Origin of the sequence: Gramella sp. AN32, assembly GCF_023718305.1 — a bacterium.
Taxonomy (GTDB): Bacteria; Bacteroidota; Bacteroidia; order Flavobacteriales; family Flavobacteriaceae; genus Christiangramia; species Christiangramia antarctica.
Map to the genome: position 1 here is coordinate 1 of NZ_QEYO01000013.1, position 115343 is coordinate 115343.

Here is a 115343-nt window from a genome sequence, read left to right on the forward strand (position 1 = left end):
CGCCTACATTGATAATCCCCAATTCCCTTCTTTCCAGGAAAAAGTCGGCTTTAAGATCGTCTATAGGTTCCAGGCTAATTTTTTTATCTACCGGGAACGCCCCTCCTGCTATATACCGGTCGTACATCGTATAGGTAAGGTTAATTTCATTTTTTTTGAATAGCTCCGGGATCAAAAAATGATCTCTTAATTCTTGTGTCGTATATTTTTTTACATCTTCGGGATGATGTGCATATCTAAATTCTGATTTTGTCATAATTGTAGTTTTAATAATTAAAATTTAGTTCTGTAATTCGTGTTCTAGCTCTTCTAAGGATTTACCTTTTGTTTCAGGCATCATAAAGTGAACAAATAGAAGTTGAAAAATCATTAATCCGGAAAAGATTGAAAATACTATCCAAGGTTCAATGGTATTGATCAATACCGACCCAAAAAGAGTGACAAGTGCAGCAAAAATCCAATGGGTACCACTGCCCCATGCCTGCCCGTAAGCCCGAATTTTGTTTGGGAAAATTTCTGATATAAATACCCAAATCACTGCTCCCTGCCCAATTGCATGTGCGGCGATAAATATTAATATAAAAGTGAAATTAAAGCTCGCCGCGGCATTAATATAAAAACCGTAAGCCACCATCGATAGACTGATAATATAACCCAAGGATCCAATATACATTAATACCTTTCTTCCTGCCCTGTCTATTAGGTACATTCCAACCAGAGTGAAAATTATATTTACTACTCCTATAGCAATGGAACTAAACAAAGAATCTGACGTACCAAAACCCGCCTTCTTCAAAATTTCTGGGGCATAGTAGAGAATAAAATTTATTCCCGACAGCTGATTAAAAAAAGCTATTAAAAAGGCCAAAGTTAAAGGGAATCGATACTTTTTAGAAAATAAGCCCGAGATATTCCCTTTGTTTATATTATAATCTTCCTCTATTTCCATTAAAGTCTTCGTGGCTTCCTCTTTATCGGCGGTTTTTAAGAGTATCTCCAGGGCCTTATTTTTATCATGTTGATGAAGAAAAACCCATCTGGGACTTTTGGGAACCCCAACAACCAAAAGCGTGTAAATAAGTGCCGGCGCGGCTTCCACACCAAGCATCCATCGCCAGTCATTATCACCGCCCACACCATCCAATAGATAATTAGACACGTAAGCTATTAGAATACCAAATACAATATTGAACTGGTATAAAGTCCCTAATCTACCTCTATTGGTTGCCGAAGAAATTTCAGATATATAAGTAGGTGCTGCAATGGAAGAAATTCCTACTCCTAATCCTCCAATAAACCTGAAAGCAGAAAATGTATAAGGATCTAAGGCTAAGCCAGAACCTATTGCCGAAATAAAATAAAGAATACCCACTCCTATTAAAGTATTTTTTCGACCAAACTTATCCGTAGGAACACCTGCCGATAATGCACCCACCACAGTTCCCCAAAGTGCCATAGACATTATAAAGGTGCCATGGAACCATTCAGATGTATCCCAAAGTTCTTTAATGGGAAGATTTGCCCCGGAGATTACCACGGTGTCAAAACCAAAAAGAAAACCCGCCATGGCAACTACAATGGAATAATAAATTAATTTGCTATTCATATAAAATTTTTAATTTATTCAAACTCCTGGACTACCTGATCACCGTTTAAAAGTCTGCGATAGCGCATTAGAGCCTCCACATAATAGTAATCTGCATAATTTATGGAGTAATCGACTTCACTACCGGCCGGAAAATGTCCAGTTGAATGAAGCAAGGCCGCACTGTTTTTATCTCTACTCTGATAATTCTCAGATAATTCTACCAGCATCTCTTCTGCTTTGGAGAAATATTCCTTTTTGAGATTCGGTTTTTTGGTAAGTGTGGAAAGTTCTAAAAGTGCCGATGCCACAATAGCAGAAGCAGAAGCATCTTTGGGCTCATCCGGAATATTTGGAGCATCAAAATCCCAGTATGGAATTAAATCTTCTGGTAATCTGTCTAGATAAGGTCTCGTTACTTTCTCTGCAAAATCCAGGAATTTTGGATCCCTTGTTTCGCGATATACCATAGTATAACCATAAATAGCCCAGGCCTGTCCCCTCGCCCACATACTTTCATCAGCAAAGCCCTGATGCGTAACCGCTTTTATTTTTTTTCCGGTCTGCTTATCGAAGATTACGACATGATAGGAGGTATAATCCGGCCGGAATTGATTCTCCATAGTTTTCTCGGCATGACTTACGGCAATATCATATAGAGAAGAATCGCCTCCATTTTTAGAAGCCCAAAATAACAGTTCCAGATTTATCATATTATCCATGATGGTATTATGTTGTGGCCACTCCATATTAGGAACTTCACGAGGCCATGAAAGGATAGTACCCACCTTAGGATTATAAAGTGTGGCCAGGGTATCTGCTGTTTTTAGAACAACTTCTTTATATTTTGGGTTACCGGTAAGCCTGTAACCATTTCCGAAACTGTTAAATACCTGAAATCCTAAATCATGATCATTAGCCGGACTAACGGACAGGGGAGTTAAATAATCTGTGAATTTTTCAGCCTGATCCTCCCATTTTTGATCATTAGTAAAATCATATAAATACCAAAGCTGGCCGGGCCAAAAACCACTGGTCCAGTCTTTATAATTTACAAATTTCCACTCTTTACTGTCCGGAGCAATATTTCGAGGTAAGACTTTTTCATTAGGGATCAATTTTAGGGTTTTAAAGGCCTGGTTGGCACAATAGGTTAATTGATCTTCTACTAAAAACTGGTTTTCTGTAAGATTTTGGATTTCGGCCTTTTCATAGTCCTTTAAATTATTCTTACAACCGGTAAAGAGGAAAACCAGGAAATATATAGCTATGAAGCTCTGGGTAAGTATTCTCATAATATGATAATGGATTGTATTTTACAATGAAGTATCAAACTGGATAAATAAAATCTTAGAAAAACTTTATTTATTTTCATCACTATAACATGTCTTTTAAAATTATTCTGTTTTTATTCGTCTTTTTACAGTGACAATTTTAAATATATTTCTGGCTATTGGGTGTAATTTACAAGTCAAAGGCTATAACACATCATTCTTTTTGCACATTATATATGGGATATTGCGAAATTTTTAGGTTTCGCTTTTTCTTCAGAAGAAATTGCATATCCAAAATTTGAGTTTTCAGGAATTAGGGTGGACAATCTGATTATCGTTAAGCGAAATGCTTCTGGTGCAAAAATTGAAGTTTTTATCTCGTGCTATGGGATAAGATTTTCTAATCCAAAAAAAATTATCATGCGCATTTATAAAGGAAAGTAAACACAGGATCGTTTCTACACCTTGTTGGCAGAATATTCTCGATAGTAAGATTTACTCTATTTTACAAAGTAACAAAAGGCATATGTACTCCGTGCCTGGCATTTTTCAGCTCAATACCAGCCGAAAATTTTCATTTTCTTTGTTCTGAATGTCAAACTGACCAGTGATAAAAAATTTTATCTAACGTAGGAAATTGACGTATTTTTTAGAATATCTAAGAAGATGCTGAAACATCCCGATAGCTCGGGACAGCATGACGGCAATTCTAAAAGCCAGCATCGTCACCTGAGTTGATTTCAGGGGCTATAATAATACCCAAATAAAAATCTGTCAATGCCAGCCTGTCGGAATTATTAAAAGCTTGAATTTCAATATTTCGACAAGTTCAATCTGACAAAATACTGGTGCTTTAACTTAAATAATAAAGAGTTTACTGGTCAGGTTTAGTACCTTTTTGCTTAATAAACTGTGTAGGGGTTACCTCAAAGAACTCCTTAAAGGTTTTTGAAAAATAAGCCGAAGAGTTAAATCCGGTCATATGAGTTACTTCCTTCACGGAATATCTTTTCTTTAATAATAAGTCTGCCGCATACTTAAGCCTGATGGTGCGTATAAAAGTACTTGGATTTTCACCGGTAATTCCTGTTATTTTTCTATAAAACTGAGAGCGGCCAATGGCTAATTCCTTTATGATATCGTCTAACTGGAAATCGGTATCTGCTATATTATCTATAATTATTTTAGTAGTCTTATCTAAAAATACTTCATCTAAAGAATTAGTGGTCACATCACTGGAGGCCGCCACACCTGAAATAGAAGTGAATTTCTCCCGGATCCTTTTCTTTGCTTCTAATAAATTATTGATCCGGGCCTGAAGAATATAAATATTAAAAGGCTTAGGTAAATACTCATCGGCACCTGTTTTATAACCCTCTATTTTATCTTCCTCCATGCCTCTGGCGGTAAGAAGTATAACCGGTATATGGCAGGTATCAAAATCAGTTTTAATAAGTCTACATAATTCGAAACCATCCATATTGGGCATCATCACATCACTTATTACGATATCGGGATAGTATTTTTTTACTTTATTATATCCAATAGCACCATCTTTTGCCTCTTTAATAATGAAATGATCCTGCAACTCATTCTTTAAATGGTTCCTTAGTTCTTTATTGTCTTCTACTATTAATATCGAAGGTTTTTCTTTATTTTCAGTTTTATCATATACTTTTTCTAATTTCTCGTCCTCATTAGAAATAGCTATTTCATATTCGGCAGATTTAACAGTATTAATATTCTGATCTACCGAATCCAATTTATTAATTAATTCGCCCATCCGTCCTTTTTCGCCCTGTGGAGGTTCTACAGGCAGATTCACTATAAAACTACTTCCTTTACCATATTCGCTTTCTACCCAAATTCTCCCCCCATGAAGTTCTACTAAGGCTTTGGTAAAATTCAATCCGATCCCTGTTCCTGTTTTCGTGTTATCCACATTATAGAACCTTGAAAACACTTCTTTTAGCTGTTCCTTTTTGAAACCCACTCCCGTGTCTTCAACTCTTATTTGTATATATTCCTTTACCTTCAGCTTTTTTATAAATTTTGAACCGGTGCTGTCATCCATAAAAATTTCGGAAATATCCAGCTTGACCGTTCCACCCTTTTTAGTAAATTTTAGTGCGTTAGAAAGCAGGTTAGTGAGTATTTTTTCATACTTATCTAAATCGAAATACATATCATATTCCGTATAAGCTGATGTAAATATGAAATTGATATTCTTTTCTTCCGCAATGCCTTCAAACATTTTAAAGGTGTCGTCACTAAATTTTATAATATCGGTTTTGGTTAACCTTAAAGGATCCCTTCCCATTTCCATTTTTCGAAAATCCAGAAGCTGATTAATTAAATAAAGCAAGCGCCGGGCACTTCTTTGAATAATTTGTGCTGATTTCTTAACCTCCAGAGGATCTTTATAAACGGATAAAATCTTATCTATAGAATTGAGTATTAAAGTTAAAGGCGTCCTGAATTCATGTGAAATATTTATGAAAAAACGTAATTTCATTTGATGGAGCTCGTTTTCCTTCTCTTCCTTTACTTTTTTGGAATAATACCAAAAAAAGAACCATACAAGCGCGAAAACCAGAATAATGTAGGTGATGTATGCCCACCAGGTGCGCCATGGCGGGGGTAAAATTTCTATATTGACCTTGGCTATTCGCGCATTTTCCCAATTATCCCCAAGCGAAGCTTTAACCTCAAATACATAATCCCCTGGTGGTAAATTTGAATAATTTGCAGTTCTATTTAAACCGGCACGAATAAATTTATCATCGATACCGGCCATCCTATAACTATAATTTACTCTTTCCGGATTCTGGTAATGTAAGGCTACAAATTCAAATGCCAGATGATTCTCATCATACCGCAGTTTTAAATGGTCCAGCCTAGAAATTGCATTGTTGAATAATACCCTTTCATTAATGGTATCACCTGGTTTAACAATATCATTAAAAAGTTTGAAACGGGTTATTATAGGTGTTATATCTGCTGAAGAAGTTTCAATCGCGTCAGGATTAAAAATATTAAACCCGTTTATCCCGCCAGCTATAATTCGTCCATCATCGGTTTTTTCAATAGATTTACTTTGAAATTCCATGCCCTGCAAGCCATCATGTACATTAAAGTTTGTAATGCTATTGGATTTTGTATCAAGCATGGACAACCCACTTTTGGTAGTTATCCACATGTTCCCATTATCATCCTGAACAATACCAACGATCAAATTATTGGGTAGACCATCTGCAGAAGAAAAACTTTCCAGTACTTCCAGGTTTTTATTTAATTTATAAAGACCAATATCTGTACCCACCCATATATTCCCCGAACGGTCTTCAGTAATATAATTAATACGGTTGCCCACTATATTTGAATGAGTGACTTTCTTAAAGTCTAATTCTTCTGGAATAAAATTTTCCATCTTATCAAGATGGATATAGCTAAGTCCTAACGAGGTTCCAATTAACAGTCTGTTTTTTGAGTCAATGAATAGAGAGAAAACAAAGTCACTCATCAAACTTCTTGAATTTCCGGGAATGTTCTTAAACTTGTAAAACCTGTTGGTCCTGGGGTCTAATAAATTAAGCCCTTCACTTTGTGTTCCTACCCAAAGTCTTTGCAGCGAATCTTCTACAGCATACCAGGCAGTATTTTGCCCTATAGAATATGGATCTGATGCATTGTACTGATAATTTATTGCAGTTCCCTTTTCGGGATAAAACCTACTCACACCGCCATCCCAGGTACATATCCATATGGATCCGTCATGACTTTCAGTTAAATAAAGAATTTTGTCTGAACTAATTGAAGAAGGATCTTGAGGGTCTGCCTGATAATACTCAAAAGTAGAAGTGGCTTCGTTAAATAGATTAAGCCCCCCTCCATCGGTGCCAATCCAAATTCTTCTTTTCCTATCCTGAAGTACAGACTGGGCTATTCTAGTGCTAAGTCCATTACGGCTTCCTAACTGATAAAAATAATGACCAAAAGAAGCTTTTGCCGGTGCCTGCTTACTCACCCCCTTGTTGTATGTTCCAATCCAGATAATACCTTCTGAATCTTCATAAACCTGAGATGATTGATTATTGGGAAGGGAAAATGGGTCCTCAGGAAGGTTTTTCAAATGCTGGACAAGACCTTTCTCTTTACTGTACAGGTAAATTCCATGGCCTCCTGTAGCAATCCATAACACCCCATTCTTATCCTGGTAAATATCGTAGATAGAAACGTCCTGATTGACAATTTCAAGAGTCTTGAATTTATTAATTTTTCGATTCCAGTATATTAAATAGGAAAGATTGTTACCAATATAAAAATTATTTTCATTATCGACAATCACCCTCTGGGGCAATCGATCCAAACCAGAAAACTCCAAACCTTCAATAAAATGTCGTTCAAAGTTTTTACCATTGAATTTATTAAGGTGGTTTCCTTCAGTTCCAATCCAAATGGTGCCCTCATTGTCTTTGACGATATTATTAACATCGTTATTATCAAGGGAAAAATCATCTCCTGATTCATAGCTAAAATGATCTATATTCTCAAAATTCTGAAAGATAGAGACTGTGTCTTCTATATGTAGTCTTACCGCACCTAACTTGGTTCCAACCCATAGGGAATTGGAATTTTTATCAAATAACAACGTATTTATCGTCTCAAAAGAATCTTCATTGGTATTCGTTGACTTAAACAGTTTAATGCGCTTAAATCCTTCAGTATCTTTGTCAAAGACGTTAAGACCATTTGCAGTTCCTATCCAGAGATTTCCGCTATTGTCCTCAACAATTGAACTTATTCGATTATTACTAAGGGAATTTGGGTTATTGAGCTCGGGCCGGAAAATTTTAAAATCATAGCCATTATATTTATTTAGGCCATCAATAGTTCCAAACCATAAAAAACCATCACTATCCTGGAATATTTCTGTACAGGTACTGCTGGATAAACCCTCCTCGGTATCAAGATTCTCAAATTTTAGATTGGTATACTGAGCCTGCAGTAAGAATGATAAAAGAAAGAATAAAGTAAATAAATATTTTAATCTATAATTCATTGACTAAATCTTATTAAAGATAAAAAATGATTGATTTTCTATAAAGAATCATAAATCTATAATGTATGTCATTCTGTCCCCATAGCTATCGGAACGTTTCAGAATCTCATGATATCGCAAATCACTATAATAGGATAAGACCCTAAAATCAAAGATTCAACGGAGTCAAATGAAATTCAGGGTGACGCGATAACTATAGGACAAAAAAACGGACATACGTAAAAATGATCCTGATTTTCTTAAAAATTTCTTAAATACAAATTAACTCGAAATATATACATATTCCAATTTTCAAAAGAATCATTGTTGATTTTTTCAATTTTCATAGCCATAAATGAGTGCTGGAAAATTTTTTGAATGTATATCCGTTTACTGCCCACTGCCCCTACACAACTTTTTGTCTTCCTGACTACAGTCAAAGTCAAGATAAAAAACAGCTCGCCTAAAGTGATTGACGACGAAAATTCACAAGATAAGGAGCTTTAAATTGTTTGCAGATTAGTCGTTTCGATTACCTACTCCAATGTAGGCAATTGTGGCACTGTGAAAGAAGCCACCAGGAATCCCCGCATCTTAAGAACTTATGTGATTAAAAAAAACCTGAAATAGCTTTAGCGGCTATTTCAGGATCAAGAAAAATTCGAATATTAATGAATTATCCTTTTGGAGGAAGATCGAAAGCAATTGCTTCGTGTTCAAAATGATTACGATGGGATCCATCGCAAAACGGTTTTGTATTCGATAATCCGCAACGGCAAAGAGAAACCTGATCCCTTCCTCCCAGATCGTATACATTCCCATTTTTATCTACTATTTCAAAATCACCATTTACTTTAAGTGATCCATTATTATTTACGGTAAGTTTGGTTTTAGACATTTTAATTGGTTTAGGTTAATGCTTTAAAGTTGGTCAATTTTAATTTGATATAAAATTTATTTAAAGATTAATTTTTTATCAGCCCTTTATAATTTTTCATACCATCCAATGATATGTTGCTCAAGGATATTCAAGAACTTTTAAAATTCCTTTCATGATTGAACCGAAGTTAATTTCCTCACAAATAAGTTTTTTTAAATACTTCTGGAAGTAATTTTAACATTCAAAAAAATAAAAAATGAATCAGGAGGCACACAAAAACCATCTTATTTCACCATCCGGTGGGATGGGTTCTATATTTGAAAATGGAAAAACAACCTTCCGGGTTTGGGCACCCAATGCAAATAGTGTTTTTGTTGTTGGCGATTTTAACGACTGGAACGAGGAAGCCCTGGAGTTACAATCTGAAAATAATGGATATTGGGCAGGTGCTATTGAAAATACAAATGAAGGCGAACAGTATAAATATGTGATCCATAATGGTGACCAAAAGCTTTACAAAAATGATCCATACGCTTTTGAGGTAACCAATAGCGATGGTAATTCCATCATCCGTACTCTAAATTTCGACTGGGAATATGATGATTTTCAAATGCCTTCATGGAATACACTGGTAATTTATGAATTACATGTTGGGACTTTTAATAGAAAATATCCCGATAAGGTGGGAACTTTTGATGATGTGGTTGAGAAGTTGGATTATCTTCAAAATCTTGGTATTAATTGTATTGAACTATTACCGGTAGCCGAATTTGCCGGCGGAATCTCCTGGGGATATAATCCCGCACATCCTTTCGCTATCGAGCAGGATTATGGTGGTCCGGACGGTTTATTTAGATTGGTGAGGGAGGCACATAAAAAAGGAATCGCCGTAATTATGGATGTGGTCTATAACCATCTAGGCCCTTCTGATGTTGATCTTTGGCAATTTGATGGCTGGAGCGATAATGATAAAGGCGGGATTTATTTCTATAACGATCACCGTAGTGATACTCCGTGGGGAAATACCCGCCCCGATTATGGAAGGCCTGAAGTACGCAAATATCTAAGGGATAATGCCCTGATGTGGATTGAAAAATATCATTGTGATGGGCTGCGTATGGATGCTACTTCTTATATACGTTATGAAGGTGGCGGGTTGGGTGTTGATACTGAAATTCTGGAAGGCATAATTTTAATGCGTGATATCAATTCTGAAATTAGGGAAAAATATCCTCATGTATTAACTATTGCTGAAGATCTTAAAGGCCAAAGCATTATTACCAATAAAATTGAAAATGGGGGGATTGCTTACGGTACACAATGGGATATGAATTTTGTGCACCCGGTGCGCGAAGTTTTAAGCGCCATGAATGATACTGAAAGGGATCTGGATAAGATCGTTCAGGCACTTATGTATCGTTATAGCAATGATGCCTTTAGCCGTGTGGTTTATACGGAATCCCATGATGAAGTTGCCAATGGAAATTCAAGGGTTCCTGAAGAAATCCAACCCGGGGATGCTGAAAGCCCATTTGCGAAAAAACGAGCCATCCTGGGGATTGTTTTAGCTCTGACCGCTCCGGGAATTCCCATGATCTTCCAGGGTCAGGAATTTTTAGAATACGAATATTTTAAAGATGACCGTGGATTAGATTGGGAAAAGTCTAAATGGAACGGAGGTATTGAAAAGCTTGTTGCCGACTTAGTACATTTGAGAACAGGGAAATCTGGCGGCGCTGAAGGCTTGATGGGTCAAAATATTGAAATGGTACATAGCAATCAGGAGAATAAAATTTTAGCCTATGTGAGGAGTAATAATGGGGAATTTACCAATCCTGTTCTGGTTATTATAAACTTCGGAAATCAGGATTTTGGGGATTACGGAATTGGTATTAAAGAAGGCAGGGACTGGAAATTAAGATTTAATAGCAGCTGGAAAGGTTATGATGAAGCTTTCTCAGAAATGCAAGTAAATGGAATGTATAAATCTGAAGAATCTACTGATGATCTTCCCTGGACCGGAAAAGTAAATATTCCGGGCTATTCAGCACAGATCTATTCTTTATAAAACAAAAAGCCGGCAATATTGCCGGCTTTTTTGTTTTTCAATTTTTAAATTTAATCCAAATCCTTAAGCGCTACTTCTTCACCTTTTTTGTTCAGAAGTTTTACCTCATCAAATCCCATCTCTTTAAATTGCTGAAATTGCGTTTTGACATCGCCAACAACGATGTAAGCCATTTTAGATTCATCAAGATATTTCGTAGCTAATTCCTGGTGCTGTTCCAGGGTCATATTATTAACGATATCTTCTTCATTCTGAATATAATCTGAATCCAAATCATAAGCGCTCATTTCCTGCAACATTCCGAGAAGTGATCCCTGGGTTTCAAATCTACGTGCGTTTGATTTGATCAACGCATTTTTAGTGAATTCAAGATCTTCTTCAGAAATCCCTTCCCTATATTTCGCAATTTCATCCCTAAAAATCCCTACCGACTCACCCGTAGTATTTGTTCTAACCGATGATGAAGCGGTAAAAGTTCCCGGAATTTTTGAACCACTAAAACCTGAACGCGCCCCGTAGGTATAACCTTTTTCTTCACGAAGAATTAAGTTCACATTTCCGGAGAAAGATCCCCCTAATTTGTAATTCATCACTTCCAGGGGATAAAAGTCTGCGTTCGTTCTTGGAATCGCGATATAACCAATATTGATAATAGATTGTTTTGCATCTGGCACATCTACAAAATATAAAGATGCCTTATCACGCTTATTCTCAATACTGAATTCCGGAATACTTACTTCTTTCGCTTTCCAGTTATTCTTAAGACCTTCTGCTGCGGCTAAAGCTTCAGATTTGTTCACGTCACCCACTACATGAAATCTTGTAACTGAAGGAGAAAAATTATCTGCATAATATTTTTTCAGGTCTTCTATAGTGATCGCTTCTACAGATTCCTTTGTACCTGAAGTTGGATAAGCGAAAGGATGATCTTCCCCATACAGAATTTTATTATAAACCCTCCTCGCAATGGCATCAGGATTTGCATCACTTCGTTCAATACTATTAATAGTACTGGTTTTAATCCTGGCAAACTCTTCTTCATCCCATCTTGGCTCCAGTAATATTTCCTGAACCAGATCCATGGTTTTTCCGAAGTTCCTCTTCAAAGTATTTCCTCGCAAAATGATGGATTCATTCGTTGTATACATATTGATGTTTGCTCCCAGAAGATCAATTTCTTCTTCCAGTTCCTGCGGGGTTTTATTTGCAGTCCCTTCCATCATGATATCTGTCATAATATTGGCAACTCCATTCTTCTCTAAATTATCCAGTAAATGCCCCCCTTCAATAACTACGCTGAAATTCACTAAGGGCAATTCATTTTGCTCAATTCCATAAACCTTCATTCCGTTGGCCAGTTCTGTATTCCAGGATTCAGGAATGTTGAGTGTAGGTGAATCGGTCATCTTAGGACGAACAGATCTATCAAAGCTGGAAGGAGTTTTCTTAATTTCCTCCTTTTCTGTCTCTACAACTTCGGTTTCCTTATTTTCTACGATCTCTTCTTCAACCACCTGCGCTTTTTCAGAATTTTCAGCAATAAGTTCTAATTTTCCTTTTGGGACGAAACTGGTTAAAACGAATGGCTTATCCTTGATATATTTATTATAGACCCGAACCACATCTTCTTTGGTTACCGCTTTAATATTCTCAATATCATCCTTATAAAAACCAGGATCGCCAGCAAGCACATCATATCGCGCTAATTGAAACGATTTACCTAGAACACTGCTAATCCCGTTATAAAAATTGGTTTCCTGGCCGGCCTTTATTTTTTCAATGTCACGCTCGGTAACGCCTTTTTTTTCAAAAAGATCGAAAGCATCATAAATACCTTGCTCAATACTATCTAGATCTACTCCGGAATTTGCCGTAACATTTATAGTAAACTGTCCCGCAATTTGGCTGGGACTATTGTAGGCATAGGGTCTTGAAGTTAGTTCCTTTTCTTTTACCAAAACTTTATAGAGAGGTGCATCCTTGCCTTTAGAAAGAATTTCTCCAAGATAGTCCAGCGCATAAGCATCTTTACTGTACTGTTCCACTACCGGCCATACCATATTTAATTGGGGTGCAGTCGCAAAATTATCTTCATGGTATAAACGTTTGGATTTATCCAGACTGACAAGTTGCGTTTTTAATGGTTCAACTTCCTGACCTTTTTTGATCTCACCAAAATATTTTTCAACGAGTGCTTTTGCCTCACCTTCCTCAAAATCACCTGCAATTACTAAAGTTGCATTGTTAGGACCATAGAACTTATCATAAAATTCCTTTACGTCTTCCACAGTTGCATTTTGAAGGTCTTCCAATTCCCCAATTACCTGCCAGCTGTATGGATGCCCATCTGGGTACATATTTTTATCGATAACCCAACCTGTGTGTCCATATGGATTGTTATCTACCCGTTGTCTTTTTTCATTCTGAACCACTTCCTGCTGGTTGGCAAATGCAGAGGCGGTAACGGTATTAATAAGGTATCCCATCCGGTCAGATTCCAGCCAAAGCACCATTTCCAGTGCATTATTAGGTACCACTTCATAATAGATGGTTCCATCCTGCCAGGTTCCTCCATTTAAAGTACCCCCGGCATCCTGAATGGTTTTAAAGAACTGATCCTGGGGAACATTTTCAGATTCCTGGAATAACATATGTTCAAATAAATGGGCAAAACCGGTTCTGCCTTTTTTCTCACGGTTAGAGCCAACGCCGTACTGAATTGCGACTGAAACTATAGGATCAGATTTATCCTGATGTAGAATAACATTTAGGCCATTCTCAAGTTCATATTTGTCAAATTCAATAGTCAGGTCAGATTCTGCGGAGGTTTCCAGAGAATCAGTTTTAACCTGAGCTTGTGCTATCGGTTGGTTCTCATTACTTTTCTTGCTATCCTGAACTTTACAGGAAATAAAAGAAATGCACATAAAAGAAAGCCCTGAGGCTATCATTTTCAATTTGATATTTGTCATAAGATTTTTATTAAGATTCCTAATTTATGAAAAAGATATCTGGTTCATTGTCCGTACCCAAATAAATTTGTAACAATAATTCGGAAAAATCCCAAAAAGCTTTAATTTTCAATGTAATTTTTTCAGAAAGGAAAACAATTGAAAGATTTACCAAAATATTAGAATAAATATTGTAATTAATCAAGGTATAATACCTACTACCTTCTTAACCAATTCTATTATTGAAATTTTTATATGAGTTCAAAGAAAATTAATTACTCCATTTTGGAACTTGCCATGGTTGGAGTAGATATAAATCATTCCCAGGTTTTTTCTAATACATCAAAACTAGCACAGGAAGCTGAAAATTTTGGCTACACCAGGTTTTGGCTGGCTGAACATCATAACATGGTAAGCATTGCCAGTTCTGCAACGACTGTTTTGATGACGCATGTTGCCGCTAACACGAAAAAGATCAGAATTGGCTCCGGCGGGATTATGTTGCCCAATCATTCCCCTCTTCTCGTTGCTGAACAGTTCGGGACTCTAGGCTCCTTATACCCAAATCGTATTGATATGGGCTTGGGACGTGCTCCCGGGACAGATCAGGTAACCGCTCATGCGATTCGTAGCGACCGGATGAACTCCGTTTATAAATTTCCTAACGAGATCGATGAAATTAAAAAGTATTTTAGAAATCAACTGCCCACCACAAAAGTAAGGGCAACCGTTGCCGAAGGTGTAAATGTTCCCATGTATATTTTGGGCTCAAGCACCGACTCTGCCTATGTTGCCGCGGAAAAAGGTTTGCCTTATGTTTTTGCAAGCCATTTTGCCCCCGCGCAATTATTTCAGGCTCTGGAAATTTATTACAATAAGTTTCAGCCTTCGGAACAATTGGAAAAACCCTATGCGATTGCGGGGGTAAATATCATTGCTGCTGAAGATTTTTCTTATGCTGAAAACCTTTCTACGAGTTCCATAAAAATGATGCTGGGAGTAATGACCGGCAAAATTGATTTTCTACAAAAACCTGAACCAATGACTTCAGAATTACGGGAAGTTAAAGAAAACCCTGCCCTTCAGCGTATGCTGAAATATTCATTTGTGGGCGATAAATCTTCCGTCAAAAATGATGTGGAAAATTTTATTCGTGAAACGGGTGTAGATGAAGTTATTGTCGCTTCCCATATTTATAACCACGAAGACCGGGTTAATTCTTTCAGATTATTCTCTGAAATTATGCAGGAAATTAATGCTGAAAATGAAGTTTTTGCCAGCTAATTCAATTTTTTAATATATATCACTTTGTTGTACCCAATGGAACTTTGGTCATCCTGAGACTCGTGATAAAAAGATTTAGCTAGCGTATCGGGACAGCATGACGACAATTTTAAAAAGCAGCATCGTCATCCTGAACTGGTTTCAGGGTCTATACTACGCAAATAAAGTAAAATACATCAATGCTAGTGCATTCGAAGGGTAGGCAAAAGAGTCTCAGCTAAAATTAAAATGATCTCATTGATCTACTTTTAAATTGTAGGATCTTAAGCGGACAATCAAAGTTTTAAAACACATTTTTATTCCGCAAATTCTTCAGTTTGTTCTTTCTGAATAATTTCTGAAAGGATTGCCCATACATTCTCGGCCAGGATCTTCTGGCCTTCGGCAGTGGGATGAATCCCATCTGACTGATTTAATTCCCGAATTCCAGCCACGTTTTCGAGCAAAAATGGAATAAGTGGAAGATCATTTTCTTCTGCCAGTTCCGGATAGATATTTTTGAAATTTGATGTATAATCCTGCCCGAAATTGGGCGGAATTTGCATTCCCGCCAGGATGATCTGTATGTCGGGATCTTTGGCCCTTACCTTATCAATAATTTCCTGTAGGTTTTTCTTTGGTTCAGAAACCGGGATGCCACGCAACCCGTCATTTCCTCCAAGTTCCAGAATAAAAATGTCCACTTGTTGATTCAGGATCCAGTCTATTCGTCCTTTTCCTCCCGCAGTGGTTTCGCCACTTAGCCCGGCATTTACCACTTCATAAGGCAAATCGAGAGAATCTATTTTTTTCTGAATAATTTCCGGAAAACCCAACTCTCCTTCGCTCAATCCATAGCCTGCGGTTAAACTATTTCCAAAAAATAAAATAACCTCATTGCCTTCAGCTACGGTTTCCTCTATTCTAGAATCCTGCGCATTCTTTTCTGGTGTATTCCCTTCCGAAGAATTTTTACAGGAAGTAAATAAAATTAGGCTACATACGATTATATATTGTAAAGCAGTTCTCATATATTCGGGGCTCATTTGAAATGAATTCTTTATTTTCCTACTAACTTAAAGAAAATAACTTTTAAAAAATGGCAAAAATCCTTGATGTTCGCAATCTTCAGAAAAGTTATTCCAGCGGCTCCAAACAATTACAGGTTTTACACGATATCACTTTCAGCATCAATGAAAATGAAACTTTTGCCATAGTTGGCCCATCGGGAAGTGGTAAAACTACGCTATTGGGGCTTTGTGCCGGTTTAGATTATGCCGATGATGGGGCAATCGAATTATGTGGAGTTAGCTTAAATGACCTTTCTGAAGATGAGCGCGCCATATTACGAAATCAAAAAGTAGGTTTTGTTTTTCAGAATTTTCAACTACTTCCAACTTTAACCGCCATTGAAAATGTAAGTGTGCCTTTGGAATTACAGGGAGCAAAAAATGCAGCCGAAATCGCGAAAAACTGGCTGGAGAAAGTTGGTTTGATAGATCGTTTAGAACATTATCCCTCGCAACTTTCCGGAGGTGAACAGCAAAGGGTCGCCCTGGCCCGGGCTTTTTCGAATGCACCGGAAGTGCTTTTTGCCGATGAACCCACCGGAAATCTGGATGAAGAAACAGGACAGAAAATTGTGGATTTACTTCTTAATCTAAACAAGGAAAACGGTACAACCCTGGTAATCGTAACCCATGACCTGGATCTGGCTAAGAAAACGCAGAATATTTTAAAATTAAAAGGCGGCCGAATCATTGATCATGTAATAAAGGCCAATGCTTAAAAATTCAAAAAATCCCGGTGTTTCCTGGTTATTTAAAATGGCCTGGCGTGATGCCAAAGCAAGTTATAAAAAGCTTGTCCTTTTTATGGCATCCATGGTTTTGGGTATAGCGGCAGTGGTTTCTATCCAGTCCTTCAGTGAAAATCTAAAAGACAACATTGCCCTACAGTCCAAATCATTAATGGGCGCAGATTTTATTATAGATAGTGACAAACCAATTAATAAAAGGGTCCAGCAAATTATAGATTCCCTGGGAGGTGCACAGGGAAGTGAAATTAGTTTTGCTTCCATGGCGGCATTTCCTAAAGTAAATGGCACCAAATTGCTCCAGGTGCGCGGGATTGATGGGGAATTTCCTTTTTACGGAGAATTAGAAACCAAACCGAAAATTGCTTCAACAAACTTTCAAAAAAATAGATCGGCTTTAGTGGATGCAACCGTCATGTTGCAAATGGGTTTAAAATCCGGCGATAGTATTAAAATTGGCTCGACTACGTTTCCAATTGAGGGATCTCTAAAATCAGTTCCGGGAAGTACGGCCTTATTTAGTTCTATTGCACCACCAGTAATTATTTCTCAGAAAATGATCGAGCAAACCGGGTTGATCCAGACCGGTAGCCGAATAGATTACAAATATTATTTTGTGGCCGATGCGCGGCAGGATATGGATAAGCTGGATGAAAAACTTGATCCCATTCTGGATACTGAAGATGCCGATCTTGATACACATAAATCTACCAGTGAACGTTTGGGCCGCCGCTATGAGAATTTTGGACGGTTCCTTAATCTTGTGGCTTTTATAGCGCTCATCCTTGGGTGTATTGGCATTGCCAGCGCAATCAATATTTATATCAAAGAAAAGTTACCATCGATTGCGATTTTAAAATGTTTGGGGGCTTCTAGAAAACAAAGTTTCCTGATCTTTTTTATCCAAATAGCCGGAATGGGATTACTCGGCGGACTTATTGGAAGTATCGCCGGTGTATTTTTACAGCAAATATTTCCGTTACTGCTACAGGGTTTGCTACCGGTAGAAGTTGAAATTACTCTGGCTCCTAAAATTCTTGCGATCGGGATCCTCTTGGGTTTATTAATGGCTATTCTATTTTCGCTCTATCCTCTAATCAGTACCTTTTATGTTTCTCCGTTGAGAGCTTTAAGAATCCAGTTAGACCAATCTTTACGATCTAAAAAAGTAGCGATCATAATTTTCTTATTGATCTTTATTTTTGTTTTCCTGTTCTCTTACTGGTTGCTGGAAGAATGGAATTATGCCTTTTTCTTTGTTTTGGGAATCGCCATTACTTTCTCTATTCTTGCCGGGATTGGAAGTCTTTTTATGAAACTAATCAGAAAATTTTTTCCTGCGAGTTGGAGTTTTGTTTCCAGGCAAAGTTTATTGAACCTTTACCGGCCTCAAAATCAAACGCTGGTTTTAGTGATCACCATTGGGATGGGAACATTCCTTATCAGTACGCTATATCTAACCAAAGATCTTTTGCTCGCCCAGGCTTCTGTAGAAGAACAGGCGAATAGCCCAAATTTGATCTTGTTAGATATTCAGGCTGCGCAAAAGGATTCTGTGGCCAATGTCATTAAGGCTCAAAACATTCCTGTCCTGGAAAATATCCCTATTGTTACGATGAAGGTGGAAAGTATCGGCGGAATTTCAGCAGATGAAATAAGACAGGATACCACTTCCAGCGTCAATTCCTGGATCCTGAACCACGAATTTAGGACCACCTATCGTGATTCTTTAATCGCTTCTGAAGTTTTGGAACAGGGCAAATGGATTGGCGACGTTTCGAATCAAAAAATGATTCCCATAAGCGTTAGCAATAATTTTGCGGAAGATGCTAAAGTAAGTGTAGGCGATACGATTAGCTGGAACGTACAGGGGGTTTTAATGAATACCTCTGTTGCCAGCATTAGAACAGTAGATTGGAGCCGGATGCAGCTGAATTTTTCAGTGGTTTTTCCAAAAGGTGTGCTGGAGGATGCACCTCAGTTTCGAGTACTCACCACCAAAGTTTCAGATGATAAAACCTCTGCAAAACTTCAGCAGGAATTAGTGAAAAGATTTCCCAACGTTTCCATTATCGACATAAGGCAGATACTAGGAGTGATCGAAGGTCTCCTGGAAAAAATTTCCTGGCTTATAAATTTTATGGCTTTCTTCAGCATCTTAACGGGCATTATCGTTTTGATTGGCGCAGTTCGAACCAGCAAATTTCAGCGGGTTAGGGAAAGTGTTCTGCTTAGGACTTTAGGAGCAAGATCGTCTCAAATTTTAAAAATTTTCGCCATGGAATATTTTTATCTTGGGTTCTTAGGAAGTTTATCCGGCATTGTTTTATCGCTTTTCAGTAGTTTTTTACTGGCCCGCCTTGTTTTTGAAACAGCCTTCAGCCCTAACCTGCTTCCCATCTTTTTAGTGCTCCTTATGGTGACCTTTTTAATCTTAATCATTGGAGTAACCAATAGCCTGAGCGTGATTAAAAGTCCGCCACTAAAAGTTTTAAGAAAAAAATTAGGATGAAGGCTTCCGTAATGAAATATATAGGTAATGAACCTCCTTGGTAAGGTACTATAAAATGCATTATAGTGATCAATATTAAGTTAACTATTTTTCTAAACTCAGGGAATAATTCGCTAATTTCATAAGGTTATAATTTATCCCGAAAATGAAATTCAAATCGGTTGCCGATAAAATAAGTAAGCTGTCTCCTTATGCTGAAATGATGCCAGGGATATTAATTATACATAAATTGAAACCCTTTAAACCACTATATATTACTTCGAACGGTTTAACTTTGGGATTCTTTCCTGAAGAATCTAAAAATCCTAACGAACACCTTCATGAACGCTTTTTTAACAATGAAGACTTATTGGATTTATTGCTGAAACTAGAAAAGCATTTGATAAAGGGAGATCCAAAAGAGACATTTACTTTTTTCCAACGGGTCAGGATAAAGGAAAAGCTTGATTGGATATGGCATATAGCAAGTACACGAATATTTATGCAAAGTGAAGAGGGCATTCCCACACACATAATAACTATTTCAATTCCTATAGACCAGATGAAACATGTCCCGGTAAAGGCTACCAGGTTTCTTGAAGAGAGTCTGTTTTACAATAGAAATTTTGAAAAATTCATGGAGCTTCGTCCGCGAGAAAAAGAGGTGATGATATATGTTGCAAAGGGCTTAAGTTCTCATGAAATTTCAGATAGGCTATTTATATCAAAAGAAACCGTTAATACCCATAGAAAAAATATTAAGCAAAAGCTGAGCATTAGCTGCAATTATGAATTTACCGAATATGCACAGGCTTTCGATTTAATTTAAACCTTCACAAAATAGCAGGCATCTTCTTCATCACCAGGCTCATCATCCCAATCTATTTTTCAAATAAACTTAATTTTGTGGAATTTAATGCTGTATTGAAAAAGAAGTTACCTGTCCCCTCTTCAGTAACCTTTAGAATATCATTGGTGACTGCAAAAATGCAGATATCAAAAACTGCATCTTTATATACTCCATTTATCGTAATTCCCTCACACGGGTTCATTCGATGAATTAATTTATATTTTCTTTAGAATGCAAAACCAGTTCCAATACTAAAAATAAGTCCAGAACTTAGAAGTTTTAAGAAACCATTATCTCCAAAATCGTAACTTTCATTTTCCCGGGTACCATCATTATAAATGATCACCGATTCAATAGAATCTGGAATAGGGTTTAAAGAATAGCCTATTTCGGGTCTAACATAAAATAGTCCCCCCCACTTTGCCCCTATTTTTAAATTAAATGAGTTATTACTAATATCAAAATACTGCTTTCCAGGGACATTATCATCGTCACCTTCCATCACGATTTCTCCCTTCACTTTTAAACTCCCATAACTTAGACCACCGTAAAGACCCTTTCCGGGTTTAAATAAATAATAATTAAGTCCTCCAGATATATATGAAAAATCCAATTTATCGTCGTTTGAATCATCGGACTGAAACCAGGAAGATTTAAATTTTGATAATTGAGCCGCTACCGCCAGTCTATCATTAAAGAGTGGCGTTACATATTCTGTCCCTAATCCCGAAATATTGGGAAATCCCAATTTAGATTCAAATCTAAAAGGCCGAACTTTAAAATTAGTCTCCTCATTATTTGAAGAAACTGATACTGGCTCCTCTTGGCAGAAAGTGAACAGAGGAAATACAACTAGGAAAAAAATCAGAAAGGATTTAGCTGTTTTCATAATAAGAAATTGAATGTTAATATGAATCAAAGATATTTCGAGAAAAAATTTAGAGCAATACCCACTAGTGGTGATTTTTCATAACTATCTGATAATTAAACAAAAAAGGGTGATATCCCCCCTTTTTCAATAATCTTACATTCTATTTCTTTTATATAAAAGAGAGTCCATTACACACCCTATTCTATTTCCCCAATAAGTATTTTCTCTTCTAGAATTTTTTATAAGATTTGGATATAAACAGATGAAATTCCGGTTTTGGGCAAGGCTTCTCTATCAATCAGTAACACTTATCCTAAAATTGGAAAAAATGCATAATCACATTAATATTTTAACCGGAAAAGTAAGAACTCTGGGTAAATTTGAGTTAGCCTTCAAAGCTTCTAGATTTTCATCTTTTTTTTAGTAATGAGAATCTTATTCCATCCCCCTAAGGTGATCATGAAATTTCACTCTTAGTAGAGAACAAAGATGTCTAATATCAATTCTTTGTATCTTCGGCAGAAATTAAATTGCATTGCATAATGATCATAAATTTCAGAAAATATGTACTGTTTGGCGGAATAATCTTGCTTGCAGGCTGCGCCAACCATGTTGAAAATAATACAGAATCAATTGTAAAAATGGAAAAAGATACTTTGAATAATCCACTAATTGCCGAATGGAATGGGCCATACAAAGGTGTCCCTGCTTTCGATAAAATGAACATTGAAGCTATAAAACCGGCGATACGGAAAGGAATGGAATTAAAGCTTGCGGAAATCGATAAAATTACCTCCAATCCAGAACCGGCCACTTTTGAAAATACCATTATTCCCCTGGAAGAAGCGGGAAAGGAATTAGACCGGGCTTTTGTGTACTACGGCATTTATAGCAGTAATATGTCCAGTCCTGAATTTCGGGAAGTTCAAAAGGAACTCGCCCCGGAAATTTCAGAATTTAGTTCTAAGATCAGCCAGAATCCGGAGCTGTTTCAGCGTATAAAAACGGTTTATGAAGCTGCTAAAGATCAGAATCTTTCTCCGGAAAAGCAGCGCGTTATCCAGCTTATTTATGAAGATTTCGCTATGGACGGTGCTGATTTAAATACAGAAGACAAAAAGCGTTATGCCGCCATCAATAAAGAATTATCAGCTCTCTACACTAAGTTTTCCAGCAATGTCCTGGCCGATGAAGAAGGATATGTTACTTATTTAAAGGAAGATCAATTGGGTGGTTTACCCGATTCTTATATAAAATCTGCTGCAAAAGCTGCCGAAGATCGTGGGGAAGATGGGAAATATGCCGTAACTAATACCAGATCTTCCATGGATCCATTTCTCACCTATTCCACAGAAAGAAAATTAAGGGAAAAAGTATGGAAAACTTATTATTCCAGAGGAGACAATAATGATGCATACGACAACAAGCAAATTGTTAAAAAGATCCTTGAATTGCGTGATGAGCGCGTGGAGTTATTGGGTTATGCTAATTATGCGCAATGGCGGCTACAGGATAGAATGGCCAAAAATCCTGAAAATGCCATGAATTTAATGATGCAGGTATGGCCGGCAGCATTAGCGAGAGTTGAAGAAGAAGTCACCGATATGCAAAAAATCGCCGATTCTGAAAACACTAATATTAAAATCGAGCCTTGGGATTACCGCTATTATGCTGAAAAAGTTAGAAAAGAAAAATATGATCTGGATAGTGAAGAAGTAAAACAATACCTGGAATTAGGCAATTTAACCCAGGCCCTGTTCTTTACCGCCGGAGAACTTTTCAATTATAAGTTTACTCCTGTAAAAGAAAATTCGGTACCTGTGTTTCACGAAGATGTAAAAGTATGGCAGGTTTCAGATAAGGAGTCAGGAAAAGTGATTGGGCTATGGTATTTAGATCCTTATGCCAGGACTGGAAAGCGTTCCGGAGCATGGGCAACCACGTATCGCGGCTATACAAAACTAACCGGCGACAAACCTGTACTGGCTTCCAATAATTCTAATTTTATTAAACCTGCTCCCGGGGAACCAGTTTTGGTGAGTTGGGATGATGCGGAAACCTTTTTCCACGAATTCGGACATGCTTTACATTTTCTTTCCTCAAATGTGGAATATCCTACCTTGAATGGCGGTGTTCGGGATTACACTGAATTTCAGTCGCAATTACTGGAGAGATGGCTTTCCACAGATAAAGTGATCAACCAGTTTTTGAGGCATTATAAAACCAACGAAGTGATTCCGCAGGAACTTGTGACTAAAATTAAAAAAGCTTCAACCTTCAACCAGGGATTTGGTACAACGGAATTTTTAGCTTCTGCCATCATGGATATGAAATATCATACCACAGATCCTGCTAAGATCGATATCAATACTTTCGAAAAAGAAACATTGAAAAAACTGAACATGCCCGAAGAAATTGTAATGAGGCACCGTACCCCTCAATTTGGACATGTATTTTCAGGCGAGGGTTATGCCACGGGATATTATGGATATTTATGGGCAGATGTTTTAACCGCAGATGCTGCGGAAGCCTTTGCAGAAGCTCCGGATGGTTTTTATGATAAAGAGGTTGCCGCAAAACTGGTGAAGTACCTCTTTGCACCAAGAAATTCTATGGATCCTGCGGAAGCTTACAGAAAATTTAGAGGCCGGGATGCTAAAATTGATGCCTTAATGCGGAACCGTGGTTTTCCCGTGCCCCAGGATTCTATAAAATAAATTATGAGTGAAGAGTCTTTGAATTCGAAATTGAAAAAACTCAGAAGTTTTTCTGTACTTATTCCTGGTTTTATCATCGTACGGGAATTAGGCAATTTTCAGCCTGTATTCATATCGCAGAATGGATTAGATCAAATGGAAACCACCCTGGATCTCATTCAGAATGAGGAAAATAAATTTCAGAATTCGTTTTTTCATAATGAAGATATTTACGATTATAAGGACAAGCTGGCAACTCTTGAAGAGGATGAGAACGACAAGTCCCAATTCACCTTTTTTCAGCAAATCAAGCTGGCAAATGACAATGAATGGATCTGGCATGTGTGTACTTCAGAAATCTTTCATCGGGAAGAAAATGGAAAAACCTCGCATATCATTACCATCGCTAATCCCATCAACCACCTAAAACATATTCCGAATAAAGTAAACCGGCTGGTGGCTGAAAATCTTTTTTTTAAACAGAATTTTGAGAAATATACCAGTTTGGGAAAACGGGAAAGGGAAGTGCTACGCCTGGTCGCCTTAGGGAAAAGTTCTGCGGAAATTGCCGAGGAACTTTTTATTTCATTTGATACGGTGAATACCCACCGGAAAAATATCAAGGAAAAGCTGAAGATCAATTCAAATTATGGCTTTTCACAATATGCCCATGCTTTTGATCTTTTATAAAAAAAGGCTGAAAAAATTCAGCCTTTTACATTTTATATTGAGAAATTAGAAAGCGATACCGGCACCTACTCCAAATAAAAGCCCTTTTGTAAATACTCCGGGAATTCCTTCATATTGAGTCTCTCTACTACCGTCAGCAAAACGTACATCGATGGCATGATCCCCATTTAGCTTATTAAAAGCGTAACCAACTTCAGGTTTAAAATAATATTTATTACCAAATTTGTTTCCAACTTTCAGGTTGATAGAATGGTTACTTTCATTCAAATAACCTTTCCCTATCATATATTCACCGTTGGCATTCGGTTTTTCTGCACGAATATTTTCACCGGTTCCTTTTCCTTTTAAATAACCATAACTTAGGTTACTGTATAAACCATCTCCAGGTTTGAAAAAATAATAGTTGAATCCTCCCTGTAAATAAGTGATCGTTCCGTCCCTGTCTGAAAAAAGACCATCGGGAATTGGGAAGAGAGAAGCTTCCACGTTTGGGGCAAGCCTCCCCTTCAGGTAAGGTGTAACATATTCTGCATTTACACCCACGGCATTTGGTAATCCGGCTTTTAAACCTACCCGCGTTGGTAACTCCTGGCTTATTGCAGAAATTGAAATTAGGGCGATTAGTACTAAAGTAAATTTGGTTTTCATAATTGTAGATTTATAAATAATTTTGTTAGAACATATCAAATATATATCACCCTTATCCAGTTTACAATACCTAAAAATGGTGAATTTTAGTCCAACATGCATGCATAGATATTTTAAGATTTTTAAACCTAAGGGATATTATCTGCACTCAAAAAATGTCTTAAGTGAACAAACTTTTGGAAGGGGTTGCCAGGTTTAACGGAAAATATGATTTCTAGGAAAATCCACTAATTTACTGAAAATGAGATTCTATCGATGTAAAAAAATAAGCAGGGATTAAAGCTTAAAAAGGGCAAGAAGTTGGATGTGACCCTATTTCTTGTGCCGGGGATATGACCTATTTTCGTAGGTCTCATTAAGTTTTTTAGTAAAATCATCAAGCTCTAAAGAAATCTTCTTGATATAACCACTGTATTCCTTTAAGGTATCCACGTCTATTTTTTCTGTTTCAATCATCGAGGTAATGCCCAGCATATTACAAACCGAAGGCCTTAAACCGTGGGAAATGTCAAAGGATAGTTTTTCTAAGGTTTCCTCATATTCTTTTTTATCTGTAATATCCTGCATCATTCCATGCCATAGCACAGAGCCATCATCCAAACGTTCCGGTTTGGACTTGCCATGATACCACTTATAATGCTTATCATCACCTATTAAACGATATTCTGCCTCCCAGATGCTTAAATTTTGAAATGATTCCTGAATAGTTAAATTAAAATTTTGAAGGTCATCGGGGTGCAAAAATTTAACGAAAGATGTGGCCGCCTCTTCAGCTAAAATCCTTGGGTTAAGATTGGAATTAATATTGCTTATCCCACTGCTTAAAAAAGGAAAGGACATTTTACCATCAGTCGTAATTTTAAATTGGTAAATCAAACCGGGAGCATTATCTGTTAATTTCCGTAGTTTCAATATATTGGATTTAATATCGTCCTTTTGAGTCTGGAGCAATTTCCTTAGGTCAAAATTTTCCAAAACCCTTTTTGCTAGTAATTTTAAGGCGTTTTTTTGCTTTTCTGAAATAACTTTAGGCTCAAAGTCTATAACACATAAAGCTCCTAAAACGTTCCCATTTGGAGTTTCTAAGGGCGCCCCGGCATAAAAACGAGCTTTTGGCCCTGCCTTTACAAATGGATGCTCCTTAAATCGAGGATCGTTCAGTAAATTCTCCACAATCATAAGTTCCCCCGGGCTATATACCAAATGACTGCAAAAAGAAAGTTCTCGTGGAATTTTCTTTAAATCTGTGCCCACTTCCGCCTTTAGAAATTCAATTTCCCTATCAATTAATGAAATTTGTGCTATGGGCGTGTTACAAATCGCACTGGCAATTTCAGCAATTTCATCAAGATCCTTGTCTTGAGCGGTATCAAGTATATTATAACTATAGAGTTCATGTAACCTTTCTTCCTCCTGCATTAAGTAGGTTTAAATATTAAATATGATAAATTCTTTAATTTGGTAAAAACCTAAAATTAAAAGTTTCTGCCGCATTTATCTTTAAGCAACTGTTAAAAAGCAGTTGATTTTATATAAAACACTGGTGTTTTGCTTCAATACCTTTTTCTTTGTACAGAGAATTTTTAAAAATTTATCTTTTTTTGATCCTTAGAAAATGTACAGGCATTTTAAATTATATAAACCTTATGGGTATTTGAGTCAATTCATAACCAATGAAAAACCCAGGAAAAATAAACTCTTATTGGGAGATTTGGGCGACTTTCCTGAAAATATCATGGCTATAGGAAGATTGGATAAGGATTCTGAAGGTTTGCTTTTTCTAACTACTAACGGTAAGGCCAGCCAGATGATTTCCGCGGGAGATTCAGAAAAAGAATATTATGTACAATTAGACGGCGAGATTAATGCTGAAGCCATAGAAAAACTCGAAAACGGCATTGAGATCACCCATAAAAGCAAAAAGTATTTATCGAATCCCTGCAAAGTTCAAAAGCTTGAGGTCGCTCCTGATTTTCCTGAAAGACCCCGAAGAATACGTGATTCCAGACATGGCCATACTTCCTGGATAAGTATTACCCTTACTGAGGGAAAATTCAGGCAGGTAAAAAAGATGACTGCTGCCGTAGGCTTTCCCACTTTAAGATTGGTTCGGGTTCGAATTGCCAATGAATATCTGGGTACAATGCAACCCGGCGAAGTGATAGAACTGGAAAAATTCTCCCTTTAAAATCCTGCCGCTTTCCCGTCGTAACTACGAGAATCTGCCGCACCATAGATCATTCCGCTAACCGGATCAATTTGAATTCCCATAGCCCTTCCCTGGCTATTATATGTTTTGATTTTATGACCCATTTCCAGATAGATCTTTTTGGTATCTTCTGAAAATCCCCAATCTTCAAAACTTGTGATATCTGGCAGCCACTGGTGGTGAATTCGCGGAGATTCTATGGCTTTGGCAATATTTAGATCATAATCCAAAACATTTACGATCACTTGTAAGGTTGTATTGATAATTGTCCTGCCGCCCGGTGATCCTATGATAAGAATCGGTTTTCCATCTTTTGCCACGATAGTTGGCGTCATACTGGAAAGCATACGTTTTTCCGGTTCGATCTGGTTGGCAGGTGTACCTATTCTTCCCTTAGAATTGGTGAGTCCGGGAATGGCATTAAAATCCCCCATTTCATTGTTCAGTATAAAGCCTGCACCTTCCACCACTATTTTTGACCCATAACTGGCTTCCAACGTATAGGTTAGGGAAACAGCATTCCCTTCTGTATCTATTACAGAAAGATGGGTCGTTTCGCTACTTTCATAAGCCAAATGAGCTTTATTAAAATTTGCAGAATCACTTACAGATGCTTTATTTTCCTGAATTTGCTCGTTTAATATCTTCGCATAATTCTTCGAAATTACCTCATTTACAGGCATTTTAGGATTAAAATTAGGATCACCTAAATACTGCGCACGATCTGCAAAAGCCCTTCTCATCGCTTCGGTTAAATAATGCAGACTTTGAGCCGAATTCTGCCCCATTTTCGCGAGATCATACGGCTCTAAAATATTAAGCATCTCCACTACCGCTACCCCTCCGGAACTTGGCGGTGGCATTCCGATAATTTCATAACCCTTATAATTCCCTTTTACCGGTTCCCTTTCTTCTGCCTCATATTTTTCAAGATCTACTTCGGTTATAATCCCGCCATTCCTTTTCATATAATCGCTGATCAAACTGGCGGTCTTACCACGATAAAACCCATCTTTACCTTTATCTCTAATCCTTTTTAAAGTTTCTGCCAGATCCTTTTGAATTAAAATATCACCCGGCTTCAAAGCGGTCACCGAATCTTTTAAAAATATCTTCGCGGTAGATCGATAATCATCTTTGTTCTCCAAAACCCATTTTGAAAACCATTCAATTTCCGGACTTATGGCAAAACCATTTTCGGCAATTTTAATGGCAGGTTCTAATAATTCAGCCCAGGGAAGTTTCCCGTATTTTTCATGGGCAAGATAAAGACCGGCAACAGTTCCCGGAACGCCTACCGCAATAATGCTGTCATGATTGGAGTTATTCCGAATTTCACCTTTTTCATCCAAATACATTTCACGAGTCGCCGCTAATGGTGCTTTTTCCCTAAAATTAAACGTAGTGCTTTTTCCATCATTCCCGTAGTACACCAGAAATCCGCCGCCACCAATATTTCCGGCAGCCGGTAAGCTTACTGAAAGTGCAAATGCTGTAGCCACAGAAGCATCTACGGCCGATCCTCCCTTTTTCAGAATATCCCTTCCAATTTCAGAAGCTAAATAATGACTACTTACAACCATTCCGCTATCTGCCTGAGCAGGAATCCTTCCGCCCTGGGCGAAACTGAACTGGTTTATAAGTAAAAATAAAATTGTTGAAAAACGAATACATTTCAGCATAAGGAAGTAAAATTTGTCTTCAGGAAAAATACAAAATCAATCTATAATTGCTGTAATTGTAAGCAATAAGCTTTCCCGAATAGTTCAAAAGTTTCCACCGCTTTTTTTGCGGCCATATCCTTTTCTTCTTCTGAAAATTCTTTTGAACGCAACAACTTCTGAAAATTTTGAAAACCTTGAATATCTTCCCTTTTTCCGCTATAAAATTTTTGAGGTGGAATATTTTCCAAAGAATTACAATCCGGAATATTTTTCCCAATCATAAGACCTCCCATTGCCGAGCCTTCCACCACATATGCTGCCCCAATTGCTTCCGTAAGGTTATTGCAGGAGAAATCAAGCCATAATTCAACCTTCGGAATTGGAGAATCCATCGATAAAAGGTCGGTTTTCAGTCTATCGCTTTTATCAGCACGATAATATTCTAAATATCGCTCCAGGAATGGTTCTACTATGGCGTAAGCCAAATAATTTTGAGTCAGTAACAATTTGTATTCATTTAAATTTATAGAATGATCCATAATTTTATTGGCCAAATTGTCCTTTTCGAGGTCTCTGTGGAGTTGCTCTGTCGCCGACCGGAGTTTATGAAGCATCATCTTCAATTTTGAAAACGTTGATCGCTTTTTTAATCTTGGCGATATTTTCAAGTTGCTGTTCGTTATCTGTATTCATTTTATCCAGATAATCGTAGATCTTGTTTACCGTGATCTTATTGTTTCTAATTTTATTGCGCAATTCGTTATGAGAACCCATGTTCATCACTACTTTCTTAAGCAGGGGCTCTAATTTTTCGCCTAAATTATTAATATGTTTCTTTAAAATATATCCTGATGCACCGCTCAAGATTGTATTTGCGGCAAGCTCTTCATCATTAATGGTTCCGGTAATAAATATAAAATCCATCGAATCATCAAATTCCTTTACCAGTTCCAAAACATCAAGACCGGTGCAGGTAGGCAAATTATAGTCTGATAAAACCACATCTGGCGCAAAATTTACCAGTTTTTCCCTCACCGTTTCAAGATTATCGGTTAGTTCCATTACCGGGTTTTCAACAATTTTTTTGATTTGTCGTTGTATTAATCTGGCATCGGTAATATTATCCTCTACCAATAAAATGTTTAAAGTGGATTTTATCATCAAATAAATTTAAGTAAAAGTAGCTATATGTTCTGATCCAAAACTTTAATTATAGATGAAAGTAAAAACTTGTTCCTTCACCTAAGTTAGATTCTGCCCAAATTTTACCATCATGTTTTTCAATTATTTTTTTTACAATAGCAAGCCCAATCCCGGTTCCGGAGTAATTATTTCCTGAAAATCTCGAGAAGAGCACGAAAATTTCTTCGCTATATTTTTGGTCAAAGCCTATCCCATTATCCTTTACATAATAGACGGTCTTTTTTTCCTGCGTGAGTGTACCTATTTCAATTTTTGGAGATTTTTCCTTCTCACTATATTTTAGAGCGTTGGTAATTAAATTCGACCAAACCTGTGCCAGCATTTGTTTATCACCCAACATTTTTGGCAATTGCTCTTCGATAATAAGTTCAGTTTTAAAATAATTCTTAGGAATATTAAAAGATTTCAATAACTCCTGAATTAAATGATCTGTATTGATCATAACCTTCTTCAGGTTTTGATTATTTACACCGGCAAATGAAAGGATATTGTCTATTAAATCCTGCATTTCTTCAGCAGAAGTAAGAATGGTATCAACCGCCATTTTTGCTTCAGCTTCCAAACCTGTATAGTGATCTTCTTTTAAAATATGGGCATAGCCATCTATCCCGCGCAAGGGAGCTTTTAAATCATGTGAAAGGCCCTGACTGAATAAATTTAATTCGTTATGAGCATCGATCAGCTCATTGTTCAACCTGTTGATCTCTTTTTTCTGAAGGTTAAGAATTACATAGCTAATGCTCTCCCTCAGAGATTTCGCTTCACTAATTTCGTAATCCAGCCATGCTTGAGAATAGCCTTTGAGTTCCTGGGTCCATATTTCAAAAGATTTTCTGGGCGTTAACCGCTGCTTTTCTTCACTATATAAAGCTTTATTTTCGGGATTCCCGCCCCAACTCACTGTTTGAATTACTTCCGGTCTAAACCAAATAAGGGCATCACGCTCACTTTCACCAAGTTTTATAGATAAAAAACCTGAAGCCACATCTTTGTATTCTTTAGCTTCCGGATATGAGGACATCAAATTATTAGTAAAAAACACGCTGTCTTTCTGCCTGAAAACAAATTCTTTGAGTAAGGTTTTTACCTGAGATTTTGAAGGCGTATTACCAACTAAGGTGATCTTTTTATTCAAAATAATGGCACCGCCACCACTCTGAATAAGATCTGTAAATTTTGATTTTTGTTGGGTAAGACCCGATCTAATATTTTCTTTTCTATTAACCTGCTGCAACAAAATTTGCCGAATCTCTTTTCCTTTTTCTATGTTTTCAAGAAATGACCGGGTATTTTTTAAGGATAGTTCATTCGAAAAGATTTGCGTGAGAAAATCACAGGTCTGCCTCTGATAGAAATTGATGAATTTCGCGGAATTATGATGACAGGCTATAAGCCCCCAAAGTTTTCCATTCGCGATCAAAGCAGCAGTTAAAGAAGCTCCCACATTCATATTTTGAAGATATTCTATATGGATAGGAGATACCGCCCTTAATAAAGATCCAGAAAGATCTAAAGCTTGTTCACTTATTGGGGAAATTTCAGGAACTAGAGCTATAGGCTTGGAATTAACATCCGTAATAATCCTAATTTTATTCTTAAAGAATAGCTCCCTGGCCTGTTTTGGAATATCACTGGCAGGATAATGCAATCCCAACCAGCTTTCCATTTCTTCATTTTTCTCTTCAGCAATTACTTTCCCGTTCCATTCCTCATCAAATTTATAGACCATAACACGATCATAACCAAAAATATCCCGGGTAAGAGAGGCAGCTCTTTCACAAAGCTTTTCAGCAGTTTCAACACTGCTCAGGCTGGAAAGTATACTGGTAAGCTGTTTTTGATACTTATAATTTTCGATTTCTTCCCCTTTCGGTTCAATATCCAGAAGTAAAGTTTTATCACTAATATGGGGCACCACAAAGAACGATTTTCCGCCAATTTTGGTTTGATGAACCTTGAAATATGAATCCTCTTCAAATTCGGCCACTATAGTGTTACAAAGTTTATCTCCTAAGATCAAATCGAGAGAATTACCTAAAATATCTTCAATAGAAAGGCCTAAAATATCTTTACAATTTGCGCTAATCTGCACCACTGTACAGTTTCGCATATCACATGCAACAATAACTCCGTGAGATTGAGATTTTCCAATAATATGTATTGGTTCATTTTCACAACTTGATAAATCTATATCTTTAGGATATTCCCCTACTTCACTCATTTAAAAGTTTTTAATTTTAAAGTAGAAGGTACTTCCCACGCCTTCCTGGGAATCAACCCAAATCGTCCCATCATGGAGCAATACGATTTTTTCCACATGTGCCAGGCCAACTCCCGTTCCCTCGGTATCTTCATTTCCAGGTACCCGATTAAAAATAGTAAAGATATTTTTGAGATCTTCCTTAGATATTCCCCTTCCATTATCAACGATAGAAAAAACCCAATATTTATCTTCTTTAAATGCGGAAATTCGAATTTCCGGGGGAAGACCTTTTCTACGGTATTTTATGGCATTGCTGATAAGATTTTGGAACAATAACCTCAATTCAGTTTCGTAAGCTTTAATTTTAGGAAGTTCTCCCACATGTACTACCGCTTTGGAATCCCGAATGCTTTTCCCAAGGTCATATTTCACTACCTCAACGAGTTCTTTGGTATCTACGAGTTTTTTCTTCCCACTCCTGCCAATTCGGGAATGCTCCAATAAAGCTCTTATTTGAGCTGAAAGCCTATCAGAAGCATTCTTTATATATTTAATATAATTGACTCCTTTTTCATCTAGTTTATCTTCATACATTTTACCCAGAACATCACTACCAAACTTTATAGTGGCCAGTGGTTCCTGCAAGTCATGGGAACAAATGGATACAAATTGCTCTAAATCCCGGTTTGCCCTTTCCAGATCATTTTTTTGCTCCCTAAGTTGTTGCTGTGCCTGGTGTAATTCAGAAATATCAACACAGGTGAACCTTATCGTTTTAAGATTATCCTTTTCATCCTTTTCGGCAGAAGCGTTTAATAAAATAGGAATAACCTTCCCGGTCCTGGAAACTAAGTTTTGATCAATATTTGAAAATTCCTCGTTATTCTTGAACTTGGCATTCATTTCGATCAGGCTTACCTTCGAACCTGCCTCAAAAAACTCTACAAAGGGTTTCCCTATAAGATCATCTTTATCTTTATAGCCTAAAACTTCCAGCGCTTTTTTATTGCATTGATTTATCTCGGAAGATTTAGCATCTACATTCACATACATTACCGGTGCATCTTCATAAAAAGACTTAAATCTCTTTTCGCTGGCCACCAGTTTTTCTTTTGATTTTTGGATATTTTCAATATCAATAAAAGTAATTACCACTCCCTGTTTTTCCTTCTCTGAATTGGTATAGGCTGAAATTCTTTGCAGGTAGTTAACGCCCGCTTTCGAAATGATGTGCCTTTCGATGGGTTTTCCTGTATTGAGAACCCTCCGGCACCTATCAATAAAATTACGTTTCCTGGATAGTCCAAAGGTCCTTATAAAATCATCTATGGGCCGGCCAAGATCGGTCTTGAGAAGGTTAAAATGTTCTTTAATAGCGGGGGTAAATTTCCTGATGGTAAAATCCTTATCTAAAAAGATTACCCCAATATCGGTGCTTTTCAGCAGGTTATTCATATCTGCATTAAGCGCCGCAAGATCTTCCATTTTCTGGATGTTTTCGGCATTTACCGTGTTGATCTCTTCATTTACGGTTTGTAATTCCTCATTGGTACTTTGCAATTCTTCGTTAGAAGCGAGTAATTCTTCATTGGCAGCCTGTAATTCCTCATTGCTTGTCTCTATTTCCTGTAAAGATGTATGAAGATCTTCTTTTGTTTTCTTCAGGTCATACTCAAGGATGGAGACATACTCTTTTGTTTGAGAAGAGGGACTTACCTTATCAATTTCAATAATTTCTGTAAGGTCAACATCTGTTTCAATAAAGGTGATCACATAATTGGTTTCCCCACTTATACTGTGGTCTTTAAAAGGCTTAATAATGATATCTGTCCCAAACTTTTCCCCGTTTTCCCGGGTTATCACAGCTTTTCGATACACCACCTTCTCTTGTCTATCTGCAGCATTGTTGAAGGTAGTTTGCACCACGTATTTCACCTCACTGTCTAACATGTCCAGAAGATTGATGGAAAAACCGGTAACCGGTAAATTGGCATATTTTCTAAATTCCCCCACTGCCTGAAGAATATTATAATCTGCATCTACAAAAACCGCTGCGCCCCCAAATTGCGCAAGAATAGTTTCATTGAGTTCACGTTGCATTTTTTGGCGAATAGGATTGACTGAAGACTTATTATTTCGTTCTCTGTGAAAATTTCTCTTGGAATATGACCTCATTGGGCTACTCTCAAAACTTTCAGAAGAGTCACTAATTATACTTTTTAATCTACTCGTAGGTTTCACGTTTTTGTAGATCCTGCTTTTTCGATCAATTTCTGAAAAGTGATCTTTATGAGCATGAACACTTTCGCTGGTTCCTAATAATAAAATCCCATTTTCTTTTAAGGCATAGTGTAAAACATTTAATGCTTTTTTCTGAATACTATTCTGAAAATAGATCAATAAATTTCTGCAAACCACCAAATCCATATTGCTAAAAGGTGGGTTTTTAATCACGTTATGTTTTGAAAAAACAACTGCCTTTCTCACTTTATCCATGACTTGATAGCTGTTTGCTTTCGCCACGAAATACTTGGCTAAGTACTTATGGGCAACATCAGCAACAATACTTTCAGGATAAATTCCTTTGCTGCCAATATCAAGATGATCTTGAGAAATATCTGTCGCAAAAATCTTTAAAATGATTTCTTTTTTTTGCTTTTCAATTTCTTCCAAAAGGGAAATGGCTAAAGAATAAGCTTCTTCTCCTGTGCTACAGGCAACATCCCATACTTTTAATACTTCACCATTTTTGGTATTGGCAACGATTTCCGGAAAAACTTCTTTTTTAAGAACTTTCCAAACTTCATCATCTCTAAAGAATTTTGTCACTCCAATTAAAAATTCCCGGGAAAGAATTTCCGCTTCCTCATGGTTATTCTTCAGAAATTCGTAATACGCATTTAGGTCGTTACACTTAGTAACATTCACACGCCTGGCCACTCTTCGGGCTAAGGTCGCATACTTATATTCTTTAAAATCCAGCCCGCATTTTTCATGAACATATATTAAGATATGATTAAGATCTTTTTCTTCATACTTAATATCACCATCTTCAAAATGAAAGACTGGTGGAGCGGAGATAAAATTTTGTAACTCAGGGCCCATTTCTTCAACCGGGAGGACATAATCTACAAGACCCGTGTTAATGGCACTTTTAGGCATCCCATCAAATTTGGCTTCAGTAGGTTCCTGAACCATCACCATCCCATCTTTTTCCTTAATAGCGCGAATACCGCGTGTTCCATCACTCCCCGTACCACTTAATATAATTCCAATAGCCCGTTCTTCACACTGTTCTGCTAAGGATTCAAAGAAAATATCAATAGGTAAATTAAGTTTATAATCTGTAGGTTTCTTGGAAAGCTTAAATGATCCTCCATTAAGAACAAGATTATTTTTAGGAGGAATTAAATAAACCATACCAGGTTCTACAAGCATTCCATCGCTAATAATTTCAATAGGAAGTTTTGAGCCTTTTTGAAGAAGCTCCCCCATCATACTCTTAAAATCTGGTGAGAGGTGTTGAATGACTACATAAGAATTCTGGTCATCTGCGGTTATATTCTTAAAAAATAATTTCAGTGCTTCCAAACCCCCGGCACTTGCGCCAACTGCAATAATCCTGATTTGGTCATTCAAAAAATTATTTTCAGTTTCCGCTACGGGACGTTCACTCGTACTTTTCATTAATTGTTGAAGTAGGTTTAAAAAACTTTATACAAATTGTAATATTAAAAATAAAATATACCTATGGTTATACCATATCCCATTTAAAATACTTCAAAACATCATATTTTGAAGGTGTTTTCAGGATTTTCCCTTTAATTTTATTTTTAAAAAACCTGCCATAATTACATGATTTGACAAATTAGCAACCAAATGCAGGATTTGAATCTTCCCAAAAATAAATATTTTCTTTAATTATAACATTTAAACTTTGAAATAAAGCACATACTGTAGGCTTTCATAAATTCACTACATCAATCAAATGGGCGATTATATCGCAAAAAAACCTATCGAAATTTTTAAATTTCTCAATTTTCAAACTACATAATGATAATTTGTTAAAGTATTAAAATGAGTATTAATACAAATTCTCCTTACAAATATTCACTTAGAGCTAATGTACATCTTTATCCGGATTAATATTTGGCAGTCTCGCATGGTAATTGGACAATAGTGATCTGAAAACATTGGTATGTTACCGATGTAGTAAACACATTTGAATGAAAACTTTAGTAATTGGAGCTGGAAATATGGGATTGACTTATGCCGAAGGAATGGCAAAATCACCCATGTTAAACAGAAGGAATTTAATGATTTTTGACAAATCCCCCGAGGTCATCGCGCGACTGAAGGATATTGGTCATTTTGATGTATATGATGATCTACATAAATGCCTTCCGGAAGCAGATATGGTATTCATTGCAGTTAAGCCTTACCATAGTGAAGGTTTATTTGAGGAGATGAAATCCATGGTAAATAATTCTCAAATATTTGTTTCACTGATGGCTGGAATAACTATCGGAAAAATTCAGGAGGGCTTAGGCGTCAAGAAAGTAGTAAGATCTATGCCTAATTTGCCTGCGCAGGTAGGAAAAGGCGTGACCAGTTATACAGAAACCAAAGAGGTTTCCCGAATAGAACTGATAATGGTTCGAAATTTATTAGATACTACCGGGGAATCCATTCATGTTGAAAATGAAAATTTTATTGATGCCTCTACAGGAATTTCAGGGAGTGGGCCAGCATATGTTTTCTATTTCATGCAATCGATGATGGAAGCTGCTTTGAAAATGGGCTTTTCCGAAAATGATTCAAAAATATTAGTAAGCCAGACATTTGAAGGAGCTGTTGAACTTTTCAATAGAAATGATTTAAGTCCGGGTACCTGGATGGACCGTGTTGCCTCCAAAGGAGGGACCACCCGTGCTGCTTTAGATTCCATGGATGATAATAATGTGAAGGAACTCATCAAAGACGCGGCCTATGCTGCTTTTGACAGGGCTGTGGAATTAGGGGAAGAAAATAAATAGATATTACAAGAAAAGATTTCATAAAAACCAAGTAATGGATAAGAAGAGAAGAATTGTTGTAAAAGTTGGGACAAATGTAATGACCAATAAAGACAACAGAATATTAGGCCCGGTTTTAAAAAGTCTTGTGAGACAAATTCATCAACTATATGAAGAGGATGTGTTGGTGGTGTTGGTATCTTCAGGATCTGCTATTGCCGGAAAGGAAATTCTTGGAGAAATAAATATTAAGGATCCAAGTAAAAGACGACAGGTCTATTCTTCCGTAGGACAGCCAAGGATGATGAGGCATTATTATAGCATTTTCCATGATTATGGAATGCGGTGTGCCCAGGTATTAGCTACGAAGAGGGATTTTAGTCCGGGGGTTCACCGGGAAAATATGATCAACTGTTATGAATCATTGCTTTCCGAAGGGATTATCCCTATCGCAAATGAAGATGATGCTGTATCTGTAACCATGTCTATGTTTTCTGATAATGATGAATTGGCCAGTCTTGTTGCTGAATTAATTGGTGCTGAAAAGCTGATTATTTTAAGTGATACTGAAGGTTTATATACAGGACATCCGGAACATGATGATTCAGAAAAACTAAACAAAGTTCAGGTAGATGAAAATGTTGAAAAATTTGTTCAGAAATCTGATAAAGGTGAAGGTGAAGGCCGTGGCGGAATGGAGTCTAAAATCAAGATTGCCAAAGCCACCGCTTCCAAAAATATCGATACCTATATCGCCAATGGAAAACGTGAAAATGTGATCCTGGAAATTATGGAAGGTAAGCCTGTGGGAACAAAATTTACCGCATAATTATTAATATAACAATTGCTTAATGTGAAAATTTGAGGATTTGAGAATTTGAGGATTTGAGCGGGAGACTGGCAAAATCAGTTTTAAAATATAAATTATATAATATCAAATATAAAATTAAGGTATGAAGTTGATAAAAACAGATAAAAAAAATAACGTACTAAAATCCATGATGCAAATTTTGGATAAAAGACGTAAGGAAATAATCGAAGCAAATAAAAAAGATCTTGAAGCTTTTACCAAAGATGATCAGGCGATGTACGACCGGCTTATTGTAAATGATAAGAAAGTTGACGGTATGATCCAGTCTGTAAAAGAAGTGATGGAACAGGATGATCCAGTTGGCCAGGTGATAGAACATCGTAAACTGGATACCGGTTTGGATATTACCAATAAAACGGCCCCTTTCGGGACTATTATGATCATTTATGAATCCAGACCAGATGTCACCATAGAAGCTGCAGTTCTGGCTTTTAAGGCCAATAACAAAATTTATTTAAAAGGAGGGAAGGAGGCGATCCATTCTAATAAGATCTTAGAGGAATGCTGGCACGAAGCTCTGAAAGAAAATAACCTCAGTAAAGATTGGATTAAATTATTGCATTTAGATAGGGAACAAACCCAGGAATTCCTAAAAAATCCACCAGAACAATTAGATTTAATTGTACCAAGGGGTGGAGAACGATTGATCGCTTTTGTAAAAGAACATGCGACCGGTGCAGTTCTTGTAAGTGGGAGAGGGAATAATTTCCTCTATGTTTCCAAAAATGCCGACTTCGAAATCGCCAAAAGAGTAATGCTGAACGCGAAGATCGATAAGATCTCCGGATGCAATGCCCTGGATAAGGTACTGGTAGACAGCAATATTGAAAACTTTGATGAAAAGCTGAAAGAACTTCAGAAACTTTTTAGCGGTAATAAAGTGAATATGCTGGTTGATGATGAAGTCTCCAAAACACTTTCAGAAGAAGAAAAAATTCCTTCAGAAAGCACCTGGTATGAAGAATTTTTAGCCATGAAAATTGTGATTGGTGCAGTTGAAGGCCTGGATCAGGCAATTGATAAGATCAATAAATATTCCGGAGGACATTCGGCTTCCATCATCACTAAAGATAAGGAAGAAGCCATGACGTTTATGGAGCAGGTAGACAGTGCTGCTGTTTATCACAATGCCTCTACCCGATTTACCGATGGCGGACAAATGGGAGTTGGTGCGGAACTGGCCATTTCCACAGATAAACTTCACCATAGGGGTCCGTTGGGATTAAAACAATTGGTCACCAACAAATATTACATTTTGGGAGAAGGCCATATAAGGGAATAAAAGACGTCATTCTGAACTTGTTTCAGAATCTTATAATACTGTAAATTAATATATCAGTTTAGTTTCAAATAAAAAGGCGCCCATTGGCGTCTTTTTAAGTATTTACTGAAAGTTGTCATTTCCAGGGCAGCTTAAGGCTAAGAATCTTCAAAAATGCTTGATATTCTTGCCTCCTAATATATCGAGCATTACTTACCTTCTACTCTAGTATTTTGTTTAGCACCTTATATTTTAGTTAACAAAGCCTCAACAATATTCTATTTTAAAGTCGTTTGATTTTGTTGGTATGTAACATATTATGACCTTAGCAGTCTAATAAAAAAATAAGCTTATTTCTATGAAAAAAATAATAGTGGGATTCGCAGCAATCACCTCACTCTTTGCATGTAAAACCCAAAATATTGTGCAGCCCGAACAACCGGTTGTGGCCAGCATCAATTTAATCGATGTCCAGGATGATAAAGTTTGGGTAACTGTAGATCCTGATAAATTTACTACGGAAACTACCACATTCTATATTCCCAAAACTGTTCCCGGTACTTATTCTACAGATAACTACGGAAGATTTTCCGAAGGGTTTAAAGCTTTGGATTATAAAGGAAAAGAATTGCCCGCAGTAAAAGTTGATGATAACAGCTGGACTATTGCAAATGCCGATAAACTGGATAAAGTAATGTATATGGTAAATGATACTTTCGACTGGGAAGAAGAAGGTAATGTTTACTCGATGGCCGGAACCAATATTACTGCAGGAAAAAATTTCCTTTTAAACCTACATGGTTTTGTTGGATATTTTAAAGACATGACCGAGAAGGAATACCGCCTGGAAATTCAAAGACCGGCAGATTTAATCCCCGGAACTTCGCTTACGGTTAGCCAGACTATGAATAATGAGACGGGGACTTCTAAAACCGATATTTACAATCTTAAAAGATATTTTGAAGTAACCGATAATCCTATTATGTATGCTGCGCCAGACACAACAAGTTTCATGGTTCAGGATATGCAGGTGTTAATTGATGTATATTCTCCAAATAAGAAATTTTCTGCGGAAGGTTTAAAACCGGCGATGGAAAAAATGATCAGGGCCCAGAAGAAATTTTTGGGTAATATCAACAGCACCAATAAATATGCGATCCTCATCTATCTTGCTGCAACTCCCGGACAAAATGATGCGGGTAATTTTGGCGCTTTAGAGCACCATACTTCTACGGTAGTGGTGATGCCGGAAACAATGGAACAGGCGGCCATGGAAAAAAGTTTAACGGATATTGTATCCCATGAATTTTTCCACATTATTACCCCACTTAGCGTTCATTCGAACGAAATCCATTATTTTGATTACAACGATCCTCAAATGTCACAACATTTATGGATGTATGAAGGTGTTACGGAATATTTTGCCAATCTTTTTCAGGTAAACCAAGGCCTCATCAGCAATCAGGAGTTTTATAATAGAATGATCGAAAAGATAAATATCGCCAAGAATTTTGATGATACCGTGCCCTTTACCCTGATGAGTAAAAATATCCTGACAGATGAATACAAGGATAGTTATTATAATGTGTATCAAAAAGGTGCCTTAATTGGAATGGCCTTAGATATTAGACTGCGTGAGTTAAGTGGCGGGAAAAAGGGAATTCTTGACCTTATGAAGAAACTCAGCGCGAAATATGGAAAAAACAAACCTTTCGAAGATGATCAGTTAATTTCAGATATCGTGGCGCTAACCTATCCTGAAATTCAGGACTTTTTCGATTCTTACGTAACCGGGCAAACCCCAATCCCCTATTATGAGTTCTTTGCTAAAGCAGGATTGGAAGAAGCTCAGGTAATGAGCGAAGTTGGATATTTCTTAAAAGGACAAACACCTTATATCACAGCCAACAAAGAAACCAGCCAAATAGTCTTCAGGGATGATATTAAATTAAATACTTTCCTTTCTGAACTTGGTGTTGAAGGGGGAGATACTTTAAAATCGGTTAATGGAACTGAATATACTATTCAAAATGTATATCCTTTAATCCAATCCAGTATGGAATGGAAGGAAGGTGATACCATTAAAATGACCCTTATAAGAAACGGTGAAGAAGTAGTGCTTGAAGGAAAAACGATCACTCCTATGGATAAAGATCTAAAAGTGATCGAAAAGAAAAACGTAGACAGTGATCAAATGGAAATTAGAAATGCCTGGTTAAAAGGTTAATCTCATTCCATCTCTATTCTTATAAAAGCGGTAGCAATTCTACCGCTTTTTTTATTTTTAAAAAGCTTCAGGAAGCAGGCTTCTTACTATCTTTAAATTTGAAAACCAACTAAAATGGAAATACCAATTCTAAAGGATATTGTATTAATACTCGGCCTTTCGATGCTGATTATTTTAGTTTTTCAAAGATTAAAATTGCCGGCTATTCTTGGTTTTCTATTAGCGGGAATCATTGCAGGGCCTCATGCCTTCAATCTTATTAGTTCCCAACACGAGGTAGAAATGCTCTCTGAAATCGGGATCATTTTCCTTCTTTTTGTTATTGGAATTGAGTTGTCGTTAAAAGGTCTTGCCGCAATCAAAAAGATCATACTCATTGGAGGAACACTTCAGGTTGGGGGAACTATATTGGTGACAATCCTAATTTCAATGTTTATAGGTTTGCCGTGGAATACATCGGTTTTCCTTGGATTCTTATTCAGTTTGAGCAGTACCGCCATCGTACTAAAACTGCTTCAGGAAAAAGGGGAAATTAGTTCCCCTCATGGCAGGATCGCGTTGGGGATTTTAATTTTTCAGGACATTATTGTAGTGCCTATGATGCTGGTCACTCCTTTGCTGGCTGGTGAAACACCCAACCTGCTTACAACCTTGGGGATCATGTTCTTAAAAATTGTACTTGTCCTAATCCTGGTTTATTTGTTGGCGCGTTTTGTCGTTCCCAAACTTTTTGGATGGGTCATAAAAACCAAAAATCAGGAATTGTTTATTTTGATGATCGTGGTGCTTTGCTTCGGAGTCGCCTGGCTGACTTCAGCCGTTGGTTTATCCCTTGCTTTAGGTGCCTTTTTTGCCGGGCTTATTATTTCTGAATCAGATTATAGCCATCAGGCAACTGCGAACGTGCTACCCTTTCGTGAAATTTTTATTAGTTTCTTTTTTATCTCTGTAGGAACTCTTCTAAACCTGGATTTTTTCTTTTCGAATATTCTGAATATTCTCCTGCTCGTCATTGGAGTTGTTCTGCTGAAAATGCTCATTGTGGGTTTGACCGCGTTGATTTTAAGATATACGGCAAGAACCATTTTTATGGTCCTTTTCAGCCTTTTTCAGGTGGGTGAATTTTCCCTTCTCTTATCTACTGTTGGAAAAAATAGTGAAATTATTCCCGAAAATATTTATCAGTATTTCCTGGCAATTTCAATCATTACCATGGCCATTACACCATTTTTGATCTCTTATGCGCCAAAAATGACCTATGCCATTCTTAAAGCTCCAATTCCTTCAGCAGTACGAAAAAGACTGGAAAATATCAAGAAAAGCACTCAGGCTGAAGAAGAATTTTCAGAAGAAAATCTGCATGACCATTTGATTATTGTGGGCTATGGGATTAATGGTACCAACATTGCGCGTGCGGCGAAAAGAGCAGACATACCTTATGTGATTTTAGATAATAATCCGGATAGTTTTGAGAAAGCAAAAGAGCGTGAAGAGCCAGTCATATTTGGTGATGCTACCAACATCAATATTTTAAAGCATGCACACGTACAGGATGCCAGGGTGGTTGTATTAGCTATTTCAGATCCGGAGGCTACAAAAAAAATCCTGATCAATATCCGCCAGTTTACACAAACCGCGAATGTGATTGTGCGTACCCGATACATTAAGGAAATGGAAGAAGTGATTCGTTTGGGCGCAGATGAGGTTATTCCTGAAGAATTTGAAACTTCTATTGAAATTTTTACCCGGGTGCTTAAAAAGTATTTGGTTCCTTTTTATGAAATTCAGGAATTTACACAACAAATCAGGAACGCGAACTACGAGATGTTAACCACCATGAAGAAAAATCCACATTCGCCTGGACTTCATGATTTAAATATTCCGAATAAAGAAATGGCCACGATCAAGGTATCCATGAATAACAAAAATATTGTGGGAAAAAGTATTAAATCATCGGGCATCGGTAAAAATTATCATGTGACCATTTTGGCAATTCAAAGAGATCGAAAATTTTTGGGGGAAATAAATCAACAAACAAAAATTGAACAGGGAGACCTGCTTTATTTATTCGGAAATGCCCGAAATATCAATCACCTTAACCGAATTGTTTCTACTAATTAAGCAGATAATTTTTTAGATCTTCATAACTGCTGATTTCTTTCGAAACTTTGCTCTTTCCCATAATTTGCTGAATAGAACCCGGAATTTGGATTTTTTGATCAATTGTACTTTCAACTGTATTCAAAAACTTCACGGGATGCGCTGTTTCCAGAAAAACCCCATAATAATCAGGATTTTCCTTTTGGAATCTCTTTAAGCCTAAATAGCCAACTGCACCATGTGGATCCATTACATATCCGGTCTTTTCAAAAACACGCTGCATTGCTTCTCTGGTTTCCTCATCAGTAAAACTATAAGATGACAGGCTTTCCTTTAAATGAGGGAAGCTATTTTCAAATAATTGCTGTACCCTAACAAAATTGCTTGGATTCCCTACATCCATCGCATTGCTTATTGTAGGAATGCTTGGTTTAGATTTATAAATTTCAGAATCTAAATACTCAGTAACCGAATTATTCGCATTATTGGCGGCTATAAAATGATCAATGGGAAGCCCCATTTTTTTGGCCAGCATTCCTGCACAAATATTTCCAAAGTTCCCGCTAGGCACTGAAAACACCAATTTTTGGTCTCTTTTCTGAAGTTGTTTATAAGCAAAAAAATAATAAAACATTTGCGGTAACCATCTCGCAACATTAATAGAATTGGCTGAGGTCAATTTACTTTTTGAAGTGATTTCTTCATCAAGAAATGCTTTTTTTACCATATCCTGGCAATCATCAAAAGCGCCGTTAACTTCAAGCGCTTTAATATTCCGGCCTAAAGTCGTTAATTGTTTCTCCTGAATTTCACTTACTTTTCCCTTTGGATATAAGATCACCACATCTATCCCTTCTACATCCAGAAAACCATTTGCCACAGCTCCCCCAGTATCACCCGAGGTGGCCACTAAAACAGTAATTTTTCCCAGATCACCTTTTTTTATAAAATAGCCCAGGCTTCCCGCCATAAATTTGGCACCCACATCTTTAAAGGCCAACGTGGGGCCATGAAAAAGTTCCAATGTCCCCACATTTTCTTCAACCTCTGCAACTGGAAAATCAAAATCGAGAGTTTGAGAAATGATCCCTTTTAATTCATTTTCAGGAATTTCATTTCCCACAAACGATTTAATGGCTTCAAAAGCGATTTCTTCAGAAGATAAATGCTGTAACTCGTTAAAAAAAGTAGCAGGTAATTTCCTGATTTCTTGAGGAAAATATAAACCTTTATCGGGAGCAAGTCCCCGAATCACCGCATTTTCATAATTGCTTATATGGCTTTTGTCATTTAGACTGAAATACTTCATACTATAAAATTTTCACTCCGGTTTTATTGATTTCTGAAACGTGGATATCGAATTCGATTTCCTTGGAACTATAGAATTTTTTAAATGATTTGTAAACTTCTGCGGCAACTTCATCTCCTTTGCACATGGCAAAAACTGAAGGTCCTGAGCCTGAAATTCCAAATCCCAAAGCACCTTGTTCCGAAGATATTTTTTCTAACTCTTCAAAAAATGGAATTAAGATCGATCTTACCGGTTCCACAATTTCATCTTTTAAACTTCTTCCCATGAGCGCATAATCCTCAGTATACAAAGCGCTTACAAATGCAGCTAAATTTCCCCACTGATTTATTGCTTTTTTCAGACTTACATTTTGCTTGATTATCGCCCGGGAATCCCTGGTTTTAATTTCAATTAAGGGATGCAAAACGACCATTCTTAGTTCATGAGGAGTTGGAAGGCTTACAATTTCTAAAGGTTCATAAGATCGCACTAAATTAAAGCCACCGAGTAATGCCGGGGCAACATTATCTGCATGCGCATTCCCACTGGCTAAAAATTCACCTTTCATGGCAAATTGAACCAATTCCTTGTGCTTTAGGGGTTCTCCTAAAAGTTTATTTACCGCAAAAACAGCTCCGGCAGAACTTGCCGCGCTACTTCCAATGCCACTTCCGGGTTTTATTCTTTTATCAATTTCAATATCAAAACCCTGGTTTTCATTTAAATGGTCCAGCAGGGACAATACAGCCACACCGGCCACATTTTTATCGGTTTCCATGGGAAGATCTTGTCCGCTAATTTTGGTGATCCTAACTTTTTTAAGATCATTTTTGCGAATGGTCATTTCATCACCCACACTATCAAGACAACAACCCAGTACATCAAAACCGCAGGAAAGATTTGCCACAGTTGCCGGGGCGAAAATTTTAATTTCCTTCATGCTTATTTTTTTCCGATTCTAATGATATCTGCGAAAATCCCTGATGCTGTTACTTCGGCTCCTGCACCGGCACCTTTAACAATCAAAGGCTGTTCTGGATAACGATCTGTAAAGAACAACACAATGTTGTCACTACCGCTCAAATTGGCAAATGGATGTGTCGCACCAACTTCCTGCAAACCAACTTTTGCTTTTCCATCTTCCAACTGCGCAACATATTTTAATTCCGCATGGTTATTATTCGCATTTTCATAGATCTCCTGAAATACATTTTCATCAGCTTCCAGTATTCTAAAAAACTCCTCATTGTTTTGAGAATTTAAACTTTCCTGGGAAAGAAAATCCTCCCGTTCAATATCATCCAGCTCAAGTTCGAGTCCGCTTTCACGGGCAAGAATTAAAATCTTTCTGGCAACATCCACACCGCTTAGATCAATTTTTGGATCAGGTTCCGTATATCCTTCTTTCATCGCCTGCTCCACAACTTTATAAAAGGGTTGCGTGGTATCGTAGTTATTGAAAACAAAGTTCAAACTTCCTGAAAGCACCGCCTGAATTTTAATAATTCGATCTCCTGAATTTACCAGATTCTGTAGCGTATCAATTATGGGTAATCCAGCTCCAACATTGGTTTCATATAAAAATGAAGCTCCATATTCACGAGAAAGATTCTGTAAATTCTGATAATTTTCCAGCGCATCTGCACACGCAATCTTATTGCAGGTCACTACGGAAATAGAATTGGCCAGATAATTTTTATACCAGCCTGAAATTTCCGGACTGGCGGTATTATCAACAAAAATAGAGTTACGGTAATTCAACGTATTCACGCGGTTAAAAAATTCCAATTTATCAGCTTTTTCACCTTCATTTAAAACAGATTCCCAATTGTCGAGATCAATTCCATTTTCATCAAAAAGCATTTTTCTGGAATTTGAAATCCCCAAAACCCTGATCTTTAACCGTAATTTATCAAGAAGATAAGCCTCCTGCTTTTTAATTTGCCCCATTAAGCGGCTTCCAACATTCCCAACCCCAGTTATAAAAAGGTTGAGTTCTTTAGAGGGTACTTCAAAAAATTGCTCATGTAAGGTGTTCAAAGCTTTCGTAACATCGGCCTTGGAAATGACCGCAGAAATATTTCTTTCCGAAGAACCCTGAGCGATCGCACGTATGTTGATATTATTGTTCCCCAGTGCGCTAAACATTTTTCCGCTTAATCCATGGTGACTTTTCATCCTGTCCCCCACCAGCGCAATAATGGCTACTTCATCTTCAATTTGAACGGGTTTGATTTTTTTGGCTTTAATCTCATTTTCGAAAGCTTCATCAATCGCTTCTTTTGCCGCTTCAGCTTCAAGATCTTTTACCGCGATACAAATACTATGTTCAGAAGAAGCCTGCGTGATGAGCACAACATTAATATTCTGCTGAAACAGCACTTCGAAAAAACGCTTGGAAAATCCTGAAATTCCAACCATGCCACTGCCCTCAATATTTAGTAATTTGATACTATCTATATGGGTGATCCCGGTAACCCAGCGAAAATTCTTTTCACTGGATTTGGAAATTAGGGTGCCTTCTTCATCAGGGTCGAAGGTATTTTTTATGTGAATTTCAATATTCTTGTCGAGAACCGGTTGTAGCGTTGGTGGATAAAGCACCTTTGCCCCAAAATGGGACAATTCCATGGCTTCTTCGTAAGAAATATTCTTTAGACTATAGGCATGTGGAACGAGATTAGGATTGGCCGTAAACATTCCATTTACATCAGTATAGATCCAAACTTTTTCGGTTTGTAAAGCACCGGCAATGATCGCAGCCGTAAAATCTGAACCTCCTCTTCCCAGGGTACTAGGTACACCCAGATCGTTTTTGGCCACAAAACCGGGAACAACAAAAAGCTCTACTTGCTTAGCACTAAAATATTCCTGTAGGTTTTGATTCGTTTTTTCATAATTCACAAAAACCTTTTCATGGATATTTTTACAAACGATTAGTTCACGGGAATCCACCAATTCAGTCGAAACTCCAAGGCTTTTGAAATATTCAGAAATTATTGCCGTACTCAGAATTTCACCATAACCGGAAATGACGTGTTTGGTTTTTTCTGAAAGTTCATTTAAGAGAAAAACACCTTCAAATAAAGTTTCCAACCTATTAAACTCACTTTTTATTCTGCTTAAAATACCGCTTTGTGAAGTGACAGGAACTAATTCCCTTGCCGCATCTAAATGTCTTTTTTCGTTTGTTTCCAGAATCTTTTTAAACTCTTCATCGCCCGCAGCGGCCAGATCGGCCATGTGTAACAGGTCATTGGTAACGCCCCCAAATGCTGAAAATACGGCTATTACTGAATCTTTTTTTAAGTGTTCTTGTATGGTTTTAGCGGCAAGTTTGATTCTTTCAGAAGAAGCTAAGGATGAACCACCAAATTTCAGAATATGCATAACTGAAATTGTTTTAATTGATTAATAAAATTAATTGAATATAGGTTTGGACGGAAATTATATAGCATCTACCCCAAAGGGGTCATCCCTGTAATAATAGCCATGGCTAAAATGCCAGAAGTTATTCCTGTAAAGATTGTGCTATTATTTAATAAATTTGAATTCACCTTTTGAATTGATTCAGAGGTAAAATTAGGCAATTTAATTTGTGAATTAAAAATTTAAAGGGCGAAGAGTTGAATTATTATGGATATTTCAGTTATAAAAAAAATAATCGCCGATATTCTAAAAATAACGACGGTTTAATAAGAATCTACTAGTTTACTTTATAAACCGCTAATATAACTTCCATATAAGTCTTTAAATTGCAATCCTTTGGCAAACCGCTGTTTGCTCAATTTTTTATATTCTACCAAAGCCCAGAGAATAAATTCCATCATGAAATATTTCTCTTTTGCATCTACTTCCGGTTGATATTTCTCTATAAGCTTTTGTAATGGATCTACAGAATCCAGTTTTTCTTTATATTCCTGCTCTGAAAGATCGTCTGGCAGTTCAAAACCGCTACTTTCGAAAAACCATTCCACTAAATCATCATACGGCGTAGTTTCATCTGGCCTTTTCAATTTTTCGATCTTCGGAAAATATTCGTCAAAGAGCGTTTTGGTAGCACTTCCAATCAATTCCATGGCAACAAATGCCGCGCCTTCCTGCTCCCCTTCGTAAACCAGTTCTACTTTACCCGTAATTGACGGAATTACTCCCAAAAAATCGCTAAAACGGAGTATCGTTTTTTCTTCACCATTTTTCAAGGATCTTCTTTCAGCAGTGCTTAAAAGATTTTCAAAAGCAGTGATACTCATCCTGGCGCTAACACCACTTTTATGATCGATATATTCACTATCGCGTGCTTCAAAACTAATTTGTTCCAACAAATCTTTGGCAAGTTCCGGGACATACACCATCTCTGCCTGGCGATCGTCTAGCTTTGCTTCCTGAGCGGTTATTGTTTTCGCTATTTCAATGCTTTCGGGATAATGGGTTAAAATTTGAGAACCAATCCTATCTTTTAAAGGAGTAACGATGCTTCCACGATTGGTATAATCTTCAGGGTTTGCGGTAAACACAAATTGCATGTCTAAAGGCAACCTCAATTTAAACCCACGAATTTGAATATCCCCTTCCTGCAGAATATTAAATAAGGCCACCTGAATCCTCGCCTGAAGATCTGGTAACTCGTTGATCACAAAAATACTTCGATTAGCCCTCGGGATCATTCCGAAGTGGATCACGCGGTCATCAGCATAACTAAGTTTTAGATTTGCTGCTTTTATAGGATCTACGTCACCTATAAGATCGGCAACCGTAACATCTGGTGTGGCCAGTTTTTCAAAAAACCGTTCATCACGATGCATCCATGAAATGGGCGTATCATCCCCTTTTTCTTCAATTAAATTAGTGGCAAACCTGCTTATTGGTTTTAAGGGATCATCGTTAATTTCTGAACCCTGGACTACAGGAATATATTCATCCAATAAATTTACCATCAAACGCGCCAGCCTTGTCTTTGCCTGACCTCTTAATCCTAGCAAGTTGATATTGTGTTTGGATAATATTGCTCTTTCCAATTGCGGGATCACTGAATTTTCGTATCCATGAATTCCTGTAAAAGCGAGTTCGTCTTTTTTTATTTTTTCCTTTAAATTACTCCTCAATTCTTCTTTGATCGATTTTGAAACATATCCTGCTTCTTTTAGCTGACCAAGAGTTTTTATATTATCTATTTTCATACAATTTTTTTATCCTCTAATTCTTTTTTTTCTGTTCAATTCATAATCTTCGAAGATCATTTCCCCTAAACCTTTAAGACCTGTATAAAATGCTTTTCCCTGGTTAGCTTCAGTAAATTCCTGAACAAACCTGGTTAAATAAGGGTCCTGTGCGATCATAAAAGTGGTAATGGGAATTTTTAATTTTCTAGCCTGCCTGGCCATATTGTAACATTTATCCACCACATATGGATCCAGTCCCATACTATTCTTATAATAACTTCCATCCCGCTCTCTAATACAACTTGGTTTACCATCGGTGATCATAAAGATCTGTTTATTGGTATTTCTTTTTCTTCTGAGAAGATCCATAGCCAGTTCCAAACCTGCAACCGTATTGGTATGGTATGGCCCAACTTTTAAATAGGGTAATTCTGCAATGGAAATAGGCCAGGCATCATTCCCGAAAACAAGAATATCTAAGGTGTCTTTAGGATAGCGTGTTGTAATTAATTCTGAAAGCGCCATCGCCACTTTTTTCGCAGGAGTTATTCGATCTTCTCCGTAAAGGATCATACTATGGCTAATGTCGATCATCAAGACCGTGCTCATTTGAGATTTATAGTGTGTTTCTTCAACAACCAGATCATCTTCTGTAAGATTAAAATCGCCAATCCCATGATTTACCTGAGCATTTTTGAGACTTTCAGTCATGGATATTCGGCTTAAAGAATCTCCAAACTGATAATTCCTAAAATCACCCGTATGTTCATCTCCCCTTCCTATCTGGCTTGTTCGATGGTTCCCGGAATTTCCTTTTTTAAGTTTTCCGAAAATTTGTTCCAAGGCTTGTTGGCGAATGGCTCTTTCGGTTTTGGCAGTTATTGTCATTCCTCCATTTCCACCATCTTCGATCTCCTCTTTAATGTATCCTTTTTTCTTTAAATCTTCTACAAAGTCCTCCAGCGTATAATCTTCAGTAGTAAGTTTATACTCCTTATCCAGCTGCTTCATCCAATCCAATGCCTCATCAAGATCTCCCGAAGTATGTGTAATTATCTCTTTAAAAATTTCAAATAATTTTTCAAAAGGAGATTCTTCAGGCTTATCATATTTGTTGAATATGAAACCGCCTAATATTCTTTCATTCTTCTTTTCCATAACCTTAAAAATAACATTTTTTCAAGAGATGGTAAAGGATTTCGAGGGCTTAGTGTAGGTAAACTTATGTTAATTATAAAGTTGAAATATTAATGACTGCCTGTTATTCTTTTCTTAATTCTTTCCGACTTTTCTGAATATATAAGAGATTTGAAAAAAATTTCCAATGAACAAATTGCTCATTACAATTCTTTCTTTATTTTTCACTTTCCCCTCATTTACCCAAACTAAAAAATCCCCGTACACAACTGATTTTATTAAGGATGGTCTATATATCACGGGAACTGTAGGATTAAATGTTGCCGGAGTTTTATTAATTCAGAATAAGGATGATCTTTCCCAGACCGATTTAGATAATTTAGACAAAGATGACATATGGGCCATTGACAGGTTTGCGGCTGGTAATTACGATAAAGATGCAGATGAACTTAGCTATATACCTTTTTATGCATCATTTGCAACTCCTATTCTGTTCTTACTTGGAGAAGATGAACGTAATAATTTTGGGCAGATATCCGTATTATTTGTAGAAACTATGGCCACTACCGGTGCGCTTTTCACCATAACTGCCGGAGCTGTTGAAAAAAGTCGCCCATTGGTTTATAATACCAATCTTGATTTTGAGGAACGAGTAAATGGTGATGCCCAGCGTTCATTTTTTGCAGGCCATACTGCGGCTACCGCTGCCGCTACCTTCTTTACAGCAAAAGTTTTTCAGGACTTTAATCCAGACTCCCCTCTAGTCCCTTATGTTTGGGCTGGTGCAGCCGCTGTCCCCGCTTATGTTGGATATTTAAGAATGGAATCTGGGAAACATTTTTTAACTGATAATATTATTGGTTTTGGAATTGGTGCGGCTTGTGGTATCTTAGTACCAGAATTACATAAAGTCGGGAATGAAAATGTGGAAATTAATCCAACTGCGAGCTACAATATTGGTGGAACCGGTTTAAATTCTAAAGGAGTTTCATTAACCTACAAATTTTAAAAACTCATTAATGAGCGCAGTTGAAATTGTAATTCTTTTCTTCACTATTTTAATGTGCATTCCCACTTTGGCTTCGCTTACACGATATGATCAATGGTGGGTTAGAGGTTTTGACTTTCCCAGGATCCAAATTAGTTTTTTGATTATTTTGGTGATCGCTTTTTCGATTATCCTTTTAGATTTTTCTGAAGTTTGGCATTATGCGGGTGTAATTCTTTTATCATGTAGCCTTCTTTATCAGTTTAAAAAAATATTTCCGTATACCTACTTATCTAAAAAACAGGTTCTGAAATATAAAGGAACAGATCCAAAAGCGACCATCTCGATTTTAGTTAGTAATGTTTTAACTACTAATAATAAATATCAAAAATTGATAGACTTAGTATATGATCGTGATCCTGATATTTTATTAGCTCTTGAAACAGATGTACAATGGGAAAAACACTTAGAAGTAATTGAAGATGATTACAAACATTGCGTAAAGGTGCCCTTAGATAATCTTTACGGAATGCATTTATATTCTAAGTTGAAATTACACGAGATAAAGGTTCATTACCTGGTTCAGGAAGATATTCCATCTATTCATGGATATGTTGAATTAAGAAGTGGGAAAATGGTAAAAATCCACTGCCTTCACCCTATGCCACCCAGCCCAACGGAAAGTGAGACATCAACCAATCGGGATGCCGAATTATTGATGGTTGGTCGGGATGTAAAACCAGAAAAGGAATCCATTCTTGTTTTTGGTGATTTAAATGATGTGGCCTGGTCAAGAACTACCCGACTTTTCCAAAAGTTAAGCGGACTCATGGATCCAAGGATTGGACGGGGTTTTTTCAATACATTTAACGCAAATTATGCATTGTTTCGCTGGCCTTTGGATCATGTCTTCCATTCCAAAGATTTTACCCTGATAGATATTGCCAGGGAAAGACATATAGGGTCAGATCATTTTCCTATGTATATCAGTTTAAACTACGAGCCCAGTGCTGAAGTTCTTAATGAAGATACAGACGAGGCTGACGAAGAGGAAGAGGAATGGGCAGAAGAAAAAATACAAAATGCCGACCCTTTAATGCAGAGACTAAATGCTAGCAGGCTATATAATGATGGCTTAGCTTAGCAATTCCCTTAAGTTTTTCACAATGTCTGGCAGAAAGTGGCTTTTCAACAAAGTCAATTACAAGATTATCATTTGCAGCTTTTCTCTTATCCTTTCTATCCATTGATGCAGTGGCCATTACTACGTGATATTTATCATTATGGGGAATTAGTTTAAGTTTTTCCAGAAATTCCCAACCGGTCAATATAGGCATATTGATATCAAGAAGTATTAGAAATGAATCTTCGCTATTTTCAGATTGCAAAAATTCCAGAGCATTTAAGGGATTGGAAAAGGTAAAAGGATCTATATCAAGTTCACATTTTATTACTAATCGCTTTTGAAGCATCATAGTAAGATGATCATCATCTATAATTAAGGTACGTATCATGTTGTAGGGTAGTTTGGGGTCAATAATTTTTGGGTTTAATTTTTTATCAACTTAAGCATGTTCCAATGTAGAAAAAGAATCGGTATATCATCGATTATTTATGAGTATTTACGGAAAATACTTATTGGTTGATTTTAAAACAATTAAATAATTATGAAAATATTTTAAAAATATAATCCAAAAAAAGATTTAAAAGGTAGTACTAGAGAGGCTTTCAGGAGTTGGTTCTATTGAAAGAAATTTTATTAGAAAATTACGGAAAGATATTACAATATTATATTTACTGTAGGTTTTATATTACGCTTATATTATACTAAAAAAGTTCCTTAGAGATATTTAGTCCTACTCCAAAGTTAGATTTCTGATAGTTTTTGATATCAGCCCCCAACTGAGCTTTTAGAAGAAAATCAGAGTTAATTATTTCAACCTCAAGTAAAGAAGAAAAGATTTCTCGGGTATTTATAAAAAATCTATCCTTTAAACCATAATTTTTTCGATAACTTAATAAAAAACGATAAGGATATTCAGCAATTTCACCACTTATTCCCAAGTGGTGAACAGTAAGAATATTAGTCCCTATTCTGAATCTTGTTTCTTCATTTAATAAAATAAATGGTATTCCTATTACTCTATTCTGATACGTCCATCCAGACCTATACAGATTATTATTAAAATAGTTATCTGCCCCATCAACTAAAGAACCCGCACGATCCCGGCTTTGATTTTTGGTATAATAGAATTCATACATGAATTTTTTCAACCAATCCCGTCCCCAGAAAGTATCTCGATTATCCTCGAAATAAACGGCATATCGACCATCAGGAAAGTTCCCCATTTTCATTCCAGATCCATCGTCAAAAATAGTATTATAAATAAAATGAAAATCTACATCCTGGATTTTCGTTTTTACATTTATTTCATAACTCCCAATTTGATTTCCTAATGCATTCACCTCTTCCCTTCCAACTTCATTATCAGCAATGGAACCTGTAAAGACTTTTATATAGTCGTTAAAAGTACCTGGAAGTTTACCAAATTCTTCAGATATCCCGTCCCATTGGACATAATGTTGAATTCCTACTGAAACCTCTAAATTATCTTTGTTTGTATATACCAGATGGAATGTTTTATGGTGCAACCTAGTATTATCAATATATCGTTTATCATCTAAAAGATATTCTTCTAACCCCACTTTAAAGCCAATCCCATGGTCTTCCATTAAAAACCAAGGCTTGTTCATATAAAATTGAATACCCGGGGGTGGTGTCGCATTTAAGGACCATAAGATACTATGCCCCGTTGCAGATAGTCCATTAAATAAGTCTGGTTTTTGTTTTTTACCAATTATAATTCCAAATGCCGGATGATTATAATTGAAGTAGATTTCATCAACTTTAACCCCATCTTCATATCCATCTTTGTATAATCCTCCCAAACCGAATTCAAAGTAATGCTCATCATCAATTTCCATTTTAGAAAATCCTGAAATCATTCCCATTATATTGGTTTTTTCATCAATTCTTCCTCGGGAATTCATATGAAACCAGAATGGAGAAACTGAATCTAATGAAAATTGACCAAATGATTCCACTTTAACACCATAATCAGTAATTTGACTTTGGGCATTTTGAAGAAGAAAAAGAAGTATTAGTAAGAATAAATATCTCAACATAGCAGAATATAGAGGACTGCAAAGATTACGAATATGATTGAAAATAATGTAATTTTGAAATTAAATAAGTTATAATGTTTTCATTCTTTAAAAAGAAAAAATTTTTAGTTGATTCCATAGCAGGTATAACGGATTTCCATAACCATTTATTACCTGGGATTGATGATGGCGCAGGAACTGTTGAAGATTCTATAATAATGATTGAAAAGTTTAAAGAGTTGGGCATAGAAAATTTTATTCATACTCCTCATATTATTTCAGATTATTATCCAAATAATCGAGCTACCATCGAAGAGGCTTTTACAAAATTATATTCAGAATATGATAATCAGACTTCTAATAGTTACTCAGCAGAATATATGATGGATCAGCAATTTTTGGAAATCTTATCTCAAAATGAAATTATCCCTTTGTTTAAAAAATACCTGTTAGTGGAGATGTCTTATTTTCAACCTCCTATTAATTTAAAAGAAATCCTTTTCAAAATTCAAAATCATTCCTATAAACCTATTTTGGCACACCCTGAAAGGTATGCTTATTACCAATCCTCAGATTTAGGCAAATACAAAGAATTAAAAAATTTAGGATGTTCGTTTCAATTAAATTTACTCTCACTTACGCCTCATTATGGGATACCTGTTCAAAAAATAGCCTTAAAGCTTTTAGAAAATGATATGATTGATTTTATCAGCACAGATACACATCGAATTGATCATCTCCTAAAACTTGAGAAAATTACATTACAGCAAAAACAATTAGAACTTATTAAAAAGGTTATTGATAATAATCACAAAAAAATTAGTCTGAATTAATTCCTTGAAAGTCTTCTTTTCCATCGTTCCCATCGAGTCTCAGCATCCTGTCCATAACCATAGCCATATCCATAACTATATCCATATTTCGCTCCATAAGAAAATTTAGAATAATCCACATCATTAAGAATCACTGCTAAACCTTTAAGTTTACCTTGCTTTTTCATGTCTTTCGGGAATTGCAGAATACTTTTCTCGGTGTAATCTGCTCTCGCAACATAAAGTGTGTAGTCAGCTAATTGACTAATGAGCAATGTATCTGTCACAATCATAGTCGGGGCAGTATCCACAATGATATAATCGTACAAAGTTTTCGCCTTATTTATTAAACTTTCCATTCGATCGTTCATCAATAATTCTGCGGGATTAGGAGGGATTGGACCAGATAAAATAACATCTACAAGAATTTCATCCTCTTTAATTTTTGATATCACTTTATCGAATGGTATTTCATGATCATATAAATAATCTGATAAGCCTTTCTCCACCGCTCCTTTCGTCATTTGAGTATATCGGTGTAACTTAGGATTACGAATATCTGCACCAATTAATAAAACCCTTTTGTTTGTACTGGCTAAAGTCCGGGATAAGTTGTAAGAAACGAATGTTTTTCCCTCACCTTTAATAGTAGAGGTGACAAAAATAACATCCCCTCTTTCTTTATCCTTATTTTGAATTAAATAGGCAAGGTTTGTTCTAAGTATTCTAAAAGATTCCGCCAAAGATGAGCGGTCATTCAGTTGAATTACATCGCTTTCATCAGTATCAATTCTAGGGACTTCCCCCATAAATGGTGTTGTACTTAGCAAGGTTTGCAGATCGCCTTTATGATGTACTTTAGTATCTAACAAATTTTTTAAAAAAATAATTAAAAGGGGAATTAATAATCCTAAGATGAAGCCCCCAATTAAAATTAATAATGGTGATGGTGAAACTGGTGAACCGTATGTAAAAGCAGGCTCAATAACTTTTGCAACATCTGAAGTTGAAGCAAAAGCAATAGCCGCTTCTTCTTTTCTTTGAAGTAAGAATAAATATAATTGCTCAAATATAGTTTGCTTTCTTTCAATGCCTCTCATTCCCTTTTCCATCTTAGGAAAATCACTAAAACGATTTTTAGCGGTAGATTCTTTTATATTAAGATCACTAATTTCAATTCGAAGATTAGAGGCATATGCCTCTATACTTTTTATTAAGTTCGGTTTAAGTTTAATTATTTGAGCGTCCAAAGCTTCCATCATAGGATTTTGCTCCGTAGATGTTCTTAACAAAGAATTTCTTTCGAGAATAAGCTGATTATATTGTTCTATGAGATTTTGAACCTGGCTAGCACCTGTGACCATATTTCCTGGCAAAAGGTCAAAAGTTTCTGAATTCGCAAGTAAATTTTTGATTGAATTGATAATGTTCAATTGGGTTTCAATTTCGAAAATTCGCTGTTCTGCTTCTGTTTTTCTAGATAATAACTGTTGGGCTCCGGAAGCTACATCCATAAATTCGTTATCTCTTTTGAAATCAGCTATATTGGTTTCTACAGTATCTAGGGAAAAGGATAAATCGTGTAATCTTTCATCTATAAACTGAGTTGTTCTCCCTGCAACTTGTCTTTTATCATTTACACCTTCAGCATTAAATTGATACATCAGATTATTTAAAAAATCTTCTGCTTTTTTGCTTGTGGAATACGTTAATCCTATTAAGAGAATTTCACCAGATTGTGCTTTAGGGCCAACTTCCAGCTTAGAAATAAAATTTGCTGCAACTCTATCAACTGGTTTAATTTCTATATAGATGGGATTCGAACTCCTAAATTGATCAGGTTTTGAAGAGTTAATAATAAAATCTAAGCTATCAATTGAAATTAGCTCACCTAAATCATACTTCCATGATTTTTCGGTTTTTTTGTCGAATATTTCAAAATTTCGATTTGATTTGGGAAATATTATAAAAGTCTTTGAATGATTATTTACAATTGAATCTGGAGTTATAAAATTTATAGTAACAGGAGAAGATTTGTATGCTTCAGTAGTAATTACATTTCCCTCAATAAAATAAGAAATATTGAGGTTCAAAGAATCTACGACCTTCTTAACTAAATTTTTGGATTTTAAGGTTACAATTTGATTTTGCAGACTATTACTTTCCAATCTTATTATAGATCCAGTTCCTGAACTAGGCAAAATTCCAGACATATTATTTTCCTCAGATTTGGTGATGAGCAAATTAGATTCCGTCCGAAAAACAGGAATTGTATATCTATTATATAAAAAAGCTATACATCCTCCTACTAGAAATCCCAAAAATAACCATTTCCAATATGTTAGGTATTTAAAAATTTCTGCTTTTAAATCAAAGTTTGATTCCTCCTTCGGCTCGTTAAAATCTTCTGAAAACTCCTCCATATAAGACGATTATTTTGTAATAAGAAAAAGTAAGCCAGTAATTGAGGCAATTAATGAAAAAATTCCTGTGTAACTAGTTATAAAGCCAGCTGACTTAACCTTTCTATAGGTAGGCTCCACGTAAATAAGATCGTTTTGCTTTAAGTAATAATAAGGATTATTAAAAACCTCAGCGCTTGTCATATCAACTCTTCCAACTTGCCGAAGTCCTTTAACCTCACGATATACAAGAATATTTTGTCGATCACCATCAAATGTTATATCCCCAGCTAAAGCAAATATTTCAGGTAGTGTCATTCTTCCATCCTGCACTTCTATTAAACCTGGGCTTCCCACTTCACCAAGAACCGTAATCCTGAAGTTAACTAATCTAATAGTAACTACTGCATCTGTTGTCATTTTTCTAATTTCATTTTGAATTTCTCCTTCAAGTACACTTCTCTTTTTACCTGCAACCTTAACTGCACCTAAGACAGGAAACTGAATATATCCATCTGTATTAACTAAATATCCTGTTAAAGAATTGTTTTGACTAGATCCCGACCCAGAACTAGATGATGATTGCCCATTCTGGATCATTTGAAAAGGCTTTACAGAAATTTCATCTAATGATGATACTGTAATTCTTAGAACATCATTTTCTTCAAAAACTGGTTCATAATCCTTGTCATTTATGGAACCATTTAATCTTTCAATACCTTTAAAATAGACTACTTCATCTCTGGTGGCACAACTACTAAAAACCAAGATTAATCCTATTAGGACTAGAATGTTTTTCATAATTATAGGGGTGTTTTATTCTTTTTTAAGTTCTGGAATTTTATCTAAACGTTCAAAAGAAGAATTATTACTTTTAAATTCTGGAATTAACTCCTTTAATTTCGCCACGACTTTATCACTTTTCAGCTTGTTAGCAGAAGAAATTATCTTTTCAATTTTTTCATTTATAAATTCATAATCTCTAACCACTTCCTGGCCAATCATAATCTTCTTATGATGCGTAGGTAAAGTCTTACTGTCGTCATTCAAAAGTTCTTCGTATAATTTCTCCCCTGGTCTCAAACCGGTAATTTTAACTTTGATATGTTTATTCGGCTGATAACCAGCAAGTTTAATCATCTTGATAGCAAGATCCATGATTTTAACTGGTTCTCCCATGTCAAAAACAAATATTTCTCCTCCTTTTCCCATTGCCCCAGCCTCTAAAACCAACTGACAGGCTTCTGGAATGGTCATAAAATATCTAATAATATCGGGATGGGTAATAGTCACAGGCCCCCCCTGTTCAATTTGCTTTTTAAATAAAGGTACCACAGATCCATTTGAACCTAAGACATTTCCGAACCTAGTAGTTATATATCGTGTTTCACTATAGGATGAGTTTTTTTCTTGACTATGATAAAGGGATTGAACATACATTTCTGCTGCCCTTTTTGAAGCACCCATCACATTACTTGGATTAACCGCCTTATCTGTGGAAACCATTACAAAATGACCTGTATGGTATTTTAATGCTAGGTCTGATAAATTTTTAGTCCCTTGAATATTAACAAAAATTGCTTCATGTGGATTCTTTTCCATCAAAGGAACATGTTTGTAGGCAGCAGCATGATAAATAACATTTATGTCATGATTTTGAAACATAAGTTCCAAACGCCTTTTGTTTCCAACGTCACAAACTATTATTCGATAATTTAAATCTGGAAATTTCGCCTCGATTTCTAGCTGTAAATTATGAAGCGGAGTTTCAGCCTGATCAAGGAGTATTAATTTTTTTGGATTATAATCAGCAACCTGTCTTACTATTTCGCTTCCTATAGATCCTGCTGCTCCTGTTACAAGTATAGTTTTACCGGTTAATTGTTCAATCTTATTTTCATTATCCAATAGAATAGGCTCCCTATCCAATAAATCTTCTATTTCTAAAGTTTTAACCTTTTCTGAAATTGGCTTATTTTCATCCCAACTGGAAACCAAGGGTGCGTTATAAACTGCGATTTCATTTTCCAAACACTCCTCAACAATTTGGAATTTTTGTTCAGCTGTAAAGTTTCGCTCAGATAAGATTATTGCTTCAGCTCCTAAAGAAAACACCTCCTTAGATATGGATGTTTCATGTTGCAAAACGGGCTTATCTAAGATTCTCAAACTTCTATGATAACCCTGTGTCAAAAATCCAACAATTCTGAATCTTTTCGGGTGTTCGATATCAAGGGCTCCAGCAATGGAAATAGCATTTTCATCGACTCCAAGGATCACAGCGTTTATTAGAGTTTCCTCTTTCTGGATATATTTAAAATACTCATATACCTGTTTTACGGAAAGACGAAATAAGAAGAGGAGGGAAAAAGAGATCCAAAGATTGATGACCAAGCCTCCCACAAGGAAAATCTTTTCACCTAAAATAAAAAATGATAGATAATTAATTGCAATTAAAGCCACGAAACTGCTTATAGTTGCTAAAAGTAATTTTAAAGCATCTACATTCGATGAATATCTTATAATACCTGAATACGTTTTAAATAGATAAAAGAAGCAAATATTTGTTGAAATAATTAATGCAGATTTATCAAAATAGGTTAGAAAAGAGTACTGCTGGAAGGGTGATAAATCTAATAAAATCAAAAAAGTGATAATAGTCGAAATAGTTACCAGACCAATATCAATGAGAAACACCACCCATCTTGGAAGATATTTAATGTTCCTTATGTCCAGGGCATTATCTGGACCTGTTAAAAGTTTTTTTAGGGTTTTTTTAATTTTACCCATATTTTAAATCTTATTTTTCTATGAAATTCAAAATTGCGGTTTTAATCCTAGCTTTTTCAATATCGTTCAAATTTGAACCGCTTGGCAAACATAAACCATTTTTGAACAACTCTTCGGCAATCCCTGTGCCATAAAAATCAGCATCTTTAAAAACAGGTTGCATGTGCATAGGCTTCCATAAAGGCCTGCTTTCAATATTATTTCCTTCCAGATGCAATCTTAAAGCTTCTCTACTAAAGCCAGTAATATCCTCATCAACCCATATAACGGTAAGCCAGTGGTTGCTAAAATAATCTTTAGAGGGCTCAGCTTTAACCTCGATTCCATCAAAATCTTTGAATAAATTTACGTAAAAATGAAACATATCCCTTCTTTGACTCACTCTTTCATCAATCACTTCCATTTGTCCCCTACCTATTCCAGCTGAAATATTACTCAACCTATAATTGTAACCAATATGACTATGCTGATAATGTGGTGCTTCGTCACGCGCCTGTGTGGCCAGAAAAATAGCTTCCTTTTTATCTTCATTAGAATGTGTTACCAAAGCTCCTCCACCAGAGGTAGTGATTATCTTATTTCCGTTGAAGGAAAGAATGGAAAAAGGAGAAAATGTTCCACACTTTCGTCCCTTATAAGTACTTCCTAAAGCCTCGGCGCTATCTTCAATCACCGGAATATCATATTCCATGCTTATCTTATTAATTTTCTCGACCTGATAAGGCATTCCGTATAAATGTACGGCAATAATTGCCTTTGGTTTTTTTCCTTTTTGAATTCTATCCTTAATAGCTTTTTCTAACTGTGCAGGACAAAGGTTCAAGGTTTTCTCCTCACTATCAATAAAAATTGGAGTTGCTCCCTGATATACTATGGGATTAGCTGAGGCGGCAAAGGTCATAGTCTGGCATAAAACCTCATCTCCCCGTTTTACACCTAGCAAGATTAAAGCTAAATGCAAAGCTGCCGTACCTGAACTTAAAGCTGCAACTTCAACCTTCACATCTTCACTAGACAGATACGACTGGATATCCTGTTCAAAACCAGAAACATTAGGTCCCAAAGGTGCTATCCAGTTCTCCTCAAAAGCGGAATGTATGTATTTTAACTCGTTACCTCCCATATGCGGAGAGGAAAGCCAGATTTTATCGTTACTCATTCTTAATTTTGTTAAATTTAATGATTTTACCGGGATTCCCCACTACTACTGCATAATCAGGCACCTCATCAATAATTACTGCGCCTGCTCCAATGATGGCCCATTTCCCAATTTTAATACCGGGAATTATAGAAGCCCCCGCTCCAATATGAGTGCCGGCACCTATTTCTACATTTCCTGTAATTATGGCACCAGGAGAAATATGAGCAAAATCGGCAATATGGACATCATGCTCAATTATAGAACCTGTATTAATTATACAATGGTTTCCCACTTTAGTACAAGCATTAATAACAGAATTTGCCATAACCACAGTCCCCTTTCCCAAATTCGCAGAATCTGAAACCATTGCGCGTGGATGAATTAAAGCGGCACAAAATTTCAGGTTTTTTGCAGCAATATTTTTCCGAATCATATTGTTTCCAATCGCGATCACCACTTCGGAGTGTTTGAGTGACTCATCCAGATTCTGAGCAACGGTATAGTTCTGCAAACACTTAATCTCAGGATTGTCATCTAAAATTTGATCGATCTTTAAATCGAGAACTTTCAGTATATCGATGATCACTTTTCCATGACCGCTTGCCCCGTAAACTATCATTAGTTATTACCGTTAAAAGGTTCTGTAGTTGCCATATTTCCAGAATTGATTCCTTCAGAAATTATTACTTTTTTTATCGTTTTGAATAATATTTCCAAATCCAATAAGAATGAAATGTGTTCAACATACCAAACATCCAATTCGAACTTTTTTATCCAACTTATAGCATTACGTCCATTTACCTGTGCATAACCGGTAATCCCGGGTTTTACTTTATGTCTTTTCGCCTGTTCTCTGGAATAGATTTTAAGATATTGGGGAAGCAAAGGTCGAGGCCCTACCAAACTCATATCACCCTTCAGAACATTTAATAACTGTGGAATTTCATCTATAGATGTTTTTCTCACGATTTTACCAACCAGAGTAAGTCTTTTAGAATCAGGAAGTAAATTACCCTTCTCATCCCTAGCATCGTTCATAGTGCGAAATTTGATGATTTTAAAGATCTTCCCATGCAGGCCAGGCCTTTTCTGATAAAAAAATGGTTTACCATGATTTACTATAGCCAATAGAATCATGAATATCAAGAAAAACGGACTTAAGATTAGTATGCCCATTAGCGCCGCTAAAAAATCGAAAAAAGGTTTAATCAGGGTTTGATACATTAGTTAACAATTGTTCAAAAATGCCAAATAAACTGGGGCGCGAATTTAATCATGTTTAAATTCTGCTTCTAATTCTTTGTATTGTTTTAACAAAATTTGCCAAAAAACTTTCCGTTCATAGTGTTCCTTCATGAGATCTCTTGACCTGAGTGAGAGTTTTAACCTCAATTCACGGTCTAAATATAATTGATGCATAGCTTTCTTAAGGTGTTTAGCATCTTTAACGGGGATAATGATGCCATTAACATTATTATCTACAATCTCATTACACCCGTTAATATCTGAAACGATGGCAGGAATACTCATCGCATTCGCCTGCATCACGACATTGGGGAAGCCTTCGCGGTAACTCGGAAACGTTAAAACATCGGAAATAGCAAAATATGGCCTAACGTCTACCTGGTAGCCGGTAGTGAAAATTTTTAAATTATTATTAATCGAATCCATCGTATCTTGATTAATGGGATCCAATTCCTGTTCAAAAGGACCCACCAGAAGCAGGCTGATGTTTTTTATATCCTTCTGCAAACTTTCAAAAGCTTCAACTAGTTCGTTGATACCTTTTTCCCGAACCAACCTACCCACGAAAATATAAACAAGATCGACTTCGGGAATACCAAGCTGTGCTTTTAATGCAGAATTTTGGGTTTCAGTATAAAGTTCTGGATCGAAATAATCTGTATCAATCCCATTGGAACTGCCTTCTCCTAGGACGAGTAGCTTGCTCTCCCTCGCATAATCTAAATCCAGAATAATTTGTTTAAGTCCGAAAGAATTAGGAAAAACTTTAGTTGCCAAACTGTAAGTCTTTTTCTCTACAAAATCCAGGATCTTACGTTTAAAACCGCTTGTTTCCAATAACGGAAGACCCGCCACGGTATGCAGCCTAATTGGAACACCGGCAAGTTTTGACGCAAACATACCCACTATGCCAGCCTTCGGTGTGTGGGTGTGTACAATCAGCGGTTTTTCTAACTTTAAAAAATTATACAGCTTCATAAGTGACTTTACATCTTCCAAAGGTGTAATGGCTCTGGTCATATTCACCCAAAAAGTCCTTACCAAATTATCCTTACCATATTTCTTTAAACGCTGGGGCTCTGCCGAAACCGCAATCACTTCATAATACTGGTTCATGTAGGTAAGTTGCCCTTCAAGAAGTTTTTCAAGTGATAACGGAATGGTGGTTATTCTTACTAATTTATCCCTCATGCATTTGGTTTTCTATGGCTTCATATACTTTTCTAGCATAAGCCTTCCAGGTGAAGTCCTTTTCGAGCCGCTCACGTAATTCTAAATTATTTGCCAGTTTGCGGCGTAAATTTACATCTTCAATGAGAGTAAGCATTTCTAACTGAAGATTTTTATGATTTCCTTTTGAAATAATAAGATCTTCACCATCCCTAAAAATCCTTCTTACCGATGGAATATCCGGTGCAATTACCGGAATGCCCACCGCAAGATATTCGAATATTTTTAGCGGATTCATATAATCATTAGCGTAATGGTGTATTGCTAAATCAAAACAATTTAAATATTGGTTCATTTCTTCATGGGAAACCCAACCGGGCAAGGATACATGATCTTGAATTTTCATAGCATTAATTGACTCCTTCAACTCTGAAAGCCCTGGCCCATCTCCCAGTATCACTAGATGAATATTCACTTTTTCACCTATTATCATCTGAAAGGCCTTCAGTAAAATTTCCATCTTTTTATGTCGATCTAGAGTCCCCACGTAGCCAACTATAAATTTATCTTCAGGAAAATTCAGTCTTGATTTAAGGCCAGATTTGTTTGTAAGCGGAAAGAATTGTTCTAGATTTGTTCCATTATAAATGATCCTGTCTCTATTTTGATCGATGCTATCTCGCATGATAGTAGTTCTGCTTGGTTCAGAAATAAATAAATTGAGATCTGAAGCCAGGTAAGATTCCTGTTGTAGTTTCAAAAAATATTTTCGAAAGATGATTTTTTGATAAATTTCATCGAAAACAGATCCATTAATCTGCGCACAGATAAAAAGGTTTGGAAACAATTTTCTTAGTCTGGAAATCTGTAAAAAATTAGCATCAATCTGAATAATGAGAACATCTGGCTGAAAGCCTTCAATTTTAAACAATAATTCATTCCAGTAAAATTGATTCCTGCGATAGAAGGACAGTGGCATAAACGCTCGATTGTTCTTTAAAGTCCTTTTCCAGCTTCCGTTAGAATTAGTGATTCTTCCAGAACTTATTTTTTTGGGAAAAATAGCCGCTTCAACACCAGGAATATATGACAAATTTTTATAAAATTCTTTAGATTGGATACTCCCGCCGTGCGCAGCATAATAGGCTGTACTGTAATAAAGAATTTTCATAAAGCTTGGTTGAGAAATTATATAAATAATATTAGTAATACCATAAAAAAATTATTCCATTGTTACGTCCAAATCGTTCTTAAAATTATGGGTGATAAAATGAAAAATTGCTAAGCTTTGTAATTCTGCATTCTTTGCACCATATTTCCAACCCTTAATAAATCCAACGGGTATTTTAAGAACTGATTTAAATAGTATAAACATACATGCTAAAAAATAACCTCTTTCCCTAAATATTATAAGCAAATTGCGTGTAGAATAATATTGTCTATTCAATTCTTTTGAATTTCCAAAATTTCTACCTACAGGTCTATAGTTAGTATGAACATTACTGTAACTAAGACGAATATTCCGCCAGGTTTTCGAATCTACAAAACATTTAAACCCGTTTTCTTTTGCCTTCAAACTTAAATCAAGATCTTCAAATGCGAAAAACAGGTTGGGATCTGGTAGAATATCGTTTTTGGGAAGTTTAGAATTTATCATTAAAGTTTGTCCTCCTGCAATTACATCAACTTCTACTATCTCCTTCTCTTTAAGTTCGGAATTTGACAAAGACTGAATTCTACCGGTAATAGAATTTAACTTGGCTCCTTTTCCGCAGAATAATCCCACTTTTTGATTTTGAGCTTCCAACTCGTATATACATTCAAACATTCGCTTGAAAACTGTAAGATCCCGTGGCGGATTATTATCATCTCCCCAATAGATCCATTTAAAACCTTCAGCAGCTAATTTCTCTAAACCAATTTTACTACCCCCAGCCGGACCGGAATTATAACCTACCTTATAATATTCTAGCCTGGGATTATTGAAATTTCGTATTACTTTTTTAGTCTTAGAATCATTGCTATTATCTACAATAAGAATTTTTTCCGGGGGAAATGACTGATTCAGGATTTTTTCAAGTGTTTCCAAAATCAAATGCGATCGATGATAGGTAATAATAAAACCGGCGAAAAATTTAACGTCTTCAGAAATCATAACTCCTGCAGTTCTACCATGCGACGAAACTCTTTATTTTCTGCCAGTAAAGCATTATAACTCCCAATTCCATCAATTTTCCCATCTTTCAGCACAAGAATTCTATCAGCCATTTTAACTGTAGCTAGTCGATGGGCGATAATGATAATAGTATACTCTCCTTTTAGCTTGGAGATATTCTTTTGAATTTCAGACTCCGTTTCACTATCAAGACTACTGGTGGCTTCATCCATAAATAGAATATCAACTTCCTTATATAATTCCCGGGCAATGGAAAGGCGCTGCTTTTGACCACCGCTAATATTTAAACCGTGGTGACCTAATAATGTATTTTCTTTTCCGGGCATTTCTTCAATAAATTTAAATATTGCTGCTTTTTTGGAAGAGTTCTGAAATTTGGTGAGATTAATTTCAGTTTTTTCATCCCAGAAAGTGATATTATTAAATATAGTGTCATTAAATATTGCGGGATTCTGCACTATATAGCCAATCTTTTTTTTATATGAATTCAATTTTACCGTAGCCATATCTAACTGATCGATAAACAAGCTCCCTTTTGAAGGTTGAAGTAAACCGGCGATTATATTCATTAAAGTAGTTTTTCCTGAACCACTTTGGCCTACAATAGCTACAATTTCATTTTTATGGATCTCAAGATTTATATTCTTTAGTACGGGCTTTTTATGATAACTGAATGAAATATTTTTTAGATCTATTTTGTCTTTAAGAAATTTAAATTCTTGGTTCCCATCTTTTTCTGATCCTATCTCCAGTTCATTTTTCAAATTTTCAATATTTAATACACTACCTGAAACGCCCAGGAATAAATTCCACAATTCTTGCATCGAAATGAAAAAAGTAATGGACCTATATAAAAGTAGAAGACTAAGGATTATACCGCCAATGGCTTCATCAAAAAAATAGGAATAAAGAAAGATGGATAGAAAAACAATAAATATGGTGGTAGGTTCCCTGATAGCACCTAAAAGGGCTTCAACAATCCCCGTTTTTTGCTGGTAATTTTCTATGTCTTCTATTTTGGATTTGAGCTTAGAACTGAATTTACCGTTTTGACCGGTTGCCTTTAAATATTGAAAATTGTTGATTTTTTGCATGAGCAAACCTTGGAAATTATGATTTTCCCTGGTAATCACCTTGGAGAAGTATTTAGTCCTTTTATAAAAGTAACGGAAAACGAAGTTCAGCACAAATCCCCCCATTAGCACTAATATGCTAAATTTCCAATCTGTGGCCAAAGCCAAAATTATATAGACCAACACCAAAATTGCTGTCTGTAGGGTTTTAAAGTATTGCCGATAAGCGATATTTAATTTCTGGACTTCGGAACTTAAGCTGTTTTGTAACCTACCTGCATCTGTTAAAACAAATTTTTGATAATCATAATTATCAAGCAAGGAAATATACTGTAACCTAATATTCTTCATAAAATACTGCTGATAAATAACACGTAGGTAGATTTCAAAAAACTTAAAGATGCTTTTCATACAAAAGAATCCGAATATTAAAAGAAAAATATTCAGTAAGGTAAGCTCCATATTCACATGTTCCAGAATGAAACTGCTAATGCTATCCTGTGAAGATTCTGCACTATTGCCGGTACCTACTGCAAGCTGGATTAACGGAATAAACAAGGCGAGCCCAATCCCATCAGCTAAACCCACCAGTAAACTTAAGAATAAAATTAGGTAAACCCTATACCCAAGGTACCTTTGAAAAAAATTGAAGTATTTAAAACTTTTGCTGAAACTCTTAGCGATCATAAATTTCAAGGTAAGGTCAACAAATGATTATCCAGTTCTTCAAAACCCAATTTCTAAAATGCTACCTATATTTCCAAATAGGTATTAATATACCACTTCTGAAAACAAAAAAATGCCCAGACCCTAAAAGTATTATCCTGTTTCCCCGACAAGTGATCCTGTACAAGTTGTTTAATTTCTGAAACATTGAAAATATTTTGAGATTCCAGTAAATTTTCTTCAAGATAAGATTCTAATTCCTTGGATAGGTAACCTCTAAGCCAATCTCCAACTGGAACGCCAAAACCTTTCTTCGACTTATTTAAAAAGTCCTTTGGAAAATGCTGTTCAAATGATTCCTTTAATAGGTATTTTTTGTTCCAACCTTTCATCAAATAATTTTCTGGAAGTTGAGACGTGAAATTCCATAAATCTTTATTTAAAAAAGGGGCCCTACTTTCGAGGGAAGTTAGCATACTGGTGCGATCTACCTTTACCAGCATGTCCCCTTCCAAACTCATTATTTTATCGATATTTCTGAAATCTGTAAGGGTTTTGTTGTTATTACCAATACGTTTTTTATAATAAGCCAGGGAGTCTGCCTGAAAAGCTTCAGAAGTAAGATATTTTTTCAGTTCATCGGGTTGATAGGCCAGGGAAATTATGTTGAAATAAAAATCGCCATCATAATTTATCGCATTAAGCAACCTTTTGGATTTAAACCGTAATCCCCTGCGATCATCTTTAGTGGATAATAAAGGTTTCGATAAATTTTTTATGGTACCATGAATGCCTTTAGGTACAATTGAACTATATCTGGTATTTAATTTTCCTATATAGTACTTATTATAACCACCAAATACTTCATCCCCCCCATCCCCGGTGAGCGCCACTTTAACATGTTGCCTCGTTTTATGAGCCACGAGGTAGGTAGGTAAAGAGGAACTATCTGCAAAAGGTTCATCAAAATTCAGAAGGATGGAATCTACACTTTCTTTCAAGTCATTTTCTGCAACTATAAATTCATGGTGATTGCTATTGATCAAATTAGCTACCGTTCGCGACTTATCAGATTCATCAAAGGATTTTTTTTCAAAACCAATAGAAAAAGTGTCGATTTTCTTATTTGTTTGACTGGCCAGGGCCCAGGAAACAATAGAAGAATCTACGCCTCCTGAAAGAAAGGTACCCAAAGGTACATCTGCAATAGATCTTGAAGATACACTTTCAATAACCTTATCATGGGTGAGTTTCTTGGCTTTCTTAAAAGATATATCCTCTGGAATATCACTTTTAAAGTTCTGATCAATTTCTAAAACCGAAATATTTAAATTATTACAATCGATTTCCAGATAATGATTGGCTTCCAGTTTCTTGACGCTATCGTAAATAGTATAAGGGGCCGGGATATAGGTTAGTTGAAAAAATAGGTTAAGGCCTGGTTTAGAAATTTCAGGTTTGGAATTCAGGACTGCTGTAATCGACTTTAATTCAGAAGCCCAAATAAGCGTATCATTATCCTGAAAGTAATAAAGCGGTTTTTCACCAAAAAAGTCACGCGCTATAAAAACCTTTTTTAGATGGTCATCATAAATGCTGAACGCAAACATACCATCCAGCATAGCGAAGGATTTTTGACCATGTTTTTCATAAAGCTTTAATATAACTTCAGTATCTGAAGTTGTATGGAATGTTACACCTTCCTTCTCCAAAGATTTTTTTAAAATTTGATAGTTATAAATTTCCCCGTTAAAGACAAGGTTTATTTTACCATCACTACTAGCCATAGGTTGTTTCCCAGTGCTCAAATCGATAATGGATAAGCGACGCATGGCCATTCCCATATTAAGGTTATCAGACTTATGCATGAAAAAACCATCCTGATCCGGACCGCGATGAATAATCATATTATTCATCTTCGTTAACTTTTCAGCAATTGATATAGATTCTTTTTTGGTTATAAAACCATTAATTCCACACATAATTGATTATTTAACCAGGTCTCCCAATTCTTTCATATTTAAAGACTGGAAATTAAACTTTTTATGCAATGTCTTAAAATGCTCCAGGATTTTACGAAGGTCTTCGAGGCTATCTTCCGGATGATCCCCAAAATTATGTGGATGCCACCATAGATGATAAATTTGGTCTTTTTTTGCTGCTTTTTCCATTTCAGCAAAAATACGATCCATTTTTAATTTTCTTAATTTGGAATTTGCTTCGACCGGCCTCAAAAATCGACTTGCCGGCTGTTGAAGGGGCAAACCATCATCGCGGTGCAAATCACTAAAAGAATAGCTTTTGTCGCCCAAATTTAGATAAGCATCTCCACTACGTGCTATTTTAGTGCCCAGGCTATTGGATTGTGGATTTTTCCAATACCAATCTCCCGGATTGGACCTTACGTTTTCTATTCCCAAATCATGACATATCCTTAAATATTCCACGTTCATTTGATTCCTTGGGAATACTAAGGATTTTAAAGTAACGTCAAAATTGCGTGCAATGCTAATGGATTTCTTAATATCGTCCTTGAATTCTATCGGGGATTGGCCTTTTTCCAAACAATAATAATGACTATAGGTATGTGTGCCAACTTCCTGCCCATGAGCATCCCTAATTTTAAGAATCAATTCCGGGGAAAATAATTGTTCTTCCATACCCGAATAGTTCAAATTTACTTTTGAGAAATTATAAGCAGAAAGCTTGGATTTTTGATAGGATGGGAGATTTTCTGGGATATTCTCTCGCCATTCTTTCCAGTTTTTATTGAACAACATCCCAACTATTGCCCAGGTTGAATGAACTCCATAATCCTCAAATAAATTCAGGATTTTTGGAATTATTGTTTTAGTATTAGAAAAATATAGATCCTTTTCGCCAGGTAACACATGATCGAATATGCCCCATAAAAGTTCAAAATCCAATGAGATAATAAGTTTACCACTTTGTTTTTTCATGAACCTGAAATTGCTAATTTTTGTAGTTCCTTAGATTTATTTATCCGTTCCATTTTTTTCTTCTGTACTAAATATTTTTTATATTTTTTCTCTGCCAGATAATAATAGATCACAAAAAAGATATAGTACATCACCATGGATTTTTGTCTCATAATAATACCTAGGTTCGACATCACAAAAGTCATGGCAAAGGAAGTACTTAAAAACACAACGAAACTCATCTTTATAAAGGAAGGTGATTTTCTCAAAAATTTCACAAAATCTTTTTTTAAAATTTTAAAAAATAATAATAAATAAAGTAAATTCTCAAAAGAAGTTATAATACCAAGAAAATTAGGCGCATCAAAAAATAATGGCCTAAACCAAAAAGTAAATAGTTTTAATGGTAAGGGATAAGAAGCCATATCTACCCCAGAACCCGCTGAACTCAAATCCTTACTACGGATTTCAGAAAAATCCTCAAAATCCCCCACCAGATTATCGGAACCCTCTAAATCCACGACTGCCAGGATTGCATCTTGAGCAAGATACAATCCTGTAATTAAGGCCGTATATATTAATAATTTTCGTCTAAAAGATATTTTTTCTTGACCACTCATATAACCCAGAACAGTTCCCAAAGCTACGAACAAAAATACATGAGGTCTAATAAAATATATTATGAATGAGCCTAAAACGAGTAAAAAGACTCTGGATCCAGGTTTTACAATAGCATAACTAAACATCATGAGACCTAAGAAAATTGCTGAACCTTTTCCCAATGAGGCTGTCCAAAAATGCATATTTGGAAAAAGAAGGATTAGCGTGAAGAGGTCAAATCTTTTAAAAACTTTAACTTTTACAGGGATATTCTCCCTGAAAAATAAATAAGCATACAAAAATCCAAGATAACCGAACCAAGCAAATGTTAACATTATCATCTCATAATTGAAACCCAAGACATAAAATGGATAAGAAATAAAATTTATAAAGGAGGTGTCTGTACCAAATAAGTCTAACCACTTACCCGTATAATCTTTTAAGTTTCCGAAATAATTTTTAGAGTCTGAGGGATTGTTATAAGCATACCATAAATAAACGCAGTAGAAGAAAATATGATAAAAATAAAGCATATTCATCTTTTTTTTGTCAAAAAAAGAATGCTTCTTTTTAAAAAAATTATAAATAATTTGATTTAATATTAAAAACACTAAAATCAAAAAGAGTACCCCAAGCATAGTTTAAAATAATTCTAAATCACCAATACTATTATTCCAATTCTTTATTCCCTTAAATTTTTTATAGTTTTTTTCTGAAAGATTAAGGTAGCGAAAGGTTAATATTGGTCCAAAATCTCCTCTTAAATATGGTAAATCAAAAACCAAATGATTCGGTGAATAGGTAATAATATGTGCATTAAATTTTTTACACCATGTTTTCAATATTTTTTTTAATTCTTTCAATCCATTTGAATTCAAATATAAACTTTCAGATATTCGCAATTCCCTAATATTCTTCCTTTTTTTTATATAACCAGCAAGATACACCTTGTCACTTTTATAGATTTCATATTGTTGTAGAGGATTATTTTCATATCGCCAGTACAAAAATTCAGAAGATTTTGGAGTGAAGGATAATTTTTTTTCAACTTGCATCTTATTCCACAAGGTAACTAACTGTTTATTTTGAGAGTACTTATCTATTATTTCATAATCTTTTCGCCTTTTACTTTTGAGAGAAAATGCTCCTAAGTTAGGTTTTAAGGCAACTTCGATTTTCCCAACAATTTCCCAACCCATCTTTAAATATCCTGGTCTACTTTGATCGTTAGGGGTATTATAAATTAAAGAAATGCCTTTATCCTTAGCTACTTTAACTGCAGCTTGTGTTAATTTTTTAAAAACTCCTTTTCCCTGGTGATTGGGGTGGGTTGCAGTATCTACTGCTCTGTATGCCATATAAACACTCTCTCTAATTTGCCATTCCCATGCCATAAATGCTCTTACACCAATAATTTTGTCATTCTCAATTCCCACCAAAACCAATGATTTTCCAAAGGGATTTAAATTATGTTTATAATTCCATATTTCTTTTGATAATGGAAAATCATCCTCTCCTAAACTTAATTTTAAAACTTGGATGATCTCATCCAAATCTTCTGGTTCACCCTCTCTTATTATCATAAAGTTCTAGATATATGTTCTCTAAGGATTCAACTAATCGATCCAAACTAAAATGTTTCAGCACTTTTTCCCGAGATTTAACTTTTGCTAATTCCAATTTTTCTGAAGTATTGAGTATATTACTAGCCTTTTCCGCTAAACATTCACTATCTCCAACATCGCACAAATACCCATCTTCATTATCAGTAATTACCTCCACTACACCGCCCGCTTTCGTTGAAATAATTGCGCAACCACAACTCATGGCTTCCAGTAATGCTATAGGCAATCCTTCAAAGTGGGAACTCATCATATAAATATCCATAGCCGAAAAAAAGGATACCGTATCTTCCTGAAGACCTGTTAGGAAAATTTTATTTTCAAGGTTACTTCTTTCAATTTTTTCTTTAATTACATCTTCTTCTGGGCCAGCACCTATCAATAAACCATAAACATTTGGATTGTTTTTTTCTACAATTTTGAAAGCTTCAATCCAATCAAGCAAGCCTTTTTGTTTCCTGAATACAGCAACGTTCCCTATTACCGCTCCGCTTTCAGGAATACCATATATATTCCTGATTTTTAATCGGCTCTTACTTTCAAATATAAATTTGTTAGTATTTACACCATTCAAAATAGTTTTAACTTTAATTTTTGGTTTTATATTTTCCCTTATCGAACGCGTGACATCTGAAGAAACTCCTAAAGCAAGGCTTTGATAATTAAAAGTTAGGCGATTTAAAGTTTTCGTTAAAAAATGGTATTTCTCCTGAATATTATGTTCTGTATAAATTGAAGGAATGCCTGTTCTTTTATGGATTAAACGTCCCAAAAATCCAGACCAAGGTAAATGGCAATGAATTATATTAATTCTCTCAGTTTCAATATAATTCATAACATTTTTAGTTTGTGTAAAAATCCTTAAATTATTATTTGCCGGAAAACATTTAACAATACCACCATGAGATTCAAGTGCTGATACCATTTGATTCTTCCATGGTAAAAAATAAATATAATGAAATTCAAACTGGTTGGAATTATGTAAGTACAAAGTTTCCGGTAGAAGCATCTCAGCTCCTCCCCGACCTAAAGATTTGATTATATGTAAAACTTTAATCTTTTTATAAGTCATTAATTTTTTATATATCTATTTTATAACTACTTCATTATAAGTTCTTCATAGGAGAAAATAAATTCCTTTGCTATATCTTTAATTAGATAGTTTTCTACAATCGATCTATTAGCATTCTCCAATACTTGCTCTGAGGAATCCCGCAAAGCTTTCTCGAGGGCTAGCACAAAAGAATCATTATTCAAATTTTCAACTAAATAACCTGTCTTTTTATTTAAAATTTCTGATATACCGCCCACGTCGTATGCTACAACAGGAGTCTTACAATACATTGCTTCCAATATTACTGCAGGCAGTCCCTCTATGAGACTTGGTAATACTAAAGCATCAGCAAATTTAATATAAGGCTGAGGAAATTCTAATTCACCATGCAAAATTACTTTATCCTTTAAATCCAATTCATTTATTTTTTTTAAAATTTGGAATTTTAATGGTCCATCCCCAATGATATGTAATATTAAATTGGGATTACGAATGATTATTTCTGAAAAAATTTTTAAAAGTTTTAGGTGTTGTTTCTCCTCTGTTAAGGAACCAACATGTGCTATATTTTTAAATTCTGAATTATATGGTGAAATTAAATTTTGGTAGGCATCCGCAACAACTCCGATTGGAATTACCTTAGAGATTGAATTGGTAAATGGAAACAAAATATTTAAATCATTTCTTGAAAAATTTGAGACAGAAACTATAGAAGATACATTTTTTAGTAAAAAAGAATTAAATTTCTTTGAATAAAAAGTTTTGATATAAAAGCTAGAAACACTAGCATTCCGGTAGAGGATGGGTTGTTTCCAATTATAAATTTTTTTAGAAAAAACAGTGTACTTTAAGGTGTCGGCGGCATTCGCTTGTACAATATCCGGTTTAAAATCTTTAATTACTTTATTTATATGCTTCCATCCATTATAATCTATGTACCTGAAATTTTTTTTGCTGTTTAGTACGTTGATTTTATTCTGGAATGGCAAGTCGGACTTTCCATCATAAATACTATAAATTAAAACTTCATGGCCTTTTTCTAGAAGCTCATTAGATAATTGACAACAAAATATTTCCGCACCTCGATATTGTTTTTTTTGAATTATTTGTAATATTTTAAGTTTTTTTCTTCCAGAAATAGCATTTTTATCATTAATCAATTTCTTATAACAATCTTCAAATTCTTTTGATATTTTAAGATTAGTGAAATTATTTTTCACTAATTGTTTGGAGTTTCTTTGTATTTCCTTTTGGATCGTTAGGTTATTTAAAACAAGTAAGGATTTTTCAATAAATAATTTTTCATCACCCGTAGTAATTAATTGTCCTGTTACTCCAGATTTTACAACTTCTCCAATGCCTCCTACATCGTACGCGATAACAGGACATCCACAATACATAGATTCTAAAAGGACTGCAGGCAAACCTTCAATAAAACTTGGTAACAAAAAAAGAGAGGAATTATTTAAAATTTCAAGAACGTCCGTTCTGTAATCGAGAAAGTGAACATTCTTATTCAATTTTTTCTTTTGAACCAATTCTCTAATATGATTTTGCAAATTTCCTTTACCTATCAATAAAAGCTGACTATTTGGAATTTCATCATGTATCTCTTTAAAAATATTAATTACTCCAACATGATTCTTTTCAGGTACAAACCCGCCAATATGTGTTAGGACAGGGCCTTTTAGAAAAATATCTTTTAAATCTTTTGAAATGTTTTTAATGTTTTTATCCTCAACTCCTATGGTAATTGTTTCAATCTTATTAGGTGGAAATTCGAAAGTTCGTGAAAAATCCTTTTCACACTCTTTACTTACAGAGATTACATAATCGAGTTGTTTGAGATAAAAAGAATTCAGGGATTTTTTTAGAGATGTATTTATAAAATCCCCCATTTTATTAGCATTCCTAAAAATCAATTTATTTTTCCAACCAAAAAAATATTTAGAACTTGCTGTAAATTTAAGTGTATCCGATGCGTTTGCTTGAACAATATCTGTATTAAAACGTTTCAGAATATCTTTGAATTGTCTCCATCCGGTCCAATCATATAATCTTTGGGAATAAGGACGATTTAATTGAACTATTTCTCCCTTAAAGGGTAATTCGGCTTCGCCTTCAAAAATAGCTACGACTATTACATCATGTCCATTATTCACTAAATGATTGGAAAGCTGACAGGCGAAAATTTCGGCACCTCTAAGTTGAGGTTTTTGAATTACTTGAATTATTTTCAAATAAAAAATTTTAATTGTAAAATATTAATTTTAGTGATCTATTTTTATAGTCTATTTCTATACAGATTTAATTCAAGCGCTTAATATAGACCTTATTAATCTCATGTTAACTCATTTTTTTTAGGAAAATTAATATTATTATTACATTACCTCATTCAAAAGATTACAAAATATCAAACTTTACGATTTCAAACTATTGCTGGTTTATTTCTACTGTCAAGAATTTGAAATTTATTCTTTAAAGAATTAATAGGAGATTCAATTAAAAACCATGATATGGAACTAATAATGATTAAAACTCCAAAACTCGTTAAAAAAATGAAAGCCGGATAGAATATATTTTGATTGTCGAGTGGTAATCTATTGTAAACACTATCCATCAATCCATGAATGAAAGGATGAAACAAATACATCCCGTAGCTTATTTTCCCAATAAACATTACCGGTTTTATTGATAAAATTTTATTCAAAAAACTTCCTGAATATCTTTCATCAATGACATATAATATTAATAAACCAGTAAATACACTGGTAATTGTTCTGGTGCTAAATATTTGATAATTAATTGTGCTTAAAATTATAAAAGCAGAAGAGAATATCCACAGAAAATTCCTCAATTTTATTATTTTCGAAATTTTATAATTTTTATAATAAGCCAGAAGAGACCCTATTCCAAATGCATCAAATGCGTTAAAAGTCAATAGTTCATAATAAAAAAAATCTTTTTTCATTATAAACTGTGATATAATTGAAAAAAATATTAATGAAATTATTACTAATCTAATATATTTATTTGAAATTAAGAAAAGTAGAAAGGGCCAAATCAAGTAATATTGTTCTTCAACCGCCAATGTCCATAAGTGGGTAACTGTCCCAAAAAATGATTGTTTTTCGAAAAATAAAATATTGGAAGTATACGTCAAAAAGTAAAAAATATTTTGCGTAATAGCATCATATCCATAAAAAAACAAGAAACCTATAAGTATATAATAAATGGGGAAAATTCTTAGAGATCTTCGTATAAAAAAGATTCTTAAAGCTCTACTTAATGTTAATTTACCTACATTTATTTTGTCCTTATATCCAAATAAAATACTTGAAATTAAGAATCCGCTTAAAACAAAGAAAATTGTAACACCTATCGCACCGTTAGGGCTAAAATTAAAAAGATGATTTTTTGGCAACCAATGATGAATTATTACCAATAATATTGCAAAAAATCTCAATCCATCAAGTTCTTTATAATAATTCATTAAGGAAATTCTATTTTAATTTATCAATTAATACCACACCTATCCTAAAGTTAAAAATTAAAAAAATCTGAGAATTCCATTTTTTGTTTTGCAGAAAAAAAACAATTTCATGGGACTCTTCAGACGCACCAAAAGTACAAACAAGCCACTAATCCGCCAAATTATTGGGACGTTGAAGACCTGCACATTTCAAACGATTATTAAGTTTACAAGGGTTATTTTTAAGATGATGCCCACCATTAATTTGGGGCTATAATCTAGACATAAGCTTCACTTTAAGTGACATTAACAGCGGATAAATCTAATTCTGTAATAACTCTATAACTAAGGGAGTAAGGTCCCTAAGGGGTTACGGGGAAATAAACATAGAAAAGTCGACATTGATTTTCTTATTCTATTTGATTTCATATCCAATTGTAAAGCCTTAAGCAAAGGTTTATTGCAAGTTTTATAAGGTTGTAAGCGAAAATATTTATTTACAAAAGTGAGTAAATAATTTTTTTTCAATATTTGATAATCATCTATTTTTATTTATTAATTTCTCTAACTCTACATCCCAAGTTCCATTTTTTAAAATATATTCCTTTCCTTTTGCAGCAATAAGATTCCGCTTTTCCGGGTCATTATAGAGGTCAATAATTTTTCTGGCAGTACCTTCTATATCTCCAACATTATATAATTTTAAATGGATATCATTATGAAACATTTTTGGGATTTCACCAGCATTTGGGGCAAGAGTTGCCTTCCCTGCACCTAAATATTCTCTTAACTTTAATGGTGAGTAATGAAAATCACTAGCGCTTCTTGCACTAACAATTGCCAAATCAAAAGCTTCTACGTAGTTAGGAATCTCAGTGAATGATTTTCTACCTGTAAAAACAACAAAATCATTAATCCCTAGTTCATTAGTCAACTTTACAATATTTACCATTTCGAAACCATCCCCCACCAGAACTAATCTCGATATATTAATTGATTCATGAACTTTTTTGAAGACTCGTAATAGAATATCCAATCCATGGAAACTACGAAAAGACCCAGTCCACCCAATTACAAATTTATTTTGTAATTTATAATCCTTTATAATATCCTGGGGATTTGCATTAGAAAAAAGATGGGCATCAACTGCCATTGGCGATACCTGGATTTTCTTTTCTGAAATTCCCATCGTAATTAACTTTTCAGCGACTTGAGAAGAAACGCAAGCAACGATATCAGCTCGTTTTAAAGATCTGGTTTCCATTTCCTCTAATAATCTTCCCCATAAAGGTCTTTTAACTCCCCATTTAGCAGCTTCCCATACTTGAGGAGCATGCACGTAAATTATAAAGGGAACGTTGTGTTTTTTTGCGAGCTTATAACCAATCCCTGGGAAAAAATCATGTTGTTCCCATACTAATGAAACCTCATTTTCCAGATCTGGTAGCTTGTACTTGAAAAAATTATTATACAATGAAGTTTTCCAAAGTAAAATATCTTTAATTAAGGTTATAAGAGTTGTAGGCAGAAATGAACTGAGTTTTTTATTTCTGGATTTTGAAATTTGGGGTACCTTTCCAAGAGGATATTTTAAAACTTCCATAGGAAGAGCAATACGATCCGTGGTTAGAATATAGGCTTTCCCAAATTTTCGTTCTGCTGCTGCAGCCCAACCCCCAACGGTTATCCAAAGGGCTTCAGAGCCATGCCATGCCTTGCTAGAACGAGGCATTATGAATAAAGAAATTTTTGTCATTTTCATTTAATATTTTTTAATCTATTTCTTTAAAACTTTTAACGATATCAGTTAAAGCGGAATCAAGAATTATAATAGGATCAGAATTTTTAAGTTTTTCTACCTGTTTTATAAACTGTACCAATTCCAGATCAGGGTTGTGAAGCCCTTGTGTTTTAATATGTTTTTGGTTAGCTTCCATATTTATTAATTGATTTCGATAATCAACAGCATAAGGGGTTTTAAAAAATGTAAATCCTGTAATATAAACCTCCTTGCAATTTGAATTTAAAACTGTATGTAAAGCGGAAAAACCAACCGTTGGAATCCATTTACCAAATTTTTCATTAATATGTTGAGAAAAGGATCGAGCTAGAATATATGTTACATTCTCATTCAAATTTCTTTTATAATAATTTAAATGTGTCCATATCCCTTTAAAATTGTAATTAGGATTTACAATGAAGCGAATACATTGTTCTTTATATAATTCAAAGTCTATAGGGCCACCTCCACTATCGGAATTCTCATAAAATGAGTGGAACAAAACATCAGTGCGGCTACCTATAAACTTTGATTTTTCAGGTCTCCAGGAATGAGGCGCTTTATTAACCCTGACTATAAAATCAAAAGAATCAATATAGGCCCCATTTTCCTTTTCGAATGCTGAGTCGGCAGCACCAATAACAGCAACTCTTTTTCCCTTGAAAACATCTTCCGGATGGAAAATTTTTGTTGAGACAAGCATCAACCTCAGACCTTTTAAAGTATTATATAATTTCATGTTTCGGTAAAGGATTCTATATAAGAAGATTTTAATATTTTGAGCTGCTCATTATTATATCCATAGAATTCTATGTTATTAATTTCAGCAGCTTCATAATCATTAATAGAATCTCCTATTAAAAGCGTTTCTTCGTTTATATACCTATGATTTAATAAAAGTTTACACACCAATTTTTTTTTGGGAACAGGCGAACCGTGTATGGAGATAAAATATCGGGAAACATTAAGTTGTTCGCATAAGTATCTAAGTTCTTCTCCATCTGAACCGGACACGATATGCATATTATATTTCTTGTAATTCTCCTTTATGAAATCCAAAGAATCTTCTATCAACAATCCCGGTTGCACTAGTTCTTTCCGCATGATTTCGGAAAACTTTTGTGACCATTCTTTTATCTCTTCCTCTGAAACCTTTTCTTCTCTTATTTCTTCAAAAAAATGTCTAAATTTTACATATCTGGAAAGTCCCCCGTTTTTCAAGTGAAATTGCATTAATAGGTCCACTTGCTCATTTGGAAATTTCTTAAGGACCATTTCAAAACCTCTATTGCGAACCGGCATAGAATCCATAATGACCCCGTCAAAATCCCAAAATATATTTCTTTTATTTATAAAGTTTCTCATAAACCGCTTCAGCTATTTTAAAATCATCTTCCCAATCAATATCCAGGGATTGGATTTTATTCATTTCAAATAAGAAAGGTTTTTTTCCTACCCTATCCCCATTCTTTTCATAAACAGAACGAGGAGAAAGAAAGATGGCACTATTTATTTCATAGATTTTTTTCAAATCCTGAGTTTGAGGCCACCTTTTTTTACCAAGCCTATTTATGATATCATTTTCTTCTCTGCTCCACAAAAAGTTTTGAAAGGGAGTAACCGAGATAAGTGAATCAAAACCTTGACTCAATGAATTTTCGTATTTATTAATGCTTAGATTATATAATTCTGTATCTACAAAGGGGGAGGTTACATGTGTCCATAAAATATGTTCACAATTTGTAATGGTTGGCACATAGGCGATTAAATCGGATAGATTTGTACTGCTCGATGCCAAATATCCTGGCCTAATGTCAAGTTTTAAATTAGGATGTGTTGGAGTGATCTTATTTACTATTTCTATAGAAGCTTCATCATTTGTAGATAAAATTATTTCATCTACTTTCAGTTTAACCAACTGTTTTAATTTTAATTCCAGAAGCCCATGCTGAACCCCAGCAAAGGGTCTGGTATTCTTATTCGGAACTCTCTGACTTCCTTTTCGTGTTGGTAAAAAGACCGCTAAGGACATAGTTTTATATTAAGGCAAAAACTGATTGATGATTCAATTCAGTATAAGAAGTTGACGTAATTGATATTGGGATTAATCCGCTTACTTCCTTTAATTTTTTGAATATGTATTCATTTTCATTGAACAATTCCAATTCTTGCGGGGTAATATCTCCGTAATACCCATCGTAACCCGCAACAAAAATACTTTCCACGTCCATTTTTAAAGCTACTTCCACAGCCAGAGCGGTAACAGATTCTTTAAACTTATCAGTAAAGGATATTCCACCTAGCTGGTATGCAACATTTTCCAGACTTTTTGGAATATAGGTACCCATGGTTCTTGGATAAGGAGGTAAAACGACAATTTTTTTAGTATCTGAAATTACATTAAAGGTCTTCTCCAACCTATAACCTTCATTTCCAGCCAAACAATGAATTTGCAATTGTTGAGCATCTTTAAATTCTTTAGCGTTTTTAGAACTGGCGTGAATCAAACATATCTCGGGATTTTTAGCGATAAATTCATTGAGCGCTTTTGCCTGTTTTGTGCCACTAGGTCCTCCACCAATTATGAGTACACTTTTAAATTTTTTATTATTCCGGAAATCCTCAAGATCTACATTGTCTTTTATTCCTTGGGATTGATTAGAAAGAGCCCTTATTATACTATTTAAAGAATAATACCTTTTGGTAACCCATTCCATCACGTCTTTTTGAGGCAGAGAGTGTGCACCGGAAACCATATAGGGCAGGTTTGTACCCCATCCATACTCATTCTGCATTTTAGAAAAGGGATCTACCACTTTACTCAAGGCATTAAAATCCAAATCAATTAATCCTTTTGAATTTAATGAAGTTAATAATAATTCCGTACTCAAGTTACCAGCGCCTCGACCCATTCCCGTTACTGTAGTATCCACCATGGCTGCGCCACATTCTATAGCGGTCAAGGTATTAATAAGTCCCATTTCCAAATTGTTATGCCCGTGGAATCCAATTTTTACATCTGTTTGATTTCTAACAAGTTCATATGTCTTTTTAACCTCTTCAGGATATACTCCCCCAAAGGAATCTACCATATAAAAATAATCTACAATTCCGTGTACATCCTTAATTTGTTTCAAAAACTCCTTTTCCTGTTCCCATAGGGACATATACATCACGTTAAATCCAACTTCGAAGCCTAATTTTTTCACGGCTTGAGCAAGTACGAGTGCGCGTTTGAAATTTTTTGGATCAATAGCGATCCTTACCATATCCAGGTAACCTACACAAGGAGATAAAAGATCAGGAACATCCTCTGCCCTTATATCTTTTTCATTTAGAATAACTACCAGTTTCTTATTACTTAAAGCCTTAGCATTTTCCAATACGTATGGAGGACAATAAAAATATTCGCCAAGATATGATTTCATGGGATTTGACCGGTATCCAAGTTCTAGGTATTCTACGGGGAGTTTGTTGAAGGATTCAAAATAAATCTTAACCAGATCTTTATCAAAATCCCAATTAGTGTAATAACCCCCGTCACGAAGGGTGCAGTCTAATATTTTAATCTCTAAATTTTGATGTGGCATCTTAATATTTTATTATTTTATAAATTTCATTTTAAACTTGGTGAAAAATCTTATAATCCAATGTTAATACTTGAATATTAATTAGAACACAATTCTTCAATTAATTCTATATATTCCAAACCTAATTTCTCTAATTTAAACTTCTCAACACTCTTAACTGCATTTTTGCTTTTTTGAGAAACTAATTCCTTATCTTCATAAACCTGATCAAGCAAAGCGACCAATTCTGGTTCATTTCTTGGCTCGAATAAGAAACCATTAAAATTATTAACTACCATTTCGGAAGGCCCCGATTTACAATTGGAAGCAATTACCATCTTTCCTAAACTTAAGGCTTCAAGAATTACAATACAAAAACTTTCAAAATTGGATGCATTCACTAAAAATTGAGAATTTTTGATATAAGGATATGGATTACTTTTAAATCCTAATAAGAATACTTTATCAGATAAATTTAAATCTGATATTTGCTTTTTTAAATCTACCATTAAAGAACCATCACCAACTATAATAAGGTTTGAAGTTTTATTAATCTTACTTTTTGCATAGCTAGAAATGAGGAGTGTAAAATTCTTCTGTTCACTTAACCTTCCAATGGCGGAAATGTAGGGTTTTTTAAAAATAAACTCCTCTACGCCTTCTTGATCTTCAGATAAAACATTTAGCCTTTCAAAATCAACCGAATTATAAATTGTAATAAATTTATCTCTATATTTTGGTCGGGCTTCTGTAATTTCTTCTACAGTTCCTCGGGAAGGCCCAATAATTTTTTTTACTCCACTCCATTTGCATACAAAATCTGCTATCCTATGTCTTTTTTTTCCTAATGAATAAGGGTTAACATCAAAAGTTCCTACAATATTTCGACAAAACGTAAAACATGATAAAAAACTACTGAAATAAGTAAAACCAATAACAACATCCGGTTTAAATTTTCTGCTCAAAATTCCTATTCGAACAATATTATTTGAATGATGAAAATATCGTGAAGAGTTTATATTCTTATTAAGAATATGAATTTTGCTTTTATCAATTGTGTGAGGAATTTGAAAAATAGGTTTTTGAATTGCGAAATTAACGTCATAACCATTTCTCAATAGCTCTTCCCCTATATTAATAGCCATTTTCTCAGCACCTCCTATTTTAAAAGAACCTATAACAATTAAAACTTTTTTTTTCTTATTTGTGGGCATAATTCTATAAATAAATACTAATTATTGTTTTTATAATAATCTAATATTGATAGGGATAGTTTTTCTAAGTCGAAATTAAGTTCTTTAGTAGTGGCCAATCGGTAGGCTTCAGAATAATTAATCTTATTAAGGTCGTCTAGATGAATTACGTCATGATCATTTATTCCAACACCGCTATAATAATCATTAAATTTAAAATCTCCACCAACTAACTTATTGGTGAAGGTAAATCGAAGTGAAGGAATTTGGTAAGCATCGGTTAGTATTAATCCATGTAAAGAGCTAGAAATAACGATATCACATTCACAAATTTGATCAATAATTTCAAAAACTTGGTCATTCTTAACAAGAGGACTAATTATCGTAACATCCTTATTATTTTTCACTTGAGTATTAGTTAAAAAATAGTCCAATTCTGAATAGTGAGGGATGATTCCCATCTTGAATTTTTTGCTTTTTTTTGGATTGTAAAAAGTGGGAAACAATAATGCAGGATCTCCAAATATATTATCGTGCTTAATACCAAAACCCTCCATAATAGCTGCTGATCCTTTTCCTCTTAATGCTAAAATTTTTGAAGGAGTGCCTTTAAGATGTTTTGGTGGATAAATAAACCCGGAACCCCATATAACAGCATTATCTAAGCCGGGATGGTGAAGTATACTCCCTATCCCAAACAATTTTGGTTTATTCAAAGGATTATAAATCCTTTTAAAGGATACGGTTTTTTTTCCTGTAATTTTTTCTACTAAATATGGATTAATATAATCCCCCCAATTTTTACTGAAATCGGAATAATAAAGCAAAATGGGATCGTTAAAAAGATATTCTTTAAAATCTGCTGAGAGAATATTTTTAGTTTTTGTAGTGTATTTAAATAATTCCGTTTTTAATTTAATAGACATATTAATATTTTAAATGATAAAAAGAGGGGCGAAATATTTTCTAAAGGATACTTGTCTCACCAATTGCGTATGTTTTAATTAAGATCCTGAAATTGAATCATCTCACGAAATTCAACGGAAGTTTCTAATAAACTTTTGTAAGTCCCTATAGCTTTAATTACCCCTTCACTCAAGAGAATGATTCGATCTGCATTTTTTATAGTAGATAATCTATGAGCAATCATCACTATTGTGTACTCTCCTTTTAAAGCTTCTATATTATTTTGAATATTAGCCTCAGTTTCTCCGTCTAAGGAAGAGGTAGCTTCGTCCATAAATAAGATATCCACATTTTTATATAATTCTCTAGCAATTGCTAAACGCTGTTTTTGCCCCCCACTAATATTTATACCATTATTTCCCAAGTTTTCATCCTCTTTAAAAGGTAGTTTCATAATGTATTCATATAAGGAAGCTTTTTTTATTGCGTCGATAAATCGACTTTTATTTTCCTCAGTTTTTTCCTCCCAAAAGGTGACATTATTAAAAATGGAATCATTAAATATGGGTGATTCCTGGGATATGTAACCAATCTTGTGTTTAAGGGTATATTTATCTAAATCTTTATAATTATAATTATCAATCATCAAGTTACCCTTTTCAGGAACAAGTAAACCAGCTAAAATATTCATAAGGGTGGTCTTGCCTGAGCCACTTGAGCCTATAAGAGCAACAGTTTCGTTCTTTTGAATATTTAAGTTAATAGAATCTAAGATTCTTGTATCACCATAGCTAAAGGATACATCTTTAATGGAAATTTTAGAGTTAAAATCATTTAATTTTTGTTCGCCGTTCACTTCTTTACCGCTTTTTAATTCTCTTACGAATAAATCCATGTTTTCCAGAGAGCCAGATACTGCTAAAAACCTGTTCCATTCTGCCTGCATGGCCATTAAATAAGTCAAAGCTCGATATAACAACAGTAAGCTTAAAATTATAGAACCAATGTTTGCTCCGAAGTATTTTATTTGTAAAATAATTGTCCCTACTACAACCAAAATGGTTAGCGGTTCCCTGGCCCCTAATAAAATAGAGCTTATGAATCCAATCCTCCTTTGTATATTTTCAATTTTCGTGATACTCTTTATTAATTTTTTAGAATACTTTAAATTCAATCCAGTTGCCTTTAAATATTTAAAAAAGGCTACATGCTGAATTAACAAGCCATGAAAAATGTGGTTTTCACTTGTTATTTCACGGGATAATGCCTTAGATTTTTTATAGAGGAATTTAAAAAACATATTGGTTGCCCCTCCGCCAATTCCTGCCATTATAGCAAAACTAAAGTTAGAGCCAAGAGCCATGACAAGATATACAAAAATCAAGGTTGCATGTTGTATTGAAGTCATATATGATGAAAAAGCCCGGTTAAGTTTTTCAACTTCACCACTAAAAGTATTCTGTATCCGGCCACTATCGGCGGTGACAAAATGAGAATATGAAAATGTATTCATTAAATGTATATTGGTAATTCTTACTGTACGCATGAAGAACTGCATAAAAATCACATCTGCATAGGTCTGGATAAATTTAGCTATTCCTTTAAGTGCAAAAAATAAAAGGATAAGAATCAAGACAGTAAAAATATCGAAAGAGATTCCCCATTGGAGCAAAAGATCTGGAAGGAATTGTAACTTACCCAAATCAGTCGTAGCAGCCTCTCCTTCAGTGTCAAACATTTGAAGAAGAGGAATAAACATGGCCAAACCTAGACCATCTAAGACTCCTACTGTCAAACTAAGGAAAAACATAACGAGCATCCTATATCTCAAATACCGAAAAAAGTAAAAGAAAGAATGAAAATTATTCTTTAAAATTTCTTTTAATTTCATTTATTTTTTATTTAAAAGGATAGATTTATTAATATACCTAGCATATATTCACTTACGACTATAATCATTTGAGTAATCTATAAACTTTCTCTATCATTTTTTTAATATACTTATTTTTAAAAATTAGGTTATATATAATACGATCTTGATAGGAAAGATCTCTAGTGATGATTAATTCCTTGTAAAGTTCTTTTCTGTATTTTTTAGAGATTTTAAAAGATCTAAATGCATTTAATTTTTCTTTTAGAATAAGACCATCAATAAGATTGTTGTAATTACCTCCTGTAATTTTTTTAAAATCATTTAATTTTTGGATATGATTGTGAATCCAAAATTCATTATGAATAGCATTATTTTTTACATTTTTAATTATAGAAGTAGAAGAATTTTTTCTGTAAACTGCCATGTTATGTTGTAAAAATAAAGCGCCATTCAGTGATCCAATAACCTGTAAGAGGTAGTGACCCCCAGTATATTTTTCTACATACTTTAAATAATTATTTAAAATACTACTTCTAAAAAATATACTTGCCATTGGAATTAACCCTCCATTACCTCTAATCACATCCTTTAATCCTACAATTTCTAAATCTTGATATTTTGTAAATTTCTTTGGTTTTATATGGGGTAAGCTTGTTGAATCTAATATATCACATTGATGAAATGAAAGGTTAATATCAAGGTTTTTTTCCATTGCATCAAATTGTTTCTGTAATTTATTAGTATCTGTCCAATAATCATCCCCTTCACAAATAGCGATATATTTACCTCGACATAAAATTAAGGTTGAAATAAAATTTTTCATCACTCCAATGTTTTCTGGCCTTTCAATAAGTCGAATACGATCAGGGTAATTTTTACTATATTTTTTGCAAATTTCTCGAGTTTTATCTGTGGAATAATCTTCCCCAATTACTATTTCATATTCCCCTTTAAAATTTTGTTCTATCGCACCTTTTAAACATTTTTCTATATAGTCTTCTTGGTTATAAGTTATTATACATACGCTAATTAAAGGTGTATCTTCTATCATCACATTTTTGTTTGCAGGAGTCAAAAAACCATATGGAGGTAAAGTAATAAAACAGTAACATGCGTTTATTACATTAGCCAATTTTCAAATTTTTCTTCAATTTTTGGTTAGCAAAATATTTTCAATATTCTCGATACTTGTTGTTCGATTATTCTAAAGAAAATTGTTGCCTACTCCATCCTTTATTTTTATAATTCTGGCGGGGACACCCACAGCTACACAATTATCAGGTAAATCTTTATTCACTAAAGCTCCTGCTCCTACCGTTACATTCTTTCCTATTTTTAGTCGAGGTAAAATAGTAGCATTTGCTCCTATAGAAGTGAAAGCCCCTATCTTTACATTACCAAGTAGAATGGCCCCTGGCGAAAGCTCTACAAAATCTTCAATTATACAATTGTGAGTAATCGTGACACTATAATAAACTAGGCACGCTTTACCTACTTTTACTGAATTGGAAATTACAGCATTAGCTAAAATTGTGCATCCTTCGCCTAATTTAATATTCATATCCCCTATAATAGCTCGGTCAGATATAGAGGATGTGGGGCTCCCCCCGATTTGAGAAAATTTTTCAAATAATTTATAACGGAGTATTGGATTTCCTAATCCCAAAACAAAGCGCTTATCCGTCTTTTGCAAATAGTTCTTTGCTTCTTCAAAATCCTTAAGAACTGGAAATTTATCGAATTTGAAAGCTGAGGAATCTAAATTTACATCATCATAAAAAACCAGAATAGATTGTTCCTCTCTACTGAAATTTTGTAAAAGTTCTGTGGCGAATCCACCTGCACCCAAAATAATCATAAGGAAAGAAGAATTGTTTTCGAAATTAATTTGATCTGCTTTGGACTTAAATTATAATAAAGAGGTAAACACATTACTCTTGTTGAAATATCTTCTGAAATAGGAGTAGGTTGGTAATCTACAATTTCATTATATGTATTTACTGAAGGATAAAAATATCGTCTGGGAAAAATGCTTTTCTCGTTCAAGGCTTCTTCCACTTGTAATAATTTTTCTTCCGATTGAAAAATTACAGGGAAATAAGAGAAATTTGTCTCATTCCTATTGATACGCTGAAATTGCAATTCTTTTCTACCCCCTAGCATTTCTTTATAAAGCAAATATTTTTCCCTTCGATCATCTAGAACTTTATCGAAATATTTTAGATTTATCAGCCCCAACGCAGCATGTATCTCTGTCATTTTCCCATTAAACCCATCCTCTACAACATTTTTATCCTTATCGTGGCCAAAAAACCTAATTCTCTGTAACCTCTCATTTAATTCTGGAGAATTTGCAATACACGCCCCCCCTTCTCCAGTATTAAAAAGTTTAGTTGCATGTAAACTAGTTGCAGAGATATCACCATAGCTCAATAGACTTTTATTTTGATAAGAACTACCTATCGCATGAGCTGCATCATAAATAACTTTTAATTTGTATTTCTTAGCTATTTCTTCAATTTTGGAAACATTACAAGCTGTACCGAAAACATGCACGGGCATAATCGCTACCGTATCGGCGTTGATCAGACTTTCAATTTTATCCTCATCTATATTTAAGGTTTCGGGGTTAATATCACAAAAAACAGGTTTACACCCTTCCCATTTAATAGCACTTACTGTGGCTACCCAGGTAAAAGGAGTTGTAATAATCTCCCCTTTAAGGTCAAGGGCTTTGATAGCCATTTGAAGTGCAATAGTCCCGTTTAGGACAATAGAAAAATTATCGAGATTCAGTTTTTTAGAAAGTTCTGCTTCCAGCCGTTGAACCTTTGGGCCATTATGGGTTAGAATCCCAGAATCCCATACCTCTTCTAGTAATTCTACATATTCCGAAAGTGGAGCTAAAGAAGGTTGGGTCACAAATATAGGTTTGTTTTTATCCATTTGCTTTCTGTTTAATTTCCTGTAACAAGCGTGATTGATTTTTATTTTCCAAATATTCTTTTTTTCTTAACTCTCTGCTTCCAATCACCTCATTAAAATATTCAAGCATATTTATAAAATGATTGGAAGAGGGCAATTCTATATGTTCAAGCCCTTTACTTTTTGTTTCAAGTAATATCGATGGTTTTATGCGATCACCCGCAGTAAAAATCCGATTCGTATATAATTTACCTTCAGTGCCAAGAATTTCGATATTACACTGGTAATAGTTATCAAAACCAAAGTTGATTTGAGAGATAACTCCCCCCTGTTTCTGCTCTAGGGTAGCACTTCCCCAAAGATCTACTTCAAAATCATCACTATAATTAAGTGAAGCACTTGTAACCTCCACCTTTTGTCCAAGAATAATTTGTGAAATCTTTACGGGATAAGCTCCTGCATCAAGTAGGGCGCCACCGCCCAAATCCTTATTATACCTTATGTTATCTTTATCTTGGAAGGGTGGGAAACAAAAACTGCTACGAACATATCTTAACTCGCCAAGTGTACCTTTTTCAATAATATCAAGAATATATTTTAATTGAGGATGAAACCTAAATTGAAAATTTTCTACAAGAGCCAGATCGTTCTTTTTGGCAATATCATTTAGTTTCTCTACTTCAGAAAGATTACACGCCAGAGATTTTTCAACTAGCACATGAAGACCTCGATCTAAAGCATTTCTTACCCATTGAAAGTGCAAAGAATTTGGCAAAGGTATATAAACAGCATCTAATCCATCTTCAAGCATATTTTCATACCCCTGAATAATATTATATGGTTCCTTTGCCAACGAAGGTTTCTTTTTATTCCTAGTCGCTATTCCTCTAAAATCATAAAGCTCCGGAAGCCTGTCCATAGCGGGTATTAATGCCCGTATGGCGATATTTGCCGTACCCAGTACTCCTATTCTAACTTTTTTGGTTTTTAAAATCATAATCTAAAAGATAAAGAAGATAAGAGACTTCTGGCTTGTATGTTAAGATAATTATTATGCTTCAAAAACATTTGAATCTGGTTATAAGTCATCCATACATAATTCTCAGGTAATTCAAGTGGAATATTTTCTTCATCGAAAATTATCATACTTCTATTCTGTTCTTTAAAAAAACGTCCTCCTTCTTCAGATTGATAAGTATCGAAAATTAAATTAGACTTTTGAGCATTAAGAACATATTTAAGAAACGGTAAAGCTTCTATAGATTTTTTCGTTCTATAATTATCGGTAAGACATTGTACAGTAGGAGCTAATTCTATAATATCAAAATTACCGCACTCCAATTTTGCCTGCATAATAAAATGCATCACCCCCTTGATATTTTTACAAATTAAAGCACAAATCCCTTCTTGTACAGGTTTTACCATGGGTTGAGACCAATTTACAACCTCCCGGTTCCCTATCTCAATTTCTGTGGCAATTATTTCAAAATATTTTTTTTCTTTATGATGGATACTTCGATCTGTTATAACCCAATTATCTAAAGAAGATAAAGGAATCTTCTCAATATCCAGTTCAAGATTACACTTATGTGAAGTAATAAATTTGATGATATCATCCAGAGAGTTTTTACATTTCGCATTATAAGCACATGAAGCATAAAGTCCTCTATTGAAATTGTTTTGCTCAAAACTTTGAGAATGTTTTCCTAGGTCATCCGATAGACTAAGTGGAGGTTCAAGCAACGGAATCCCAGAGATAACTGTCCGGCTGTCCATATTAACTATATTGTCAATCTTCATAAGATCTTTAACCTGTCCTAAGGTGAGCCATATAAAATTTTCAAGAATTTCTATGTCTTCCTCCACCTTTATAATGATATTCCTATTTCTTTTTTTTAGGAATCTCGCACCCTGTTCAGATTGTAACTGGTCCAGCAGCACCTGTTCTTTTTTAGCTTCCCTAAAGAAATTCAAATAAGCCGGAATGTTTCCTTTATGTACCTGAGAATAATTACTTTTGGTCGCCTGGAGGGTTGGAGATAGCTGAACATAATTGATATTTCCTGGCTCAATTTTGGCCTGCATTAAAAAATGAAGCACACCTTTAAACTCTTTGGTAATAAACCCAAGGTAGCCGATTTCTGGTTGGTTGATTATAGGCTGTTCCCATTCATGGATCTTTCCGTAATTAGTAGAAGCACGAATCCCATCTATTGAAAAGAATTTTCCGGAATCATGTCTCAAAGCTCCTTCCCTAAAACTCCAGTTTTTTAATTCTGAAAAAGGAATTTCTCGAATACTAACCTTAACTTTCCTATTTTGCTCCTTGATCCATTTAAGTGCATCGGAAGTTGGATTAAGTATATTTTCTTCTTCAAAAAGACTTTTAGTAAAAAGATTATTCAAATAGTTATTCATAGGTGTTCCTCCAAATTAGATAGGGTTCACATTTTTATATTATAGAATCACTCAGTTGTTTCAAGTATTTCCCATAATTAGATTTACCATATTTTTTTGACAGTTTTTTGAGATCAGGTTTCCTAATAAATTTACTTAAATATGCTACCTCTTCTATACATCCAATCATGGTACTCTGTCTATTTTGCAGTACTCTTATGAATTCAGTAGCGTCATCTAGAGATTCTACCGTTCCAGTATCGAACCAACTCATTCCTCTTGTCATTTCTCCAACCTCAAGGTTTCCAGCTTCCATGTACATTTTATTAATTGTAGAGATTTCCTTCTCACCTCTATCAGAAGGTTTCACTTTTTTAGCATATTCCACTACTTTATTATCGTAAAAATATAAACCAGGAATAGCAAATTTAGATTTAGGTTTAGCAGGCTTTTCCTCTATGCTTTTAACTTTCTTATTATCATCAAATTCTACGACTCCATAGCGTTCAGGATCTTTTACAGGATAGGCAAAAATAGAAGCACCTTCAATATTGATCTTACTTCTCAATAAATTCACTAATCCATTGCCATAAAATATATTATCGCCCAAAACGAGTGCTACTTTCTCTTTGTCTATAAATTTTTCACCAATAATAAAGGCTTCAGCCAGCCCAGTAGGTTGTTCTTGTATAGCATACTGAAAATTACATCCCAACTCGGTACCATCTCCTAATAATTTTTTAAAAGATACTTGGTCGTGTGGTGTTGTTATTATTAATATATCTTTTATACCCGCCAGCATCAAAACTGATAGAGGATAATAGATCATCGGTTTATCGTAAACCGGAAGTAATTGCTTACTTACAGCAATAGTAATTGGAAATAATCGAGTTCCCGATCCACCAGCAAGAATAATACCTTTCATATTGTTTTAATTATACTGATTTATATAGTATTCCCTATATTTTCCTGAAGTCACGCTATCCAACCATTCCCTATTCCCCAAATACCAATCAATTGTCATTTCTAATCCTTGTTCAAAAGTGACCAAAGGTTTCCACCCTAATTCTGTGTTGATTTTGGATGCATCTATTGCGTAACGTTTATCATGCCCGGGACGATCCTTTATATAGGTAATCAAATTCTGGGATGAACCTACCTGTCGGCTTAATTTTTCATCCATAATCTTACATAATAATTTCACCAGATCTATATTTTGCCATTCATTAAACCCACCTATATTATAAGTTGACTTGTTCTTCCCTTTATGAAAGACAAGATCTATTGCATTAGCATGATCTATAACATATAGCCAGTCTCGGGTGTACTTGCCATCCCCATAGACTGGCAATGATTTATTCCCTATGATATTATTGACAAAAAGAGGGATCAGTTTTTCCGGAAATTGGTTTGGCCCATAATTGTTAGAACAGTTAGTAATAATATAGGGTAAACCATAAGTTTCACCATACGCTCTAACGAAATGATCAGAACTTGCTTTTGAAGCTGAATAAGGAGAGTTAGGATCATATGATGTGGTTTCTGTGAAAAAACCAGTTTTCCCTAAAGTACCGTATACTTCATCGGTGCTAATATGATAAAATAACTTGTCCTGTAAATTATCTTTCCATATTTTTTTAGATGCATTAAGTAAATTCATAGTACCAATAACATTGGTCTTAACAAAAGCAAGAGGATCGGTAATCGAACGATCTACATGAGATTCTGCCGCTAAATGAATAATTTTATCAAAATGAAATTTTTCAAATAAGGCATCTATTCTTGCAGTATCATTTATATCTCCTTTTAAAAACGTATAATTTTCTGCATGCTCAATATCTTTTAAATTCTCAAGATTTCCTGCATAGGTCAAAGCATCTAGATTATATACTTGATACTGTGGATACTTTTTAACAAACAAACGAACTATATGAGATCCAATGAAACCTGCTCCTCCTGTTATTAAAATATTCATGTTATTTTATTTTGTAAATTGATAAGTAACAACAAATAAAATCTATCCTTTTTTCAGATTTTTAAAATATTCAATAGTGCTTTTTAAACCTTCCATGAGTTCAATTTCTGGAATCCAACCTAATTTATTTTTTGCGAGATCAATTATAGGCTGTCGTTGCATAGGATCATCTTCTGGTAGTTCTTGAAATATCAATTCACTTCTACTACCCGTCAATTGAATAATCTTTTGCGCAAGTTCTATCATCGTAAACTCTCTAGGATTTCCAATATTAACAGGCCCCGTAAAACTTTTATCAGAATTCATCATTTTTACCATTCCTTCTATCAAATCGTCTACATAGCAAAAACTTCGCGTTTGCTTTCCATCCCCATATATCGTTATATTTTGATTTTTTAAGGATTGGACAATAAAATTGCTAACAACTCTCCCGTCCAATGGATTCATTTTTGGTCCATACGTATTAAATATCCTAATTACCTTAATATCAACATTATGCTGTCGGTAATAATCAAAAAACAGAGTTTCTGCACAACGCTTACCTTCATCATAACATGCTCTAGGTCCTATAGTATTAACATTACCCCGATAGGACTCCGGTTGCGGATGAATTTCAGGATCTCCATATATTTCACTGGTGCTAGCCTGAAGAATTGGAATTTTTAACCTTTTTGCCAATCCAAGCATATTGATTGCTCCTATTACACTAGTTTTTGTGGTTTGTACAGGATCGAACTGATAATGTATTGGACTAGCAGGGCAGGCTAAGTTATAAATTTGATCTACCTCGACAAATAGTGGATGGGTTACATCATGTCTTAATAATTCAAAATTTTTATTATCTAAAAGATGGTGAATATTTTTTCTTGAACCAGTATAAAAATTATCCACACAAAGAATTTCATTTCCTTCATTTAATAATTTTTCACATAAATGACTTCCTAGAAATCCAGCTCCCCCTGTAATTAAAATTCTTTTCATAATTATTATTAGTTACCTATAGCATAAAATTCAAAACCAATTTCTTTTTTCTCCTCTTTTTTAAGTAATCTACGTCCATCAAATAAAAATGCAGGTTTAAGCATATTATCATAAATTTTTTTCCAGTCTAAGTGTTCAAATTCATCCCATTCTGTGAGGACAGCAATAGCATGTGCATCTTCACAAACTTTATAGGGATCATTTAATACAGTTACCCGACTTCTGTTTTCTTTTTCAGATCTGGTTCCCAAATAATTCAAATCAGCATAAATTTGTTCTTTAGTAACTTTGGGATCATAAATTACAATATCGGCCTGTTCGTTCAGTAAATAATCAGCTACATATATTGCTGCAGATTCTCTGGTATCATTAGTATCCTTTTTAAACGCCCAACCTAAAAAAGATATTTTCTTGCCAGAGACTGTATTGAAAAGAGTTTTTACAATATTTGCCGCAAATCTTTTCTTTTGATGATCATTCATAATGATTACCTGCTCCCAATAATCTGCTACCTCATTGAGACCGAAACTTTTTGCTATATAGACCAAGTTTAAAATATCTTTCTGGAAACAACTTCCACCAAAACCTACTGAAGATTTTAGAAATTTTGCGCCAATTCTTGAATCCATACCCACTGCTTTAGCAACCTCATTAACATCAGCTCCGGTTTTTTCACAGAGTTCACTCATTGCATTAATACTGGAAACCCTTTGTGCTAAAAATGCATTTGCCGTAAGTTTAGAAAGCTCTGATGACCAAACATTCGTTGTCAAAATATTTTCTTTCGGCACCCAATGATTATAAATATCAACCAGTGCCTGAACTGCTTCTTTTCCTTCCTCGGAATTTATATCACCACCTATAAGCACCCTATCCGGTTTCATTAAATCTTTAACAGCAGTGCCTTCAGCTAAAAATTCAGGATTGGAAAGAATTTGAAAGTTCACGCCATTTCCAGTGTTTTCAAGGATATTTTTTAATGCTTCCGCAGTTCTTACGGGTAAAGTAGATTTTTCTACTATTATCTTATCATCCTTCGCTACCCGGGCTATTTGCCTGGCACACAGTTCGATAAATTTAAGATCGGCAGCCATCCCTTTACCCATTCCGTAGGTTTTAGTTGGCGTATTGACAGAAATGAAAATTAGATCTGCTTTATCGATGGCAGCATCCACATCTGTCGAGAAAAATAAATTTCGATCCCTAGCTTCTGCAACAACTTCGGAAAGACCTGGCTCATAGATGGGAATATTTTCTACATCTTTATCGTTCCAGGCTGCGATCCTTTTTTCATTTATATCAACAACGGTTACATTTATTTCCGGACATTTTTGGGCAATAACGGCCATGGTTGGGCCCCCGACATATCCAGCTCCAATGCAACAAATATTTTTAATTTTCATGATTTTCTCTATAGTTTTCGGTCACACTTTTCTCCCAAAACACCTTTTACATCATAGACCACAGCATTTGGATTTTTCAATAGATTAAAATCTAAATCTAAAAATTCCTTATGAGCAACGGTAAGCACAATAGCATCAAAATTACCTTTTGGTAATTCTTTGGAAGTTTTTAAACCATATTCATGTTCCACTTCTACTGGATTGGCCAATGGATCGTAAATCGTAATTTCCACTCCATAGTCCTTTAGGTTCTTTATGACATCAACAACCTTAGTATTTCGTACATCCGGACAGTTTTCTTTAAAGGTTATTCCCAAGACAAGAATTTTAGCTCCTTTTACTTTAAGGTCATTTTGAAGCATTAATTTAACCACTTCAGAGGCTACATATTGTCCCATAGAATCATTCATCCTTCTACCGGCAAGAATAATCTCAGGATGATATCCAATTTCCTGTGCTTTTTGTGCCAAATAGTAGGGATCAACGCCTATACAGTGCCCACCTACCAAACCTGGTTTAAAGGGCAGAAAATTCCATTTTGTACCCGCTGCTTCAAGGACATCATGCGTATCAATATTCATCATATTGAATATTTTCGCCAGTTCATTAACGAAGGCAATATTGATGTCCCGCTGAGAATTCTCAATTACTTTTGCTGCTTCTGCTACCTTAATGGTAGGTGCAAGATGGGTTCCTGCAGTAATAACTTCGGCATAAAGATTATTTACTTTTTCGCCCACTTCCGGGGTAGAACCGGCGGTAACCTTTAAAATTTTTTCGACAGTATGCTCCTTATCTCCCGGATTGATTCTTTCCGGAGAATATCCAACGAAAAAATCTTCATTGAATTTTAAACCGCTAACCTTTTCCAGAACCGGAACACATTCATCTTCTGTTACCCCGGGATATACCGTAGATTCGTAAATAACGATATCCCCTTTCTTCAAAACCTTACCAACGGTTTCGCTGGATTTATAAAGCGGTGTTAAATCTGGGCGATTATTTTTATCTACCGGTGTAGGAACCGTAATAATATAATAATTACAACTTTCGATATCCTCAAGATTGGTTGAGCAGAAAAGACCTTTTTCTTCGGAATTGGATTCTTTTAGAGCTGATTTAAGCAGATTCTCTTCCACTTCAAGGGTGGAATCTTTTCCTGCCATTAATTCCTTGACCCGGTGTTGATTGATATCAAAACCTACTACCGAAAATTTCGTTGCAAATAATCTGGCCAGTGGTAAACCAACATATCCAAGACCTATTACTGCAATTTTATCTTCTAACATTTACTTATTTTAAATTGTGCCAATACCAATCCACAGCCTCTTCAAGACCTTCCTGAATATTATGCGTTGGCTGATATTTCAATAATTTTTTAGCTTTATCTACTGAGGCCAGGGAATGAGGAATATCACCTGCCCTGTTAGGACCATGTTTTATTTCCACCTTGGCGATTTCTGAATCATATTCAGAAAGATATTTTTTTAAAAGTTCTGTTAATTCCAGTAAGTTCGTTCTGTCTCCTACTGCCGTGTTATAAACCTCATTTAATGCCGCTTCATTTTCTGAAGTTATCGCCAGCAAATTCATTTGCACTACATTATCGATATATGTGAAATCTCTTGAATAAGTTCCGTCACCATTTATAACCGGACTTTCATGTTGCATAAACTGCATCACAAATTTTGGAATCACTGCGGCATATGCTCCATTAGGATCTTGCTTTCTTCCAAATACATTAAAATATCTTAAACCGATGGTATCTAAATCATAGGCATCTTTAAAAATATCAGCATACAATTCATTTACGTACTTTGTAATGGCATATGGTGAAAGGGGCTTGCCAATTTTATCTTCCACTTTAGGCAAAGCTTCAGAGTCCCCATAGGTTGAAGAGCTGGCGGCGTATACAAATCGTTTGACACCTGATTCCTTCGCTGCAACCAGCATATTAAGAAATCCTGAAACATTTACGTCATTACTAGTAATAGGGTCCTTTAAAGATCTTGGAACAGATCCTAAGGCTGCTTCATGTAAAATAAAATCTACACCGGAACATGCATTTTTGCAGGTTTCTAAATCACGAATGTCACCTTCTATAAGAGTAAAATTAGGCCTATCGATAATTTTATCGAGATTGTATTTGTGGCCGGTAGCAAAATTATCAAGACAAATCACATTTACATCTAAATCAACCAGTTTTTCGCAAAGATTTGATCCTATAAATCCGGCACCTCCTGTTACTAAAACTGTGGAATTTTCTAGCTTTTTAAACTGAGATTCACTCATAAAAGTTTTTGCTTTATTAAGTCGGCAAATATAAGTAAACTAAAATCCTTAAATCCTAATTAAAACTTAAACAAAATTGAAAACGTTAATTTTTATTTTATATTAGCTTTTTGCTAATTTCAACAAATAGCTGCCATATTCATTTTGAATCTAACTCAACAATTTTGTCAACAAAGTTTTAAACTGATATTTTAACTTCCATATATTAATTTGCACCTCCAGTAATTAATATTTTTTGATCCAAATCTTTTGTAACCATAACTTTAAAACGTGGTTGATTCTAAATGCATCATGGTAGTTTTAACGATAACTTCAGAAAATTCACTGCTGTTCTTATGTCCCTCTATCCGTTCGCTCAATAACTCTGTGGCCTTTGCCCCAATTTCTGCCGCGTGTTGCTCTATGTAACTAATAGATGGGGAAAGGTATTCGGCGATTTCACTGCTTATATATCCAATGATTTTTAAGTCTTCAGGCACTTTTAAATTATGCTCATAGGCGATTCTAGAGGCTAAAATTGAACTCATAAAATCTGTACATAATAAAGCTTCTAAATCATTTTCAGTGATAAGCTTATATATTTTAGTTTTTAAATCGTCCATATTGGTACTGGTAGCAGTAAACATTTCATCAGGCGCCATCCCATCCTGATAACCTTTCATCCTCAGTTTGCCCACTCCAACATGATGAATTGCCGAAGCCAGCCCTATTCTTTTACATCCTTTAGATTTAAAAAATTTAGTAGCATCATAAAAGCTTCTTTCATCATTTACCCCAACTTTATCCGCAGGTATATCAATATTAATACGGTCATAGATCACTAAAGGAATTTCATAATCTACCAATGAAAAGAGGTGGTCATATTCCTGTTTTCGTTGTGTTTCTTCGGAAACCGCAATTAAAACCCCATCCACAAAACCGGATGTGAGAAGATCACAAATCTGCTTTTCCCGGTCTAAAGATTCATTTGATATATAAGTAATCACCTGTAAATTATTTTTCTGGGCCTCTGCCTCCATTCCAGAAAGTACTCCGGCAAAAAATGTATTAGAAATGTTGGGAATCACAACCCCAATCGTCCCAGTTTTATTCTTTTTCAGGTTAACGGCAACCGGGTTTGGTCTGTAGTTATGCAAAGCTGCAAGTTCCTTGACACGATCAGCGGTTTTCGGACTAATTTCCGGACTATCGTTCAAAGCCTTCGAAACAGTAGAAACTGAAACATTGAGTAGTTTCGAAAGTTCTTTTAAGGTGATTTTTGTTTTCATGGACCAAATTTATTTTGCAGCTAGCCTATAAAAGGTTAGTTTGCTGAGAAATTCAAATTTGAAATCTTTCAGTCTTCAAATATAATTAATGTGTTTCAGAAAATTCATCATATCAACATTCATCCTGAAAAACCAACTTTAATTTGGGATGGGGACTGTGGCTTTTGTAAATTTTGGAAAACACGCTGGGAATTAAAAACCGAAAACAGTATCGTTTTCAGAACTTTCCAGGAAGCGGCCGATAACTTTCAGGAAATACCTTTAAAAGAGTTTAAAAAGGCCAGTAGGCTTATTGATACTGAAGGAAATGTATTTAGCGGCCCAGATTCTGCCTATCGAAGCCTGTGGTATGGCGGTAATAAATTCTGGCATCATTTATATAAAAAATCCTCCATATTTTGTGATATAAGCGACCATACCTACAATCATATCGCAAAAAACAGAAGCTTTTATTTTAAAGCAACCCATCTTTTATTTGGAAAAAACCCTAGGAATCTCAAACCATACTGGCTCCTTTATCTTTTTGCGGTGATCTTGATTTTTTTCCTCTTATGAAATTTCTAAAAAAATACTGGTTTTATATCCTGGCTGCATTCATTACCATTATTGGTATATGGACCGGGTGGTATTACTTCTTATTAATTATCTTTCCGCTAACAATTTTTCAGAAGAAAAATAAAGAAGAAGAATGAGAACTCCATAAAATTTCTCAAGTTAAATTTATACTAAACCCCTCGTCGTTTTTGCTATACCGTTACATTCAGAGTAATTTACCGTTTAAATTAAATTTAAGATTATGAAAGATTACGGAACACTTTCCCAAGCCATAAATAAATTAAAATTAGAAGAAGGTTACGAACATGATTTTAATTTATTAGACGAAAAAATTGAAATAAAATCTGCCAAAGAAAGCTTCGGAGTTGAAGAGTTTGAAGTGGATAAAGTGCTGCGCTTTGAAGGGATGAGCAATCCTGATGACAATGCCATTCTCTATGCTATCACCACAACCAATGGTAAAAAAGGAGTCCTTACAGATGGTTATGGAATATCCGGTGGTCAAATCTCAAAAAAGCTAATGAATAAATTAGACTTAAAAGATAATCGTCCTACGGAATAAGTTTTACAGGCGTTAAATTTCTATTAAATTCCTTATTAAAATTTAGCAGAGCTAAGTTTCATTGTATTTTCGTATTGATTTTGTAAAAACAATAAATAAAAACTATGAACTATTTAGGATTAGATACTAAAAAAACGGAAAAGGTTGTGGAAGACCTTAATATTCTCTTAGCAGATTATCATCTCTACTATCAAAAGCTTAGAAATTTTCATTGGAATGTCATTGGTAGAAATTTCTTTGATCTTCACGAAAAATTTGAAGAGTTATATGACGAAGCTAAATTGAAAGTGGATGAAATTGCCGAAAGAATTCTAACTTTACGATTCCAACCCACCAGTAATATGAGTGATTACCTAAAGATGTCTAACTTAAAGGAATCCCCATCCGAGCTTACCGATAGCGAAATGATTACAATTTTATTGGAAGATCATGGAACTTTATTAAACCAAATGAGAAAGGTTGTGGAAACTGCAGATAAAGCGAGCGACGAAGGCACGATTGACCTGATTGGGGCATATATTCGTGAATTAGAAAAGACCAGTTGGATGTTGGATTCCTGGAAAATGAAAACTAAAGCAACCCACAAAGAAATTAAATAATAAATATCAATAAAATAATACATGGAAGGATTTAATATTGAAGATTCTATAAGAGGCATTTGGGATAAATTAGGAAACTGGCTCGATGCTGCAATCCTGGGATTACCAAATTTCATCTTAGCCGTAATCGTATTTATAATCTTTATTATAATTGCCAAATATGTAGGCAGTGCTTTCAATAAAATCTTTCGAAAAAGCATCAAACAGGAATCCATACGGCAAATGGCCATTAAGGTCATTAAAGCCATTATTATTCTCATAGGTTTCTTTTTTGCCCTTGGTTTACTAAATTTAAATACCGTTTTAACTTCTATTCTTGGAGCAGCAGGTGTTGTTGGTTTAGCTATTGGCTTAGCGCTTCAGGGTACTTTGAACAATACATTTTCCGGGGTAATTTTAAGTTTCTTACCAGAAATCCAAATTGGAGACTGGGTGGAAACTAATGGTTTTGCAGGTTCAATAACTGAAATTAATCTTCGGAATATTGTTATTAAGCAATCTGATAATAATTATGTAATTATCCCAAACTCCAAAATTGTGGATGAACCCTTTAAGAACTTTTCCAGAACGCCGCGATCAAGGGTTTTTATCCATTGTGGCGTAGGTTATAAATCTGATCTGGAAATGGTCCGTGATTTGACCATTAAAGTTTTGGAAGAGCATTTTCCGCAGAGGGGAAACGAGGAAGTAGAATTTATGTATCAGGAATTTGGCGATAGTTCCATAAATTATGTCGCCAGGTTTTGGACAGATGTCACCAAGAACCGTGATATTTTAATCGCACAGAATAAAGCCATTATTGAAATTAAAAAGGCTTATGACGCGAAGGGAATAAATATTCCATTCCCTATAAGAACTATCGATTTCACCAATAGTCTTTCTCTTTCTAATAAAGACTAATAAATTTTTAAAGCAAAAAAATCCGGCAGATTGTGATCTGCCGGATTTTTTTATTATTGAAGTTTTGAGCTTAAAATTTAAAACCAAATCCAAAGCTTAGCCTTGCTCCTTCGTTCCCGGAGAACACACTAAAATTCCCCTGAACACTATCCGCAGAAGTTATCCATAATCCTCCCCCATAACTGTCGTGCCATAATTTACTATCCTGGCCATCTGTCCAAACCCTACCCAGATCATACCCGGTATAAATACCTAATTGAAAAGGAAGAAAACTGGTTTTTATGGTGTTGAAAGTATAACGAAGGTCTGCTCCTGCTCCAAATGCACTTTTACCCTGGTATCTTTCCAGCCTATATCCTCTTAAACCATTTCTAGCCCCCAATTTGGCCGCCTGGTAAAACTCAAATTCCTGGCCCATATTTATTTGTGCTTCTGCCCTTGTTTTAAGGACCAGTTTTCTGTTTTCAGTTAAAGAATTATAGAATCCCATATATGGTTTAAAGTATCCATATTGCCTCTCGAGCTTTGCGGTATTCTGTTTATAGCCCAGATTAAGTTCGAAGAGCATCCCCCTGGTGGGATTTAGAGCATTATCATAACTTTCATAACGATACATCCCATCTAATCCGGCGAAGTACTTGCGATCGAAAAATTCAGGAGTATTACTTAAATAAGTATCTGCTACATAACCATCTTCCTGTTTTACATCTACACTTTCAAAACTTGTTGTTAATCTGAAAAAACTACCGAAAGGTGTCTTATTCACCAAAGCTGCTTTTACTCCAATTTCATTTAAGCCCACTCGATTATAATCCATTCCCAACTCATCGTCTGGATTATAAGTTTCGTTTCCAAATCCGAAGAAGTTATGTGTAAACTCGGGACTTGAGTAATTAGCCCCTAAAAGCAAATTAAATTTACCCACGATACTGGCAAATTCAGCAGTATAATCTAGGGCGAAACCATTGGTCGCTGTGTGAAATTCAGCTCCAATAGAATGTTGGGTGGTAAAAGGATTCCTTTTGAATTTATTGATAGATTTTACGAATTTCAAACCTATATTATACTCTTCATCAGGATTATATTCAAAATTCGGGATAATACTTCCAGATGAGAAAGTTTTCTTATCCTTATCGTACGTATTTATCTCATAATTATCTGTGAACCTAAAAGAAGCCCCACCATCTTTCTCTACCGTGTTTGGTAAAGATTTGTGATCATACAATTTTACATTACTACTATTCTCGATATTATAAATATCGTTATCCTGACCTCCAATCACACGTACAAAAATTGGACTCGTACCCTCACCTTTTACTGAAATTCTGTCGGCATCATCAAGACCATACACCCAAATTTCCCCCGTTTCTTCTGGCTTATATATTTTATCACTTAAGCTTTCGGCTCTTTCGCCATCTTTATTTCGGGTAATGGTCACCCTGGTATTTCCATCTTCCAATCGTTCCACATCGATAAAATCATCTTTATCGCTTCCGGTTACAATAGCCAGGCTGGCCATATGATCATAGTATCTTAAAGCAATATCTACAATCTTATTTCTTCTTGCTTTTACATTAGATATAAGTTCATCTGTAATTTCCCCCTGAGTTTCTTCGGGCAATTCAGCAAATGCTTCTTCAATAACTTCATCTGTTAAATGTTCATGGATATAAACCGCTTCATCCAGCCAGGCCTGCTTCCCTTCATTCTGAATTAGGGATCTATCTAATCCTAAAGCTGCAATATTGAACCATTCCACATCCTGAATATCATCACCATATACTGCAAATTGATTTGCAAACCCGGTTAAAGCCCTTAGGGTTCCAAAAAATGCTCCGTCAAAATTTGAAAAGACCTGATCCCTATCCCTTGGAATTGGTTCAAAATGATGGATTCCATTTGCGTCCTCAACTTCAGCCCATCTCCATTGATCCTGATGGCGATCCCAGTCCCCTACCAACATGTCAAATATCCTGGCGCGAACATATGCTTTTTCATCCAGCACATATTTTTCATCTCGCCGCAATCTTTCGATCATATCTGCCGTGCTTATAATATCATGATTAGGCATTCCAAAAGATTTATAATCTTTCCAACCCTCTTCCGGTCTTTCAACGATCATATATATATCATCTCCATGCACAGAATTGTATTTACCTAAAGCCTCCTGTTTTGGAAGATAAAATACCTTCGGATTTGTATGAAATACACCGGCAGCTTCACTTAATTTAGGGATTGCCAGAAAACCATAAGGATGGGCCGCTGTATAAAAATCGGCAATCAAATTTTCAGCTACCGTATTTTCCAGCTGATTTTCAACCTGCTGATTTTTAAAAGCAACATTCTGAAGAAATTGCAGCGCATCTTTTCGCACTCTTCTAATATTATAATCCCTCCCCAAACTATCTTTCATACGAAGTGATACAGTTTGGTGACCTCCACCTTCACGTACCACTTTAAGCCCTCCATAAAGTGTATCCAAATCGGCAACTTTTAATGTTACATCAGTTCCATATAGTTTCCGGTAACGTTCGCCCCAAACGGTTTTGTGTACCGTGCTTTTTTCTGTTTCGTCATCCTTATATATTGAAGCGGTCATTTCCTTGGGAAAACTATCCGGATAATCTTTAAAATCATAGGGCACGGGAGTTTTAAAAATTTCTTTCTGATACATCAATTTTGGCTTATTTTCCTCGTTCCCGTAAAAACTCACCCAGGAAGAACCATCAGTAAAGACATCAACTACCGCAAAACCCTGGGCTGGATAAGCGAATAATCCATCGTTACTTAAGGTCGCATAGGAACCTTTGGAGCCAGAACCGCTCACGATTTGTTTTACACTATCATGTTCGATATATTGTAATGAATGTTCGTGCCCAGATACAAACAAAGCCCGCTCACTTCCACGGGCGATCGTAGCCAAACGGGTAGCTAAAGATTTATATCGGTTATTTTGTGCATCCTGAATAGAAACTCCTCCTGTAGTTCTAATTAAAGTAGCGAGAGAAGCTAAAATTGGTAATGGAATTTTCTTCTGGGAAGGATATAAATGCCTGTCCAACGTATATTGTCCTCCATGTACTCCATTGGTATAAATAGGATGATGCAGGGCAATAATCACCGTTTTATTTTCATTTTGCTTTAATTCCGATTCCAGTGCCAGGAACATCCCTTCCCTGGTTTTGATCTGGTCGCAATTATCATTAATTAAGGGATTATCGTCCCAATCTTCCAAATACCACTGAGAGTCAATCACTAAAAGTTGAATATTATCTGAAATCTCTATAGATTCAAATCCGCAACCAATTTCCGGGGCCCAAAGTAAAATTTCTTCAAATTTACTTTTCAAATAATCCTTCTGGCGCCGTAGTCCTGTTAGTTTTTCATTATACCAATCGTGATTTCCGGGAATAAATATTACTTTTCCCTCATAATTTTCAATGGCATCTAATTGGGCATCTAACCTATATTCGGCCTCTTCCCTGTCTAAAGAACTTTCGGGGGGCATTCCTCCAGGATAGATATTATCCCCAAGGAAAATTGAATAATTTTCGGTCTTATTTACTGAATCAAGGAAAGATTTAAAGGCTAACAAACCTAAGGAAGAACCGCCAGGTGGGGAATATCCCCCATCCCCAAGAAGGTAGAAAGATTTTTCAATTTCTTTATTTTTTGGGTATTCCCAATCCTTTTTGGCTTCACCCTCCCTGTATTTGGCAGTATAGGTAGCACAGGAAAAACAGGAAAAAACCAGAATAATAATTGGCCAAACGTTAAGATTTCTCATAGAAAAAGTTGGTAGGAATTTTTGTAATTTGGTCTGACAATTTAAGAATTAATTGCATGGATAACCTTATTAATAAAGCTGATGAATTCGTTGAAAATTTATTTCGCGAAAAGCTTCCAAATACTTTCCTATATCATAATTACCAACATACTCAGCGAGTCGTTAAAAGTACTAAAGAATTAATCGATAATTCTGAAATTAATGTTAAAGAGGAAGAGCCTCTTTTGCTCGCAGCATGGCTTCACGACACGGGTTACATTAAGAAGTACAAAGGTCATGAGGAAAAAAGTGCCGAGATCGCCGAAAATTTTTTAAAAGAAAATAATGCAACCCCAGAGCTTATAGAAAAGGTGAAAACACTCATTATGGCTACTAAATTCGATCGGGAGCCAAAAAACCTGGAAGAAAAAATTATTCGTGATGCCGATTCTTCCCACTTCGGAAAGGAGTATTTTGAAGAAACAAGTGAATTTCTAAGACAGGAGCTGGAAATGCATAATATCAAAAATTTCACAACGGCGGAATGGTTAGATGAAAATATTAATGTTTTTACAAAAAAGCATACCTATTATACTGATTATGCCATTGAGGAATGGGCGCCTCAAAAAGAAAAACATTTACTTGAACTAATCGAGAGTAAAAATAAACAGGAAAAGAAACTGGATAAAGAAGAGCATAAAGCCCGAATGAAGGCGAAGTTCAAAAATGACAATCCCGAAAGAAGTATTCAAACACTTTTTAGAACCGCCTTAAGAAACCATATTAAATTAAGTGATATTGCTGATACGAAGGCAAACATTTTACTTTCTGTAAACGCGATCATCATTTCTCTAGCTATTGCCAACCTTATCCCAAAACTGGAAGCAGCATCCAACAAACATTTATTGATACCAAGTTTAGTATTGGTTCTTTTTAGTGTGGCTTCCATCATTCTTTCAATTCTTTCCACCAGACCTAATGTAACAACAGGAGAATTTACAAAGGAACAGGTTAAGAACAGGGATGTAAACCTATTGTTCTTCGGGAATTTTCACAAAATGCCCTTTGAACAATTTAAATGGGCTATTAATGGGATTATTGAAGATAAAGATTACGTCTACGAATCGATGATGCTCGATTTACACCTTTTAGGTAAAGTTTTACATAGAAAATATTATCTGCTAAGACTTACCTATACCGTTTTTATGGTAGGTATTATTGTATCTGTAATTGCTTTTATCCTTGCCTTTTATCTAATTTAATTCAGCCACTAAGTCTTCATAAGTGAAGGTTTTTTCAGGATGGCCCTTATCAAGGGTGTATAAGATTTTTACACGCATAGCTTTAAGTCCTACCACACCCTGAACGTCTTCCAGTTGAAAAACTTCTACATCAACATCTACATATTTTTTAGCCTGCAGATATTTAACGTATTGTAAATACTCTTCTTCGTCTTCTTTTTGTGAGTAAACAATCGTAAGAAAACCTTTTTGCGTTGCCCGCTCTTCTGTATCCTTGATATAGGCCTTATCTATACGCTTTTTTATAATCTCATAACGGGCGTTATAGGTCCCATCTACATCAAACTTCTTCTCATCCATACGATAGCGAATACTCATCGTATTATTATAGACCAGAATTAAAGATGCCGCTTCAAGTTTAACCGGAGTTGTTTCCTGTAGTTGATAGAACCTGTTTTCCATTTCACACATCGTACTCATTTGCCACAACCTTAAATTAAAAAGATACACCTTATTAAAAGGTTTTTTATTAGCCATGGAAGCACCTATATACATATTATGGTCTACCCCATCGGTCTTATACCTTTCGAAGTAATGCGGATAGATCTCCTGAGCCTGATGTTGCTTTTTATCAATATATCGAGACATGGTTCTATTAATCATTTGAACTGTGTCATCATATTTTTTACGGTGATTGTATACTATTCCCGTCTCCGGATTTATTTTTGATTTATACTCATCTACCAATTTCATTATATCGCCAGATTGCTTCTCAAGGTGCTCCATTAAAGGATTCACTTCTGTTTGTAGCAAGTTAAAAACTTCTTGTTCACTACTTGCATTCAAATTATCTGAAACTTCTTCTTTAAAATCGGATATCCTATATCGAACCTGTTCATAAATTGAAAGTTTTTCTTTCTTATAAGCCTTGTCGATAATTTCTAGAATAATATCCAGTTGATCGATGAGATCCTGTTTGATAGCATCATTTCGCGCTTCCGAAGAAGCCACGATATCAATTTGGCCATAAAGAGGATAAACATCTTTGAAAGTTATATCCTTAAATGAGGCGAAACCGTCGCTATCAAGATCTCTGATAAATTTTTTGGCTTCTTTTTCAAACACCCATAATACACTAGGGTGAATAGAGGTACATTCGCTTTGTATAACTGCCTTTATCCTATTTTCATAATCACTCGTATTGCGTTCTAAAGTGGTAACCAGATAAGGCAGGATATCCTCAAGCTTTATGGCATTAATCGCATTCAGCTCGTTTTTCTTTTTAGAAGCCAACTCCAAAACACCAAATAATCTGCCATTCTTAGCGATGGGCGCTAAAAGGCAACTTTTTATATCGTGCTTGGCAAGATTTCTAGCCAATAAATTATTATGCTTTTTAAGATAAATATCTACGTTAGGAATTACGAAATAATCATTCTCTTCCACAAGTTTCTTGAAACCTTCTTCACAAATCCCGGTTTGGCAATCGTTTACCAACTCTTCATCCAATATAAAACTGTAGGCATCTTTGTTTAAAGATTTTTCAAAAACCATTTCCTGTTTATTGAACATAGTAAATCCCACGCTTAACTCCGGAATTTTATAAATAGATCTAAAAATTTCCTGCATTTTCTGCAACTCTTCATATTCGTTGGTTTCATCGAACAACAAAGTTGTTTTTAATTCAGAAATTGCCTCGTCGATAGTAACATCTGTAAGATTGATAATTCCAAAACCCTTAAAAACATAAGATTTAGGCGGAATCTTTTGCTTCCATAATTCAATGTCGTCTACATTTTCAATAAGATTATCCACGTCTTTCTGAGTGATCTTTTTTGCAGATTTCTTGGGGATAATTTCAATAAAATCAGCATTCATCGCAATCCTATAATGCTTTACGATGCCATTTTCATCAGGGATATCATAATATAAGGGTCGCGAAATATCCACATCAAACCCATAATATTTCAGAATTTGAATGCAGGCATACTTATATAAAGTTTCATCTTCCACATCCCGCATTACCAGTTCAAATTTTTCCCCGGCGCTTTTTAGGATCGAAGAAAAACGTTTTGATGAATTAAAGATAATATTTTGAAAGGGAACGGAAGCGGCCTTTATTTCATTATTGGTCAATACATTGGGAAAAAGATCGTCCAGCAAAATACTAATAGGTTCTTCGTATTTCTTTAAAAGTTTAGGATCTGAAAATCCTTCTATTAATTGTGGATAATCCTTAATGTATGCAACGATACTCTCCATGTAATCGCGCGAGATTTTTCGGTCAATATGCTTTAATTCCTCGTTATATTGATCTATCACCTTGTGAAAACTTATCAATATCTCAAAAGGAAATTCTTTTATTTTTTGCATCATAACCTGAAAATATAGGGTAAAATTAAATTTAAAAAAAGCAGGTACTACTGAAGACTATTAAATTAACAATATTTTATAAATATAGTACTTACATGAAGTTCTAGTTCACTAATTTTGCAAAAAACAGATTTTATGAGAAATATCGCCATGTTCTTTATGCTAAGTCTTTTAATTCTAACCGGATGCGAAGATGATAAAGGATATTATATAAAAGGGAATGCGGAAGGAATTGAAAATGGAAAAAAAGTAACTATTTCTGAAATAGATCCCCAATCAAGATCGCAAAACATTGTAGATTCTACCACAATTAAGGACGGGGAATTTGAAATAGACCTGGCTGAAGTTGAGATACCAAATCTTAATTTCCTTCAAATTGAAGGAATGGAAGGTATGGTAATATTTATTTCGGAAAATGAAAAACTGGAATTCAATATCAATAAAGATAGTATTCGCGGTAGTTCGGTTTCCGGTGGCCCTGAAAATGATAACCTAAAAAAATATTTGGCCCATGTAACTGAATTTCAGCGGAAAATGAACCAGATCCAGATGGATGGAAGACAAGCCATGATCCAAAAGGATTCAACGAAGTTAGCTACCATCCAGGAGACTCAAAAAGAGCTTCTGGATAACGATAAAAATCTTCGAACTGAGATGTTTGGACGTAATAAGGACAGCTTTGTTGGTGTTATGATTTTAACTGATTTGTTGAGCATGCGCACACAATCTACGGCTGAAATGCGCGAAATGTATTCAGAATTGTCAGAGCGAATGAAGGAAACACCTTTAGCAAAATCGCTGGAAGAAGCTTTGAACAAAATGGGCGCTACTGAGGTTGGTAGCAAAGCTCCAGATTTTACAGGACCAACTCCTCAGGGTGAAAAAATTGCTCTACATAAGAATTTGGGAAAAGTTACTATTATAGATTTTTGGGCCTCCTGGTGCAAACCATGTCGCGTAGAAAACCCTAATTTGGTAAAAACTTATAATAAATATAAAGACCAGGGATTACAGATCATAAGTGTATCTTTAGATAGACAGGGTCAAAAAGAAAAATGGGTGCAGGCAATTGCAGATGATAATCTTGAACAATGGATGCATGTTTCCAATCTACAGTTTTGGCAGGATCCTATTGCCCGTTCTTACCAAATTGAGGCAATTCCTGCTATGTTTGTTTTAGACGAAAATGGGGTTATTGTTGCCAGAAATTTAAGAGGTGAATCTTTAGATGCGAAGATTGGGGAATTAATTCAGGGCTAATTACTATACAAATATACAATCATAAAGGGTCGGCTAAAACCGACCTTTTTTTTGAATTTTTTCAATATTAAAAAAGTTGAAAACTGATATTTACATTCACCTTTACTTCCATTTCACCCGGAGCCATCGTCTCCATACTTTCTGTGCTCATTGCATCCATCTGCATTCTATACATTGGCTGACCAATATTTGAATTGGATTCAGAAATTGAAATAGCATTTCCTAATTTCTGGCCTAAAGGTTCTACCAGTTGCTGCGCTTTCTCCTTTGCCGCCAACACTGCCTTTTTTCGGGCTTCTTTTTCGAAATTTTCCATTTTGGATGATTTAAATTGAATACCGTCAATGCGATTTAAACCATTTTCCAGCAAACCTTTCATAATGGTTTCATATTGAGTAATATCCTGTAAATGGATAGAAATTGCCTGATTAGCCACATAAGTTTCCGCTTTCGTTTGATAATCAATCCTTTTATCCAGATTTATATAATCTGTTTTAATATTTTTCTCATCAATTCCCTGAGCTTTTAGGTACTTTATAATTTTGTTTACAGCTGCATCATTCTCTTTCTTAACTTCCGTAGCGGAACTCCCTTCATGTTCTATCCTGGATTTAATAATAACCTGATCTGGCACGACTTTTACAATTCCCTCCCCGTTCACATTCACACTTTTCACGTTGGATTCCTGTGCAAATAAAGGAAGTGCAAAAATGAATGTGAGTAAAAAAAATAGATTTTTCATAGTTTTAAATTTTGATGTAAACATTCAATAAGAATACCAAACTAAATTTTTCCCATTCGCTGCAGGATAAAAAGAATGATAATAGGCACCGCTAAAAGTAGGGTCATTAAGAAATGGGCCTCAAACAAATAAGGTGCAAAAGCCAAGGTTAGGAGGTAACCACCAGTGGCTCCGCCAAAGTGCGCGTCATGCCCGATATTGTCTGATCTGCGCTTCATACCGTAAATGGTATAGAACAAATAACCAATCCCGAAGACATAAGCGGGCATGGGGATAAAAAAGAAGAACAAAATTGTCATATCTGGATTTAGCAGGATAGCGGAATATAAAATTCCCATCACCGCACCACTGGCTCCTACAGCCGTATAATGAGGATCATTCTTGTGAAAATAATAAGACAATAAATTCCCTAATAATAAACTTCCCACGTAAATGATTAAAAAGATAATACTGCCCAATGCATAAATCACCACATTGGCGAAAAAGAATAGCGTAATCATATTCACCAGTAAGTGGCTGGAATCTACGTGAAGAAATCCGGAAGTGAAAATTTGATATTTATCACCCCGTTTAATATCTGCAATATTGAACCTGTATTTGTTGAAAAAGTCCCTGTCCTGGAACCCTTTATATGAAACTAAAACGTTGATCGCGATGATGATAATGGTCACCAGGCTTAATTCTCCCATTCCTGCAAAAGTTTAACTTCAAATATACCATATATTTGCGGAAAGAATTTTTATGCAGGCTTTAGTTTTCTGGCTGGTTTATCCACTCCTCTGGCTAATTTCCATACTTCCATTCCCTATTTTCTATAAAGTTTCAGATGGTATTTATGGACTGGTCTATTATATTGTACGCTATCGCAGAAAAACAGTTACCCAAAATCTTCAACTCGTTTTTTCGGAAAAATCTGAAAAGGAAATAGCGAGAATCAGGAAAGCGTTTTACAAACATATGTGCGATATGTTTTTGGAAATGGTAAAAAGCATCACTATTTCTAAGAAAGAAATTTCTAAGAGATTTATTCTGAAAAATCCTGAGTATTTAAGACATCTGGAATCTCAGAACAAGAGTTTGATAGTAATGTGTGGGCATTATGCCAGTTATGAATGGATCAACGCCATTCAATTAATGGGATTGAAATTCAAAACCTTCGGGATTTATAAGCGCATAAGGAATAAGCATTTTGACAAACTGATAAGAGATATTCGCGGAAGATATGACGGAGTATTAATAAATACGTATCTGGCTTCTGAAACTATTCGTCATAATCAGGAACAGGGCATATTGGCCAATTATGCTATGATAGCTGATCAAAGTCCAAAACTTTCAGCGGCCAGAAACTGGATCCATTTTATGGGCATAAGGGTCCCAGTTTTTGTAGGCTCTGAAAAACTTGCCAGAAAATTAAATATGGCCGTGGTTTATCTCCATGTAGAAAAGGTAAAAAGAGGATTTTATGAAGCCACCTTAATACCTATTAGCGAAAACCCTGAAACAGCACCACCCAATCGTATAACAGAAGAATTTATCAGGTTACTGGAAAATCAAATTTGGAAAAAACCGGAATTCTATCTATGGACTCATAAACGCTGGAAACATAGGAATGAACCAATCCCAAATAACGCCAAAATTATTAATTAAGCGATAATATCTTTAATCTCGCTAATCATCTTTACTGCAAGATCATCAGCTTCTTGTTGGGTTTTAGCTTCTGTATAAATTCTGATAATAGGCTCGGTATTCGATTTTCTCAAGTGCACCCAGTTTTCCGCAAAATCGATCTTTACCCCATCAAGGGTTGAAATATCTTCCTGAGCGTGTCTTTTTTCCACTGCTTTTAAAATTCCATCTACATCCAATCCCGGTGTAAGTTCAATTTTATTTTTGCTCATAAAATAAGCAGGGTATTCTTTCCGAAGTTGAGAAACTTTCTTGCCATTTTCTGCTAAAAAAGTGAGAAACAAAGCTGTTCCCACTAAACTGTCACGACCATAA

At 35.1% G+C, this 115343-nt stretch carries 87 protein-coding genes and 1 pseudogene (1 of these 88 running past the window's edge); 23 read left to right on the plus strand and 65 right to left on the minus strand.

Annotated features, from left to right (window positions below):
- The 5 genes and pseudogenes from DHD80_RS13635 to DHD80_RS13655 all read right to left on the minus strand — a co-directional run.
- A pseudogene (locus tag DHD80_RS13635) lies at positions 1 to 256 on the minus strand (5-dehydro-4-deoxy-D-glucuronate isomerase); the annotation flags it as partial.
- 24 nt (positions 257 to 280) lie between these two features.
- A complete protein-coding gene (locus DHD80_RS13640; protein ID WP_251741995.1) occupies positions 281 to 1606 on the minus strand; it encodes a sugar porter family MFS transporter in 1326 nt (441 codons plus the stop codon).
- A gap of 14 nt (positions 1607 to 1620) precedes the next feature.
- Positions 1621 to 2880 (minus strand): glycoside hydrolase family 88 protein, encoded by a 1260-nt coding sequence (locus tag DHD80_RS13645; RefSeq protein WP_251741997.1) that lies wholly within the window; start codon positions 2878 to 2880, stop codon positions 1621 to 1623.
- A gap of 853 nt (positions 2881 to 3733) precedes the next feature.
- Complete coding sequence (locus DHD80_RS13650) at positions 3734 to 7921, minus strand: two-component regulator propeller domain-containing protein (protein WP_251741998.1); 4188 nt, start codon at positions 7919 to 7921, stop codon at positions 3734 to 3736.
- A gap of 655 nt (positions 7922 to 8576) precedes the next feature.
- Positions 8577 to 8798, minus strand: coding sequence for a CDGSH iron-sulfur domain-containing protein (locus DHD80_RS13655; RefSeq protein ID WP_251742000.1), 222 nt, complete (start codon positions 8796 to 8798; stop codon positions 8577 to 8579).
- A 238-nt stretch (positions 8799 to 9036) separates the two neighbouring features.
- On the opposite strand from DHD80_RS13655, the gene DHD80_RS13660 reads away from it, so the two are divergent.
- Positions 9037 to 10848: an alpha-amylase family glycosyl hydrolase gene (locus tag DHD80_RS13660; RefSeq protein WP_251742002.1), complete on the plus strand. Its 1812-nt coding sequence runs from the start codon at positions 9037 to 9039 to the stop codon at positions 10846 to 10848.
- Positions 10849 to 10898: 50 nt separating this feature from the next.
- On the opposite strand, the gene DHD80_RS13665 is transcribed toward DHD80_RS13660, so the two are convergent.
- The gene (locus DHD80_RS13665; protein ID WP_251742004.1) at positions 10899 to 13820 is read right to left on the minus strand and encodes a pitrilysin family protein; all 2922 of its coding nucleotides are present in this window, start codon (positions 13818 to 13820) and stop codon (positions 10899 to 10901) included.
- Between the two features lie 234 nt (positions 13821 to 14054).
- Between DHD80_RS13665 and DHD80_RS13670 the strand changes: the two genes are divergently transcribed.
- Positions 14055 to 15083: an LLM class flavin-dependent oxidoreductase gene (locus DHD80_RS13670; protein ID WP_251742006.1), complete on the plus strand. Its 1029-nt coding sequence runs from the start codon at positions 14055 to 14057 to the stop codon at positions 15081 to 15083.
- A gap of 296 nt (positions 15084 to 15379) precedes the next feature.
- Here DHD80_RS13670 and DHD80_RS13675 read toward each other — a convergent pair whose 3' ends face one another.
- Entirely contained in the window at positions 15380 to 16093 is a 714-nt protein-coding gene (locus tag DHD80_RS13675) for an arylesterase (RefSeq protein ID WP_251742008.1), read from the minus strand.
- Between the two features lie 68 nt (positions 16094 to 16161).
- Here DHD80_RS13675 and DHD80_RS13680 point away from each other — a divergent pair, with 68 nt between their 5' ends.
- The 3 genes from DHD80_RS13680 (at position 16162) to DHD80_RS13690 (ending at position 20198) form a co-directional block, all read left to right on the plus strand.
- On the plus strand, positions 16162 to 16851 hold the full coding sequence (locus tag DHD80_RS13680) for an ABC transporter ATP-binding protein (RefSeq protein WP_251742009.1): 690 nt from the start codon (positions 16162 to 16164) through the stop codon (positions 16849 to 16851).
- Positions 16844 to 19390 carry an FtsX-like permease family protein gene (locus DHD80_RS13685; protein WP_251742011.1) on the plus strand — a complete coding sequence of 849 codons (2547 nt, stop codon included), beginning with the start codon at positions 16844 to 16846 and terminating at the stop codon, positions 19388 to 19390. Before DHD80_RS13680 ends, DHD80_RS13685 begins: the two co-directional genes overlap by 8 nt.
- A gap of 145 nt (positions 19391 to 19535) precedes the next feature.
- Positions 19536 to 20198, plus strand: coding sequence for a helix-turn-helix transcriptional regulator (locus DHD80_RS13690; protein WP_251742013.1), 663 nt, complete (start codon positions 19536 to 19538; stop codon positions 20196 to 20198).
- Positions 20199 to 20250: 52 nt separating this feature from the next.
- Here the strand turns inward: DHD80_RS13690 and DHD80_RS13695 are convergent, their stop codons facing one another.
- Positions 20251 to 20421 (minus strand): hypothetical protein, encoded by a 171-nt coding sequence (locus DHD80_RS13695; RefSeq protein ID WP_251742015.1) that lies wholly within the window; start codon positions 20419 to 20421, stop codon positions 20251 to 20253.
- Between the two features lie 24 nt (positions 20422 to 20445).
- Positions 20446 to 21108 (minus strand): hypothetical protein, encoded by a 663-nt coding sequence (locus DHD80_RS13700; protein ID WP_251742017.1) that lies wholly within the window; start codon positions 21106 to 21108, stop codon positions 20446 to 20448.
- A 524-nt stretch (positions 21109 to 21632) separates the two neighbouring features.
- Between DHD80_RS13700 and DHD80_RS13705 the strand changes: the two genes are divergently transcribed.
- Together DHD80_RS13705 and DHD80_RS19925 are read left to right on the plus strand one after the other, a co-directional pair.
- Entirely contained in the window at positions 21633 to 23807 is a 2175-nt protein-coding gene (locus DHD80_RS13705; RefSeq protein ID WP_251742019.1) for a M3 family metallopeptidase, read from the plus strand.
- A 3-nt stretch (positions 23808 to 23810) separates the two neighbouring features.
- Positions 23811 to 24476, plus strand: a complete 666-nt coding sequence (locus DHD80_RS19925; protein ID WP_279347047.1) for a helix-turn-helix transcriptional regulator — start codon at positions 23811 to 23813, stop codon at positions 24474 to 24476.
- A gap of 45 nt (positions 24477 to 24521) precedes the next feature.
- Here the strand turns inward: DHD80_RS19925 and DHD80_RS13715 are convergent, their stop codons facing one another.
- Positions 24522 to 25124 carry a hypothetical protein gene (locus tag DHD80_RS13715; RefSeq protein WP_251742021.1) on the minus strand — a complete coding sequence of 201 codons (603 nt, stop codon included), beginning with the start codon at positions 25122 to 25124 and terminating at the stop codon, positions 24522 to 24524.
- A gap of 312 nt (positions 25125 to 25436) precedes the next feature.
- The gene (locus DHD80_RS13720; RefSeq protein ID WP_251742022.1) at positions 25437 to 26543 is read right to left on the minus strand and encodes a GAF domain-containing protein; all 1107 of its coding nucleotides are present in this window, start codon (positions 26541 to 26543) and stop codon (positions 25437 to 25439) included.
- 196 nt (positions 26544 to 26739) lie between these two features.
- Between DHD80_RS13720 and DHD80_RS13725 the strand changes: the two genes are divergently transcribed.
- Complete coding sequence (locus DHD80_RS13725) at positions 26740 to 27312, plus strand: pseudouridine synthase (protein ID WP_251742024.1); 573 nt, start codon at positions 26740 to 26742, stop codon at positions 27310 to 27312.
- On the opposite strand, the gene ggt is transcribed toward DHD80_RS13725, so the two are convergent.
- The 5 genes from ggt to DHD80_RS13750 are packed head-to-tail and all read right to left on the minus strand — an operon-like array spanning position 27309 to position 36090.
- Positions 27309 to 29015: a gamma-glutamyltransferase gene (ggt, locus tag DHD80_RS13730; protein ID WP_251742025.1), complete on the minus strand. Its 1707-nt coding sequence runs from the start codon at positions 29013 to 29015 to the stop codon at positions 27309 to 27311. The two genes, DHD80_RS13725 and ggt, sit on opposite strands and share 4 nt — an antisense overlap.
- A 41-nt stretch (positions 29016 to 29056) precedes the next feature.
- Positions 29057 to 29614, minus strand: a complete 558-nt coding sequence (locus tag DHD80_RS13735) for a biliverdin-producing heme oxygenase (protein WP_251742026.1) — start codon at positions 29612 to 29614, stop codon at positions 29057 to 29059.
- Entirely contained in the window at positions 29601 to 30158 is a 558-nt protein-coding gene (locus tag DHD80_RS13740; RefSeq protein ID WP_251742027.1) for a response regulator, read from the minus strand. Before DHD80_RS13740 ends, DHD80_RS13735 begins: the two co-directional genes overlap by 14 nt.
- A 49-nt stretch (positions 30159 to 30207) precedes the next feature.
- Positions 30208 to 32421 carry an ATP-binding protein gene (locus tag DHD80_RS13745; protein ID WP_251742028.1) on the minus strand — a complete coding sequence of 738 codons (2214 nt, stop codon included), beginning with the start codon at positions 32419 to 32421 and terminating at the stop codon, positions 30208 to 30210.
- The gene (locus tag DHD80_RS13750; RefSeq protein WP_251742029.1) at positions 32422 to 36090 is read right to left on the minus strand and encodes a chemotaxis protein CheB; all 3669 of its coding nucleotides are present in this window, start codon (positions 36088 to 36090) and stop codon (positions 32422 to 32424) included.
- A gap of 539 nt (positions 36091 to 36629) precedes the next feature.
- On the opposite strand from DHD80_RS13750, the gene proC reads away from it, so the two are divergent.
- The 5 genes from proC (at position 36630) to DHD80_RS13775 (ending at position 43898) form a co-directional block, all read left to right on the plus strand.
- Positions 36630 to 37439, plus strand: a complete 810-nt coding sequence (proC, locus tag DHD80_RS13755) for a pyrroline-5-carboxylate reductase (protein WP_251742030.1) — start codon at positions 36630 to 36632, stop codon at positions 37437 to 37439.
- Between the two features lie 34 nt (positions 37440 to 37473).
- Positions 37474 to 38247: a glutamate 5-kinase gene (gene proB / locus DHD80_RS13760; protein ID WP_251742031.1), complete on the plus strand. Its 774-nt coding sequence runs from the start codon at positions 37474 to 37476 to the stop codon at positions 38245 to 38247.
- Positions 38248 to 38371: 124 nt separating this feature from the next.
- Positions 38372 to 39571 carry a glutamate-5-semialdehyde dehydrogenase gene (locus tag DHD80_RS13765; RefSeq protein ID WP_251742032.1) on the plus strand — a complete coding sequence of 400 codons (1200 nt, stop codon included), beginning with the start codon at positions 38372 to 38374 and terminating at the stop codon, positions 39569 to 39571.
- Between the two features lie 337 nt (positions 39572 to 39908).
- The gene (locus tag DHD80_RS13770) at positions 39909 to 41777 is read left to right on the plus strand and encodes a peptidase M61 (protein WP_251742033.1); all 1869 of its coding nucleotides are present in this window, start codon (positions 39909 to 39911) and stop codon (positions 41775 to 41777) included.
- A 114-nt stretch (positions 41778 to 41891) separates the two neighbouring features.
- On the plus strand, positions 41892 to 43898 hold the full coding sequence (locus DHD80_RS13775; RefSeq protein WP_251742034.1) for a monovalent cation:proton antiporter family protein: 2007 nt from the start codon (positions 41892 to 41894) through the stop codon (positions 43896 to 43898).
- On the opposite strand, the gene thrC is transcribed toward DHD80_RS13775, so the two are convergent.
- The 5 genes from thrC to DHD80_RS13800 all read right to left on the minus strand — a co-directional run bounded on the left by thrC (position 43891) and on the right by DHD80_RS13800 (position 51488).
- Positions 43891 to 45186: a threonine synthase gene (thrC, locus tag DHD80_RS13780; protein ID WP_251742035.1), complete on the minus strand. Its 1296-nt coding sequence runs from the start codon at positions 45184 to 45186 to the stop codon at positions 43891 to 43893. The two genes, DHD80_RS13775 and thrC, sit on opposite strands and share 8 nt — an antisense overlap.
- 1 nt (position 45187) lies before the next feature.
- Entirely contained in the window at positions 45188 to 46108 is a 921-nt protein-coding gene (locus tag DHD80_RS13785; RefSeq protein WP_251742036.1) for a homoserine kinase, read from the minus strand.
- Between the two features lie 2 nt (positions 46109 to 46110).
- On the minus strand, positions 46111 to 48558 hold the full coding sequence (gene thrA / locus DHD80_RS13790) for a bifunctional aspartate kinase/homoserine dehydrogenase I (protein ID WP_251742037.1): 2448 nt from the start codon (positions 48556 to 48558) through the stop codon (positions 46111 to 46113).
- A 326-nt stretch (positions 48559 to 48884) separates the two neighbouring features.
- Positions 48885 to 50348 (minus strand): magnesium chelatase, encoded by a 1464-nt coding sequence (locus DHD80_RS13795; protein WP_251742038.1) that lies wholly within the window; start codon positions 50346 to 50348, stop codon positions 48885 to 48887.
- 9 nt (positions 50349 to 50357) lie between these two features.
- On the minus strand, positions 50358 to 51488 hold the full coding sequence (locus DHD80_RS13800; protein WP_251742039.1) for a hypothetical protein: 1131 nt from the start codon (positions 51486 to 51488) through the stop codon (positions 50358 to 50360).
- A gap of 166 nt (positions 51489 to 51654) precedes the next feature.
- On the opposite strand from DHD80_RS13800, the gene DHD80_RS13805 reads away from it, so the two are divergent.
- Complete coding sequence (locus tag DHD80_RS13805) at positions 51655 to 52476, plus strand: phosphatase PAP2 family protein (protein ID WP_251742040.1); 822 nt, start codon at positions 51655 to 51657, stop codon at positions 52474 to 52476.
- Positions 52477 to 52486: 10 nt separating this feature from the next.
- Entirely contained in the window at positions 52487 to 53599 is a 1113-nt protein-coding gene (locus DHD80_RS13810; protein WP_251742041.1) for an endonuclease/exonuclease/phosphatase family protein, read from the plus strand.
- Here the strand turns inward: DHD80_RS13810 and DHD80_RS13815 are convergent.
- Positions 53568 to 53969, minus strand: coding sequence for a response regulator (locus DHD80_RS13815; protein WP_251742042.1), 402 nt, complete (start codon positions 53967 to 53969; stop codon positions 53568 to 53570). The genes DHD80_RS13810 and DHD80_RS13815 overlap by 32 nt on opposite strands.
- 313 nt (positions 53970 to 54282) lie before the next feature.
- On the minus strand, positions 54283 to 55506 hold the full coding sequence (locus tag DHD80_RS13820; RefSeq protein WP_251742043.1) for a capsule assembly Wzi family protein: 1224 nt from the start codon (positions 55504 to 55506) through the stop codon (positions 54283 to 54285).
- Positions 55507 to 55715: 209 nt separating this feature from the next.
- On the opposite strand from DHD80_RS13820, the gene DHD80_RS13825 reads away from it, so the two are divergent.
- A complete protein-coding gene (locus tag DHD80_RS13825) occupies positions 55716 to 56453 on the plus strand; it encodes a CpsB/CapC family capsule biosynthesis tyrosine phosphatase (RefSeq protein ID WP_251742044.1) in 738 nt (245 codons plus the stop codon).
- On the opposite strand, the gene DHD80_RS13830 is transcribed toward DHD80_RS13825, so the two are convergent.
- From DHD80_RS13830 to DHD80_RS14010, 37 genes are all read right to left on the minus strand, one after another.
- Positions 56450 to 58855 carry a polysaccharide biosynthesis tyrosine autokinase gene (locus tag DHD80_RS13830; RefSeq protein WP_251742045.1) on the minus strand — a complete coding sequence of 802 codons (2406 nt, stop codon included), beginning with the start codon at positions 58853 to 58855 and terminating at the stop codon, positions 56450 to 56452. The genes DHD80_RS13825 and DHD80_RS13830 overlap by 4 nt on opposite strands.
- A 9-nt stretch (positions 58856 to 58864) precedes the next feature.
- Positions 58865 to 59635 carry a polysaccharide biosynthesis/export family protein gene (locus DHD80_RS13835; protein WP_251742046.1) on the minus strand — a complete coding sequence of 257 codons (771 nt, stop codon included), beginning with the start codon at positions 59633 to 59635 and terminating at the stop codon, positions 58865 to 58867.
- 15 nt (positions 59636 to 59650) lie between these two features.
- Positions 59651 to 61624, minus strand: a complete 1974-nt coding sequence (locus DHD80_RS13840) for a nucleoside-diphosphate sugar epimerase/dehydratase (protein WP_251742047.1) — start codon at positions 61622 to 61624, stop codon at positions 59651 to 59653.
- Positions 61625 to 61634: 10 nt separating this feature from the next.
- Positions 61635 to 62783: an aminotransferase class I/II-fold pyridoxal phosphate-dependent enzyme gene (locus tag DHD80_RS13845; RefSeq protein ID WP_251742048.1), complete on the minus strand. Its 1149-nt coding sequence runs from the start codon at positions 62781 to 62783 to the stop codon at positions 61635 to 61637.
- Positions 62776 to 63384, minus strand: a complete 609-nt coding sequence (locus DHD80_RS13850; RefSeq protein WP_251742049.1) for an acetyltransferase — start codon at positions 63382 to 63384, stop codon at positions 62776 to 62778. The genes DHD80_RS13845 and DHD80_RS13850 overlap by 8 nt, the downstream gene beginning before the upstream one ends.
- The gene (locus DHD80_RS13855; protein WP_251742050.1) at positions 63384 to 63989 is read right to left on the minus strand and encodes a sugar transferase; all 606 of its coding nucleotides are present in this window, start codon (positions 63987 to 63989) and stop codon (positions 63384 to 63386) included. Before DHD80_RS13855 ends, DHD80_RS13850 begins: the two co-directional genes overlap by 1 nt.
- A gap of 45 nt (positions 63990 to 64034) precedes the next feature.
- Positions 64035 to 65201 (minus strand): glycosyltransferase family 4 protein, encoded by a 1167-nt coding sequence (locus tag DHD80_RS13860; RefSeq protein WP_251742051.1) that lies wholly within the window; start codon positions 65199 to 65201, stop codon positions 64035 to 64037.
- The gene (locus tag DHD80_RS13865) at positions 65191 to 66351 is read right to left on the minus strand and encodes a glycosyltransferase family 4 protein (RefSeq protein ID WP_251742052.1); all 1161 of its coding nucleotides are present in this window, start codon (positions 66349 to 66351) and stop codon (positions 65191 to 65193) included. The genes DHD80_RS13860 and DHD80_RS13865 overlap by 11 nt, the downstream gene beginning before the upstream one ends.
- Positions 66352 to 66402: 51 nt before the next feature.
- A complete protein-coding gene (locus tag DHD80_RS13870) occupies positions 66403 to 67335 on the minus strand; it encodes a glycosyltransferase (protein WP_251742053.1) in 933 nt (310 codons plus the stop codon).
- Positions 67332 to 69116, minus strand: a complete 1785-nt coding sequence (locus DHD80_RS13875) for an ABC transporter ATP-binding protein (RefSeq protein ID WP_251742054.1) — start codon at positions 69114 to 69116, stop codon at positions 67332 to 67334. Before DHD80_RS13875 ends, DHD80_RS13870 begins: the two co-directional genes overlap by 4 nt.
- A 65-nt stretch (positions 69117 to 69181) precedes the next feature.
- The gene (gene asnB / locus DHD80_RS13880) at positions 69182 to 71077 is read right to left on the minus strand and encodes an asparagine synthase (glutamine-hydrolyzing) (RefSeq protein ID WP_251742055.1); all 1896 of its coding nucleotides are present in this window, start codon (positions 71075 to 71077) and stop codon (positions 69182 to 69184) included.
- 6 nt (positions 71078 to 71083) lie between these two features.
- Positions 71084 to 72055: a polysaccharide deacetylase family protein gene (locus DHD80_RS13885; RefSeq protein WP_251742056.1), complete on the minus strand. Its 972-nt coding sequence runs from the start codon at positions 72053 to 72055 to the stop codon at positions 71084 to 71086.
- Positions 72052 to 73173, minus strand: a complete 1122-nt coding sequence (locus tag DHD80_RS13890; RefSeq protein WP_251742057.1) for a hypothetical protein — start codon at positions 73171 to 73173, stop codon at positions 72052 to 72054. The genes DHD80_RS13885 and DHD80_RS13890 overlap by 4 nt, the downstream gene beginning before the upstream one ends.
- Positions 73174 to 73275: 102 nt before the next feature.
- Entirely contained in the window at positions 73276 to 74217 is a 942-nt protein-coding gene (locus tag DHD80_RS13895) for a GNAT family N-acetyltransferase (RefSeq protein WP_251742058.1), read from the minus strand.
- Positions 74198 to 75328 carry a glycosyltransferase gene (locus tag DHD80_RS13900; RefSeq protein WP_251742059.1) on the minus strand — a complete coding sequence of 377 codons (1131 nt, stop codon included), beginning with the start codon at positions 75326 to 75328 and terminating at the stop codon, positions 74198 to 74200. Before DHD80_RS13900 ends, DHD80_RS13895 begins: the two co-directional genes overlap by 20 nt.
- Positions 75329 to 75354: 26 nt before the next feature.
- Positions 75355 to 77550: a glycosyltransferase gene (locus tag DHD80_RS13905; RefSeq protein WP_251742060.1), complete on the minus strand. Its 2196-nt coding sequence runs from the start codon at positions 77548 to 77550 to the stop codon at positions 75355 to 75357.
- 188 nt (positions 77551 to 77738) lie between these two features.
- Positions 77739 to 78803, minus strand: a complete 1065-nt coding sequence (locus DHD80_RS13910; RefSeq protein ID WP_251742061.1) for an acyltransferase — start codon at positions 78801 to 78803, stop codon at positions 77739 to 77741.
- A gap of 517 nt (positions 78804 to 79320) precedes the next feature.
- Complete coding sequence (locus DHD80_RS13915; protein WP_251742062.1) at positions 79321 to 80544, minus strand: glycosyltransferase; 1224 nt, start codon at positions 80542 to 80544, stop codon at positions 79321 to 79323.
- Positions 80545 to 80554: 10 nt separating this feature from the next.
- A complete protein-coding gene (locus tag DHD80_RS13920; protein ID WP_251742063.1) occupies positions 80555 to 81301 on the minus strand; it encodes a glycosyltransferase family 29 protein in 747 nt (248 codons plus the stop codon).
- Positions 81298 to 81927 carry an HAD-IA family hydrolase gene (locus DHD80_RS13925; RefSeq protein WP_251742064.1) on the minus strand — a complete coding sequence of 210 codons (630 nt, stop codon included), beginning with the start codon at positions 81925 to 81927 and terminating at the stop codon, positions 81298 to 81300. Before DHD80_RS13925 ends, DHD80_RS13920 begins: the two co-directional genes overlap by 4 nt.
- On the minus strand, positions 81908 to 82594 hold the full coding sequence (locus DHD80_RS13930) for a hypothetical protein (protein WP_251742065.1): 687 nt from the start codon (positions 82592 to 82594) through the stop codon (positions 81908 to 81910). The genes DHD80_RS13925 and DHD80_RS13930 overlap by 20 nt, the downstream gene beginning before the upstream one ends.
- Before the next feature lie 4 nt (positions 82595 to 82598).
- Positions 82599 to 84152: an aldolase catalytic domain-containing protein gene (locus tag DHD80_RS13935; protein ID WP_251742066.1), complete on the minus strand. Its 1554-nt coding sequence runs from the start codon at positions 84150 to 84152 to the stop codon at positions 82599 to 82601.
- Positions 84153 to 84229: 77 nt separating this feature from the next.
- Positions 84230 to 85345, minus strand: a complete 1116-nt coding sequence (locus DHD80_RS13940; RefSeq protein WP_251742067.1) for a glycosyltransferase — start codon at positions 85343 to 85345, stop codon at positions 84230 to 84232.
- Positions 85346 to 85362: 17 nt separating this feature from the next.
- Positions 85363 to 86250, minus strand: coding sequence for a polysaccharide pyruvyl transferase family protein (locus DHD80_RS13945; protein ID WP_251742068.1), 888 nt, complete (start codon positions 86248 to 86250; stop codon positions 85363 to 85365).
- A 74-nt stretch (positions 86251 to 86324) separates the two neighbouring features.
- Positions 86325 to 88121, minus strand: coding sequence for an ABC transporter ATP-binding protein (locus DHD80_RS13950; protein ID WP_251742069.1), 1797 nt, complete (start codon positions 88119 to 88121; stop codon positions 86325 to 86327).
- A gap of 64 nt (positions 88122 to 88185) precedes the next feature.
- Positions 88186 to 89154, minus strand: coding sequence for a glycosyltransferase (locus tag DHD80_RS13955; RefSeq protein ID WP_251742070.1), 969 nt, complete (start codon positions 89152 to 89154; stop codon positions 88186 to 88188).
- Between the two features lie 153 nt (positions 89155 to 89307).
- A complete protein-coding gene (locus tag DHD80_RS13960) occupies positions 89308 to 89961 on the minus strand; it encodes an acetyltransferase (RefSeq protein ID WP_251742071.1) in 654 nt (217 codons plus the stop codon).
- Positions 89958 to 91049 (minus strand): DegT/DnrJ/EryC1/StrS family aminotransferase, encoded by a 1092-nt coding sequence (locus DHD80_RS13965; RefSeq protein WP_251742072.1) that lies wholly within the window; start codon positions 91047 to 91049, stop codon positions 89958 to 89960. The genes DHD80_RS13960 and DHD80_RS13965 overlap by 4 nt, the downstream gene beginning before the upstream one ends.
- On the minus strand, positions 91042 to 92025 hold the full coding sequence (locus DHD80_RS13970) for a Gfo/Idh/MocA family oxidoreductase (protein WP_279347049.1): 984 nt from the start codon (positions 92023 to 92025) through the stop codon (positions 91042 to 91044). Before DHD80_RS13970 ends, DHD80_RS13965 begins: the two co-directional genes overlap by 8 nt.
- A complete protein-coding gene (locus tag DHD80_RS13975) occupies positions 92022 to 93446 on the minus strand; it encodes an NDP-hexose 2,3-dehydratase family protein (RefSeq protein ID WP_251742073.1) in 1425 nt (474 codons plus the stop codon). Before DHD80_RS13975 ends, DHD80_RS13970 begins: the two co-directional genes overlap by 4 nt.
- A gap of 34 nt (positions 93447 to 93480) precedes the next feature.
- Positions 93481 to 94350: a glucose-1-phosphate thymidylyltransferase RfbA gene (rfbA, locus tag DHD80_RS13980; protein WP_251742074.1), complete on the minus strand. Its 870-nt coding sequence runs from the start codon at positions 94348 to 94350 to the stop codon at positions 93481 to 93483.
- Between the two features lie 6 nt (positions 94351 to 94356).
- Positions 94357 to 95400, minus strand: a complete 1044-nt coding sequence (gene rfbB, locus DHD80_RS13985) for a dTDP-glucose 4,6-dehydratase (protein WP_251742075.1) — start codon at positions 95398 to 95400, stop codon at positions 94357 to 94359.
- 42 nt (positions 95401 to 95442) lie between these two features.
- Complete coding sequence (locus tag DHD80_RS13990) at positions 95443 to 96381, minus strand: UDP-glucuronic acid decarboxylase family protein (protein WP_251742076.1); 939 nt, start codon at positions 96379 to 96381, stop codon at positions 95443 to 95445.
- 8 nt (positions 96382 to 96389) lie between these two features.
- A complete protein-coding gene (locus tag DHD80_RS13995) occupies positions 96390 to 97784 on the minus strand; it encodes a nucleotide sugar dehydrogenase (protein ID WP_251742077.1) in 1395 nt (464 codons plus the stop codon).
- An 8-nt stretch (positions 97785 to 97792) separates the two neighbouring features.
- Positions 97793 to 99073 (minus strand): nucleotide sugar dehydrogenase, encoded by a 1281-nt coding sequence (locus DHD80_RS14000; protein ID WP_251742078.1) that lies wholly within the window; start codon positions 99071 to 99073, stop codon positions 97793 to 97795.
- 4 nt (positions 99074 to 99077) lie between these two features.
- Positions 99078 to 100076 carry an SDR family oxidoreductase gene (locus DHD80_RS14005; protein WP_251742079.1) on the minus strand — a complete coding sequence of 333 codons (999 nt, stop codon included), beginning with the start codon at positions 100074 to 100076 and terminating at the stop codon, positions 99078 to 99080.
- Positions 100077 to 100339: 263 nt separating this feature from the next.
- Complete coding sequence (locus DHD80_RS14010; protein ID WP_251742080.1) at positions 100340 to 101344, minus strand: LacI family DNA-binding transcriptional regulator; 1005 nt, start codon at positions 101342 to 101344, stop codon at positions 100340 to 100342.
- Between the two features lie 90 nt (positions 101345 to 101434).
- Between DHD80_RS14010 and DHD80_RS14015 the strand changes: the two genes are divergently transcribed.
- From DHD80_RS14015 to DHD80_RS14030, 4 genes are all read left to right on the plus strand, one after another.
- Positions 101435 to 101899: a DCC1-like thiol-disulfide oxidoreductase family protein gene (locus DHD80_RS14015; protein WP_251742081.1), complete on the plus strand. Its 465-nt coding sequence runs from the start codon at positions 101435 to 101437 to the stop codon at positions 101897 to 101899.
- 241 nt (positions 101900 to 102140) lie between these two features.
- Positions 102141 to 102461: a phosphoribosylpyrophosphate synthetase gene (locus DHD80_RS14020; protein WP_251742082.1), complete on the plus strand. Its 321-nt coding sequence runs from the start codon at positions 102141 to 102143 to the stop codon at positions 102459 to 102461.
- A 104-nt stretch (positions 102462 to 102565) separates the two neighbouring features.
- Positions 102566 to 103060 (plus strand): Dps family protein, encoded by a 495-nt coding sequence (locus DHD80_RS14025; protein WP_251742083.1) that lies wholly within the window; start codon positions 102566 to 102568, stop codon positions 103058 to 103060.
- Between the two features lie 21 nt (positions 103061 to 103081).
- The gene (locus DHD80_RS14030; protein ID WP_251742084.1) at positions 103082 to 103960 is read left to right on the plus strand and encodes a mechanosensitive ion channel family protein; all 879 of its coding nucleotides are present in this window, start codon (positions 103082 to 103084) and stop codon (positions 103958 to 103960) included.
- Between the two features lie 70 nt (positions 103961 to 104030).
- Here the strand turns inward: DHD80_RS14030 and DHD80_RS14035 are convergent, their stop codons facing one another.
- Positions 104031 to 107747: a metallophosphoesterase gene (locus DHD80_RS14035; protein WP_251742085.1), complete on the minus strand. Its 3717-nt coding sequence runs from the start codon at positions 107745 to 107747 to the stop codon at positions 104031 to 104033.
- A gap of 56 nt (positions 107748 to 107803) precedes the next feature.
- Here DHD80_RS14035 and DHD80_RS14040 point away from each other — a divergent pair, with 56 nt between their 5' ends.
- Positions 107804 to 108988: a Pycsar system effector family protein gene (locus tag DHD80_RS14040; RefSeq protein ID WP_251742086.1), complete on the plus strand. Its 1185-nt coding sequence runs from the start codon at positions 107804 to 107806 to the stop codon at positions 108986 to 108988.
- Here the strand turns inward: DHD80_RS14040 and DHD80_RS14045 are convergent.
- Positions 108980 to 111343 (minus strand): GAF domain-containing protein, encoded by a 2364-nt coding sequence (locus DHD80_RS14045; protein ID WP_251742087.1) that lies wholly within the window; start codon positions 111341 to 111343, stop codon positions 108980 to 108982. The two genes, DHD80_RS14040 and DHD80_RS14045, sit on opposite strands and share 9 nt — an antisense overlap.
- A gap of 132 nt (positions 111344 to 111475) precedes the next feature.
- Between DHD80_RS14045 and DHD80_RS14050 the strand changes: the two genes are divergently transcribed.
- Positions 111476 to 112600 carry a TlpA disulfide reductase family protein gene (locus DHD80_RS14050; protein WP_251742088.1) on the plus strand — a complete coding sequence of 375 codons (1125 nt, stop codon included), beginning with the start codon at positions 111476 to 111478 and terminating at the stop codon, positions 112598 to 112600.
- 67 nt (positions 112601 to 112667) lie between these two features.
- Here DHD80_RS14050 and DHD80_RS14055 read toward each other — a convergent pair whose 3' ends face one another.
- The gene (locus tag DHD80_RS14055; protein ID WP_251742089.1) at positions 112668 to 113342 is read right to left on the minus strand and encodes an SIMPL domain-containing protein; all 675 of its coding nucleotides are present in this window, start codon (positions 113340 to 113342) and stop codon (positions 112668 to 112670) included.
- A gap of 41 nt (positions 113343 to 113383) precedes the next feature.
- On the minus strand, positions 113384 to 114031 hold the full coding sequence (locus DHD80_RS14060) for a rhomboid family intramembrane serine protease (RefSeq protein ID WP_251742090.1): 648 nt from the start codon (positions 114029 to 114031) through the stop codon (positions 113384 to 113386).
- Between the two features lie 52 nt (positions 114032 to 114083).
- Here DHD80_RS14060 and DHD80_RS14065 point away from each other — a divergent pair, with 52 nt between their 5' ends.
- A complete protein-coding gene (locus DHD80_RS14065) occupies positions 114084 to 114989 on the plus strand; it encodes a lipid A biosynthesis acyltransferase (protein WP_251742091.1) in 906 nt (301 codons plus the stop codon).
- Here DHD80_RS14065 and glmM read toward each other — a convergent pair.
- Positions 114986 to 115343 carry the 3' portion of a phosphoglucosamine mutase gene (gene glmM, locus DHD80_RS14070; protein WP_251742092.1) on the minus strand. 1028 nt of this gene lie beyond the right edge of the window, so 358 of the gene's 1386 nt are visible here — the last part of the coding sequence; the start codon falls outside the window, past its right edge; it ends in the stop codon at positions 114986 to 114988. The two genes, DHD80_RS14065 and glmM, sit on opposite strands and share 4 nt — an antisense overlap.

Coding starts and splice junctions, on each gene's coding strand:
- thrC (WP_251742035.1), bottom strand. CDS start 45,186: ATGAAGTATTTCAGTCTAAATGACAAAAGCCATATAAGCAATTATGAA.
- DHD80_RS13675 (WP_251742008.1), bottom strand. CDS start 16,093: ATGAGAACTGCTTTACAATATATAATCGTATGTAGCCTAATTTTATTT.
- asnB (WP_251742055.1), bottom strand. CDS start 71,077: ATGTGTGGAATTAATGGTTTTATAACCAAAAAAGAATCTATATCAATT.
- DHD80_RS13995 (WP_251742077.1), bottom strand. CDS start 97,784: ATGAAAATTAAAAATATTTGTTGCATTGGAGCTGGATATGTCGGGGGC.
- DHD80_RS14025 (WP_251742083.1), top strand. CDS start 102,566: ATGAACTATTTAGGATTAGATACTAAAAAAACGGAAAAGGTTGTGGAA.
- DHD80_RS13685 (WP_251742011.1), top strand. CDS start 16,844: ATGCTTAAAAATTCAAAAAATCCCGGTGTTTCCTGGTTATTTAAAATG.
- DHD80_RS14005 (WP_251742079.1), bottom strand. CDS start 100,076: ATGAGTGAATCTCAGTTTAAAAAGCTAGAAAATTCCACAGTTTTAGTA.
- rfbB (WP_251742075.1), bottom strand. CDS start 95,400: ATGAATATTTTAATAACAGGAGGAGCAGGTTTCATTGGATCTCATATA.
- DHD80_RS19925 (WP_279347047.1), top strand. CDS start 23,811: ATGAGTGAAGAGTCTTTGAATTCGAAATTGAAAAAACTCAGAAGTTTT.
- DHD80_RS13825 (WP_251742044.1), top strand. CDS start 55,716: ATGTTTTCATTCTTTAAAAAGAAAAAATTTTTAGTTGATTCCATAGCA.
- DHD80_RS13965 (WP_251742072.1), bottom strand. CDS start 91,049: ATGGATAAAAACAAACCTATATTTGTGACCCAACCTTCTTTAGCTCCA.
- DHD80_RS13955 (WP_251742070.1), bottom strand. CDS start 89,154: ATGATAGAAGATACACCTTTAATTAGCGTATGTATAATAACTTATAAC.
- DHD80_RS13900 (WP_251742059.1), bottom strand. CDS start 75,328: ATGACTTATAAAAAGATTAAAGTTTTACATATAATCAAATCTTTAGGT.
- DHD80_RS13895 (WP_251742058.1), bottom strand. CDS start 74,217: ATGATAATAAGAGAGGGTGAACCAGAAGATTTGGATGAGATCATCCAA.
- DHD80_RS13815 (WP_251742042.1), bottom strand. CDS start 53,969: ATGATACGTACCTTAATTATAGATGATGATCATCTTACTATGATGCTT.
- DHD80_RS13930 (WP_251742065.1), bottom strand. CDS start 82,594: ATGTCCTTAGCGGTCTTTTTACCAACACGAAAAGGAAGTCAGAGAGTT.
- DHD80_RS13720 (WP_251742022.1), bottom strand. CDS start 26,543: ATGCAGGAGGAAGAAAGGTTACATGAACTCTATAGTTATAATATACTT.
- DHD80_RS14010 (WP_251742080.1), bottom strand. CDS start 101,344: ATGAAAACAAAAATCACCTTAAAAGAACTTTCGAAACTACTCAATGTT.
- DHD80_RS14040 (WP_251742086.1), top strand. CDS start 107,804: ATGGATAACCTTATTAATAAAGCTGATGAATTCGTTGAAAATTTATTT.
- DHD80_RS13855 (WP_251742050.1), bottom strand. CDS start 63,989: ATGTATCAAACCCTGATTAAACCTTTTTTCGATTTTTTAGCGGCGCTA.
- DHD80_RS13990 (WP_251742076.1), bottom strand. CDS start 96,381: ATGAAAAGAATTTTAATTACAGGGGGAGCTGGATTTCTAGGAAGTCAT.
- DHD80_RS13820 (WP_251742043.1), bottom strand. CDS start 55,506: ATGAATTCCCGAGGAAGAATTGATGAAAAAACCAATATAATGGGAATG.
- DHD80_RS13935 (WP_251742066.1), bottom strand. CDS start 84,152: ATGCCACATCAAAATTTAGAGATTAAAATATTAGACTGCACCCTTCGT.
- DHD80_RS13970 (WP_279347049.1), bottom strand. CDS start 92,025: ATGATTTTAAAAACCAAAAAAGTTAGAATAGGAGTACTGGGTACGGCA.
- DHD80_RS13975 (WP_251742073.1), bottom strand. CDS start 93,446: ATGAATAACTATTTGAATAATCTTTTTACTAAAAGTCTTTTTGAAGAA.
- DHD80_RS13745 (WP_251742028.1), bottom strand. CDS start 32,421: ATGAGTGAAGTAGGGGAATATCCTAAAGATATAGATTTATCAAGTTGT.
- DHD80_RS13925 (WP_251742064.1), bottom strand. CDS start 81,927: ATGAGAAACTTTATAAATAAAAGAAATATATTTTGGGATTTTGACGGG.
- proB (WP_251742031.1), top strand. CDS start 37,474: ATGGATAAGAAGAGAAGAATTGTTGTAAAAGTTGGGACAAATGTAATG.
- DHD80_RS14065 (WP_251742091.1), top strand. CDS start 114,084: ATGCAGGCTTTAGTTTTCTGGCTGGTTTATCCACTCCTCTGGCTAATT.
- DHD80_RS13830 (WP_251742045.1), bottom strand. CDS start 58,855: ATGGAGGAGTTTTCAGAAGATTTTAACGAGCCGAAGGAGGAATCAAAC.
- DHD80_RS13690 (WP_251742013.1), top strand. CDS start 19,536: ATGAAATTCAAATCGGTTGCCGATAAAATAAGTAAGCTGTCTCCTTAT.
- ggt (WP_251742025.1), bottom strand. CDS start 29,015: ATGCTGAAATGTATTCGTTTTTCAACAATTTTATTTTTACTTATAAAC.
- DHD80_RS13680 (WP_251742009.1), top strand. CDS start 16,162: ATGGCAAAAATCCTTGATGTTCGCAATCTTCAGAAAAGTTATTCCAGC.
- DHD80_RS14035 (WP_251742085.1), bottom strand. CDS start 107,747: ATGAGAAATCTTAACGTTTGGCCAATTATTATTCTGGTTTTTTCCTGT.
- thrA (WP_251742037.1), bottom strand. CDS start 48,558: ATGCATATTCTGAAATTTGGTGGTTCATCCTTAGCTTCTTCTGAAAGA.
- DHD80_RS13860 (WP_251742051.1), bottom strand. CDS start 65,201: ATGAGGGATAAATTAGTAAGAATAACCACCATTCCGTTATCACTTGAA.
- DHD80_RS13700 (WP_251742017.1), bottom strand. CDS start 21,108: ATGAAAACAGCTAAATCCTTTCTGATTTTTTTCCTAGTTGTATTTCCT.
- DHD80_RS13800 (WP_251742039.1), bottom strand. CDS start 51,488: ATGGAAAAGAAGAATGAAAGAATATTAGGCGGTTTCATATTCAACAAA.
- DHD80_RS13840 (WP_251742047.1), bottom strand. CDS start 61,624: ATGGGTAAAATTAAAAAAACCCTAAAAAAACTTTTAACAGGTCCAGAT.
- DHD80_RS13665 (WP_251742004.1), bottom strand. CDS start 13,820: ATGACAAATATCAAATTGAAAATGATAGCCTCAGGGCTTTCTTTTATG.
- DHD80_RS13835 (WP_251742046.1), bottom strand. CDS start 59,635: ATGAAAAACATTCTAGTCCTAATAGGATTAATCTTGGTTTTTAGTAGT.
- DHD80_RS13960 (WP_251742071.1), bottom strand. CDS start 89,961: ATGATTATTTTGGGTGCAGGTGGATTCGCCACAGAACTTTTACAAAAT.
- DHD80_RS13945 (WP_251742068.1), bottom strand. CDS start 86,250: ATGTCTATTAAATTAAAAACGGAATTATTTAAATACACTACAAAAACT.
- DHD80_RS13705 (WP_251742019.1), top strand. CDS start 21,633: ATGATCATAAATTTCAGAAAATATGTACTGTTTGGCGGAATAATCTTG.
- DHD80_RS13775 (WP_251742034.1), top strand. CDS start 41,892: ATGGAAATACCAATTCTAAAGGATATTGTATTAATACTCGGCCTTTCG.
- DHD80_RS14000 (WP_251742078.1), bottom strand. CDS start 99,073: ATGTTAGAAGATAAAATTGCAGTAATAGGTCTTGGATATGTTGGTTTA.
- DHD80_RS13785 (WP_251742036.1), bottom strand. CDS start 46,108: ATGAAGGAAATTAAAATTTTCGCCCCGGCAACTGTGGCAAATCTTTCC.
- DHD80_RS13870 (WP_251742053.1), bottom strand. CDS start 67,335: ATGATTTCTGAAGACGTTAAATTTTTCGCCGGTTTTATTATTACCTAT.
- rfbA (WP_251742074.1), bottom strand. CDS start 94,350: ATGAAAGGTATTATTCTTGCTGGTGGATCGGGAACTCGATTATTTCCA.
- DHD80_RS13850 (WP_251742049.1), bottom strand. CDS start 63,384: ATGATAGTTTACGGGGCAAGCGGTCATGGAAAAGTGATCATCGATATA.
- DHD80_RS13735 (WP_251742026.1), bottom strand. CDS start 29,614: ATGATGCTTCATAAACTCCGGTCGGCGACAGAGCAACTCCACAGAGAC.
- DHD80_RS13810 (WP_251742041.1), top strand. CDS start 52,487: ATGAGCGCAGTTGAAATTGTAATTCTTTTCTTCACTATTTTAATGTGC.
- DHD80_RS13915 (WP_251742062.1), bottom strand. CDS start 80,544: ATGAAAATGACAAAAATTTCTTTATTCATAATGCCTCGTTCTAGCAAG.
- DHD80_RS13950 (WP_251742069.1), bottom strand. CDS start 88,121: ATGAAATTAAAAGAAATTTTAAAGAATAATTTTCATTCTTTCTTTTAC.
- DHD80_RS14045 (WP_251742087.1), bottom strand. CDS start 111,343: ATGATGCAAAAAATAAAAGAATTTCCTTTTGAGATATTGATAAGTTTT.
- DHD80_RS13875 (WP_251742054.1), bottom strand. CDS start 69,116: ATGATCGCTAAGAGTTTCAGCAAAAGTTTTAAATACTTCAATTTTTTT.
- DHD80_RS13645 (WP_251741997.1), bottom strand. CDS start 2,880: ATGAGAATACTTACCCAGAGCTTCATAGCTATATATTTCCTGGTTTTC.
- DHD80_RS13765 (WP_251742032.1), top strand. CDS start 38,372: ATGAAGTTGATAAAAACAGATAAAAAAAATAACGTACTAAAATCCATG.
- DHD80_RS13910 (WP_251742061.1), bottom strand. CDS start 78,803: ATGAATTATTATAAAGAACTTGATGGATTGAGATTTTTTGCAATATTA.
- DHD80_RS13795 (WP_251742038.1), bottom strand. CDS start 50,348: ATGAAAATAGATAATATAAAAACTCTTGGTCAGCTAAAAGAAGCAGGA.
- DHD80_RS14055 (WP_251742089.1), bottom strand. CDS start 113,342: ATGAAAAATCTATTTTTTTTACTCACATTCATTTTTGCACTTCCTTTA.
- DHD80_RS14030 (WP_251742084.1), top strand. CDS start 103,082: ATGGAAGGATTTAATATTGAAGATTCTATAAGAGGCATTTGGGATAAA.
- DHD80_RS13805 (WP_251742040.1), top strand. CDS start 51,655: ATGAACAAATTGCTCATTACAATTCTTTCTTTATTTTTCACTTTCCCC.
- DHD80_RS13725 (WP_251742024.1), top strand. CDS start 26,740: ATGTACAGGCATTTTAAATTATATAAACCTTATGGGTATTTGAGTCAA.
- DHD80_RS13770 (WP_251742033.1), top strand. CDS start 39,909: ATGAAAAAAATAATAGTGGGATTCGCAGCAATCACCTCACTCTTTGCA.
- DHD80_RS13655 (WP_251742000.1), bottom strand. CDS start 8,798: ATGTCTAAAACCAAACTTACCGTAAATAATAATGGATCACTTAAAGTA.
- DHD80_RS13920 (WP_251742063.1), bottom strand. CDS start 81,301: ATGAAATTATATAATACTTTAAAAGGTCTGAGGTTGATGCTTGTCTCA.
- DHD80_RS13740 (WP_251742027.1), bottom strand. CDS start 30,158: ATGATAAAATCCACTTTAAACATTTTATTGGTAGAGGATAATATTACC.
- DHD80_RS13890 (WP_251742057.1), bottom strand. CDS start 73,173: ATGAATATGCTTTATTTTTATCATATTTTCTTCTACTGCGTTTATTTA.
- DHD80_RS13695 (WP_251742015.1), bottom strand. CDS start 20,421: ATGAACCCGTGTGAGGGAATTACGATAAATGGAGTATATAAAGATGCA.
- proC (WP_251742030.1), top strand. CDS start 36,630: ATGAAAACTTTAGTAATTGGAGCTGGAAATATGGGATTGACTTATGCC.
- DHD80_RS14060 (WP_251742090.1), bottom strand. CDS start 114,031: ATGGGAGAATTAAGCCTGGTGACCATTATCATCATCGCGATCAACGTT.
- DHD80_RS13845 (WP_251742048.1), bottom strand. CDS start 62,783: ATGAGTAACGATAAAATCTGGCTTTCCTCTCCGCATATGGGAGGTAAC.
- DHD80_RS13650 (WP_251741998.1), bottom strand. CDS start 7,921: ATGAATTATAGATTAAAATATTTATTTACTTTATTCTTTCTTTTATCA.
- DHD80_RS13750 (WP_251742029.1), bottom strand. CDS start 36,090: ATGAAAAGTACGAGTGAACGTCCCGTAGCGGAAACTGAAAATAATTTT.
- DHD80_RS13660 (WP_251742002.1), top strand. CDS start 9,037: ATGAATCAGGAGGCACACAAAAACCATCTTATTTCACCATCCGGTGGG.
- DHD80_RS14020 (WP_251742082.1), top strand. CDS start 102,141: ATGAAAGATTACGGAACACTTTCCCAAGCCATAAATAAATTAAAATTA.
- DHD80_RS13670 (WP_251742006.1), top strand. CDS start 14,055: ATGAGTTCAAAGAAAATTAATTACTCCATTTTGGAACTTGCCATGGTT.
- DHD80_RS13885 (WP_251742056.1), bottom strand. CDS start 72,055: ATGAAAAAACAAAGTGGTAAACTTATTATCTCATTGGATTTTGAACTT.
- DHD80_RS13640 (WP_251741995.1), bottom strand. CDS start 1,606: ATGAATAGCAAATTAATTTATTATTCCATTGTAGTTGCCATGGCGGGT.
- DHD80_RS13940 (WP_251742067.1), bottom strand. CDS start 85,345: ATGCCCACAAATAAGAAAAAAAAAGTTTTAATTGTTATAGGTTCTTTT.
- DHD80_RS13865 (WP_251742052.1), bottom strand. CDS start 66,351: ATGAAAATTCTTTATTACAGTACAGCCTATTATGCTGCGCACGGCGGG.
- DHD80_RS13715 (WP_251742021.1), bottom strand. CDS start 25,124: ATGAAAACCAAATTTACTTTAGTACTAATCGCCCTAATTTCAATTTCT.
- DHD80_RS14050 (WP_251742088.1), top strand. CDS start 111,476: ATGAGAAATATCGCCATGTTCTTTATGCTAAGTCTTTTAATTCTAACC.